This window comes from Streptomyces sp. NPDC101776, assembly GCF_044766845.1.
Taxonomy (GTDB): Bacteria; Actinomycetota; Actinomycetes; order Streptomycetales; family Streptomycetaceae; genus Streptomyces.
Genome location: NZ_JBIWMV010000002.1, coordinates 339,846 through 452,049, shown reverse-complemented (window position 1 = coordinate 452,049; position 112,204 = coordinate 339,846). Strand labels below are relative to the sequence as shown.

At 70.4% G+C, this 112,204-nt stretch carries 102 protein-coding genes and 2 tRNA genes (2 of these 104 only partly in view); 33 read left to right on the top strand and 71 right to left on the bottom strand.

The window, feature by feature from the left end; translation table 11 throughout:
• The 3 genes in view from ACIRRY_RS07815 to ACIRRY_RS07805 are tightly spaced (at most 59 nt apart) and all read left to right on the top strand, a layout consistent with a single transcriptional unit that may run on beyond the window.
• Window positions 1–708 carry the 3' portion of a metal ABC transporter ATP-binding protein gene (locus tag ACIRRY_RS07815; protein ID WP_403969048.1) on the top strand. 81 nt of this gene lie to the left of the window's left edge, so 708 of the gene's 789 nt are visible here — the last part of the coding sequence; the start codon falls outside the window, past its left edge; it ends in the stop codon at window positions 706–708.
• Entirely contained in the window at window positions 708–1,610 is a 903-nt protein-coding gene (locus tag ACIRRY_RS07810; protein ID WP_403969046.1) for a metal ABC transporter permease, read from the top strand. Before ACIRRY_RS07815 ends, ACIRRY_RS07810 begins: the two co-directional genes overlap by 1 nt.
• A gap of 59 nt (window positions 1,611–1,669) precedes the next feature.
• Window positions 1,670–2,080, top strand: coding sequence for a Fur family transcriptional regulator (locus ACIRRY_RS07805; RefSeq protein WP_200686659.1), 411 nt, complete (start codon window positions 1,670–1,672; stop codon window positions 2,078–2,080).
• Window positions 2,081–2,183: 103 nt separating this feature from the next.
• Here the strand turns inward: ACIRRY_RS07805 and ACIRRY_RS07800 are convergent, their stop codons facing one another.
• The 6 genes from ACIRRY_RS07800 to ACIRRY_RS07775 all read right to left on the bottom strand — a co-directional run bounded on the left by ACIRRY_RS07800 (window position 2,184) and on the right by ACIRRY_RS07775 (window position 6,914).
• A complete protein-coding gene (locus ACIRRY_RS07800; protein ID WP_403969044.1) occupies window positions 2,184–3,029 on the bottom strand; it encodes an isoprenyl transferase in 846 nt (281 codons plus the stop codon).
• 36 nt (window positions 3,030–3,065) lie between these two features.
• On the bottom strand, window positions 3,066–3,815 hold the full coding sequence (recO, locus tag ACIRRY_RS07795; RefSeq protein ID WP_403969042.1) for a DNA repair protein RecO: 750 nt from the start codon (window positions 3,813–3,815) through the stop codon (window positions 3,066–3,068).
• Window positions 3,816–4,000: 185 nt separating this feature from the next.
• Window positions 4,001–4,216 carry a hypothetical protein gene (locus ACIRRY_RS07790; RefSeq protein ID WP_403969040.1) on the bottom strand — a complete coding sequence of 72 codons (216 nt, stop codon included), beginning with the start codon at window positions 4,214–4,216 and terminating at the stop codon, window positions 4,001–4,003.
• Window positions 4,217–4,598: 382 nt separating this feature from the next.
• Entirely contained in the window at window positions 4,599–4,979 is a 381-nt protein-coding gene (locus ACIRRY_RS07785; protein ID WP_403969038.1) for a VOC family protein, read from the bottom strand.
• Window positions 4,980–5,049: 70 nt separating this feature from the next.
• A complete protein-coding gene (locus tag ACIRRY_RS07780; RefSeq protein ID WP_403969036.1) occupies window positions 5,050–5,724 on the bottom strand; it encodes a response regulator in 675 nt (224 codons plus the stop codon).
• Window positions 5,721–6,914: a sensor histidine kinase gene (locus ACIRRY_RS07775; protein ID WP_403969035.1), complete on the bottom strand. Its 1,194-nt coding sequence runs from the start codon at window positions 6,912–6,914 to the stop codon at window positions 5,721–5,723. Before ACIRRY_RS07775 ends, ACIRRY_RS07780 begins: the two co-directional genes overlap by 4 nt.
• Between ACIRRY_RS07775 and ACIRRY_RS07770 the strand changes: the two genes are divergently transcribed.
• A complete protein-coding gene (locus ACIRRY_RS07770) occupies window positions 6,804–7,232 on the top strand; it encodes an ATP-binding cassette domain-containing protein (RefSeq protein ID WP_403969033.1) in 429 nt (142 codons plus the stop codon). The two genes, ACIRRY_RS07775 and ACIRRY_RS07770, sit on opposite strands and share 111 nt — an antisense overlap.
• A gap of 50 nt (window positions 7,233–7,282) precedes the next feature.
• Complete coding sequence (locus ACIRRY_RS07765) at window positions 7,283–7,456, top strand: hypothetical protein (protein WP_403969031.1); 174 nt, start codon at window positions 7,283–7,285, stop codon at window positions 7,454–7,456.
• A gap of 259 nt (window positions 7,457–7,715) precedes the next feature.
• Here the strand turns inward: ACIRRY_RS07765 and ACIRRY_RS07760 are convergent, their stop codons facing one another.
• Both ACIRRY_RS07760 and ACIRRY_RS07755 read right to left on the bottom strand, forming a co-directional pair.
• Window positions 7,716–8,705 carry an SCO2521 family protein gene (locus tag ACIRRY_RS07760; protein ID WP_403969029.1) on the bottom strand — a complete coding sequence of 330 codons (990 nt, stop codon included), beginning with the start codon at window positions 8,703–8,705 and terminating at the stop codon, window positions 7,716–7,718.
• 1 nt (window position 8,706) lies between these two features.
• Window positions 8,707–9,714 (bottom strand): SCO2522 family protein, encoded by a 1,008-nt coding sequence (locus ACIRRY_RS07755; protein WP_403969027.1) that lies wholly within the window; start codon window positions 9,712–9,714, stop codon window positions 8,707–8,709.
• Between the two features lie 156 nt (window positions 9,715–9,870).
• On the opposite strand from ACIRRY_RS07755, the gene ACIRRY_RS07750 reads away from it, so the two are divergent.
• Window positions 9,871–11,088, top strand: a complete 1,218-nt coding sequence (locus tag ACIRRY_RS07750; protein WP_403969025.1) for a GNAT family N-acetyltransferase — start codon at window positions 9,871–9,873, stop codon at window positions 11,086–11,088.
• 15 nt (window positions 11,089–11,103) lie between these two features.
• Here the strand turns inward: ACIRRY_RS07750 and ACIRRY_RS07745 are convergent, their stop codons facing one another.
• From ACIRRY_RS07745 to ACIRRY_RS07735, 3 genes are all read right to left on the bottom strand, one after another.
• Window positions 11,104–12,066 carry an FAD-dependent oxidoreductase gene (locus ACIRRY_RS07745; protein ID WP_403969023.1) on the bottom strand — a complete coding sequence of 321 codons (963 nt, stop codon included), beginning with the start codon at window positions 12,064–12,066 and terminating at the stop codon, window positions 11,104–11,106.
• A gap of 196 nt (window positions 12,067–12,262) precedes the next feature.
• Window positions 12,263–13,006 carry an SCO2525 family SAM-dependent methyltransferase gene (locus tag ACIRRY_RS07740; protein ID WP_403969022.1) on the bottom strand — a complete coding sequence of 248 codons (744 nt, stop codon included), beginning with the start codon at window positions 13,004–13,006 and terminating at the stop codon, window positions 12,263–12,265.
• Between the two features lie 47 nt (window positions 13,007–13,053).
• Entirely contained in the window at window positions 13,054–14,187 is a 1,134-nt protein-coding gene (locus ACIRRY_RS07735) for an abortive phage infection protein (protein WP_403969020.1), read from the bottom strand.
• Window positions 14,188–14,442: 255 nt separating this feature from the next.
• On the opposite strand from ACIRRY_RS07735, the gene bla reads away from it, so the two are divergent.
• Window positions 14,443–15,306: a class A beta-lactamase gene (gene bla, locus ACIRRY_RS07730; protein WP_403970837.1), complete on the top strand. Its 864-nt coding sequence runs from the start codon at window positions 14,443–14,445 to the stop codon at window positions 15,304–15,306.
• A 278-nt stretch (window positions 15,307–15,584) separates the two neighbouring features.
• On the opposite strand, the gene ACIRRY_RS07725 is transcribed toward bla, so the two are convergent.
• A complete protein-coding gene (locus ACIRRY_RS07725) occupies window positions 15,585–16,370 on the bottom strand; it encodes an AraC family transcriptional regulator (RefSeq protein ID WP_403969018.1) in 786 nt (261 codons plus the stop codon).
• A gap of 55 nt (window positions 16,371–16,425) precedes the next feature.
• Between ACIRRY_RS07725 and ACIRRY_RS07720 the strand changes: the two genes are divergently transcribed.
• Window positions 16,426–16,998 carry a class I SAM-dependent methyltransferase gene (locus ACIRRY_RS07720; RefSeq protein ID WP_403969016.1) on the top strand — a complete coding sequence of 191 codons (573 nt, stop codon included), beginning with the start codon at window positions 16,426–16,428 and terminating at the stop codon, window positions 16,996–16,998.
• Here the strand turns inward: ACIRRY_RS07720 and ACIRRY_RS07715 are convergent.
• Entirely contained in the window at window positions 16,972–17,433 is a 462-nt protein-coding gene (locus ACIRRY_RS07715) for a protein phosphatase (RefSeq protein ID WP_403969014.1), read from the bottom strand. The two genes, ACIRRY_RS07720 and ACIRRY_RS07715, sit on opposite strands and share 27 nt — an antisense overlap.
• 12 nt (window positions 17,434–17,445) lie before the next feature.
• Window positions 17,446–18,048 (bottom strand): TetR/AcrR family transcriptional regulator, encoded by a 603-nt coding sequence (locus tag ACIRRY_RS07710; RefSeq protein WP_403969012.1) that lies wholly within the window; start codon window positions 18,046–18,048, stop codon window positions 17,446–17,448.
• Window positions 18,049–18,154: 106 nt separating this feature from the next.
• On the opposite strand from ACIRRY_RS07710, the gene ACIRRY_RS07705 reads away from it, so the two are divergent.
• Entirely contained in the window at window positions 18,155–18,577 is a 423-nt protein-coding gene (locus ACIRRY_RS07705) for an ester cyclase (protein ID WP_403969010.1), read from the top strand.
• A 32-nt stretch (window positions 18,578–18,609) separates the two neighbouring features.
• Here ACIRRY_RS07705 and ACIRRY_RS07700 read toward each other — a convergent pair whose 3' ends face one another.
• Complete coding sequence (locus tag ACIRRY_RS07700; RefSeq protein WP_403969008.1) at window positions 18,610–19,323, bottom strand: FadR/GntR family transcriptional regulator; 714 nt, start codon at window positions 19,321–19,323, stop codon at window positions 18,610–18,612.
• A 212-nt stretch (window positions 19,324–19,535) separates the two neighbouring features.
• Between ACIRRY_RS07700 and ACIRRY_RS07695 the strand changes: the two genes are divergently transcribed.
• Genes ACIRRY_RS07695 through ACIRRY_RS07675 form a run of 5 tightly spaced genes read left to right on the top strand, consistent with a single transcriptional unit; the run spans window position 19,536 to window position 26,137 of the window.
• Window positions 19,536–21,170, top strand: a complete 1,635-nt coding sequence (locus ACIRRY_RS07695) for an ABC transporter substrate-binding protein (protein ID WP_403969006.1) — start codon at window positions 19,536–19,538, stop codon at window positions 21,168–21,170.
• 18 nt (window positions 21,171–21,188) lie between these two features.
• The gene (locus ACIRRY_RS07690) at window positions 21,189–22,148 is read left to right on the top strand and encodes an ABC transporter permease (RefSeq protein ID WP_403969004.1); all 960 of its coding nucleotides are present in this window, start codon (window positions 21,189–21,191) and stop codon (window positions 22,146–22,148) included.
• Window positions 22,148–24,151, top strand: a complete 2,004-nt coding sequence (locus ACIRRY_RS07685) for a dipeptide/oligopeptide/nickel ABC transporter permease/ATP-binding protein (protein WP_403969002.1) — start codon at window positions 22,148–22,150, stop codon at window positions 24,149–24,151. The genes ACIRRY_RS07690 and ACIRRY_RS07685 overlap by 1 nt, the downstream gene beginning before the upstream one ends.
• A gap of 31 nt (window positions 24,152–24,182) precedes the next feature.
• The gene (locus tag ACIRRY_RS07680) at window positions 24,183–25,205 is read left to right on the top strand and encodes an oligopeptide/dipeptide ABC transporter ATP-binding protein (RefSeq protein ID WP_403969000.1); all 1,023 of its coding nucleotides are present in this window, start codon (window positions 24,183–24,185) and stop codon (window positions 25,203–25,205) included.
• Complete coding sequence (locus ACIRRY_RS07675) at window positions 25,202–26,137, top strand: dihydrodipicolinate synthase family protein (RefSeq protein ID WP_403968998.1); 936 nt, start codon at window positions 25,202–25,204, stop codon at window positions 26,135–26,137. Before ACIRRY_RS07680 ends, ACIRRY_RS07675 begins: the two co-directional genes overlap by 4 nt.
• 35 nt (window positions 26,138–26,172) lie before the next feature.
• Here the strand turns inward: ACIRRY_RS07675 and ACIRRY_RS07670 are convergent, their stop codons facing one another.
• From ACIRRY_RS07670 to leuA, 6 genes are all read right to left on the bottom strand, one after another.
• The gene (locus ACIRRY_RS07670; RefSeq protein WP_403968997.1) at window positions 26,173–27,354 is read right to left on the bottom strand and encodes an exo-alpha-sialidase; all 1,182 of its coding nucleotides are present in this window, start codon (window positions 27,352–27,354) and stop codon (window positions 26,173–26,175) included.
• Window positions 27,355–27,404: 50 nt separating this feature from the next.
• Window positions 27,405–28,070, bottom strand: a complete 666-nt coding sequence (locus ACIRRY_RS07665; RefSeq protein ID WP_403968995.1) for a response regulator — start codon at window positions 28,068–28,070, stop codon at window positions 27,405–27,407.
• The gene (locus ACIRRY_RS07660) at window positions 28,067–29,239 is read right to left on the bottom strand and encodes a sensor histidine kinase (protein WP_403968994.1); all 1,173 of its coding nucleotides are present in this window, start codon (window positions 29,237–29,239) and stop codon (window positions 28,067–28,069) included. Before ACIRRY_RS07660 ends, ACIRRY_RS07665 begins: the two co-directional genes overlap by 4 nt.
• Before the next feature lie 25 nt (window positions 29,240–29,264).
• Window positions 29,265–31,337 carry an MMPL family transporter gene (locus ACIRRY_RS07655; RefSeq protein WP_403968992.1) on the bottom strand — a complete coding sequence of 691 codons (2,073 nt, stop codon included), beginning with the start codon at window positions 31,335–31,337 and terminating at the stop codon, window positions 29,265–29,267.
• Window positions 31,338–31,494: 157 nt separating this feature from the next.
• Complete coding sequence (locus tag ACIRRY_RS07650) at window positions 31,495–32,199, bottom strand: TerB family tellurite resistance protein (protein ID WP_200682148.1); 705 nt, start codon at window positions 32,197–32,199, stop codon at window positions 31,495–31,497.
• Window positions 32,200–32,395: 196 nt separating this feature from the next.
• The gene (gene leuA, locus ACIRRY_RS07645) at window positions 32,396–34,138 is read right to left on the bottom strand and encodes a 2-isopropylmalate synthase (protein WP_403968990.1); all 1,743 of its coding nucleotides are present in this window, start codon (window positions 34,136–34,138) and stop codon (window positions 32,396–32,398) included.
• A gap of 301 nt (window positions 34,139–34,439) precedes the next feature.
• On the opposite strand from leuA, the gene ACIRRY_RS07640 reads away from it, so the two are divergent.
• The 4 genes from ACIRRY_RS07640 (at window position 34,440) to ACIRRY_RS07625 (ending at window position 38,499) form a co-directional block, all read left to right on the top strand.
• Window positions 34,440–35,507, top strand: a complete 1,068-nt coding sequence (locus ACIRRY_RS07640; RefSeq protein ID WP_403968988.1) for a M4 family metallopeptidase — start codon at window positions 34,440–34,442, stop codon at window positions 35,505–35,507.
• Window positions 35,508–35,556: 49 nt separating this feature from the next.
• The gene (locus tag ACIRRY_RS07635) at window positions 35,557–35,823 is read left to right on the top strand and encodes a protealysin inhibitor emfourin (RefSeq protein WP_403968986.1); all 267 of its coding nucleotides are present in this window, start codon (window positions 35,557–35,559) and stop codon (window positions 35,821–35,823) included.
• Window positions 35,824–35,905: 82 nt separating this feature from the next.
• Window positions 35,906–37,234, top strand: a complete 1,329-nt coding sequence (locus ACIRRY_RS07630) for a GH1 family beta-glucosidase (RefSeq protein WP_403968984.1) — start codon at window positions 35,906–35,908, stop codon at window positions 37,232–37,234.
• On the top strand, window positions 37,231–38,499 hold the full coding sequence (locus ACIRRY_RS07625) for an MFS transporter (protein ID WP_403968982.1): 1,269 nt from the start codon (window positions 37,231–37,233) through the stop codon (window positions 38,497–38,499). Before ACIRRY_RS07630 ends, ACIRRY_RS07625 begins: the two co-directional genes overlap by 4 nt.
• Before the next feature lie 6 nt (window positions 38,500–38,505).
• Here ACIRRY_RS07625 and ACIRRY_RS07620 read toward each other — a convergent pair whose 3' ends face one another.
• A complete protein-coding gene (locus ACIRRY_RS07620) occupies window positions 38,506–39,360 on the bottom strand; it encodes an NAD-dependent epimerase/dehydratase family protein (RefSeq protein WP_403970835.1) in 855 nt (284 codons plus the stop codon).
• Between the two features lie 123 nt (window positions 39,361–39,483).
• On the opposite strand from ACIRRY_RS07620, the gene ACIRRY_RS07615 reads away from it, so the two are divergent.
• On the top strand, window positions 39,484–40,332 hold the full coding sequence (locus tag ACIRRY_RS07615; protein ID WP_403968981.1) for a helix-turn-helix transcriptional regulator: 849 nt from the start codon (window positions 39,484–39,486) through the stop codon (window positions 40,330–40,332).
• Between the two features lie 127 nt (window positions 40,333–40,459).
• Here the strand turns inward: ACIRRY_RS07615 and era are convergent, their stop codons facing one another.
• Window positions 40,460–41,419 carry a GTPase Era gene (gene era / locus ACIRRY_RS07610; protein ID WP_403968980.1) on the bottom strand — a complete coding sequence of 320 codons (960 nt, stop codon included), beginning with the start codon at window positions 41,417–41,419 and terminating at the stop codon, window positions 40,460–40,462.
• 192 nt (window positions 41,420–41,611) lie between these two features.
• Between era and ACIRRY_RS07605 the strand changes: the two genes are divergently transcribed.
• Both ACIRRY_RS07605 and ACIRRY_RS07600 read left to right on the top strand, forming a co-directional pair.
• The gene (locus ACIRRY_RS07605; protein WP_403970833.1) at window positions 41,612–42,931 is read left to right on the top strand and encodes an ammonium transporter; all 1,320 of its coding nucleotides are present in this window, start codon (window positions 41,612–41,614) and stop codon (window positions 42,929–42,931) included.
• Complete coding sequence (locus ACIRRY_RS07600) at window positions 42,928–43,266, top strand: P-II family nitrogen regulator (RefSeq protein WP_328683430.1); 339 nt, start codon at window positions 42,928–42,930, stop codon at window positions 43,264–43,266. The genes ACIRRY_RS07605 and ACIRRY_RS07600 overlap by 4 nt, the downstream gene beginning before the upstream one ends.
• Here the strand turns inward: ACIRRY_RS07600 and ACIRRY_RS07595 are convergent.
• The 8 genes from ACIRRY_RS07595 to ACIRRY_RS07560 all read right to left on the bottom strand — a co-directional run bounded on the left by ACIRRY_RS07595 (window position 43,160) and on the right by ACIRRY_RS07560 (window position 50,218).
• Complete coding sequence (locus ACIRRY_RS07595) at window positions 43,160–44,173, bottom strand: WxL protein peptidoglycan domain-containing protein (protein ID WP_403968978.1); 1,014 nt, start codon at window positions 44,171–44,173, stop codon at window positions 43,160–43,162. The genes ACIRRY_RS07600 and ACIRRY_RS07595 overlap by 107 nt on opposite strands.
• 79 nt (window positions 44,174–44,252) lie before the next feature.
• Window positions 44,253–45,569, bottom strand: coding sequence for a beta-xylosidase (locus ACIRRY_RS07590; protein WP_403968976.1), 1,317 nt, complete (start codon window positions 45,567–45,569; stop codon window positions 44,253–44,255).
• Window positions 45,570–45,777: 208 nt separating this feature from the next.
• The gene (locus ACIRRY_RS07585) at window positions 45,778–46,263 is read right to left on the bottom strand and encodes a hypothetical protein (protein ID WP_403968974.1); all 486 of its coding nucleotides are present in this window, start codon (window positions 46,261–46,263) and stop codon (window positions 45,778–45,780) included.
• Window positions 46,264–46,565: 302 nt separating this feature from the next.
• Window positions 46,566–46,919, bottom strand: coding sequence for a cytidine deaminase (locus ACIRRY_RS07580; RefSeq protein ID WP_403968972.1), 354 nt, complete (start codon window positions 46,917–46,919; stop codon window positions 46,566–46,568).
• A gap of 48 nt (window positions 46,920–46,967) precedes the next feature.
• The gene (locus ACIRRY_RS07575; protein ID WP_403968970.1) at window positions 46,968–47,327 is read right to left on the bottom strand and encodes an MmcQ/YjbR family DNA-binding protein; all 360 of its coding nucleotides are present in this window, start codon (window positions 47,325–47,327) and stop codon (window positions 46,968–46,970) included.
• A complete protein-coding gene (locus tag ACIRRY_RS07570) occupies window positions 47,324–48,631 on the bottom strand; it encodes a hemolysin family protein (RefSeq protein WP_403968968.1) in 1,308 nt (435 codons plus the stop codon). The genes ACIRRY_RS07575 and ACIRRY_RS07570 overlap by 4 nt, the downstream gene beginning before the upstream one ends.
• Before the next feature lie 21 nt (window positions 48,632–48,652).
• Window positions 48,653–49,150, bottom strand: a complete 498-nt coding sequence (gene ybeY / locus ACIRRY_RS07565; protein WP_403968966.1) for an rRNA maturation RNase YbeY — start codon at window positions 49,148–49,150, stop codon at window positions 48,653–48,655.
• Between the two features lie 12 nt (window positions 49,151–49,162).
• Window positions 49,163–50,218 (bottom strand): PhoH family protein, encoded by a 1,056-nt coding sequence (locus ACIRRY_RS07560; RefSeq protein WP_403968964.1) that lies wholly within the window; start codon window positions 50,216–50,218, stop codon window positions 49,163–49,165.
• A gap of 324 nt (window positions 50,219–50,542) precedes the next feature.
• On the opposite strand from ACIRRY_RS07560, the gene ACIRRY_RS07555 reads away from it, so the two are divergent.
• Window positions 50,543–51,262, top strand: a complete 720-nt coding sequence (locus ACIRRY_RS07555; RefSeq protein ID WP_403970831.1) for an FAD binding domain-containing protein — start codon at window positions 50,543–50,545, stop codon at window positions 51,260–51,262.
• A gap of 54 nt (window positions 51,263–51,316) precedes the next feature.
• On the opposite strand, the gene ACIRRY_RS07550 is transcribed toward ACIRRY_RS07555, so the two are convergent.
• From ACIRRY_RS07550 to ACIRRY_RS07540, 3 genes are all read right to left on the bottom strand, one after another.
• A complete protein-coding gene (locus ACIRRY_RS07550; RefSeq protein WP_403968962.1) occupies window positions 51,317–52,474 on the bottom strand; it encodes a carbohydrate kinase family protein in 1,158 nt (385 codons plus the stop codon).
• A gap of 185 nt (window positions 52,475–52,659) precedes the next feature.
• Entirely contained in the window at window positions 52,660–53,949 is a 1,290-nt protein-coding gene (locus ACIRRY_RS07545; protein WP_403968960.1) for a glucarate dehydratase family protein, read from the bottom strand.
• Entirely contained in the window at window positions 53,946–54,929 is a 984-nt protein-coding gene (locus ACIRRY_RS07540) for a 5-dehydro-4-deoxyglucarate dehydratase (protein ID WP_403968958.1), read from the bottom strand. The genes ACIRRY_RS07545 and ACIRRY_RS07540 overlap by 4 nt, the downstream gene beginning before the upstream one ends.
• Before the next feature lie 117 nt (window positions 54,930–55,046).
• Here ACIRRY_RS07540 and ACIRRY_RS07535 point away from each other — a divergent pair, with 117 nt between their 5' ends.
• Both ACIRRY_RS07535 and ACIRRY_RS07530 read left to right on the top strand, forming a co-directional pair.
• Window positions 55,047–55,829: an IclR family transcriptional regulator gene (locus tag ACIRRY_RS07535; RefSeq protein ID WP_403968956.1), complete on the top strand. Its 783-nt coding sequence runs from the start codon at window positions 55,047–55,049 to the stop codon at window positions 55,827–55,829.
• 362 nt (window positions 55,830–56,191) lie between these two features.
• A complete protein-coding gene (locus ACIRRY_RS07530; RefSeq protein ID WP_403968954.1) occupies window positions 56,192–57,493 on the top strand; it encodes an MFS transporter in 1,302 nt (433 codons plus the stop codon).
• Between the two features lie 13 nt (window positions 57,494–57,506).
• On the opposite strand, the gene ACIRRY_RS07525 is transcribed toward ACIRRY_RS07530, so the two are convergent.
• The 12 genes from ACIRRY_RS07525 to hrcA all read right to left on the bottom strand — a co-directional run bounded on the left by ACIRRY_RS07525 (window position 57,507) and on the right by hrcA (window position 71,228).
• Window positions 57,507–59,687: a hypothetical protein gene (locus tag ACIRRY_RS07525; RefSeq protein WP_403968953.1), complete on the bottom strand. Its 2,181-nt coding sequence runs from the start codon at window positions 59,685–59,687 to the stop codon at window positions 57,507–57,509.
• A complete protein-coding gene (locus ACIRRY_RS07520) occupies window positions 59,684–60,214 on the bottom strand; it encodes a hypothetical protein (protein WP_403968951.1) in 531 nt (176 codons plus the stop codon). Before ACIRRY_RS07520 ends, ACIRRY_RS07525 begins: the two co-directional genes overlap by 4 nt.
• A gap of 168 nt (window positions 60,215–60,382) precedes the next feature.
• A complete protein-coding gene (locus ACIRRY_RS07515; protein ID WP_403968949.1) occupies window positions 60,383–61,372 on the bottom strand; it encodes an adenosine deaminase in 990 nt (329 codons plus the stop codon).
• A gap of 20 nt (window positions 61,373–61,392) precedes the next feature.
• Window positions 61,393–62,298 carry a ribonuclease Z gene (locus tag ACIRRY_RS07510; RefSeq protein ID WP_403968947.1) on the bottom strand — a complete coding sequence of 302 codons (906 nt, stop codon included), beginning with the start codon at window positions 62,296–62,298 and terminating at the stop codon, window positions 61,393–61,395.
• Between the two features lie 10 nt (window positions 62,299–62,308).
• The gene (locus ACIRRY_RS07505) at window positions 62,309–62,662 is read right to left on the bottom strand and encodes a histidine triad nucleotide-binding protein (RefSeq protein ID WP_403968945.1); all 354 of its coding nucleotides are present in this window, start codon (window positions 62,660–62,662) and stop codon (window positions 62,309–62,311) included.
• A gap of 99 nt (window positions 62,663–62,761) precedes the next feature.
• A complete protein-coding gene (locus tag ACIRRY_RS07500) occupies window positions 62,762–66,028 on the bottom strand; it encodes a S41 family peptidase (protein ID WP_403968943.1) in 3,267 nt (1,088 codons plus the stop codon).
• Between the two features lie 45 nt (window positions 66,029–66,073).
• The gene (locus ACIRRY_RS07495) at window positions 66,074–66,634 is read right to left on the bottom strand and encodes a hypothetical protein (protein WP_403968941.1); all 561 of its coding nucleotides are present in this window, start codon (window positions 66,632–66,634) and stop codon (window positions 66,074–66,076) included.
• 88 nt (window positions 66,635–66,722) lie between these two features.
• Window positions 66,723–67,115 carry a VOC family protein gene (locus tag ACIRRY_RS07490; protein ID WP_403968939.1) on the bottom strand — a complete coding sequence of 131 codons (393 nt, stop codon included), beginning with the start codon at window positions 67,113–67,115 and terminating at the stop codon, window positions 66,723–66,725.
• Between the two features lie 16 nt (window positions 67,116–67,131).
• A complete protein-coding gene (locus tag ACIRRY_RS07485; protein WP_403968937.1) occupies window positions 67,132–67,884 on the bottom strand; it encodes a 16S rRNA (uracil(1498)-N(3))-methyltransferase in 753 nt (250 codons plus the stop codon).
• Window positions 67,881–68,966, bottom strand: a complete 1,086-nt coding sequence (locus ACIRRY_RS07480; protein WP_403968935.1) for a nitronate monooxygenase — start codon at window positions 68,964–68,966, stop codon at window positions 67,881–67,883. The genes ACIRRY_RS07485 and ACIRRY_RS07480 overlap by 4 nt, the downstream gene beginning before the upstream one ends.
• Window positions 68,967–69,077: 111 nt before the next feature.
• The gene (gene dnaJ, locus ACIRRY_RS07475) at window positions 69,078–70,211 is read right to left on the bottom strand and encodes a molecular chaperone DnaJ (protein ID WP_328683406.1); all 1,134 of its coding nucleotides are present in this window, start codon (window positions 70,209–70,211) and stop codon (window positions 69,078–69,080) included.
• Window positions 70,212–71,228: a heat-inducible transcriptional repressor HrcA gene (gene hrcA, locus ACIRRY_RS07470; protein WP_043676478.1), complete on the bottom strand. Its 1,017-nt coding sequence runs from the start codon at window positions 71,226–71,228 to the stop codon at window positions 70,212–70,214. It abuts the gene before it with no gap.
• A gap of 173 nt (window positions 71,229–71,401) precedes the next feature.
• On the opposite strand from hrcA, the gene ACIRRY_RS07465 reads away from it, so the two are divergent.
• Both ACIRRY_RS07465 and ACIRRY_RS07460 read left to right on the top strand, forming a co-directional pair.
• A complete protein-coding gene (locus ACIRRY_RS07465; protein WP_403968933.1) occupies window positions 71,402–72,121 on the top strand; it encodes an MBL fold metallo-hydrolase in 720 nt (239 codons plus the stop codon).
• Between the two features lie 34 nt (window positions 72,122–72,155).
• Window positions 72,156–72,965 (top strand): DUF3097 domain-containing protein, encoded by an 810-nt coding sequence (locus ACIRRY_RS07460; protein WP_403968932.1) that lies wholly within the window; start codon window positions 72,156–72,158, stop codon window positions 72,963–72,965.
• Here the strand turns inward: ACIRRY_RS07460 and ACIRRY_RS07455 are convergent.
• Genes ACIRRY_RS07455 through ACIRRY_RS07445 form a run of 3 tightly spaced genes read right to left on the bottom strand, consistent with a single transcriptional unit; the run spans window position 72,943 to window position 76,641 of the window.
• Window positions 72,943–73,452 carry a Uma2 family endonuclease gene (locus tag ACIRRY_RS07455; protein WP_403970829.1) on the bottom strand — a complete coding sequence of 170 codons (510 nt, stop codon included), beginning with the start codon at window positions 73,450–73,452 and terminating at the stop codon, window positions 72,943–72,945. The two genes, ACIRRY_RS07460 and ACIRRY_RS07455, sit on opposite strands and share 23 nt — an antisense overlap.
• On the bottom strand, window positions 73,452–74,684 hold the full coding sequence (hemW, locus tag ACIRRY_RS07450) for a radical SAM family heme chaperone HemW (protein ID WP_403968930.1): 1,233 nt from the start codon (window positions 74,682–74,684) through the stop codon (window positions 73,452–73,454). The genes ACIRRY_RS07455 and hemW overlap by 1 nt, the downstream gene beginning before the upstream one ends.
• A gap of 28 nt (window positions 74,685–74,712) precedes the next feature.
• The gene (locus tag ACIRRY_RS07445; RefSeq protein WP_403968928.1) at window positions 74,713–76,641 is read right to left on the bottom strand and encodes a SpoIIE family protein phosphatase; all 1,929 of its coding nucleotides are present in this window, start codon (window positions 76,639–76,641) and stop codon (window positions 74,713–74,715) included.
• A 201-nt stretch (window positions 76,642–76,842) separates the two neighbouring features.
• Between ACIRRY_RS07445 and ACIRRY_RS07440 the strand changes: the two genes are divergently transcribed.
• Together ACIRRY_RS07440 and ACIRRY_RS07435 are read left to right on the top strand one after the other, a co-directional pair.
• A complete protein-coding gene (locus tag ACIRRY_RS07440) occupies window positions 76,843–80,964 on the top strand; it encodes a HAMP domain-containing protein (RefSeq protein WP_403968927.1) in 4,122 nt (1,373 codons plus the stop codon).
• Window positions 80,965–80,976: 12 nt separating this feature from the next.
• The gene (locus ACIRRY_RS07435) at window positions 80,977–81,552 is read left to right on the top strand and encodes a two-component system response regulator (protein WP_403968925.1); all 576 of its coding nucleotides are present in this window, start codon (window positions 80,977–80,979) and stop codon (window positions 81,550–81,552) included.
• A 108-nt stretch (window positions 81,553–81,660) separates the two neighbouring features.
• On the opposite strand, the gene ACIRRY_RS07430 is transcribed toward ACIRRY_RS07435, so the two are convergent.
• A complete protein-coding gene (locus ACIRRY_RS07430; RefSeq protein WP_403968923.1) occupies window positions 81,661–83,571 on the bottom strand; it encodes an AMP-dependent synthetase/ligase in 1,911 nt (636 codons plus the stop codon).
• A 310-nt stretch (window positions 83,572–83,881) separates the two neighbouring features.
• Entirely contained in the window at window positions 83,882–85,756 is a 1,875-nt protein-coding gene (lepA, locus tag ACIRRY_RS07425; protein ID WP_403968921.1) for a translation elongation factor 4, read from the bottom strand.
• 891 nt (window positions 85,757–86,647) lie between these two features.
• Here lepA and rpsT point away from each other — a divergent pair.
• Window positions 86,648–86,914: a 30S ribosomal protein S20 gene (gene rpsT, locus ACIRRY_RS07420; protein WP_329249620.1), complete on the top strand. Its 267-nt coding sequence runs from the start codon at window positions 86,648–86,650 to the stop codon at window positions 86,912–86,914.
• Window positions 86,915–87,353: 439 nt separating this feature from the next.
• Here the strand turns inward: rpsT and holA are convergent, their stop codons facing one another.
• The 8 genes from holA to leuS all read right to left on the bottom strand — a co-directional run bounded on the left by holA (window position 87,354) and on the right by leuS (window position 99,127).
• Complete coding sequence (gene holA / locus ACIRRY_RS07415; RefSeq protein WP_403968918.1) at window positions 87,354–88,343, bottom strand: DNA polymerase III subunit delta; 990 nt, start codon at window positions 88,341–88,343, stop codon at window positions 87,354–87,356.
• An 83-nt stretch (window positions 88,344–88,426) separates the two neighbouring features.
• Window positions 88,427–88,672: a hypothetical protein gene (locus tag ACIRRY_RS07410; RefSeq protein WP_403968916.1), complete on the bottom strand. Its 246-nt coding sequence runs from the start codon at window positions 88,670–88,672 to the stop codon at window positions 88,427–88,429.
• Between the two features lie 100 nt (window positions 88,673–88,772).
• Entirely contained in the window at window positions 88,773–89,594 is an 822-nt protein-coding gene (locus ACIRRY_RS07405) for an arylamine N-acetyltransferase (RefSeq protein ID WP_403968914.1), read from the bottom strand.
• Between the two features lie 74 nt (window positions 89,595–89,668).
• Window positions 89,669–92,398 (bottom strand): ComEC/Rec2 family competence protein, encoded by a 2,730-nt coding sequence (locus ACIRRY_RS07400; RefSeq protein ID WP_403968912.1) that lies wholly within the window; start codon window positions 92,396–92,398, stop codon window positions 89,669–89,671.
• Window positions 92,399–92,442: 44 nt separating this feature from the next.
• Window positions 92,443–93,297: a helix-hairpin-helix domain-containing protein gene (locus tag ACIRRY_RS07395; RefSeq protein WP_403968910.1), complete on the bottom strand. Its 855-nt coding sequence runs from the start codon at window positions 93,295–93,297 to the stop codon at window positions 92,443–92,445.
• 1,104 nt (window positions 93,298–94,401) lie between these two features.
• The gene (locus ACIRRY_RS07390; protein ID WP_403968908.1) at window positions 94,402–95,247 is read right to left on the bottom strand and encodes a DegV family protein; all 846 of its coding nucleotides are present in this window, start codon (window positions 95,245–95,247) and stop codon (window positions 94,402–94,404) included.
• Window positions 95,248–95,355: 108 nt separating this feature from the next.
• Window positions 95,356–96,087, bottom strand: a complete 732-nt coding sequence (locus ACIRRY_RS07385; RefSeq protein ID WP_403968906.1) for a hypothetical protein — start codon at window positions 96,085–96,087, stop codon at window positions 95,356–95,358.
• A 151-nt stretch (window positions 96,088–96,238) separates the two neighbouring features.
• Window positions 96,239–99,127, bottom strand: coding sequence for a leucine--tRNA ligase (gene leuS, locus ACIRRY_RS07380; protein WP_403968904.1), 2,889 nt, complete (start codon window positions 99,125–99,127; stop codon window positions 96,239–96,241).
• 410 nt (window positions 99,128–99,537) lie between these two features.
• Here leuS and ACIRRY_RS07375 point away from each other — a divergent pair, with 410 nt between their 5' ends.
• A complete protein-coding gene (locus ACIRRY_RS07375) occupies window positions 99,538–100,875 on the top strand; it encodes a cytochrome b/b6 domain-containing protein (protein ID WP_403968903.1) in 1,338 nt (445 codons plus the stop codon).
• On the top strand, window positions 100,872–102,485 hold the full coding sequence (locus tag ACIRRY_RS07370) for an NADH-ubiquinone oxidoreductase-F iron-sulfur binding region domain-containing protein (RefSeq protein ID WP_403968901.1): 1,614 nt from the start codon (window positions 100,872–100,874) through the stop codon (window positions 102,483–102,485). Before ACIRRY_RS07375 ends, ACIRRY_RS07370 begins: the two co-directional genes overlap by 4 nt.
• Window positions 102,486–102,608: 123 nt before the next feature.
• Here the strand turns inward: ACIRRY_RS07370 and ACIRRY_RS07365 are convergent.
• From ACIRRY_RS07365 to ACIRRY_RS07350, 4 genes are all read right to left on the bottom strand, one after another.
• A tRNA-Ala gene (locus ACIRRY_RS07365) sits at window positions 102,609–102,681 on the bottom strand.
• Window positions 102,682–102,814: 133 nt separating this feature from the next.
• Window positions 102,815–103,048, bottom strand: coding sequence for a hypothetical protein (locus ACIRRY_RS07360; protein ID WP_003976229.1), 234 nt, complete (start codon window positions 103,046–103,048; stop codon window positions 102,815–102,817).
• Window positions 103,049–103,051: 3 nt separating this feature from the next.
• The gene (locus ACIRRY_RS07355) at window positions 103,052–103,225 is read right to left on the bottom strand and encodes a hypothetical protein (RefSeq protein ID WP_019063265.1); all 174 of its coding nucleotides are present in this window, start codon (window positions 103,223–103,225) and stop codon (window positions 103,052–103,054) included.
• A gap of 69 nt (window positions 103,226–103,294) precedes the next feature.
• Window positions 103,295–104,671 (bottom strand): MFS transporter, encoded by a 1,377-nt coding sequence (locus ACIRRY_RS07350; RefSeq protein WP_403968899.1) that lies wholly within the window; start codon window positions 104,669–104,671, stop codon window positions 103,295–103,297.
• Between the two features lie 208 nt (window positions 104,672–104,879).
• Between ACIRRY_RS07350 and ACIRRY_RS07345 the strand changes: the two genes are divergently transcribed.
• On the top strand, window positions 104,880–105,725 hold the full coding sequence (locus tag ACIRRY_RS07345) for a helix-turn-helix transcriptional regulator (RefSeq protein WP_403968897.1): 846 nt from the start codon (window positions 104,880–104,882) through the stop codon (window positions 105,723–105,725).
• 70 nt (window positions 105,726–105,795) lie between these two features.
• Here ACIRRY_RS07345 and ACIRRY_RS07340 read toward each other — a convergent pair.
• The 7 genes from ACIRRY_RS07340 to ACIRRY_RS07310 form a co-directional block, all read right to left on the bottom strand.
• Window positions 105,796–105,868: transfer RNA gene (locus tag ACIRRY_RS07340), tRNA-Ala, on the bottom strand.
• 93 nt (window positions 105,869–105,961) lie between these two features.
• Window positions 105,962–106,627, bottom strand: a complete 666-nt coding sequence (locus ACIRRY_RS07335) for a histidine phosphatase family protein (protein WP_403968896.1) — start codon at window positions 106,625–106,627, stop codon at window positions 105,962–105,964.
• A complete protein-coding gene (gene rsfS, locus ACIRRY_RS07330) occupies window positions 106,624–107,067 on the bottom strand; it encodes a ribosome silencing factor (RefSeq protein ID WP_403968894.1) in 444 nt (147 codons plus the stop codon). The genes ACIRRY_RS07335 and rsfS overlap by 4 nt, the downstream gene beginning before the upstream one ends.
• A 133-nt stretch (window positions 107,068–107,200) precedes the next feature.
• Window positions 107,201–108,907: an LCP family protein gene (locus tag ACIRRY_RS07325; RefSeq protein WP_403968892.1), complete on the bottom strand. Its 1,707-nt coding sequence runs from the start codon at window positions 108,905–108,907 to the stop codon at window positions 107,201–107,203.
• 16 nt (window positions 108,908–108,923) lie between these two features.
• Entirely contained in the window at window positions 108,924–109,613 is a 690-nt protein-coding gene (nadD, locus tag ACIRRY_RS07320) for a nicotinate-nucleotide adenylyltransferase (protein ID WP_200686132.1), read from the bottom strand.
• 67 nt (window positions 109,614–109,680) lie between these two features.
• Entirely contained in the window at window positions 109,681–109,842 is a 162-nt protein-coding gene (locus tag ACIRRY_RS07315) for a hypothetical protein (RefSeq protein WP_403968890.1), read from the bottom strand.
• Between the two features lie 155 nt (window positions 109,843–109,997).
• Window positions 109,998–110,159, bottom strand: a complete 162-nt coding sequence (locus tag ACIRRY_RS07310) for a hypothetical protein (RefSeq protein WP_033285921.1) — start codon at window positions 110,157–110,159, stop codon at window positions 109,998–110,000.
• A 101-nt stretch (window positions 110,160–110,260) separates the two neighbouring features.
• On the opposite strand from ACIRRY_RS07310, the gene ACIRRY_RS07305 reads away from it, so the two are divergent.
• Window positions 110,261–111,388 (top strand): M48 family metallopeptidase, encoded by a 1,128-nt coding sequence (locus ACIRRY_RS07305; protein WP_403968888.1) that lies wholly within the window; start codon window positions 110,261–110,263, stop codon window positions 111,386–111,388.
• 145 nt (window positions 111,389–111,533) lie between these two features.
• Here ACIRRY_RS07305 and ACIRRY_RS07300 read toward each other — a convergent pair whose 3' ends face one another.
• A protein-coding gene (locus tag ACIRRY_RS07300; RefSeq protein WP_403968886.1) for a hypothetical protein crosses the window boundary here: on the bottom strand, window positions 111,534–112,204 show its 3' portion. 418 nt of this gene lie beyond the right edge of the window; only the last 671 of its 1,089 coding nucleotides appear in the window; the start codon falls outside the window, past its right edge; its stop codon occupies window positions 111,534–111,536.

The following is a 112,204-nucleotide window of genomic DNA, read 5'->3' as shown; positions in this document are numbered from 1 at the left end:
GGTTCACGCCCCGTCCTGCGCGGCATCGACCTCACCGTGCGGCGCGGTGAGGTCGTCGCGCTGCTCGGCGCCAACGGCTCCGGCAAGTCGACCGCGATCCGCACGATCATCGGCCAAGTCCCGTTGTCCGCAGGGGAGATCGAGCTGTTCGGCACCCCGCGCCGCGCCTTCAAGGACTGGCGGCGCGTGGGCTACGTACCGCAGCGCACGACGGCCGCGGGCGGCGTCCCCGCCACCGTCACCGAGATCGTCGCCTCCGGCCGCCTCTCCCGCGCCCGCTTCGGCCTGCTGCGCAAGGCGGACCACGACGCCGTACGGCACGCCCTGGAGCTGGTCGGCATGGCGGACCGCGCCAAGGACTCGGTCAACGCGCTCTCCGGCGGCCAGCACCAACGCGTGCTGATCGCCCGCGCGTTGGCCGCCGAACCCGAACTCCTCATCATGGACGAGCCGATGGCGGGCGTGGACCTGGCCAGCCAGGCGGTCCTGGCGGACACCCTGACCCGTCAAGTGGCCGAAGGCGCGACGGTGTTGCTCGTCCTGCACGAACTCGGCGCGCTGGAGCCCCTGATCGACCGCGCCGTCGTCCTGCGCGACGGCTGCGTCCAGCACGACGGCCCGCCCCCGCGCGCCCTGGGCCAACACGCCCTGCCCGGCCACGACCACGTACACCCGCACCAGCCGCTTCACACAGGACTGCTGAGCTGATGGACCTCCTCGACTACGCCTTCATGCAGCGGGCGCTCATCGCCGCCGTCCTCGTCGGCATCACCGCCCCCGCGATCGGCATCTACCTCGTCCAGCGCCGCCAGCCCCTCATGGGCGACGGCATCGGCCACGTGGCGATGACCGGCGTCGGCCTCGGCTTCCTGCTGAACGCCTCCCCCGTGTGGATGGCCACCGCCGTCTCCGCCCTCGGCTCCGTCCTCATGGAACTGATCCGCTGGTACGGCAAGACCCGCGGCGACATCGCCCTCGCGATGCTCTTCTACGGCGGGATGGCCGGCGGCGTGATGTTCGTCAACCTCGCGCCGGGTGGCTCGAACGCCAACCTGAGCTCGTACCTCTTCGGCTCGCTCTCCACGGTCTCGCAGTCCGACGTGACGGCGATCGGCATCCTCGCGGCTTTCGTGATCGTGGTCACCCTGGGGCTACGGCGGCAGCTCTTCGCCGTCAACCACGACGAGGAGTTCGCGCGGGTCACCGGCCTGCCCGTGCGCGCCCTGAACCTGCTGACGGCGGTCACCGCGGCCGTCACGGTCACCGTCGCGATGCGGGTCGTCGGCCTGATCCTGGTGTCCGCGCTGATGGTGGTGCCGGTCGCCGCGGCCCAGCAGCTCACCCGCAGTTTCGGGGCGACACTGGCGATCGCGGGCGTGATCGGTGTGACCGTGACGGTCAGCGGCACCGTCACCTCGTACTACCAGGACGTCCCGCCCGGCGCGACGATCGTGCTCCTGACGATCGCCGCGTTCATCTTGCTGACGGCCCTGGCGGCACCGCTGGCGAGGCGCCGGGCCCGGGCCGCGGCCGCCGCACGGCCGGCCGGGGACCCGGTGGAGTGCGCGATTCCGGCCACCCGGGAGGCCGCCGACGAGGTCGGCGTCTGACCATGCACAGCCCGGGCTGGCACAATGGCTCGGCAAAGTGCAGACGTGAGGAGACAACGGTGACGACGGCCGGCCCGCCCGTAAAGGGACGATCCACCCGCCAGCGTGCCGCCGTGTCGGCGGCGCTCAACGAGGTGGACGAGTTCCGCAGCGCCCAGGAACTCCACGACATGCTCAAGCACAAGGGCGACTCGGTGGGCCTGACCACGGTCTACCGGACCCTCCAGTCCCTCGCCGACGCCGGCGAGGTGGACGTCCTGCGCACCTCGGAGGGCGAATCGGTCTACCGCCGCTGCTCCACCGGCGACCACCACCACCACCTGGTCTGCCGCGTCTGCGGCAAGGCGGTGGAGGTGGAGGGGCCGGCCGTCGAGAAGTGGGCGGAGGCGATCGCGGCGGAACACGGGTACGTGAACGTGGCGCACACGGTGGAGATCTTCGGCACCTGTGCGGAGTGCGCCGCTGGTTGAGCGGTTGTTGTGCGGGTTTGTCGGTGTGGGCGTCTCTGGGGGCTGCCGCCCCCAGACCCCCGCCTCGGCCCCGAAAGGGCCTCGTCCTCAAACGCCGGACGGGCTAAAGAGAACCGCCTCGCATGTCCTTCTCCATCTCCAGCAACTTCTCGTTCGGGACCGCGCCGCCGAACCGCCGGTCCCGCTGGGCGAATTCGACGCAGGCGCGCCAGAGGTCGCGGCGGTCGAAGTCCGGCCACAGGACGTCCTGGAAGACCATCTCGGCGTAAGCGCTCTGCCAGATCAGGTAGTTGGAGGTGCGCTGTTCCCCGCTGGGCCGGAGGAACAGATCGACCTCGGGCATGTCCGGGTAGTACATGTACTTGGCGAAGGTCTTCTCGTCGACCTTGGCCGGGTCGAGCCGGCCCGCCCGCACATCCTCGGCCAACGCCTTTGCCGCGTCGGCGATTTCGGCCCGTCCGCCGTAGTTCATGCAGAAGTACAGGGTGAGCGCGTCGTTGTCCTTGGTCTGCTCCTGCGCGATCTGCAACTCCTTGGCCACCGACCGCCACAGCTTGGGCATACGGCCCACCCACCGCACCCGGATGCCGAGTTCGTCGAGGGTGTCACGGGTCTTGCGGATGAAGTCGCGGTTGAAGTTCATGAGGAAGCGCACCTCGTCGGGCGACCGCTTCCAGTTCTCGGTGGAGAAGGCGTACAGCGAGATCGCGCCGACACCCATCTCGACGCCGCCCTGCAACACGTCCAACACCCGCTCGGCGCCGACCTTGTGGCCCTCGGTGCGCGGCAGCCCGCGCTCCTTCGCCCACCGCCCGTTGCCGTCCATGACGATCGCCACGTGCTTCGGGATCAGCTCACCGGGCAACTTCGGCGCACGGGCCCCGGAAGGATGCGGCTCAGGCGTCTTGTACTCGCGCCGCTGGCGCCCCAGAATCCCGCGTACGACCATGACGTTCTCGTTCCTCTGTTCTCTGAGCCTCGGTGCTTACGACTTCTCTACGTACCGCAGCGAGCGGAGCCCGCGTTCCAGATGCCAGTGCAGATAGGCGGAGACCAGCCCGCTGCCCTCCCGCACATGCCGCGCCTCGCACGCGTCCGCCGTCTCCCAGTCTCCCGTAAGCAGCGCACCGAGCAGATCCAGGGCCTGCGGTGAGGGTACGACGCTCCCGGCGACCCGGCAGTCGGCGCAGATCACCCCGCCGGACGCCACGGAGAAGAACCGGTTCGGCCCGGGCATCCCGCACTTCGCACAGTCCCCGAAGCTCGGGGCGTACCCGTTGACGGCGAGCGACCGCAGCAGGAACGCGTCAAGAATCAGATGCGGCGCGTGCTCCCCGCCTGCCAGCGTCCGCAGCCCGCCCACGAGCAGCAGATACTGCTGTACGGCGGGCTCGCCCTCGTGGTCGGTGAACCGCTCGGCGGTCTCCAGCATGGCCGTACCGGCGGTGTACCGCGCGTAGTCGGCGACGATTCCGCCACCGTACGGAGCGATGGTCTCGCTCTGCGTGCACAACGGCAGCCCGCGCCCGACGAGTTCACTGCCCCGCGCGAAGAACTGCACGTCCACGTGCGAGAAGGGTTCCAGCCGGGCGCCGAACTTCGACTTGGTCCGCCGCACCCCGCGCGCCACCGCGCGCACCCGCCCATGCCCCCGGGTGAGCAGGGTGATGATCCGGTCCGCCTCGCCGAGTTTCTGGGTCCGCAAGACAATGCCGTCGTCCCGGAAGAGACTCATCGGGCACCCCCGCGGGTTTTCCGCCAGGGGTACGGAGGTCGCCCTCCGGGCGACCGCGGCATGATCCGGTCCGCCTCACCCGGCTTCCGGGTGCGCAGCACGATGCCGTCGTCGCGGAACAGACTCATGGGGCCCATTGTCCCCTACGGCCCAGTGGCCCTACGCCGTTCCGGGGCACCCCCGTCTCAAGGCACCTCGCCGCGGCTGCGGGCGTTCGCGTACGCGGTCGCCGCGCTCAGCCGCTCGGCCGGGGTCGCGTCCCGCACGGCGGCCGGCTCGACGTCCCACTCCCGTCCGCCGCCGTACGGGCGCAGTTGAACATAAGGCCCCTCATGCCCCATGACGATGCCGACTCTGCCCGTACGGGTGTCCATGGCGATCGATCCGACCGGCGGTTTCATCGGCGGCTCCATCGCTCTCCTCGCACCCGAATCCGCAATTCCATCAAGATGTCCTTCGCCTCCGAGCAGTGTGCCCACACCTGGCTCCCCTCCCTTTTCGAGTTTCACGCTTCTTAACTCGAGGGAGCCCCCGCACCCCTACACTCGGCAGGAGTCTGTCGACCACAAGTGCGGTGCGGACCAAGGGGGTTGGCCATGGCCAACGGTTCACGGCAGACGGCTTGAAGGTTCAGCGGAGTCGAGCGGGGACGGCGGCGGCACGTTTATCGGCCAGTTCGAACAGGCCATTCGGAAAACGTCGGAGTGAGTGGACCGGAGCGAGCAGACCGGAGCGGTTTGATCAGATCTATTCGTTCAGACGGGTTTGATCAGAACGGCTTGTTCAGAGCGGCTTGATTCGGGCCTTGAGCAAACAGAACTCATTGCCTTCGGGGTCGGCGAGAACATGCCACTGTTCTTCCCCGGTCTGGCCGATGTCGGCGAAGCGGGCACCGAGCTTCAGCAGGCGTTCGAGCTCGGCGGCCTGGTCGCGGTCCGTGGGGTTGACGTCGATGTGCAGCCGGGACTTCCCCGGTTCCGGCTCGTCCCGGCGGCTGAAGAAGAGCGTCGGATGCGGACCGCCGAACCCTTCGGGCGTCCCGATCTCCGCCCACTCGCCCTCCTCGCTGTCGAGCAGGACGAAGCCGAGCACCTCGCACCAGAACCGCGCCAGCGCCTCGGGGTCCCGACAACCGAGCACGAGCTCACCGATACGACATGCCACAACGGCCTCCTAGCTGTGAAAAGAACCTGGCGACCGTATCGGAGGAGTCGAGCACGGGCGAACTGTTTTCCTACCCCACCGAGACCAGCCCCGCCTCATAGGCCAGGATCACCAACTGGACCCGGTCCCGCGCGTCCAGCTTGGTGAAGAGGCGGGTCAGATAGGTCTTCGCCGTGGCCACGCTGATGCACAGCTCGGCCGCGATCTCCGTGTTGGACAGCCCTGAGCCGACCAGTGTCAGCACTTCGCGTTCCCGCTCGGTGATACGCGTCAACTCCCGCGGGGTTCGGGCCGGTTCAGGGCGGGAGGACGCGAAGTCACGGATCAGCCGCCGGGTCACGCTCGGGGCGATCAGGGCGTCCCCGGCGGCCACCACCCGTACCGCGCCGATGATGTCGTCCAGGGCCATGTCCTTGACCAGGAACCCGGACGCGCCCGCGCGCAACGCGCCGTAGACGTGATCGTCGTCGTCGAAGGTCGTGAGGACAAGTACCCGCACCGGCACCGCACCCGCCGGCGAACTCTCCATGATCGTCCGCGTGGCCTCGATGCCGTCCATCCCTGGCATGCGGAGGTCCATCACCACGACATCCGGGGCGAGTTGGGCCGTCAGCCGTACGGCCTCGGCACCGGTGCCGGCCTCCCCGACGACCTCCATGTCGTCGAGGTCGGCCATCACCATCCGCAGTGCCGTACGGATGAGTTGCTGGTCGTCGGCGAGGAGCACGCGGACGGGCCCGCTCATCGGGCCACCGCCGTCGGCACCGGAAGCCGGACCGCGACCCGGAATCCGCCCTCGGGACGCGGAGCCGCCGCGAACTCCCCGTGCAGCAGCGCCACTCGCTCCCGCATACCCGCCAGCCCGAACCCGGTGTCGGTGGCCGTCCCGTGCCCGTGCCCGTCGTCGGTCACCTCCAACGCGAGTTCGTCGTCGCGGTAGTCGAGGGTGACCCGGCACGCACTCGTCCCCGCGTGCCGTACGACGTTGGTGACGGACTCCTGGACGATGCGGAACGCCGACAGGTCGATGTCGGGCGGGAGTTGACGCGGCTCACCGCGCCGCCGCACGTCGACCCGGACCCCGGCCGCCGTGGTCGTCGCGGCCAGCCGGTCGATGTCACCGAGCCCTGCGGACAGGACCGGCGTCTCGTCGGCGGCCCGCAGCGCGACGAGCATGCGGCGCAGCCCGGCGAGCGTCTCGCGCCCCTCGGCCTCCACGGCCCGCATCGCCTGCCGCGCGGCCTCCGGCTGGGTCGTAGCGACCCGGGCCGCCGCGCCCGCCTGGAGGGCGATGATGCCGATGCTGTGGGCCACGGTGTCGTGCATCTCCCGTGCGATACGCAGCCGTTCGGCGGTGACGGCCTGGGTCGCGGCCTGCGTGGTGAGCCGCTCGGTGTACGCGCGGCCCTGCCGGACGGAGTTGCCGATCAACCAGGCGACGACAGCCAGGAGAGCGGGCATCGACCAGCTCTGCCAGTCGCCCCGGCCGGTGTCATGGGTGAGGAGGAGGGGACGGCCGAGACCGGTCCGGGTGAGTTCGTAGGCGGGCAGCACGGCGACGGCCAGAGCGAGCGCGGCGAGGCTCCGGCGGCGGGTGGAACCGGCGGCGACCCAGCCCACGGCGATGTCGATCGCCGCGCAGTGGACGAGGCCGATCGTCAACGCGTCCAGCCCCAGCGTCACGGCGTAGGTCCCCACCACCAGCAGCCCGATCCCCGACAGCGGGCGCCGACGCAACGTCACGAATCCGGCCAGGGCGAGGACACTGCCCACCCCGATGAGCACCCAGTCGCCGGGCGTGGGCGGGAAGGGGTCGGTCGGCATGTGAGGCAGCCGGAAGAAGGAGCGGACCGCGAACAACGTGCCGTAGACCCAGGGCACGCCTGCCCAGGCGCCCGGGGGTATGCGTTTGAGGAGGGGCGGGGTGGGGGGCATGGCGGGATCGTAGGGGCGAGGGGTGGGTGGGGGCATCGGCCCGGAGACGTACGACCGGGGTCGACATCGACAGCACGGGAGTGTCGGCGCCGGGCCCGTGCTGGGGACCGGTCACCCTCGCCACCGTGGTCCCGTGATCGAGGCCGCCGAACTCACCGAGCGGTACGGCCCGGGCACGTCACCGGGTTCCTCGGCCCGAACGGCGCGGGCAAGACGACAACTCTGCGGATGCTGCCGGAACTTGTGGATCCGATCGGCGACAGTGCCAGAATCGGCGCCGCCATCCCGTGGTCTGGGGCCACGTCGGCTCGCTGCTGAAGGCAGGCGATGTACATGGCGGGCGGTCCGCTCGGACGGATCTGCGGATCGTGGCCCGGAACAAGCGCATCCCGGCGGAGCGGGTGGCGCCGGCCGCATCGGCAAACTCACACGAACACCGCTTCCTCCTGTGGGAGTCGACGACCGAACACGCCTCCCCGGAGGCGGCCTTCATGGAGCTGACCGCCGACAGCGTCGAATACCTGGCCCGAGACTCCCGATGACGACCGTGATCGCGTCACCCGTGCCGGTGTCGACTACGTCGACCCGTCGGCGCGATCACGGTCGTGGGTGAGTAATCGACGGGCCTGATCCACACGGCCTTCGCGGCCGCGCCGGACCGCCGGCACCGATGCCGGCGGAAGTGGCGGTGCTGACGGCGGTCATGTTGGCCCCTGCTCGCCCCGGTGTCCGCGCCGGCCGGCCTGGCGCTGGGAGCCCCGATCCGGCACAGCGCGAGGTGGTGCGCGGTCGCGGCGTTGGTCACGGTCGTGACGGTGGGCCGGCGGGATGGGTGAGGTCAGGTGACGGCAATGGAAAGGCCCGCATGGCCAGTTGGTCACGGATGCGATGGCGAAGGTTCTCCCATTGGCGGCTGAAGCCCGGTTCCCGCTCCAGGACGTCCCACAGCTGGCCCAGCTCGCGGTCCACGCGTGCGCGGGGCATCCACAGGTGCAGGAGGTGGTCGACGGCCGGGCGCAGCGCCAGAACCGGTGCGGGCCCGTCCGCCGCACCGAGCCGGCTGTTCTCCAGCATGTGCACCACGGTCGTCAACAGCCAGTCGTGCAGCGCGAGATCCTCACACAGACCGGCGACGGCGGCGGGCGGGGTGCCCTCCGGCAGCCGCAGCTCGACGGTCCGCAACCCGTCCTCGGCCAGCGTAAAACAGTCAAGTGACGGCACCTCGCCCGCAGGCGCAAACCGCGCGGCCCAACGCAGCTGTGTTCTCCGGGACTTGAAGGGAGCCTCGCGGTCGAGGAGCGGGTGGCGCACCAGTTGCTCCAGCAGTCCCTCGGCGATCATTCCCAGGTCCAGTTCGCCGCGCCCGGCACCGCGTAACACGCCCTCCGCAGCGGCCTGTTCAGGCAGTTTCCCGAACGGCTCGACCACACCTGGCCTTACCAGATAGTGCCCCCAGGGGCGGCGCACGTCGAGGCCGTATGCCGGGACGCTGAAGTAGGCGGTGGACTGGAGGACGCGGCCCTCAGTGAGCACCCCACGGGCGGCCACCGTACCGACGGCTCGGATCTTGGCACCGTTCGAGGTGGGCAGCCTGCAGTCCACGCCCGTCAGGACCTGGGGCGAACAGGCGTACAGATTGGGCCGCTTGGACACCCTGACCTGCTCGTCGCCGCGCAGCCTCAGCAGTTGGGTGGCGCCGTACCCGTTCAGTGACTGCATGGATGGCAGCAGGCAGGTGTGCACCTCGCCGCAGATGAGGACCGAGCCCGCCGACCGGCCGGGGGACGGCATGTCAAGTCCTCTTCGGAGAAGGTGGGTTGGCAGGCTTCCCGACGGACTCCACGCCCGGCTCCTCGTAGAAGACGTAGGTCGCGCGCTGAGCCACAGCCTCCGGCACCGCGACGCCTTCGCCGGCGGAGCGCACGGCGACCTGTTGGAGCGCTACGGAATCGACGTCCACCTGGTCGAGGATGAGCCGTACGGCGTCCTCGACCGCGAGGAACCGGTTGGGCATCAGTGTGCAGGTGCGGTACGCGCTGAAAGGCGCCGCGGACTCGGTGAGCCTGAGCAGCGGCGGCAGCCGGTCCCAGTCGTGCGGGAAGTCCCCACCGGTCCAGGGGCGCGGGGCCAGCACGGGTTCGCCGAGGTGTCGTAGCAGACCGAGCCGGGCCAACTGCCATACGGCGGCCAGGAACGGACAGGACCACAGCCACTCGTCGTCCTCCTTGGACCACAGCTCGACGTCCATGAAGACCGAGTGGTTGCGGGCCATGGTCTCCTGGGGCGGCTGCCAGGCCATGCTCTCGGCCGGCACGCCGCGCGGGGCGGGAGTGCGCTGACCGTTGGCGAGCCAGCCGGTCTGGCTGACGGGCGGGCGCGCACCGTTGCTGCCCGGCGGCGGCGACTCCACGAGACGGTGCAGAACCGACTCGGCCAACGCGATCCGGTCAGCGACCGCGCAGCCCGACTCGCGGGCCAGGTAGTCGATGACCAGGCCTGCCTTCTCGGCCTCCGTCAGCACCAGTGGGACGATCTCGGCCGGTGTGGAAAAGCGGTTGAAGTAGTCGTCGATGAGAAAGCAGGTGCTGATGCGGGGCCTTTTGAGACCCGCGCGGCGAGCTGCGGAGGCGCGTACGGCGTCCACCCAGATGCGCACCTCCGCGAAGTGCTCGCGCAGCCGCTCGGGGCCGGCTTCGAAATCCTCCATGTAGAGGTGGCCCAGCTCCAGGGAGAGATGTGCGAGCGGGACGGACTGGGTACGGGGTTCCGCGGTGGATTCCCTGAACACGGACTCCGTCACAGCCGTCTCCACCTTCGTGTCATGGGTCTTGCAAACCTCGAGAACACCACGGTCGTGATGACTCAACCGTACCTGTGCGGCGCGCAGTTGATCTGTAAGATTCAGCCCCTGGCGACCACGTGACACCTGATGTCGTGCCGAACGAAACGGATGGACATGGCTGTATGGCCCACCCGGGCGGCGTCCGCCGCCGACCTGGCCGCATTGCGTTCGCTACTGACCGATTCGTGCGAGACTGCGATCATTCCGACGTCGGCACTCCTCGCCGACGCCATTGACCGCGACCTGGTTCGGGTGCTCGAATCCGCAGGCGAGCTGGTCGGGTGCATCGCTGCGGAAATGCCTTCACCGGAGCATGTGCGGATTTCCGTGATCGCGGTTCGTGAGGGAATGCGCAGGCAGGGTATAGCCAAGCAACTCCTGACCGAGATGGTGACGGACATTCCCCGGAAATCGAGCGAGCCGCCGCTGATATCCGTCGTGGCCAGGACGGAGCAACTGGCGCTGACCCGTCTCCTGCTGGCCACCGATTTCAAAGGGACCCGGGTCATACGCATGGGCGGGGCAGGAAACGCTCTCCACATTCACTATCAGTACAAGTCCCGCGTGGAATACATAGATCCGGACGCCAGGCATCTCGTACCCGTCAGTGCTCAGGCGCAGCTCACGGAGTCCCTGTCACCTGCCGACCACGCGGTGACGGGGCTGGTGACGCTGAGCGGCGAACCTGCTTTTGAAATCGCCCGATTCGAGCAGGACGACCCCGCGACCCTCCAGTCCGGGGAAGCCGCGGCCGGCATCGCTTTCTCCGGTTCGATACTCGCCGCCATCACCTTCCTCTTGGGTTTCGCCTTCTCCTCGACCCGGTTCCCCGATGATGTACGACTGCTCCTCATCGGGGCGACGTTCAGTACCGTCCTCTCCCTGATCATCTACGCGAGCGCCTCCGGCGAGCTCGCCCGGATCCGCTCGAACTCGTTCGGCAAGATCATGAAGTGGGGCAACGTACTCTCCGAGTACGGGGGTGTTTTCCCCTTCTTGATCTCACTTCCCGTCACTTACGCGCAGGCCAGCGGCGATCCCTGGACGACCATGACCCTGGCCGTCGTGTTCAGCTCGGCGATCGCCTGGTACGAGCAGTCCGAGTTCTCCATTGCCCACCGATTCCAACGAAGCTCGTTCGAGATCGCCCTGATCGTGCTGACGGCGGCCTCGCCGACGGTCGGCGCGGCACTGATCGCGGCGAACGCCACCAGCTGGCCGTGGACAACAGTCCTGATCGCCACGCTCGCGGCCCGGACCTGGCTGTACCTTTTCCGCAGAGGCGCGGAGTCCGACATCGCGGAGCGCCGGCAATGGCAGATCAGGGAGTAGCTCCCGAAGCGCCGATCAGTGAGGGGACGGCAGCTTCCCCCGGACCCGCTCCGTGACCTCACGTGCGCATCCCCAGGACAAGGTCAGTCCAGCTCCGCCATGACCGTAGTTGTGCAGCAGCAGGGTGTCCTCGTGCCACTCGCCCTCCAGCCGGACCCGGCTTCGCACCGGCCGCAGCCCCACCCGCTGCCCGATCACCCGGGCGCCGGCGAGCGACGGCTCCACGGCGGCGCAACGGCGGATGATCTCCCTGGCTTCGCCCTCGTCGGGCCGCAGTTCCCAGGCGCCCGGCTCCGCCGTTCCGCCCAGGACCACGACGTCGCCGTGCGGGTAGATGTAGGTGAGGTCCTCGGCTCCGGGGGTGTCGTCGCAGAAGAAGGTCCGGATACCCGGGTTCTCCACCACGACGAGCTGACCGCGCACCGCCTCGACCGAGGCGTCGTCCACCAGGAACCGGGCTTCCGCGCCCGAACAGTTGACGACGACCGACGCTTGAGTCAGCGCCTCGTCGAGCGTGCCGTAGCGGTGCCGGCGCATGGATCCACCGGCCTGCTCCAGTCGTCCGACCAGGTAGCGAAGGTACCGGGGCATGTCGACGAGGGGCGCTCGGTATCGCCACCCGGCCACGAACCCCTGCCGTAGCTCTGCCGGGAGGCACATGCGTGCACCCACGAGGCTTCCCCAGACCGGCATGTCCCGGGAAACCCTGGATTCCTGAGTCCCCTCCACCAGCCGGATTCCGGTCTCCGTGTCCGCGCTCAGCGCGGTCAGCTCCGACAGCGTCTCCCGGCTCCATCGTTCCACCAGGTCGCTGGGCTCGGCCAGATACGGATCCCACATGGCACCCGCGGCCGCCGAGGTCGTAGCGCCCGGGGGCCGGTCGGTGTCGACCCGAACGTCCATTCCGGACTCCGCCAGGCAGACCGCCGTGGTGAGTCCCGAGACTCCTGCTCCGATCACCACGGCACTGGTCGACACTGCTTCGCCTCCGTCGTCGGGATCTCTTCTCGTCGCCCAGGCTCGGGCAACGTTGTCACCAGAGTTGACGATATCCGAACGGGCTTTCGTCCACCCGCCCGACGTTCACCAGGCCTACGGCAAGAATTCGTCAGGCCCGCGGCAAGAACCTGTCGTCGGTGATCCGCACCTCATGTCCCCCGCACAGACCGCTCCATCAATCCCCGCGCCGCCCCCAAGCGAGGATCGATCCGGAATAACCGTCCCGCACCAAGGCGGCCCCGCTGTTGAGCCGGTGCACCTTGAGATCGTCCGCGAATGGTTCGAGACTCGCCCGCACCTCGGCTTCTCCCACGTCACAGGCGGGGAAGGAACTCTCGCCCACGTGATAGCCCCTGGAGTGTTCCATGAAAGCGGCGGCGAAGGCAGCACCCGGGTTCAGGGCGCGCATGAATCGCTCGACGCCCAGGCCGAACTCATCGAGGGAGGAGCTCATCGACTCGGCAACGAAGAACATGGTTCCCACGGACCACCGCCCCTCGCGCTGCTCCAGAGCGAAGATGTCGCCCTGCTCGACCTTGACGACTTCGCGGAACTTCTCCCGCGGGTCCATGCCGAGGGCGCGGTACGCCTTGTTCTCGCTCAGAGAAGCCCAGAACAGGTCCCAGTTCCCGTCGTACGAGTCGACCTGGCCCTCCAGGTAGGCGACATTCGCGGGCGAGTGCTCGCAGAGGGTGATCTCGTCGCACCACGGCAGCATGGACAGGGCGGGATACAGATTGGCGCCGGCGCCCACGTCGATGCCACTGACCGGGCCGACGCCCGGCTTCCGGAAATGGTCGGCGAAATGATCGCGAACGATGTGCAGGATCTCCGCGTCCTCCGCGTGCAAGGCACGGTAGTTGTGAGCTACATAGGCGATCGAATCGAACGCGCTCCAGGCCGCGTCGGCGTTCTTCACCCGAGCATCCTTTCCCCCGACGCTTTCGACGTCAATCGGACAAGGCATCAAGAGCAGACTCCCGCATACCTGCGCGCCAGCGCCCGAAACGCCTCCTTCGGCTCCCAATGCCAGGGCGAACTCGGGTCATACGGACGGGCCTTGACGGTCTTGGTGATCGCGTAGCTCGCCATGTCGAGGTCGTGGCGCGGGTCGTCGGTGCGGTGCGGGGCGTCCGGGGTGACGAACTCGAAGGCCATCGCTCCGTAGAGGCCCATCGACTCGAAGATCTCCAACAGGCCGACCACGTAAGCCGCTTGGGTGTGTTCGCTGCGGATCAGGTGGCCCTTGATCTCCTGCGGGTCCTTGCCGTAGTCGACGACGTTCCAGCCCATGCCGGCGGTCTTCTCGGCGCCCTTGTACGCGCAGGTGCCGAACTCGGTGATGGTCACGGGCTTGCCCCAGCGTGCGTAGCGGCGCAACTCCCGGATGTAGTCGGCCGGTTGGCGGAAGTACGAGTAGTAGTCGATGCCCACGATGTCGAAGAGGGTCCAGTCGACCTCGTCGTCCTGGGCGGCCGCGTAGCTGAGGTCGCCGTGGAAGACGGAACGGCCGTGTGCCGCCGCCTTCTTGGTGAAGGCGTCCAGCCTGCGCTGCATCCTGACCGGGTCGAACGTGCCGTTCAGGAGGTTCTGGACGCGGTCCAGGACCGTCGCGCCCGGCACGATCCCGGGCACGAACAGCCAGAACTCGCAGCCCACGCTGAAGTCGACGCTCGCGCCCTGGCGCCGGAGGCGTTCCGCGAACCGGCCCGTCTCCGCGAGGTGTTCGAGGATGTCCCGCTCCGGGACGTCGGCGAGGGTGGGCTGGAGCCAGATGTGCAGGCCCAGTTCGGCGGCCTCGGCGGCGGTGGCGGTGAGGCGGTCGACGCCGTCGCCGGTGACCTCGACCGTGTCGGCGTGCAACTCGTCGCGGACGGCCCGGAGATCGGCGCGCATCCGGCGCGGGTTCCAGGCGGTGGCGGGGGTCTCGCCCTCGCCGACCGTGTAGACGACGCCGTGTCGGCGCAGCCCGTGGCGCCGCCCGTCCGCCGCCTGTGTCCGTGCCGTCGCCTGCCCCGACGGCAGCAGCGCGCCCGCCGCTCCGAGCGCCAGCGCCCCCGCCAGGAACTGGCCCCGACTGATCCCCTGTGTGTTCGCCATGCGCCCACTGTGCCGATCCGGCCCCCGCTCGGAAGTCGCCCGATGGTCTACGGCGGCGCAACCAAGGGATGAGCCCTCGCGTCGGTCACTGGAGAGATCGTTGACGTAGATCGACCGATCGTCGACGGCGACCGAACAAAGGAGAGCGCGATCTCAGGCTCGGAACAGTCCTCCACGACCCCTACAACCCCTACAACCCGTACGACCCGTACGACCCGTACGGCCCGTACGGCCCGTACGGCCACCCGCCGCACCCTGCTCACCACCGGCGCCGCCACCGCCGCGACCCTCCTCACCGGCACCTCCTCCGCGCAGGCGGCGGACAGCCCCGGCATCCGCACACGTCTGGCCGCCCTCGAAGAGCAACACACCGCCCGCGTAGGCGTGTTCGCACACCACCTCGGTACGAAGAGGACCGTCGCGCACCGTGCCGACGAACTCTTCCCGATGTGCTCGGTGTTCAAGACGCTCGCCGCCGCGGCCGTCCTGCGGGACCTGGACCGGCACGGCGAGGTTCTCTCCAAGGTCGTGCACTACACGGAGGCCGATCTCGTCGACGGATCGGACCGGACCCGGGCGCACCTCGCCGACGGCATGACGGTCGAGCAGCTCGCCGACGTGGCGATCCGCTACAGCGACAACGGCGCCGGCAACCTGCTCCTGCGTGAACTCGGCGGCCCCACCGCCGTCACCCGCTTCGCCCGCTCCCTCGGCGACCGGGTCACCCGGCTCGACCGCTGGGAGACGGAGCTGAACTCGGCCGAGCCGGACCGGATCACCGACACCACCGGCCCGCGCGCGATCGCCGGCCTGTACGGCAGGCTCGTCCTCGGCGACGCGCTGCGCCGCCCCGACCGCGACCGGCTCACCGCCTGGCTGCTCAACAACACGACGAGCGCCGCCCGTTTCCGCGCCGGGCTCCCCGCGACCTGGACGATCGCCGACAAGACGGGCAGCGGCGCCTACGGCACGGCCAACGACGTCGGCATCGCCTGGACGGAGGCCGGTGACCCGGTCGTCCTCGCCGTCCTGACGACGAAGCCGACCCAGCCCGACGCGCCGTACGACAATCAACTGGTCGCGAAGACAGCCGAGTTGGTGGCGGCGACGCTCAGCTGACGCGGGAAGCGGCGTCCGGCCGACGTGGGAGGCGGCGCTCGGGCTAGCGCGGGAAGCGGCGTCCGGCCGACGTGGGAGGCGGCGCTCGGGCTAGCGCGGGAAGCGGCGTCCGGCCGACGTGGGAAGCGGCCCTCGGGCTAGCGCGGGAAGCGGCGTCCGGCCGACGTGGGAAGCGGCCCTCGGGCTAGCGCGGGAAGCGGCGTCCGGCTGACGTGGGAAGCGGCCCTCGGGCTAGCGCGGGAAGCGGCGTCCGGCCGACGTGGGAAGCGGCGCTCGGGCTAGCGCGGGAAGTACTGCCTCGGCGTCACCCCGACCACCCGGTGGAACGCCGCCGTGAAGGAGCTCGCCGAGGCGTACCCGACGCGTCGCGCCACCGCCTCGACGGGTAGCCCCTCGGCGAGGAACGGCAACGCGGCCTGCATCCGCAGCCGTTCCCGCCACTGGCCGAAGCCCAGCCCCGTCTCCGCGACGAAGAGACGGGCCAACGTCCGCTCGCTGGAGCCGACTTGACGGCCCCAGGCGGCCAACGGGCGGTCGTCGGAAGGGTGGTTCATCAGGCCGGCGGCCACCGCCCGCGCCCGAGGATCACGCGGCTCGGACACCGCCACGCTCGTCACCGGCACCGGACGCAGCTCGTCGAGGAGCACCAACTCGGCCCGCGCGCGGGCGTCCGGTGTCAGGTCCGTGCGGTCCAGGTGCACGACGAGTGCCCGGAGAAGGGGGGTGACCGCGACGACCGTGGGGTCCCGCCAGTCGATGTGCGGGCAGCTCGCTGGTTCGACGAACGCGCCGCGCATCACGGCGTCACCCTCGGACCCCGTGGAGTGCGGGACGAGCGCGGGGACCCACAGCGCCAGCGCCGGCGGCAGCAGCCAGGTCCCGTGCTCGCTCCGGATCCGCAGCAACCCCCGCTCGGAGCAGAGGAGTTGGTGGACGGGATGCCAGTGCGTGGCGAACGCCGTGCCGCGCGGCATCGTGAAGTGGCCGACGAGGATGGCCGTGTCGGACCAGCGCCCTTTTCCTGTGCCGGACCAGCGCCCCCGCTCCTGTCCGTTCCGCGACATGACACGGCAGCCTAGCCCGTGGCGGACAGCCGCCCGCCCCGCCTAGCGTCGACGTATGCCGATGAACCGAGCCCACCGCAAAATGTGCAGCTCAGAGGGTTGGGCGCAGACGACCAAGGACCGCATCCTGCCCTGGGCCCTGGAGCACGTGGAACTCGGCGCGGACGTACTGGAGATCGGCCCGGGCTACGGCGCCAATCTCCGCGTCCTCGTCGAGCGGGTCGACCACCTCACCGCCGCCGAGATCGACGCCGACACCGCGCGCCTGTTGGAGTCCCGGTGGGGCGACCGGGCCACCGTGCTCCACGCGGACGGGGCCGAACTGCCGTTGCCCGACGCGTCGTTCGACTCCGTCGTCTGCTTCACGATGCTGCACCACGTGCCCACGGCCGACCACCAGGACCGTATCTTCGCGGAGGCGTTCCGCGTGCTGCGTCCCGGCGGGACGTTCGCGGGCAGTGACAGCCAACCCGGGTTCCGCTTCCGGGTGCTGCACTTCCGGGACACGATGAACACCCTCGATCCGGCGACACTCCCGGGCCGGCTGGAGCGGGCCGGCTTCACGGGCGTGGCGGTCGATCTGCACGCGGAGAGCGGCGGCCTACGCTTCCGCGCCCGGCGCGACTGACGGCGCCCCGAACCGTCGTACGTACCGCCGCTGCCACGGTGTCTCCACGGCGTGCCGGTCGTAGTGGGCGCGGACGTAGAGGACCGCCTCCCCGGGCGGCACCCCGTCGAGGACCGCGAGGCAGGCCAGTGCCGTGCCGGTGCGGCCCCGGCCGCCCGCGCAGGCGATCTCGACCCGCTCGGTGAGCGACCGGCGCCAGGCGTCGGTGAGAACCGCGTGCGCCTCGGCACGGTCGGCGGGCAGCCGGAAGTCCGGCCAGCGCAACCACCTTGCCTGCCAGGGGACTTGGGGCAGCTGCTTGCCGAGCAGATACACACCGTACGACGGGACGGGACCGTCGGCCGGGAGCGGGCGGCGCAGTCCGCGGCCCCGGACCAGGCGGCCGGAGGGCAGCCGTAGGACACCCGCGTCCCGCTCGTCCCACACTTCTGCCATCTCGCTCGCCCCTCAGTCGACCGGCGTCTCGCGTACCGCCTTCTCCAGCAGTGCGCTCGCCGCCCACCGCATCACATCCGTCGCCTCCTCGGGGTCGAGTCCGCAGGCGTCGCGGGTCGCCAGCAGCGCCTCCGCTCCGTACACGAGGGTGACAGCCATGGTCAGACGGCGGTGGAGTCCGGGCGGAAGGGTGTCGGCGAGTGGTTCGAGAGCGGTACGGGTGTAGCCGAGGCGGGTCTGGTTGCGGGTGGGGGTGTCCATCTCGCCGTGCTCGTGCTGGGTGAACCAGCGTTCGAGGCCGGCCCGCACCAGCGCCCGCCACACCGCCTCGTCGCCGAGCTGGAACTCGGCGACGCGGGAGATCAGCGTGTCGAGACGCTCGGCCGGGTCGGCGGGCAGGTCGGCGGTGAAGTCCGGTGTACGGACGAGGAGTTGGGTCTCCTGGAGCAGTTCCTGCGGGCTGGAGAAGTAGCGGTACGCGGTGGCCAGGGACACCTCGGCCGCCTCCGCCGCCTCCGCGATCGTGACCGTCCGGCCCTCGCGGATCAGGGCGACCGCAGCCTCGATCAGCGCGCGGCGCGTGCGCAACTTCTGTCTGCTGCGGCCTTCCGGCATGCGAATACCTTCTTGTCGTGAGAAAATTTTCTCATTACAGTATATCCGTCTCACCCACGGGGGTCGCGGCCCGACCGGCACGCGGCACGACGAGAGGAGGAGCTCGATGGGCTCCATCACACCGGCGGACATGGAAGTACTGATCGGCACGCACATGCTCGCCGAGGAACACGGGGACCCGGCGGCGGCGGTGTCCGTCTACACCGACGACATCGAGCACGACGCCGTCGGCTGGCCGGGCGGCCCGGCGGTCGGCATCCCGGCCGCGCAGGAGCGCTACGAGCAGTTGGTGCGGGATCTGCGCACCGAGAAGTCCGAGCGCACCCACACCTACTACTCGGAGAACGCGGCGACCGTCGAGGACCTGATCACCTGCACGGTCCCCGGCTCACTGCTGGGCGTGCCCGGCAACAACCGCCGGATCACCTTCCGGATGCTGCACGTCTTCGAGTTCGCGGACGGCAAGATCTCCCGTGAGAACGTCTGGCTGGACGGGGCGTCGATCGTGGCCCAACTCACCGCTCCCTGAGCACAGTTCAGGGTCCGGCCGAAGGTCGGCCGTCAGCCCACTCCGCGGGACTCCTGCGCAGCCCGCGCCTCGATCCCGCGGAAGTGGTCCGCCATCGCGCGCCGCGCGCCCTCGACCTCGCGGGCGCGCAGTGCGGTGACGATGTCGCGGTGACGGCGGACGGTGAGTTCGGGGGCCGGGTCGTCGGTCCAGCCGCGGGCGCCGGCGACCCGGCGGAACACCGTCCAGAAGGCGCCGAGGAGTTGCGGGACGAGTTCGTTGCCCAGTGAGGCGTAGAGCAACTCGTGGAATTCGCGGTCGAGTTCAGGGAACGGGCGACCGGCGCGGCCCGCCTCCTCCATCCGGTTCACCACCGCTTCCAGCCTGTCCAGTTCCGGTTCGGTGACGGTCGCGGCGACCCGATGAATCAGGCCCTCCTCCAGCACCTCGCGCACCTGGAGGATCTCGGCCAGCGCGTCCGCGTCGTCCTCGTGCCGCGTGAGTGTGCGGAAGGTGAGGCCGTCGACGAGCGGGGTCAGCGAGGCGCGGCCTACGTAGGTGCCGTAGCCGTGTCGGATCTCCACGATGTCGAGGGCCTGGAGTGCCTTGAGGGCCTCGCGGACGGAGTTTCTGCTGATGCCGAGGTCTTCCATCAGCTCGGCCTCGGTGGGCAGCGGCGCACCGGGCTGGAGCTTGCGGTCGAGGATCAGCTGCACGACCTCGCGCTGTATCCGACTGTTCCTTGGCTCCCCGGACATGCGGCGCATCGTACGCGTCCCAGAGGTCCCACGTCCCATGTCTGACCCCAGCCGGACCGGAGGGGGAGTCAATTTGCGCCAGTCCCCCGCTGTTTCTAAGCGCCATTGGTCCGACCTCTGACGGCTACGCCATTCGTGTGCGATGCCTTGACCGACCCCACGGGCGCTCTTATGGTCGCGCTGACCGCAGGACGTAGGACGTCGTACCTCCTGGAGGAACCATGCGCGAAGACGTGACGCAGAACGTGCCCGCGCTGCACCGCCGGGCGTTCCTGAAGTACTCCGGCGCGCTGGGCGCGGCGGCCGCCATCTCCTCGTCCCTGACGGCCTGTTCGTCGGGGCCGCAGTCGACGAACGACACCGGCGGCGGGGGCACCGGCAAGAACCGGACGCTGACCGCGGTGATCGGCTACGGCAACGACGGCAGCTGGGATCCGACGCAGACCGCGTCCGCGTTCGCGATGGCCGGCAACAACCACATCTACGAGGGACTGATCGACACCGACCCGATCACCCGCGCGCCCTACCCGGCGCTGGCGACGGCCCTGCCGAAGGACACCGGCGGCACCTCGTGGACGTTCACGCTGCGCGCGGGCGCGAAGTTCCACGACGGTCGGCCGGTCACCGCCGACGACGTCGTCTTCGTCTTCGATCGCGTCCTCGACCCGAAGACGACGACCCTCGCGCAGGGCTTCTTCGTGAGCTGGCTGAAGGAGGTCCGGAAGATCGACGCGCAAAGCGTCGAGCTGGTCCTCAAGTTCCCCTTCCCGGACGGGATTTCACGGCTCACGCTCGCGAAGATCATGCCGAAGCACGTCTTCTCGAAGCCGGGCGCCTGGGACCAGGCGATCCAGGGGAAGGCGGTCGGTTCGGGGCCGTACCGGCAGACCGCGCACCACCCGAAGTCCAACACCACCTTCGCCGCGTTCACCGGCTACAACGGCCCGCGCCCGCCCGCCTTCAAGACGATGAACTGGCTGACCATAGTGGACGCGGCGCCCCGGGTCGCCAAGATCTCCGGGTCGAGCGCGGGCGCGCAGATCGCCGACAACATCCCCTACGCCAACATCCAGCGGCTCCAGAGCGGCGGGCGGACGGTCGGTGGCGGGGCCGGGATGAACAACTTGTTCCTGATGTTCAACACCCAGCACAAGCCCTTCGACGACGTACGGGTGCGCCAGGCGCTCCACTACGCCATCGACACCGGCAAGATGGTGCAGGTCGCCCTGCGCGGGCACGGGAAGCCGTCCTCGTCGTTCCTCAACGAGGGCAACCCGGCCTACCGGCGCGCGAAGACGGTCTACGACTACGACCCCGCCAGGGCGAAGGCGCTGCTGAAGGCGGCCGGAGTCAGCGGGCTGAAGGTCAACATCATCTCGGTGAACGTGAGTTGGATCGTCGACTGTCTGCCGACCATCAAGGCGTCCTGGGACGCGATCGGCGTGCAGACGACGCTCTCCCCGCAGGAGACCACGGCCGTCTTCACCAAGATGGACCAGAAGCAGGACTACCAGGTCGTCGCCGCCGCCTCCAACCCCAACCAGTTCGGCCTCGACGCGGACCTGATCATGCACTACAACTACGGCCCGCAGAACCTCTGGATGGGCTACGCCCGTTGGGCCGGGAACTCCGTCGCCAAGCAGCTCTTCAAGGACATGGACCGGGCCACCCAGGAACCGGACGCGGCGAAGAAGAAGACGATGATCCAGGACTACATCGACACCGTCGCCGAACAGGCCGTGCTCTACCCGGTCGTCCACAACGAGCTGATGACCGCCTGGGACCCGAGGAAGCTGACCGGGATAAGGCCGCAGCCCTACCCCGGCATCAACGTCCTCCAGGCCAAGTGGGTCTAGCCGTACAGGAGTTGGCCCATGGTCACCGTCGTCAGGATTCTGGCCCGCCGTATCGTCCTGCTCGTACCGCTGATGCTCGGCATCGTGCTGTTCGTGTTCGTGGTGATGCGCTTCTCGGACGTCGACCCGGCGTCCGCGTTCTTCCAGGGCGCCAACCCGACCCCGCGGCAACTGCACGACTTCCGCGAACGCAACGGCCTGTTGGATCCCCTCCCCCTGCGCTACGTCCATTTCGTGGGCGCACTCCTCCACGGTGACCTGGGCACCAGCGCCCTGACCCGGGCGCCGGTCGTCCAGCAGGTCACCACCGCGCTGCCGCTCACCCTCCAACTCACCTTCCTGGGGCTGGGGATCGCGGTGGTGCTGTCCCTGCTCGGCGGGGTGACGGCGGCGATCTACCGGGACCGGCTGCCCGACCAGATCATCCGGGTCGTGTCGCTGACCGGGGTCGCCGCGCCCGGCTTCTGGCTGGCGCTGCTGATGATCCAGTACCTGGCCGTCGACCGGGGCTGGTTCCCGACCGGCGGCTACATCAACCCGGCGGACTCCCTCACCGGCTGGCTCAAGACGATGGCCCTCCCGGCGCTCGCGCTGTCGCTGCCGGTGGCGGCCCAACTCACGCGCATCGTAAGGACGTCGGTGGTCGAGGAGCTGGACAAGGACTACGTCCGGACCGCGATCGGCAGCGGACTGCCGCCGAGGGTCGTGGTCGGCCGGAACGTGTTGCGCAACGCGCTGATGAACCCGCTCACCGTGCTGGGTCTGCGCGTCGGATACCTGCTCGGCGGTGCGGTCGTCATCGAGACCATCTTCTCCCTCCCCGGGATGGGCAAGCTGATGATCGACGCCGTGCAGAACGGCGACCCGGCCGTCGTCCAGGGCGTGGTGCTCACGACGGCGACCGGGTTCGTCGTGGTGAACCTGGTCATCGACATCCTCTATCTGCTGGTCAACCCCCGCCTGAGGGATGCTTCCTGATGTTCGCTCAGTTCCCCCGGTTCTCCCGCAAGGGCCTCGCGGAGACCCTGTCCCGGCCCGGCATCCGGCTGCGCGGCTGGCGCCGGCTGCCCCTGTTGTCGAAGGTCGCGGTGGGCTTCCTCGCGGTCGTGGTGCTGGTGGCGCTGTTCGCGCCGCTCCTCACCCCGCACGACCCGCTCGACCAGCGACTGCCCGTCGACGGCACCGGGCACCCCTCCGCCGGCCACTGGATGGGCCAGGACAGCCTGGGCCGGGACATCCTCAGCAGGCTGATGTACGGCGCCCGTTGGTCCCTCGCGATCGGGCTCGGGGCTACCGCGCTGGCGCTCGTGGTCGGCGCCCTGCTCGGGGCCGTCGCCGCGACCTCGCGCAAGGGCGTCGACGAGACGCTGATGCGCTGCCTGGACGTGGTGATGGCGTTCCCCGGCATCGCGCTCGCGGCCGTCCTGGTCGCCGTGTTCGGCGGCGGGATCACCGTGCTGATCTGCGCGATCGCGTTCCTGTTCACCCCACCGGTGGCAAGGGTCGTACGGGCCAACGTACTTGACCAGTACGGCGAGGACTACGTCACCGCGGAACGGGTGATCGGCGCCCGCACCCCGCACATCGTCATCAAGCACGTGGCCGTCAACTGCGCTGCCCCGATCCTGGTGTTCTGCACGGTTCAGGTCGCCGAGGCGATCGTCTTCGAGGCGTCGCTGTCGTTCATCGGCGCGGGCGTACGGCCCCCGGACCCGTCGTGGGGCAGTGTCATCGCGGACGGCAAGAACATGGTGCTGACCGGGGGTTGGTGGGCGACGGTCTTCCCCGGGCTGCTGATGCTGGTCACCGTCCTCTCGCTGAACATACTGTCCGAGGGCGTCTCGGACGCGTGGGCGGCGCCTGCCCCGCGCGAGGTGGACGTACGGCAGGCCAACGACGACGACCCGCTCGACGCGCCCGCGCCCGGCAGCGGCGAGGTGCTCCAGCTCCCCGGTCTGACGGAGGCGGCGCTCCGACTCCGGTCGCGCGCAAGGCCGTTGCCCGACCCCGACGGCCTTCCGGTGCTGGCGGTGGAGAACCTGGCCATCGGCTTCGAGGGCCGCCACCACGGCGTGGACATCGTCGACGGCATCAGCTTCGAGGTGCGGGCGGGTGAAGTCCTGGGCCTGGTGGGCGAGTCGGGCTGCGGCAAGTCGCTGACGGCGCTCGCGGTGATGGGCCTGGAACCGAAGGGCGCGCGGGTGCGCGGCCATGTCCGGTTCAACCAGCGGCAGTTGGTGGGCGAGCCCATGCGGGTGCGCCGCAAGCTGCTGGGCCACGAGATGGCCATGGTGTACCAGGACGCCCTGTCGTCCCTGAACCCGGCGATGACGATCCGCGCCCAGCTCAAGCAGGTGATACGGCGCGGAGGGCGCCGCGGGGCGGGCGAGTTGCTGACGATGGTCGGCCTCGACCCGGAGCGCACCCTGCGCAGCTACCCGCACGAACTCTCCGGCGGCCAGCGCCAACGCGTCCTGATCGCCATGGCGTTGTCCCGCGACCCCAAGCTGATCGTCGCCGACGAACCGACCACCGCCCTCGACGTCACCGTGCAGGCGCAGGTCATCGAGCTACTGCTGCGGCTGCGCGAGGAGTTGGGCTTCGCACTCGTCCTCGTCTCGCACGACCTGGCGCTGATCGCCGATGTCACCGACCGGGTGGTGGTGATGTACGGCGGACAGATCGTGGAGTCGGGTGTGACCGCCGACCTGGTGGAGTCGCCGGCCCACCACTACACGCGCGGGCTGCTCGGCAGCGTGCTGTCGTTGGAGTCGGCGGCCGAGCGGATGACCCAGATCAAGGGCGTGGTCCCCTCCCCCGCCGACTTCCCGGCGGGCTGCCGCTTCGCCGACCGCTGCCCGCTGGCGAGCGACCGCTGCCGTACGACGGCACCCGATCCGGTCGGCCCGCGCACGCACACGGTGGCCTGCCACCACCCGGCGATCGACCTGGTGACGACGGAGAGCGAGACGGTGTCATGAGCGGTGCACGGGTCGGGTCGGAGACGGTCGCGTGAACGGCCCGCTGGTCGAACTCTCGGACGCCCATGTCGTCCACAAGGCGCGCAGCGGCGGTCTGTTCAGCCGCGATCGGGTCTACGCCCTGACCGGCGCCGATCTCACCGTCGCCCCCGGCGAGACGGTCGGCGTGGTCGGCGAGTCCGGCTGCGGCAAGTCGACGCTCGCGAAGGTGCTGGTGGGCGTACAGCGGCCGACGTCCGGCACGGTGTCCTTCCGGGGCCGTGACCTGTGGTCGATGCCGGATGGTGAACGCCGGGCCGCGGTGGGCACCGGCATCGGCATGATCTTCCAGGACCCGTCGACCGCGCTGAACCGCCGTCTGACGATCCGGCAGATACTGCGGGACCCGCTGGACGTGCACGGCCGCGGCACGAAGCCCGAACGGGAGGACCGGGTAAGGGAGTTGATGTCGCTGGTCGGTCTCCCCCGCGCGCTCGCCGACGGCCTCCCGGGACAGCTCTCCGGCGGCCAGCGCCAACGCGTCGCGATCGCACGGGCGTTGGCGCTGGACCCCGGCCTCGTCGTGGCCGACGAACCGACCAGCGCGCTCGACGTCTCGGTCCGGGCCCAGATCCTCAACCTCCTCCTCGACCTGAAGGAACGGCTGGGCCTGGCCCTCGTGTTCGTCTCCCACGACATCCAGACGGTACGGCGGATGAGCGACCGCGTGATCACCATGTACCTGGGCCGGATCGTCGAGGAGACCCCGGCCGACCAGGTCACCGACCGGGCGAGGCACCCGTACACCCGGGCACTCTTCTCGGCGACCCCCGGCCTGCTCCACCTCATCGACCCGATCCCGCTGATCGGGCCGGTGCCGTCGGCGACGCGCCCGCCCAGCGGGTGTCCGTTCCGCACGCGCTGCTGGAAGGCCGACGACGTGTGCGCGTCCGTCATGCCGGACTTTTCACCCGCGTCGACGCCGGGACATCTCTACCGTTGCCACCATCCTGTGGAGGAGGACCTGTCGACCCGCGACCTCGTTCGCCAAAACCTCCCCATGGAGCCTTCATGACCTTCCCCGCCCCGCTCACCGGTGTCGTACCGCCCGTCTGCACCCCCCTGACACCGGACCGCGAGGTGGACGTCCGTTCACTGCTCAGGCTCGTCGACCATCTCGTCGAGGCCGGGGTGCACGGGCTGTTCCTGCTCGGCTCGACCTCGGAGGCGGCGTATCTGACGGACCGGCAGCGCAGGTACGTCGTCGAGGCGGTGGTGGCTCATGTGGGGGGTCAACTCCCGGTGCTGGCAGGGGCGATCGACATGACGACGCCTCGGGTGCTGGACCATGTGGCCGCGGTGACGGACGCGGGGGCGGACGCGGTGGTGGTGACGGCCCCCTTCTACACACGCACCCATCCCGCCGAGATCGCCCGCCACTACCGTCTCGTCGCCGCCGCGTCGTCGGTTCCTGTCGTCGCCTACGACCTCCCCGCGTCCGTCCACACCAAGCTGCCTTCCGACCTCGTCCTGGAACTCGCCGCCGAGGGTGTGCTGGCCGGCCTCAAGGACTCCAGCGGGGACCTCGGCGGATTCCGTACGGTCGTCACCGGCGCGCGGGTCCATCCGGACATCACCGGGTTCAGCGTGCTGACCGGGTCCGAGCTGTTCGTCGACTCTGCGCTGGCGTTGGGGGCGGACGGGGCGGTGCCGGGGCTCGCCAACGTCGATCCCCACGGGTATGTCCGGCTTGACGCGCTGTGCCGGGCCGGGGACTTGGCGCGGGCGCGGGCTGAGCAGGAGCGGCTGTGTGTGTTGTTCGGGCTGGTGGGGGTGGGTGACCCGGCGCGGATGGGGGGTGGTTCGTCGGCGCTGGGGGCGTTCAAGGCGGCGCTGCATCTGCGGGGGGTGATCTCGTGCGCCGCGACCGCGGAGCCTCAAGTCGCCCTGTCGGCGGACGAGGTGGAGCGGGTGGGGAAGTTCCTGGCGGCGGCGGGGTTGCTGTAGCCGCATTTCCCCGGGGCCCTCTGCGACAGGGCCCCTCACCCCCCGAGCGCCACTCGCCGGAACTCGATCGAGTCGTACGCGCTCATCGCCCCCGTCTCATAGAGCACGCCCACCGTGTCCGCCCCCACCCGCACCAGATCCGAGTACCCGGCCCACTCCCGGGACAACGTCACCGCCTTGACGAAGCTCGCCCCGCCGTCTCCGCTCCGCCAGATCGCCATCCCTTGACGGACGTTGGGCACGGACGGCGCCGAGAACAGCAACGCCCCACCGGCGCCGGGGAGTTGGAGCACGCTGCCCTCCACCACCGGTACGTCGTCCAGGGTGTGCTGCACCGCGTAGGGCCGGTCCGGACTCGTACCCCCGTCGCTGGAGTACGTGTCGAGCCGGTTCCCCGTGCTCGTGCCCAACTGGTCGCGGGAGCTGAAGTACAGCCGTCCGTCGGGGAGTTCGGCCGCGGACGACTCGTTCGCGTTGTCGATGCCGTCGTACGTGGAGTCCACGAACCCCAGCCGCCAGGTGTCGCCGCCGTCGTCGCTGTACAGGGCGTGGCCGCCGTAGTACTTCGCCTCCTGCCCGGTGTCGGTGGATCCTGCGGGTGGTGCGGCGGAGTGGTTCGCGGGGATCACCAGCCGACCGGCATGCACCCCCCGCGTCAGGGCGATCGCGTGCCCGGGACCGGTCGCGTACCAGCGCCAACTCGGCAGTTTCACCTCGCCCGTGATGTCCCGAGGAGCCGTGAAATTCCGCCCGTCGTCCCAGCTGCGCTGTACGAACACCCGGCGGCTCTGCTCGGCCGTGACCTCGCCGCGCATGATCTGGCCCTCGGTCACGGTCCCGCTGTTGTAGGAGGTGACCAGCACGATCGCGCCGCTGCGGGGGTCGATCACGGGGGCCGGGTTGCCCCGGGTGTCCCCGTCGCCGGCGGCCACCACGGACAGCGGGCCCCAGGTGCAGCCGCCGTCGGTGGAGCGCCGTAGGACGACGTCGATGTTGCCGGTGTCGCCCGCGTCGTTGTGCCGCCCCTCGGCGAAGGCGAGGACGGTGCCCTGGTCGGTGGTGACGGTCGCGGGGATGCGGTAGGTGTCGTAGCCGCCGTCTCCGGAGACGTAGGGCACCGAGGACGTACAGCCGGAGCGCGCGGACGCGTGGTCGGCAAGAGTGATGGGGGCGGCCAGTACTGCGGCTACGAGAAGCGTGCGGCTCAGGATGGTCATCGCGCTCCCTTGCGGAGGTCGCCCCTCGCGGAACGACGCCGACCTGTCCGTCACAGCCTCCCTGGTGTCACCATCCCGGACTCGTACGCCACGATCACCAGCTGGGCCCGGTCCCGCGCTCCGAGTTTGCCCATGATGCGGCTGACGTGCGTCTTCGCGGTGAGCGGACTCAGGCCCAACGCTTCGGCCACCTCGGTGTTGTTGAGGCCGCGGGCGACCAGGGCGAGCACTCCGCGTTCCCGTGCGGAGAGGCATTCGGGGCCGCCGGTGGCGGGCGCGGCGGGGCTGCTCAGGATGCGGGAGATGAGCCGGGCCGTCGGACCCGGTGACAGAAGCGCCTCTCCGGCCGCCACCGTGCGGATCGCGTCGAGGAGTTCGGCCGGACGGGTGTCCTTGACCAGGAATCCGGAGGCGCCGGCGCGCAGCGCCTCCACAACGTTCTCGTCGGTGTCGTAGGTGGTGAGGACGAGGATCCTGACCCCGGCGAGGTCCTCGTCGGCGGCGATGAGGCGGGTGGCCTCGATGCCGTCGAGGTCGGGCATGCGGATGTCCATCAGGACGAGGTCGGCGCGTGACGTGCGGGCGAGCGCCACGGCCTCACGGCCGGTGGCGGCCTGTCCTACGACCTCCATGTCCCGCGCCGACTCGACGAGCATGGCGAACGCGGCCCGTACGAGGGTCTGGTCGTCGGCGAGGAGTACGCGGACGGCGGTCACCGCACCTCCTCCTCGCCGTTCGTGTGCAGCGGCAGTACGGCGTTCACGTGGAAACCCCTTGTGTCGAGTGGTCCGGCGGTCAGTGTGCCGCCGACGCTGCGGACCCGTTCGCGCATGCCGACCAGTCCGAAGCCGGGCGGGGCGGCACCGCTGCCGAGTCCGTCGTCGGTGACGTCCACGTGCAGGGCGCCGTCGCGCTCGTGGACGCCGACCCGCACGGTGAGGTCGGCGCGCCCGCCGTGTCGTACCGCGTTGGTGAGCGCCTCCTGGACTATCCGGTAGGCGGCGGCGCCGACGGCGGCCGGGACGGCGTCGGCCGGCACCGCGAGTTCGACCTTCGCGCCCGCGTCCCGGGCCGTGGCGGCGAGGTCGGGCAGTGCGCCGAGGCCGGGGAGCGGGCCGCGTTCGTCGGGCGGGCCGTCCTCCCGGAGCACCTCCAGGGTGGTGCGGAGTTCACCGCGTGCCGCCCGGCAGGTGTCCGCGATGTCGTCGAGGGCCTTGGCGACGGCGGCCCGGTCGAGGCGGTCGGGGTCCTCGGTGAGCACGTGCGCGGCCACCGATGTCCGCACGCCGATGAGGGTGATGCTGTGCGCGAGCAGGTCGTGCAGGTCGCGGGCGATGCGCAGGCGTTCCTCGGCGACGCGGCGGCGGGCCTCCTCCTCGTGGGTGCGCTCGGCACGTTCGGCGCGTTCGAGGGCCGCGTCCGTCAGCTGACGATGAACCCGGAGGTAGCCGCCGAGGACGAGCATGGAGACGATCCAGCCGGCGATCTGGAAGCTCTCGGCGACCCCGGCCATGCCGTGATCGGCCTTCAGCACCAGCATCAGCCCGACCACCGAACAGCCGATGGTCACCGTGCGCCGGGTGCTGCCGGTGACGGCCACCGTGTAGAGGAGGACCATCGAGGCGGCGGTCGGCGCCGAGTGGTCGTAGTCCTGCCGGTGGTAGACCGCGATCAGCGGGATCATCACGCACAACACCGTCAGCGGCGCCCGTCGCCGCCAGGCCAGCGGGACATGCAGGGCGAGCAGCAGTGCCCAGCCGAGCGCGTCCGGCCGCCGTCCGCTGCCGAAGCTGACGGCGACGACCGACGCGAGCACGGCGAGACCGGCGGCGAGGAACGCGTCCTGCCGCCGGACGCTCATCGTGGTGGCCCGCACGGGGTTCATCTTCCGCCGGCCGGACGTGCGGCCCTCACACCGGCTCCGGCTGCCGCTCCGGGCGTACGGTCCCGGGCGCCCGGGACAGCCGCCCCGGCCACCACACCTTGCGGCCCAGGAGCACGCTCGCGCTGGTCACCAGATAGGTCCGCACGAGGAAGGTGTCCAGCAGCACGCCCACCGCGATCACGAAGCCCAGCTCGACGAGTTGGACCAGCCCCATGTTGGTCAGCACCGCGAAGGTCGCGGCGAGGACGAGTCCGGCGGAGGCGATGACCCCGCCCGTGGTGCGCAGGGCGGTCAGCGCGGCGGCGACCGGTTCGGCGCCCCCGATCGACTCCTCCCGCATCCGGTGCATGAGGAAGATGCCGTAGTCGACGCCGAGGGCGACCAGGAAGACGAAGGAGAGCAGGCCCAGCCCCGGGTCGGTTCCCTGGAATCCGAACAGCGGGCCGAACACCAGCCCGCCGATGCCGAGCGCCGCGCCCCACACCGCGATCACGGCGGCCACCAGCATGAGCGGCGCGACCAGCGACCGCAGCAGGACGGTCAGGATGAGCAGCACGGACACGAGGACGATCGGCACCACGACGAGCCGGTCCCGCGCGTTGGTGTCCCGCAGATCGATCTGCTGGGCGCTGGGCCCGCCGACGTAGGAGCCCTCGAGCGTGTGCCGCAGGTCGTCGATGGTGCGGGTCTCGGCCGCCGACTGGGGCGCGCCGACGGCGGTCACGGAGATCTCGGTCCAGCCCTTTCCGCTACGGCCCTCTTCGGCGCCCGCGACGCCCCGGGTGGCCCGGATCGTGGCGAGGGTGGCGTCGGCGCGGGCGGCCGGGGTGACGACGTCGATGGGCTGCGCGGAGCGTTCGGGGTAGGCCTCGGCGAGGGTGCGCATCGCGGTGACGGAGTCGGGGCGGTCGACGAAGGTGTCGTCCTGTTTGACGGAGCCGGGCAGGTTCAGGGTGCCCAGGGCGAGCGCGCCGAGCAGGACGGCGCCGCCGGTGAGGACGAGCAGGGGCCGGCGTCCGGCGGAGCCGCCCATCGCGGAGAACAGCGAGCGGCGGGCCTTGGGCGTGGAGCCGAACGCGGGGACCAGCGGCCAGAACACACGGCGGCCCAGCAGGACGAGGAGCGCGGGCAGCAGCGTGAGCATCGCGACAAGCGCGGACAGGACCCCTACAGTCCCCAACGGGCCCATTCCACGGCTGGAGTTGAGGTCGGCGGCGAGCAGGCACAGCAGCCCGGCGGCGACCGTGCCGGAGGAGGCGAGCACGGCGGGCCCGCAGCCGCGCAGGGCGGCGCGCATCGCGTCGTAGGGGCGCTCGAAGCGTCGTAGTTCCTCGCGGTAGCGGGAGACGAGCAGGAGGGCGTAGTCGGTGCCGGCGCCGAAGGCGAGGATCGTCATGATGCCCGTGCTCTGGCCCGAAATGGTCGTCCCGAAGGCCTGGTTGAGACCGTAGGCGATCCCCGTGGCCAGGAAGTCGCCGACTCCGGCGACCGCGAGCGGGACCAGCCACAGGACCGGGCTGCGGTAGATCAGGATCAGCAGGAGGGCGACCACCGCGACGGTCGTGTAGAGCAGGGGTCCGCCGAGCGAGTCGAAGACCTTGCCCGCGTCGGTGGCCAGCGCGCCGGGGCCGCCGACCTGGACCGTCAACCCGGCCTTGTCCTGGGCGACTTGGCGGATGTCGTCGACGAGGGCGGTGCGCTTCTTCTCGTCGGTGCCGGGCCAGTTGCTGGTGACCGGGTACATGAGGGTGGTGCCGTCGGCGGACGGGACGCCGTGGGGCGTGGCGGAGAGCGGGTGCAAGGTGCGGATCCGCGCGAGCTGTTGGGCCGCCGTGGATCTGTCGGCGGCCGTGAGTCCGTCGGCGCGGTGGTAGACGAGGACCAGTTCGGTGGTCTGGCCGCCGGGCAACTGCTCCTGGATCTTGGCGACTTGGGTGGAGTCGGCGCTCGCGGGCAGATAGTCGGTCACCCGGTCGTGTGTGACGTCGCCGAGCTTCGACGCGAACGGCGAGGCCAGCGCGAGCACTCCGATCCAGAGCGCGAGCACCACCCAGGGGATGGCTCGTCGTCGTGTGCTGTTCCTCTGTTCGGCCCCCATGGAACGGGTCCCCTCCCGGCGCGGCGCGGATTTCTGGTTGCGCTCTCCAGACTTCCGGCGCGGGAGGGGCAAGTCGTCGCACGGGAGGGCGAGTTCGGGTGTACTGCCGGGGGCGTCAGGGGCGGCCGTATTACTCCCCCGGGAGTACGGGCACGGACTACGACGGTGTGCGCGCCGCCGCCAGGAGCCGGGTCACGTCGTCCGAGCAGATGGTGAGGGCGGCGCCCACGGTGGCGAGGGCGTCGCGTTCGGCCGGTGTGTAGGGGCCGTCGGCCAGCGCGATACGGGCGCCCTGGAGCAGGATCGATTCGCGTCCTGCGGGGGCCAGGTGCGGGGCGAGCGGGTCGAGGGCCTCGTGCAGCTCTATGGCGAGGCCGGCGCCGCTGGGTTCGCCGAAGATGCGGCCGGTGTCGGCCGCCAGGGCCTCCACGAGCGCGCCGAGCTGATCCTCGGTGCAGTCCTGGAAGCCGGCGGCGCGCACGGTGCCCGCGGCGGCCTCCAGGGACGTACGGGCGCACGTTCCGCCCGCGGCGAGGACCGCGAGGGCGACCGTGTGCACGGCGTCGCGGAGCATCGCGGAGAAGCGGCTCGTGGTGGGGTGGTCGAGGACGTCGGTGCCGTAGTGGCCCTGGCAGGCGGCGCACTCGACGACCGGGCCGGTGTCGCCGCGCGGCAGCACCGGCATGCCGAGCAGGGTGAAGCGGCGGCGCCCGGTGAGCCGCTGGTAGTTGCGGTCGCCCCCGCATCCGGGGCAGAAGAACTCGCCGTCCCCGACGCTGGTCCACGCGGTACGGATGCCCAGCACGCGCGCCGCACGGCCCTCATGGACAGCTCGGCCGTCTCGTCCCCGTTCAGGCAGCACGTCGCACCTCCGTAACGCCGCGGCAACATCGCCGCGCTGGCGTGATGTTAGCCACATTGTCGAGCCGGAGTCAGTACCCCGGACGAGACCTCTCCGTGACCTCCACACGGAATGGCCGGGAAACGACGGGGCCCCGGCCGCCGGAGACCGGCGCACGGGGCCCTTCGACGGCGGGTAAACCGCCGGTCAGGATGGTTCAGCGGGTAGCGCGGTTGACGGCCGAGACGACGGCCTTCAGGGACGCACGTGTCGTATTCGCGTCAATGCCGATTCCCCAGAGGATCTTGTCGTCGATCGCGCATTCGATGTACGAGGCGGCCTGCGCGGAGGCACCCTCGCTCATCGTGTGCTCCTGGTAGTCCAGGAGCCGTACGTCGATGCCGACGGAGCCCAGGGCGTCGAAGAACGCGGAGATCGGGCCGTTGCCGGAGCCGGTCAGGACGGTGTCGACGCCGTCGACGGTGGCCTCCACCTTGAGCGTGTCCACGCCGTCGGTGTCGGTGGTCGACTGGCCGGTCTTCACCTGGATACGGCCCCAGGCGTTGTCCGGGTTCGGCAGGTACTCGTCCTCGAAGGTCGCCCAGATCTCCTTCGGGGTGACCTCGCCGCCCTCGGCGTCCGTCTTGGCCTGAATCAGCTTCGAGAACTCGATCTGCATCCGGCGCGGCAGGTCCAGCTTGTGGTCGTTCTTCAGGACGTATGCGATTCCGCCCTTGCCCGACTGCGAGTTGACCCGGATGACGGCCTCGTAGGACCGGCCCACGTCCTTCGGGTCGATCGGCAGGTACGGGACCGCCCACTCGATGTCGTCGACCGTGACGCCCTTGGCCCTGGCGTCGGCCTCCATCGCGTCGAAGCCCTTCTTGATGGCGTCCTGGTGGGAGCCGGAGAAGGACGTGTAGACCAGGTCGCCCACGTACGGGTGGCGCGGGTGGACGTCCATCTGGTTGCAGTACTCCCACGTACGACGGATCTCGTCGATGTCGGAGAAGTCGATCTGCGGGTCGACGCCCTGGGAGAACAGGTTCATGCCCAGGGTGACCAGGTCGACGTTGCCGGTGCGCTCGCCCTGGCCGAACAGGCAGCCCTCGACGCGGTCGGCGCCGGCCATCAGCGCCAGCTCGGCGGCGGCGACGGCCGTACCGCGGTCGTTGTGCGGGTGGATGGAGAGGACGACGTGCTCGCGGCGGGACAGGTGGCGGCCCATCCACTCGAAGCGGTCCGCGTGCGTGGACGGGGTCGAACGCTCCACGGTGGCGGGCAGGTTGAGGATGATCTCGCGGCCCGGGCCGGGCTGCCAGACGTCCATGACCGCCTCGCAGACCTCCAGCGCGAAGTCCAGCTCGGTGTCCGTGAAGATCTCGGGGCTGTACTGGTACCCGAACGACGAGGAAGCAGCCTCGGCGCCCAGCAGTTCGTCCGCGTACTTCATCACCAGGCGCGTGCCGTCGACGGCGATCTGCTTGATGTCGTCCTTGGAGCCGCGGAAGACCACACGGCGGAAGACGGGCGCGGTCGCGTTGTAGAGGTGCAGGGTGGCGCGCTTGGCGCCCTTCAGGGACTCCACGGTCCGCTCGATCAGGTCCTCGCGGGCCTGCGTCAGCACGGAGATCGTGACGTCGTCCGGGATCGCGCCCTCTTCCTCGACGATCGAGCGCACGAAGTCGAAGTCGGTCTGGCCGGAGGCCGGGAAGCCGACCTCGATCTCCTTGTAGCCCATCTTGACCAGCAGGTCGAACATCGCGCGCTTGCGCGCCGGTGACATGGGGTCGATCAGGGCCTGGTTGCCGTCCCGCAGATCCGTGGAGAGCCAGCGGGGGGCTACGGTGATCCGCTGCGAGGGCCAGGTGCGGTCGGGGATGTCGACCTGCTCGTACCGGCCGTACTTGTGGATCGGCATGGAACTGGGCTGCTGGCGATTGGCGCGGCTGGTTGCCATGATGCGGGGGCTCCTCGTGGTGTCCTGAAGGACGGCCGACGACGCAACGCGAAGCTCCGCGGGGAGGGAGTCGACCTGGACTACAGGCCCTCGCCGCGGCAGCTAAGGAGAAGCAGCCCGATACGCATGATGTTCAGCAGACTAGCCGAGACGTGCGCCGTGCGGGGGGCCGTATCACTATGCGGGATATTCGCCGCCGTATACCACTCTCCGCTACGAGACTGTGATGAATGTCCGCGTTTTCCACCAATCATGGTTGCCGCTAGTGACATTCACATCACTCAGTGCCAAGGTGCCGGGCATGACGACTCACGGGGGCTTCGAGCCCGTCTTCTGCACGATCGTCCCGCCGCATGTCCTCGACAAGCTCGCCCGGCACGAGGACCCCGCGCTCTCCGGTCCCGCCCGCGAGACCCTGGAGCGCGACGCCTACGAGCGCACCCACCGCCGGCTGACCACCGTCATCGGCGCACCGACCGTCGCCGCACCGGCCGAGTCCGACAAGCCGAAGCGCACGATCTACGACGCGAAGCACAAGCAGGACCTGCCGGGCAAGAAGGTCCGCAGCGAGGGGTCCGAACCCGGCAAGGACGCGACCGTCAACCGCGCCTACGCCGGCCTCGGCGCCACCTTCGAGCTCTACCTCAACGCCTTCAACCGGCACTCCATCGACGGCCAGGGCCTGCCGCTCGACGCGACCGTCCACTACGACGTGAAGTACGACAACGCGTTCTGGAACGGCGAGCAGATGGTGTTCGGCGACGGTGACGGCGAACTGTTCCTCGACTTCACCATCCCGGTCGACGTCATCGGCCACGAACTCACCCACGGCGTCACGCAGTACACCGCGAACCTGACCTACTTCGGCCAGCCCGGCGCCCTGAACGAGTCGATCTCCGACGTCTTCGGCTCGCTCATCAAGCAGTACACGCTCGGCCAGACCGCCGCCGACGCCGACTGGCTGATCGGCGCGGGCCTGCTCGCCCCGCGCGTCTCCGGCGTCGCCCTGCGCTCCATGAAGGCCCCGGGCACGGCCTACGACGACGACGCGCTCGGCAAGGACCCGCAGCCCGCGACGATGGACGACTTCGTCAACACCGGGCGCGACAACGGCGGGGTGCACATCAACTCCGGCATCCCCAACCACGCCTTCTACCTGGTCGCCGACGCGCTCGGCGGGCACGCCTGGGAGAAGGCCGGACAGGTCTGGTACGACGTCCTGACCGGCGGCGAGCTCAAGAAGGACGCCCTGTTCAAGGACTTCGCGACCCTCACCGTGACCGCCGCGAAGGCCCGGTTCGGGGACGGCGGCGAGGAGTTGCAGGCCGTGCAGAAGGCGTGGGAGCAGGTCGGGGTACCGACGTCGTAGTCACCCTCTCTTGGTCGCGCCTGACCCGTATCCGTACTAGACAGGAACCATGCGTATTCAGGTACGGCGCACGGGCGGGTTCGGTGGCATCGAGCGCCGCGGCGAGGTCGACACCTCGGCGCGGCCCGACGCGCACGAGTGGCACGCGCTGGCCGAACGGGCGGTCGCCGACGGCCGGCGCTCGCCCGCGGCAGGCGTTCCGGACGGCTTCCACTACGAGATCACGGTGGACGGGAAGACCGTGCACACGGCCGACCCACGGCTCACCGACGAGCAACGGGAGCTGATCTCGAGGGTGTTGAAGGAAGGTGCCTGAGCGGGTGCCGACGGGTCGGCGTAACTGCTTGTTCACGCCCGCCCGTTGACACCCGTTACCACCGGTACCCATGATCCGGCGCATGGCGAATGATGCAGGCAATCCGATGCCTCGGTTCCCGGCCGATTTCCTCTGGGGCGTCTCCACCTCGGCCCATCAGATCGAGGGCGCGGCGGACCTACGCGAACCGTCCGTGTGGGACAGGTTCGAGGCCGAGCCGGGCCGGATCAAGGACGGTTCGACGGCGGCGGTGGCCTGTGACCACTACCACCGCCACCGCGAGGACGTGGCCCTCCTGGCCGACCTGGGCGTGGACGCGTACCGCTTCTCGGTCTCCTGGCCACGGGTGAACTCCCCCGGCGGCCTCGACTTCTACGACCGTCTTGTCGACGACCTGTGCGCGGCGGGCGTACGGCCGGTCCCGACCCTGTTCCACTGGGATCTCCCGGTCACCCAGGACTGGTTGGACCGGGACACGGCCTCGCGATTCGCGGAGTACGTGTCGGTGGTGGCGGAGCGGCTGGGCGACCGGGTGAAGAAGTGGATCACCCTCAACGAGCCCGCCGAACATACGCTGTTGGGGCACGCGCTGGGCGCCCACGCCCCCGGAAAGACCCTGCTCTTCGACGCGCTGCCGGTCGCCCACCACCAGTTGCTGGCCCACGGGTTGGCGGTACGGGCGCTGCGCGCGGCCGGCGCCACCGACATCGGGATCGCCAACTCGCACGGCCCGACCTGGCCGGCCTCCCAGGACCCGGAGGACATCCAGGCGGCGGACTTCTACGACCTCCTCCTGAACCGCCTGTTCGCCGACCCCCTGCTGCTGGGCGAATACCCCTCCGGCCTGGGCGAGTTGATGCCGGGCGACGTCGAGTCCGACCTGAAGGTGATCGCCGAGCCGATCGACTGGTACGGGATCAACTACTACGCGCCGAGCCGGGTCGGGGCACCCCAGGGCGCCGAGATCGAGTTCGGCGGCCTCACCCTCCCCGCCGAACTCCCCTTCTCGGTACGGGACATCGAGGGCGCCCCGGTCACGGACTTCGGCTGGCCGGTGGTCCCCGAGGGCCTGACCGAACTCCTCACCACCTTCCGCGACCGCTACGGCGACCGTCTCCCGCCCGTCGTCATCACCGAGAACGGCTGCTCGTACGAGGGCGTCGACGACCAGGACCGGATCACCTTCCTGGACGGCCATGTGCGGGCGCTGCACGGGGCGTTGGAGGCGGGCGTGGACGTACGCGGCTACTTCGTGTGGTCGCTGCTGGACAACTTCGAGTGGGCGGAGGGCTACGAGCGGCGGTTCGGTCTGGTCCACGTCGACTACGAGACGCAGGCGCGCACACCGAAGGCGTCGTACGGCTGGTTCCAGGGCATGCTCCGGGCGCAGAGAGCCCAGGCTCAGAGATGACGACGACGGGACGTTCTTCGGTGGCTTCGGTGGATGCCCTGGCCGAACCCGTCGAGCGGGTGGGCCGGGGATGGACGTCCGCGCTCTCGCTCGCCAACGGGGCGATCTGGGTGGGCTGGTACGGCCCGCTGCAGATCCTGCTGGCCTCGCAGGCCAAGGACTTCGCACCCGGCACCGGCATGTCCAAGGAGACGATGCTGGCGTGGGTGACCGGCGCGGGCGCGCTGGTGTCGCTGGTCGCCAATCCGCTCTTCGGCGCGCTGTCCGACCGCACGACGGCGCGGTGGGGCCGCCGTACGCCCTGGATCGTGGGCGGGGCGGCGGGCGGAGCGCTGTCGTTGCTGCTGCTCGCGGGCGCGGGCGGGGTGTGGACGATGGCGGCCGGCTGGTGCCTGGTCCAACTGACCCTGAACGCGGCCTTCGCGGCGGTCACGGCCGCCGTGCCCGACCGGGTGCCGCGGCTCCAACGGGGCTCTGTGGGCGGCTGGTTGGGCGCCGCGCAGATCCTGGGCGTGGTCGGCGGCACGGGCCTGGCGACGGCGGCCGGGGGCATCAAGGCGGGCTATGTGGCGTGCGCGGTGTTCACGGCGGTGGGCGTGCTGCCGTACGTCCTGCGCTACAAGGACCTCCGACTCCCGCCGACGGACCGCCCGTTGTGGTCCTGGCAGGGCTTCTTCAAGGGCTTCTGGCTGAGCCCGCGCCGCTATCCCGACCTGGGCTGGGCCTGGTTGACCCGCTTCCTGATCAACCTGAGCAACGCGCTGGTGCTGCTGTACCTCCTGTACTACCTGCGCGACCGTCTGCACTACGACGACCCGGACCAGGGGGTCCTGATCCTGACGGCGGTGAACGGGCTGACTTTGCTGGCCACGGTGGTGGTCGGCGGGGTGTGGTCCGACCGGGTCGGCCGCCGCAAGCCGTTCGTGATCTGGTCCGGCGTCCTGATGGCGCTGGCGACGGCGGTCCTCGCGGGCTGGCAGACCTGGCCGGGCGCGATCGCCGCGGCGGCCCTGCTGGGCATCGGCTTCGGCGTCTTCACGTCGGTCGACTTCGCCCTGATGACGGACGTACTCCCCAAGGCCGTGGACCGCGGCAAGGACCTCGGCGTCATCAACGTGGCGAACGCGCTGCCCCAGGTCGCGGCCCCCGTCCTCGCCGCGCCGATCGTGACGTATCTGGGCGGGTACCGGGTGCTGTATCTGGTGTCGGCGGTGATCGGGATGGCGGGGGCACTGCTGGTGCGGCGGATCCGGGGGGTGGACTGACCCGGGTCAGAGCGCGCCGGCCTCCCGCGCGGTCCACGCCGTGGGGTACAGCGGGCGGTAGCCCAGCTCCCGGCGGATCCGTTCGGTGGACATGATGCCGAACCACGGGTCGGGATCGGTGTTCCGGTCGAGATCGGCGGGGATCCCGACCCCGTTGAGCAGGTGCAGTTCGACCGCGGTGACCGGGGCGTCGTCGGCGATGTTGTAGACGCGGCCGGCGACTCCCGGGGCGTGCAGGACGCGCAACAGGCCCTGGGCCACGTCCGCGTGGTGGCCCATGTGGAGGCGCTGGTTCGAGGCCCAGTTCGCGGCCCACTGGAGGGAGTTGGCGAGGTGGGGGTCGCCCTCGCCGTAGACGAAGGGGAGGCGGGCGACCCGTACGTCCATGGTGTCGAGGGCGAGGAGTTCGCGTTCGGCGGCCACCTTCGACTCGTTGTAGGCGCCCCACATCTGGCCGCCGGGCCGGCTCTCGTCCTCCTCGGTCAGCGGCCGGCCGCGTCCCACGCCGTACACCATTCCGGTGCTGACCTGGACGAAACGCCGTACGCCCGAGGCCAGCGAGGCCTTGCCCAGGGCGACCGCCGCTTCGTGGTTGACGGCCCAGGCCTCCTCGTCCGGTACGCCGCGGAAGGAGGCGGCGACGTTCACGACAGCGTCGACGCCGGAGACCGCCTTGCCTAGGACGTCGGTGTCGCGCAGATCGCCTACGACGACCTCGGCGCCCAGTTCCGCGAAGCGCTCGGCGCGGGCCGCGTCGCGCACGATCACCCGTACCCGCTCCCCCGCCCTCGCCTGCGCCAGCAGCCTCGGTACGAAGCGCCGTCCGACCTGTCCGGTCGAGCCTGTCACCAGTGTCAACATCATCTGCTCCTCACGGTCTGGTGCCACCAGCCTCGGAGCGATCCGGCGCGGCCGGGAGAGACCTTCCGATCAGGGGATCGGCAGTGCCTGGATAAGCCGGGCGGACTGCCGCACCCTGGAAGCGTGAACCGAGCCGAACTCGCCGACTTCCTGCGCCGCGGCCGGGCCCGCCTGGACCCCGCCGACGTGGGCCTCACGGCCGGCGCCCGGCGCCGTACGCCCGGGCTGCGCCGCGAGGAGGTGGCCCAGCTGACCGGCATGTCCGTGGACTACTACACACGCCTGGAGCAGGCCCGTGGCCCGCGCCCGTCCCGCCAGATGCTGACGGCGCTCGCGCGGGCGCTCCGGCTCACGGACGACGAACGCGACCACCTCTTCCACCTGACGGGCGAGGAGCCGCCGCGCAGGGGAGGCGGGACCGCGCACCTGCGGCCGGGTCTCCTGCTGGTCCTGGACCGGCTGCACGACACCCCGGCGCATGTGTCGAGCGACTGCGGTGAGGTGATCGCCCAGAACGCGATGTCACGGGCGCTGACGGGCGACGCGTTCGCCCGCCCGCCCCGGGAACGCAACCTGCTCCGCCGCTTCTTCCTGGACCCGGCGGCACGGGAGCTGTTTCCCCCGGAGGACATCCCGGAGCACGCGCGTTCCCATGTGGCGAACCTGCGCGCGGTGGCCGCGGCCCGCCCCGACGACCCCGAGCCGGCCGCACTGGTGGCCGAACTCCGGGCGTCCAGCGAGGAGTTCGCGCGACTGTGGGAGGACCACGAGGTGGCCGTACGCCGCCGGTCCACGAAGCGCTTCCGCCACCCGCTGGTAGGCCTCCTGGAACTGGACTGCGAGATCCTCCTGAACCAGGACGCCCACCACCTGCTCATCGTCCACACGGCGCGCCCGGGGACGGAGTCGTACGAGCGCCTGCAGCTGCTGCGGGTGATAGGCCTTCAGGACATGTCCCTCACCAACACCTGAAAGTTCCGGCAGGCAGAATCAGCCCCTCCGGCGCTTGAGGAGCGGGGTCTGGGGCGGAGCCCCGGAAGGATGGGACGGGTAGGGGCGGCGGGGGCGAAAAAAGCCCCCAGAACCCCCAACTCCCCCTCTAGAACCCCAACTTCCGCAACTGCCGAGGATCCCGCTGCCAGTCCTTCGCCACCTTCACATGCAGGTCCAGGAACACCGGCGTACCGAGCAACGCCTCGATCTGCTTACGCGACTTGATCCCGACCTGCTTCAGTCGCGCACCCTTCGGCCCGATGATGATGCCCTTCTGGCTGGGCCGCTCGATGTAGACGAACGCGTGGATGTCGAGAAGCGGCTTGTCGGCGGGCCGGTCCTCGCGCGGCAGCATCTCCTCGACGACGACGGCGATGGAGTGGGGCAGCTCGTCCCGGACACCCTCCAGCGCGGCCTCACGGATCAGCTCCGCGATCATGACCTGCTCGGGCTCGTCGGTGAGGTCACCCTCGGGGTAGAGGGCCGGGCCCTCGGGCAGCAACGGGATCAGAAGGTCGGCGAGCAGCTCCACCTGCTGGCCCGCGACCGCCGACACCGGCACGATCTCCGCCCACTCGAACCCCAGCTCCTTGCCGAGCTGATCGATCGCGATGAGCTGCTCGGCGAGGGTCTTGGAGTCGACGAGGTCGGTCTTCGTGACGATCGCGATCTTCGGCGTCTTCTTGATCGACGCCAGTTCCTTCGCGATGAAACGGTCACCCGGGCCCAGCTTCTCGTTCGCCGGCAGGCAGAAGCCGATGACGTCGACCTCGGCCCATGTCGTACGGACGATGTCGTTGAGCCGCTGCCCGAGCAGGGTGCGCGGCTTGTGCAGGCCAGGGGTGTCGACCAGGATCAACTGGGCGTCCGGCCGGTGCACGATGCCGCGGACCGTGTGCCGCGTGGTCTGCGGCTGGTCGGCGGTGATCGCCACCTTCTGGCCGACCAGAGCATTCGTAAGGGTGGACTTGCCCGCGTTGGGGCGGCCCACGAAGCAGGCGAAGCCGGCGCGGTGGGGAGCCTCCGACGACTCAGGCGGCTTGGATGACGGGGTACGAACGCTCATGGCGCCCATTGTCCCTGATCCACAGGCCCCCGCCGCACAACAGTCCACCCGGGCCTCACACGGTGAGCTTTCGGTAACGCCACGGCAATGAAACGTCACGGAAACACCCCTGTGCACAACCGGAAACCAGCGCCGGTGACCCTCTGACGAGCCCCCACACCGTTGGAGACAACCGTGACGACCGCGCCGACCATGACCTCTGCCGCCGCACTCGCCGCCGAGCACATCGACACCGGCGACACCGCCTGGCTGCTCGCCGCCACCGCCCTGGTCCTGCTGATGACCCCGGGCCTGGCCCTCTTCTACGGCGGCATGGTCCGCACGAAGAGCGTCCTCAACATGCTGATGATGAGTTTCGTGTCGATCGCCCTGGTCACGGTGGTGTGGCTGGCGGCCGGTTACTCGCTCGCGTTCGGCGACGACATCGGCGGCGGGCTCATCGGCGGACTGAAGCACGCCGGCATGGCGGGCCTCGGCCCGGACTCCGTCCACGGCACCGTCCCCACCCTCCTCTTCGCCACCTTCCAGCTCACCTTCGCGATCATCACGGCCGCGCTGATCAGCGGCGCGGTCGCGGACCGGGTGCGCTTCGGGGCCTGGCTGGTGTTCGTGCCGGTCTGGGCGCTGCTCGTATACGTTCCCGTGGCGCACTGGGTGTGGGGCCCGGGCGGCTGGATCGCAGCGCACCTCGGCGCCCTCGACTTCGCGGGCGGCCTCCCCGTCGAGATCACCTCGGGCGCCTCGGGTCTGGCCCTGTGTCTGGTGGTCGGCCCGCGCCTCGGCTTCAAAAAAGACGCCATGCGGCCGCACAACCTGCCCATGGTCATGCTGGGCGCGGGCCTGCTCTGGTTCGGCTGGTTCGGCTTCAACGCGGGCTCCGCGCTCGGCGCCAACGGCCTCGCCGCCGCGGCCTTCCTCAACACCCTCGCCGCGGGCTGCACCGGCCTGCTCGGCTGGCTCTTCGTCGAGCAGAAGCGCGACGGCCACCCCACCACCCTGGGCGCGGCCTCGGGCGCGGTGGCCGGTCTGGTCGCGATCACCCCGTCCTGCGGCTCGGTCTCGCTCCTCGGCGCGCTGGTCGTCGGCCTCGCCGCCGGTGCCGTCTGCTCGTACGCGGTCGCCTGGAAGTTCAGGCTGAACTACGACGACTCGCTCGACGTCGTCGGCGTCCACCTGGTCGGCGGCGTCATCGGCACCCTCCTGATCGGCGTCTTCGCGGCCACCTCGATGACCGGCGGCCCCGAAGGCCTCCTCTACGGCGGCGGGCTCGCCCAGCTCGGCAAGCAACTGGTGGCCGTGGTCGCCGTAGGGGCGTACGCGTTCCTCGTGACGTACGGCATCGGGAAGCTGCTCGACAAGGTGATGGGCCTGCGGGCGAGCGAAGAGGAGGAGCGGACGGGGCTCGACCTTACGGTGCACGCCGAGACCGCATACGATCACGGCGTCCTGGGGCACGGAGCCCCGGTCGGCCCGTCCGTCCCCTCCTTTCAGAAAGTCACGTCCCAGCCATGAAGCTCATCACCGCGATCGTCAAGCCGTACCGCCTCGACGAGGTCAAGACGGCGCTCCAGGAGCTCGGCGTGCACGGCCTGACCGTCACCGAGGCCAGCGGCTACGGCCGGCAGCGCGGCCACACCGAGGTGTACCGGGGCGCCGAGTACCGCGTCGACCTCGTCCCGAAGGTGCGGATCGAGGTCGTCGTCGACGACGCGGACTCGGAAGCCGTGATCGACGCGATCGTCAAGGCCGCGCAGACGGGGAAGATCGGGGACGGGAAGGTGTGGTCGATTCCGGTCGAGACGGTCGTACGGGTACGGACGGGCGAACGCGGCCCCGACGCGCTCTGACCGCGAGCACTCCCCCGGCGAACCCGACGGCGAGCAGCAGCAGCGCCGCGAGCCACGGCAGCGCGAAGAACGACGCGCTCGCCGACTGCTTCGTTCCGGTCGCGCTGGCGGTCAACGTGACGTCCCCCCAGTCGAGTTGAGGCGCGTCCTTCCACCGCTCGCTGAGCTTCACGCTCTGTCCGGGCAGCAACTCGGCCGGGATCCGGGTCAGTCCGCGCGAGAGCAGCGTCCGGCCGAACAGGCCCTGCGCCTTCAGCTTCACCTTCGGGTCGAGGGTGACGTTGCCGGTGTTGTGCAGCGTGTAGGAGATCGTCGCGTCGCTGTCCCCCAACCCCGGTACCAGCGGCTGGTGATGGGACACGCGGACGTGCTCGACGGCGAGCGCGGGGAGCGTCGGTCCGCTCACCCGGAGGTAGACACGGGCACCGACGGCCCGCTGCACACCGAGCGCGAGCGATCCGTCGCCCTTGTCGACGCGCTCGTCCAGGGCGACCAACGCGCCCGGGTGGTCGCCCGGTTCGGCGCCCTCGGGTACACGCAGGGTGAACGGCACGGTGACCGACTTGTGGGCGGGGACGGTGACCCGGGACTTCGCGGGCTTCGCCCACGCGCCCACCCCGTGCATCGCCTCCTTCACCGTCCGCACGGCGAACCCGCCGTCGCGCGCGGTGTTGTAGGCGTCGGCCGCGTACAGCCGGAAGGTGAGCGGCTTCGCCGTCCTGTTGGCGACGACCACCTTGTCCTGGATGGTCTGGCCGGGATCGGCGGAGAGATAGAAGTACGGCCGCGCGGCGATCTGCGAGGCGGCCGGGTACACGGACCAACTGCCGTTGTCGGCGGCGTGGGACGACGGCGCGGCGAGCACGCCGAAGCACAGACTCAGGAGGAGGACGTGCAGCTTTCGCATGGGTGCGGACCCCCACGGACGTGGTGTGCGGCGGTCGGGCGGGTGCGGGCGCCCGGCCACCGGAGGTGAGTTCGGACGGTCAGGTGAGCGTGAGCGTCAGAACGCCGGAGTACGAGCCCGGAGGCGTGAACGCCGGTACGTTCAGGGAGAGTCCGGCATCGACGGTGAACTCGCCGCCGGTGACCGTGCCGTCGGGTGTCGACGCGAGCGTCGCTCCCGAACTGCCCACCGTGCCCGCCGAACCGGCGACACAGGTACTCGGGCTGCCCGCCTTGGTGGCGCAGGCGGGTGTCCAACTCAGCGCCCCGGCATCGATCTTGGCGCCGGGACCGGTGAAGTCGGTGACCTTGCCGGTCAGGGACCAGCCCGCGGGTCCGCCGCGGAAGTCCTGGACCGTCACCGTGTTCAGGGCGCCCGTGGAGGCACCGCCCTTGCCGAAGTCGACGGCGGAGAGACCGACGGCGTCCCCGGCCTGTGCCATCGACAGTGTGCCCGCCTTGACGGTCGTCGTCAGTTTCTGACTCCCGGGCGGAACGGGCGTGGTGTCGTTGACGACATAGGCGGCGGGACCGGCGCCCAGGTCGGTGCTCCACGCACTGCCCTCGTACGCCACGATCCCGGTCGTCGTCTTGTCGTTGACGACCAGCGAGCCGCTGATGGTGCCGGCGCTGGTGGCCGTGACGGTCGCCGTGTCCGCGGTCTGGGCGGTGCCGGACCGTCCGGCCAGGGTCACGCTGGCACCCGGGGTGAAGTTGCTGCCGGTCACGGCGACGCTGTCACCGGCGTTCCCGGAGGCCGAACCCAGGCTGATCGCACGGGTGTTGACCGGAACGGTGGCGGTCGCGGTGACGGTCTCGGAGACCGGCGCCGGCGGGTTCGTCACCGTGCAGGGGGTGTCCAGCTCCAGGATGTAGCTGGTGTGGATGTTGTAGTCGCTGGGCGAGAGGGTGATCGCGCCCGGAGTGGTGACCGTGAAGGTGCCGGTCATGGAGAACGACGGGAAAGGAGCGTTGCCGGCCACCGGGTCGTTCTTCTTGGGTCCGGCCACCGTGACGTTGCCGGTCTGGGCACCGCCGAGGGTGACGTTCCCGGTGGGCGTCATGATGTCGGCCGGCAGCGCGAGGGCGGTCGGGTTGCCGGCGGCGGGCTTGACCACCGTGTAGGTCACGGTGACGGTGTCGCCGACCTTCGGCGCGGTGTTGTCCACCGTGATCGCGGCGGTCGTGGTGCCGTCGATCGGCGGGAGGCCCGCGATCGCCGGCGGGATGCAGTGCGTTGCGAAGTCCACGTTCGTGGACGCGCCGGCCGGACAGGCCAGCGCACCGCCCGTGGCGACCGCGAGCGCGGTCACCCCGAGCAATGACGCCCATCGGCGTCTTCGGGATGTCGTAGCCATGGCTGTGCCCCCTCCTGAGGACGGTGGGCGCAGCGGCTCGTCCGCGCCCACAGGGGGCATTGATGTGGGGAACGCGTGAGAAGTCAATGCACAGGCCGAAATTAACTGATGGGCCGTCAGCTTCCGCCAACAGCGGAAGCTGACGGCCCAGTTGAGCCCGTGGGGGGATGTGTCGGGCGACTCCTCAGTCGACTTCTCCGGTGACTTCTCAGTCGAACACGAACGGACCCGGCGACTGCGCTCCGGTGGCCGTGCACGTCACGGCGATACCGAAGATGGTCATCTGAAGCGAGCCGCCGTAGGCCTCCAGGCTGTCACCGGAGGCCACGGTCCCGTCGAGCGGGCCGACGGTGACGGCGTCGCCGGTCGCCATGGCCGGGTTGGCCGTCCCGCTGAAGACGGTCGTGCCGCCGCTCGCGTTCACGAAGGTGAAGGTGGAGGCGATGGAGTCCTGCGCCAGGGGCAGCGGCGCGGTGATGGACGAGGTGACGGTGACCGTGGCCGCCGTACCGTCCTGCGTCGCGGTGATGGTGGCCGCGCCACCGCCGAAGATGCCGCAGTCCGCGGTGATCGTCGCCGTCTGGGGAGTGACGGCGAGCGCACTGGGCGCGAACGCCAGCGAGGCGGCCGCGAGGACCCCCGTCACCAGAGCCGCACCCGTTCCGATTCGCTTGCTTCTCAGCTTGCCTTTCATGGGACTGGTTCCCTTCCCGTGTCTGGGAATGCCATGTGGGGACGGACGGGAGAAACCCCTCAGCCCCACTCACGGACACGGTGCGGTGCGCCACGCGAGCAGAATCTGACGGTCCGTCGGAACTTACGGTTCCATTGATGCGCGGGAGACGGGGGAAGAGCAAGGGCGAAATCTGGACGGGTCAATTCCGGACAGGGATGCCTCTCGGACGAGGGTCGGCGTATGTCAGCCCGTCCGGCGTTTGAGGACGAGGCCCCTTCAGGGCCGATCGGGGGTCTGGGGGCGGAGCCCCCAGCACCACCTCAGCCGGCAGCGACCGTCAGCCGAACAGTCCCGTCCGGCGCAGCCACGTGCACCGGCGTCCCCGGCCCACCCAGATCCCGTACGGCAGCCCGATCCTCCGCCGAAACGCCGTCGGCACCCGTCACAACCGCCGCCGCCTCAAGAGACTTCGCCCCAGACGCCACCGCCATCGCCACAGCCGTCCGCAACGCGCTCAACTTCAACGACGAAAGATCAACGGTCCCGGCGACATACGTACGCCCCGTCTCATCCCGTACGGCCGCGCCCTCCGGCACACCATTACGGGCCCGAGCCGAACGGGCCAGGGTGACGATCTTGCGGTCCTCAGGATCAAGCGCGCTGCTCTCGGTCATGCACAGAGCATACGAAGGACCGGCACACTCACCCCGCCAAGGCCCGGTTCAGGGACGGTCGAGGCGGAGCCGCTCGGCGCGCGGTAGCCCGGCGACGACCAGGTCGTACGAGTCCTCCACCAGCTCCCGGACCAGCCGGTCCGAAAGTCCCCCGTCCACCGTCACCGTGTTCCAGTGCCGCTTGTTCATGTGCCACCCGGGGATGATCAGCCCGTCGTGCTCCTCGCGGAGTCGGATCGCGTCCTCCGGGTCGCACTTGAGGTTGACCGTGAGCGGGAGGGCGTCCAGCCGGGTCACGGCGAAGAGCTTGCCCAGCACCTTGAAGACGGACATGTCCGGGTTGAAGGGGAAGTCCTCCACCACGGCGTTGAAGGACAGACAGAAGGCACGAAGTTCCTGCGGTGTCACTCCGGCTTCGCCTCCCCCTCGGCCGGGTCGGCCGCCCCCACCGGCTCCACCAGCACCGTCACGATCTTGTTCCGCCGCCCGGCCGAGGCCTCCGCCGTCAGCCGTAGTCCGCGGCCGTCCGGGAGTTCCACGACGGAGGAGGCACCGGCGATGGGGACACGGCCCAGCGCCTTCGCGAGCAGTCCGCCGACCGTCTCCACGTCCTCGTCGTCGTACGCCTCGAAGCCGTACAACTCCCCCAGGTCGCCGATGTCCAGGCGGGCGGTGACCCGGTAGCGGTCGTCGCCCAGCTCCTCCACCGGAGGGAGCTCCCGGTCGTACTCGTCGGTGATCTCGCCGACGATCTCCTCCAGGATGTCCTCGATGGTGACGATGCCCGCCGTGCCGCCGTACTCGTCGATGACGACGGCGACGTGATTGCGCTCCTGCTGCATCTCGCGCAGCAGATCACCGGCGTTCTTCGTGTCCGGCACGAAGCTCGCGGGCCGCATGGCCGTCGAGACCAGCTCGGACTCGGCATCCCGGCTGATGTGCGTCTTGCGGACCAGGTCCTTGAGGTACACGATCCCGACGATGTCGTCCTCGCTCTCACCCGTGACCGGGATGCGCGAGAAGCCGGAGCGCAGCGCGAGCGTGAGGGCCTGACGGATCGTCTTGTAGCGCTCGATGACCACCAAGTCCGTGCGGGGGACCATGACTTCACGCACAAGGGTGTCGCCGAGTTCGAAGACCGAGTGCACCATCCGGCGCTCCTCGTCCTCGATCAGCGACTCCTTCTCGGCGAGATCCACCAGCGCCCGCAACTCGGCCTCGGACGCGAACGGGCCGCGCCTGAAGCCCTTTCCGGGCGTGAGCGCGTTGCCGATGAGGATCAGCAGATACGGGATCGGACCCATGATCCGCGCGAGCGGCAGCAGCACGTACGCCGCCGCCGTGGCCGTGTTGAGCGGATGCTGACGCCCGATCGTGCGCGGGGAGACCCCCACCGCGACGTACGACACGAGGACCATGACGCCGATCGCGGCGAGCAGCGCGGGCGCGGTGCCGTGGATCACGTGCAGGCACTCGTAGGTGACCAGCGCGGCGGCGGCCATCTCGCAGACCACCCTGACCAGCAGCGCGACATTGAGATAGCGGGTCGGGTCGGCGGCGACCTGCGCGAGCTTGGCGCTGCCGCGCCGACCGGACCGTACGGCCTCCTCGGCGCGGAAGCTGGAGACGCGCGCGAGGCCCGCCTCCGCGCAGGCGGCGAGCCAGGCGACAACGACAAGGGCGATGGCCCCGACGACGATCTGAGGACTCATGAGACGTGATGCCCCGGTGCCTTAGGAGACCGTCGGAGCCGGGGACGGGCCGGTGTGGCCCTTCTCCGCGCGCCAGCCGTCCACGATCGCGGCCTGCAGACCGAACATCTCGGCCTTCTCGTCGGGCTCCTCGTGGTCGTAGCCGAGCAGGTGCAACACCCCGTGGACGGTGAGGAGTTGGAGCTCCTCGTCCATGGTGTGCTGCGTGTCGGCCTCGGCCCCCTGCTTCGCGGCGACCTCCGGGCACAGCACGATGTCACCGAGGAGTCCCTGCGGAGGCTCCTCGTCGTCCTTGCTCGGCGGACGCAGCTCGTCCATCGGGAAGGACATGACATCGGTCGGCCCGGGCAGGTCCATCCACTGGATGTGGAGCTGCTCCATGGCGTCCTCGTCCACGACGATCACCGAGAGCTCGGAGAGCGGGTGGATGCGCATCCGCGCGAGCGCGTAGCGGGCGATGTCGAGGATCGCCTGCTCGTCGACCTCGGTTCCGGACTCGTTGTTGACGTCGATCGACATGGTCGTGCTGATCTACTTCCGCTTGTCACGGGCACCCTTGTGGGTGCCGTTCTCCGTACCGTTCTCGCTGTCGTACTTCTCGTACGCGTCGACGATACGGCCGACCAGCTTGTGCCGTACGACATCCTGCGACGTCAGACGTGAGAAGTGCACGTCGTCGAGCCCCTCCAGGATGTCCTGCACCTGCCGCAGCCCCGACTTCGTGCCGCTCGGCAGGTCGACCTGTGTCACGTCACCGGTGATCACGATCTTCGACTCGAAGCCGAGCCGGGTGAGGAACATCTTCATCTGCTCGGGGCTCGTGTTCTGGGCCTCGTCCAGGATGATGAACGCGCTATTGAGGGTGCGGCCCCTCATGTATGCCAGCGGCGCCACCTCGATCGTCCCCGCCGCCATCAGCTTCGGGATCGAGTCCGGGTCCAGCATGTCGTGCAGCGCGTCGTAGAGCGGGCGCAGGTACGGGTCGATCTTCTCGTACAGGGTGCCGGGGAGGAAGCCGAGACGCTCGCCCGCCTCCACCGCCGGGCGGGTCAGGATGATGCGGTCGACCTGCTTGGCCTGGAGGGCCTGGACCGCCTTGGCCATGGCGAGGTAGGTCTTGCCGGTGCCGGCGGGGCCGATGCCGAAGACGATCGTGTTCTTGTCGATCGCGTCGACGTACCGCTTCTGGTTGAGGGTCTTGGGGCGGATCGTGCGGCCTCGCGAGGACAGGATGTTCTGGGTGAGCACCTCGGCCGGTGTCTCCGCGGGACCATCCCCGTTCTCGCTCGCCCTGAGCATGGCGATCGAGCGTTCCACTGCGTCCTCCGTCATCGGCTGCCCCGAGCGGAGCACCAGCATCATCTCGTCGAACAGGCGCTGGACGAGGGCCACTTCGCGGGCGTCGCCGGCCGCGCTGATCTCATTGCCCCGGACGTGGATGTCGGCCGCCGGGAAGGCCTTCTCGATCACACGCAGGAGGGCGTCGCCGGATCCCAGGAGGGACACCATGGGGTGCTGGGCGGGGACGGTGAACTCTGCTCTCGCCTGCTTCTGCGCGGGGGTGTGAGCTGTGGGTGTCTGAGTCATGGGCCGGCTCTGTGGCCTTGCTCGTCCTCCTCGATATGACTCGCCCGCCACAAGGGCGGCCTGGTGATTCCCAGGGTACGCCGGGCCACTGACAACGCCGTAGGGCTTTTCGGTGACCGTCGGGCCACGAAATACGGGGTGGCGCGGGGGGTGCCGGGGAGTGTTCCCGGCGCAGGGCGGGCGCACAGGGTGACGCCGTGAGCCCTGTTCGCGCCCCCTCGCTTGTACGGACAATGTGCTGTGTCAGCCAAGTGTCAGCAGGAGATCCGGCCGGTGGGCCGTGACTCCCACCCCCGGGCCGTAAGGGAAAGCAGGTCGGCCGCTGTGTTCGTGCGTCTGCCCACGTCCGTGTCCGAAGCGCAGGAGTGCCTGACCGAGGGGGCGGTGCCCGTCGGCGGGGCGACGCTGGTGTGGGCCTCCTGGCAACGGGACGGGTTCCCGGAGCAGGCGGTGTCCCTGCGGGCGCTGCCCGAGGCCAAGGTGATCGGGGACGGGACGCTGGGCGCGGCCGTACTGCTGCACGAGATCGACGAGCGGGTGCCGGAGGTGCTGCGGCGGGCGGCGAAGGGTGTGGGGACGGGCGCGGTGCGCCGGACCGCGACGGTCGGCGGGAACATAGTCGGCAGTTCGCTGCGGTGTCTGCTGCCGGCCGCGCTGGTGCTGGACGCCCGCGCGGTGGTCCTGGAACCGGACGGTCCCGTCGAGACCGACCTCGCCGAACTGCTCGCGAAGCGCCCGCTGCTGCTGAACCTGCGCTGGGACGAGCCGATCGCCAGCGGCTATCGCAAGCTGTCCGACCAGTTGCGGGGCGAGGTCCCCTTCGTGGTCGCGGTGGCGGTGGGGGCGGGCGCGGAGACGCCCGTGCTACGGGTCGCGGTCCGTGACGGTTACGACGTGCTGAGCGAGAGCGTTCCCTACGACACCGACGCGCGCCGCGTCCTCGGGACCCTGGCGCTCACTCCGCTCGGCACCTTGCCCGAGGCGGTCTTCGAGGCCGTATGGGAAGAGGTCACGGGTGTGCTGGAGCGCGCGGGAGCCTGCTGAGCAGGAACGGTTCGCCGGGGGCGGGTGACGCGTGTCCGCCCGCTCACGTCGTCGTCACGCCGACCCGCCGAACCCGATCGTCGGCACCGCCCGCCGCAGCGGCCACGGACTGCCGTTGCCCTGTTCCTCCGGTACGAGTCCCGCCAGGAACGCGTACCGGCTCAGGGCGGTCGGGTCCTGGCCCTCGACCGACTGCACCTTGCGCCACCAGGCGCCGATCTCCGACCAGCTCGGTGCGGAGAGGGAGCCGCCGAACTCCTGGACGGAGAGGGCGGCGGTGAGTCCGGCGAAGGCGAGGCGGTCGGCGAGCGGCCAGCCGGCCAGGGTGCCGGTGACGAAGCCGGCCACGAAGACATCGCCCGCGCCGGTGGGGTCGAGGGCCTCGACGGCGATCGCCGGGACCGCGGCGGACTCCCCGGTACGCCGGTCCACCGCGTAGGCGCCGTCCGCGCCGAGGGTGACGACGGCGAGGGGTACGTGTTCGGCGAGGGCGTGGGCGGCGGCGCGGGGGCAGTCGGCGCCGGTGTAGCGCATGGCCTCCTCGGCGTTCGGCAGGAACGCCTCGCAGTGCGCGAGGTCGGCGAGTCCGGCGAGGTCCCAGGCTCCGGTGTCGTCCCAGCCGACGTCGGCGAAGATCCGGGTGCCCTCGCTCGCGGCCTGGGCGACCCAGGGCGCCTGCTTGCCGGGGGTGAGGGAGGCGACGGCGGCACGCGCGCGTGGCGGGCAGTCCGGGGCGCCGCCCTGGCCGAACACGACCTCCGGGGGCGGCTCGTGGCCGTGCGAGACCATCGTGCGTTCGCCCTCGTAGGCCATCGACACGGTGACCGGGGAGTGCCAGCCGGGCACCTTGCGCGAGGCGGAGAGGTCGATGCCCTCGCCCTGTTCCAGCGCGTCCCAGCAGTACTCGCCGTAGTGGTCGTCGCCGAAGGCCGCAGCGAGGGAGGTGCGCAGGCCGAGGCGGGACAGCGCGGTGGCCATGTTGGCGACCCCGCCGGGGCTCGACCCCATCCCGCGGGCCCAGGACTCGGTCCCGCGCACGGGGGCGGATTCGAGCCCGGTGAAGATGATGTCGAGGAAGACGGTGCCGGTGAGGTACACGTCCCAGGGCGGATCGTCCGCCGCGCGCAGCCCCTCCAGCGGGTCGACCCCGCAGGACGGCCCTTCGCTGCGGGACGACGGTCCCTTTCCGGTGGACGCGTTGGACGCGGTCACGGTGCGCTCCCTGACGTGATACGGATCAGGCCAGTGTGCACCACCACGCGCGCGTGAGGGCGGCTCCCGCACCGGGACCGCCCGTCACGCCGGTGTCGGGCAACCGCAGGTCCGGGCGCTACGGCGGCTGTCGGGCGCTGCGGTGCGTGCCGCACCGCGCGCGTCCGGATCCGGTCACCCGGTCCCTACCAGCGCGGCATCGAGGGCGTCACCCACTCCGGGTCGGTGATCCGCATCGCCGCCGCGTCGTCGCGCTCGCGCAGCGCACCGTCGTCGTCGAGCCAGCGCTGGTGCAGCAACTCCAGCTTGGCGCGGTCGAGTTGGACGCCGAGGCCGGGGGCGTCGGAGACGGTGACCTTGGCGTCGGTGAAGGTGAGGCGTTCGGTGAGGACATCCTCCGACTGCCAGGGGTAGTGGGAGTCGCAGGCGTGGTGGAGGTTCGGGACGGTCGAGGCGACGTGGGTCATCGCGGCGAGGCTGATGCCGAGGTGGGTGTTGGAGTGCATGGAGATGCCGACGCCGAACGTGCGGCAGATGGCGGCCAGTTGCTGCGTGTTGCGCAGTCCGCCCCAGTAGTGGTGGTCGGAGAGCACGACCTGTACGGCGTCCTTCGCGAAGGCCTCCTTGATCTCGGCGAACGTCGTCACGCACATGTTGGTGGCGAGCGGTACGTCGGTCCCGGCGGACACCTCGGCCATGGCGGGGGTGCCGAGGGCGGGGTCCTCCAGGTATTCGAGGACACCGCCCAGTTCCTTCGCGACCTTCAGTGAAGTCTCCACGGACCAGGCGCCGTTGGGGTCCAGACGCAGGGGGTGGTCGGGGAAGGCCGCCGCCAACGCCCGTACGGCGGCGATCTCTTCGTCGGGCGGGAAGACCCCGCCCTTGAGCTTGAAGGAGGTGAAGCCGTAGCGCTCCTTGAACTTCCGTGCCTGCTCGACGACTCCGGCCGGGTCGGTCGCGGCGCCCCAGTCGTCCTTCTCGCTCGCGACGCCCTCGGGGTGGTCGGCCCACTTGTAGAAGAGGTACGCGCTGTATTCGACGGCGTCCCGCACCTTGCCGCCGAGCAGCGCGTGCACGGGCAGCGCGAGGGACTTGCCGAGCGCGTCGAGGCAGGCGACCTCGAAGGCGGAGACGACGGACAGGCGCAGCTTGTCGGCGGTCTGGACGCCGCGCAGTCCGCCGACGTCGACCTGCGAGGAGGTCCGGGAGGCGTCGACCGTGACCTCGTCGGCGACGGTGAACAGGCCGTTCAGGTCGCTGACTTGACGGCCGATCAGTTTCTCCGCGTAAGGCCGGGCCAGTTCCAGGTACTTGGTGTCGCCGTAGGTCTCGCCGAGGCCGGTGATCCCGTCGGCCGTCTCGATCTCGACGATCAGGCGCGGGGTGTACGGCTGGTGGACGCCCTGGGTGTTCAGCAGCGGGGGGTCGGCCACCAGGATCGGGGTCAGGCGGACGTCGGCGATGGTGAGGTTCACAGCGCGGCTCCTACGAGGTCGAGTCCGGTGGCGAGCAGGGCGGTGAGGTCGGCCAGGTCGGCGGCCGTGGGGTCGGTGAGCGGGGCGCGCACGGGGCCGACCGGGCAACCGCGCAGCCGGGCCGCCGACTTGACCAGCGACACCGCGTATCCCGGTACCCGGTCGCGGAGTTCGACGAACGGGACGTAGAAGTCGCGCAGCAGTTTCTCGATCGTCTTGTCGTCCGCCTTGAAGTCCGTCTTGTCGTCCCCGTCGCGCAGGGCGTTGAAGAAGGCGTTCGCGATCTCGGGGGCGAAGGCGTGGACGGCGGAGGAGTAGGCGGGGACGCCGACGGTGGCATAGGCGCGGGCCTGGATCTCGGCGGTCGAGGCGCCGTTGAAGAAGAGGAAGCCCTCGGGGGCGGCGAGCGTGAGGCGTTGCAGGCGGTCGAGGTCGCTGTGCCCGTCCTTGAGGCCGATGACGCCGGGAATCTTCGCGATGCGCCTCAACGAGGCTGCCGTATAGGCGACTTGGCCGCGCTGGTAGGCGATGAGCGGGAGCCGGGTGCGGGCGGCGAGCTGTTCGAGCTGGGCGACCAGGCCGTCCTGCGGGGCGGCGACGAGATAGTGCGGCAGGACGAGGAGCGCGTCCGCGCCGGCCTCCTCGGCGATGCGCGCGAAGCGGGCGGCCTGCGCCCAGCCGTAGCCGACTCCGGCGACGACGGGCACGCGGCCGGCCGCCTCCTCCACCGCGATGGTGACGACCGTGCGGTACTCGTCCTCGTCGAGCGAGAAGAACTCGCCGGTGCCGCAGGCGGGGAACACGGCGCCCGGGGCGGTGGCGATCCGCTCGGCGACATGGGTGCGGAAGCCGTCGGGGTCGAGGGAGCCGTCGTCATGGAAGGAGGTGAGCGGGAAGGAGAGCACGCCGCCCGCCATCCCGTGCCGGAGCCTGCGGACCACGGACTCCGTGGTCTCCGTCTCGTCGTTCGCTGGGGCCATATCCCCGCCATCTCCCTATGTAGACGTTATCCATGTATGAAGACAGAGGTTAGATACGCGAACCGTGACCGTCAATGGGGCCCGTCGCGTCCCGGCCGCCCTCGCTACCATCGGCGCATGTCAGAGCCCGGTGGCGTCCGCGAGGTGAAGTCCGCCGCCCGCACGGTCGAGCTGCTCGAACTGCTCGCCGCGCGCGGCGACCGTCCCGCGCGCCTCCAGGAACTCGCCGACGAGCTGGAGGTGCCGCGCAGCTCGATGTACGCCCTCCTCCAGACCCTGATCGCACACGGCTGGGTCCGCACGGACATCACCGGCTCGCTCTACGGCATCGGGCTGCGCGCCCTGCTCACCGGCACGAGCTATCTGGACTCCGACCCCCGGGTGCGGGCCGTACGGCCGTATCTCGACGAGGCGTCGCAGGCGCTCGGCGAGACGATCCACCTGGGGCGGCTGGACGGGCGGGACGTCGCGTATCTCGCGACGCGGGAGTCGCACGAGTACCTGCGGAGCATCAGCAGGGTGGGGCGGCGGCTCCCGGCCCATGTGGGCGCCCTGGGCAAGGCCCTGCTCGCCGAACGGCCGGACGCCGAGTTGCCCGACGGGCCGTACGAGGCCGCGACGCCGAACACCCGTGCCGACCGGGAGTCCTTGGCCGCCGACCTCGCGGGCGTCCGCGCCCGGGGCTACTCGATCGACCGCGAGGAGGGTGTCCTGGGGATCGTCGGTTTCGGCTTCGCCCTGCGCTACGACAGCCCGCCGCTGGATGCGATCAGTTGCTCGGTGCCGGTTGTCAGGCTGACGGCTGAGCACGAGAGGGAGATCGTTGCCGTGATGCGGGAGGTCCGGGCGAAGATCGAAGGGGCGTCGGCCGGGGCCGGTGGGGCTGTGCACTGGCGGTAGTGGGCGCGCCTTCTGGGGGCTGCGCCCCCGGGCCCCCGCTTCGGCCCTGAAGGGGCCTCGTCCTCAAACGCCGGCCGGGCCGAGTATGTGCGGCCTGCGTTGAAATGAGCGGACGAGCCGATGTTGCCGGCCTGCGTCAAGAAGTGAGTGGACCGGCCGGAATCTGCTGGCCGGCACTGGAAATCGGGCGCTCGTATACCCGGCCTCTCACCCCCCAAACTGAACGTGCCCCAGATCACACCCCCCGCCCTTCTTTCGTGAACCGCGTGCTTGATACAAATTGGCCGCGCGTTCCTGTCCGTCGACGGTCGTCGCCCAATCCCCTTTTTGAGCCGCTTCTTTCGCATGCCCTGGGAACGCCCGTGTTCGCCCGCAGCACCACCACGCCCTGGCCCCTCGTCGCCCTTTTCACGGCCGGGTACCTCGCCCCCTACCTGCTACCCACCACCGTCGGCCGGCTCGACGCGGGACTGCCGCTGTCCGCGACGCAGGCCGGTGCGGTCGGCAGTGCGCTGCTGCTGAGTTCGGCCGCGGCGGGCTTTCTGCTCGCCTCGCGGGTCGAACGGGTCGGCCCGCGCGCACTCGCCCGGATCGGGCTCGCCCTCGCCGTGCTCGGCTACGGCTCGGCCGCGTTCACGCACGCCGTCCCGGCGGTCGTCGCGGGCGCGGTCGTCGGCGGATTCGGATCGGGTACGGCCACCACCGTCGCCGCGTCCGGGATCGCCGCCGAACGGGACCCCCACCGCGCTTCCACACTCGGCCTGTTGTGCGTGTCGGCGCTCGCGGGCACCGTCTATCTGACGGTTCCGCACCTCGGCGCGGGCCACGGCCAGCCGCTCGCCGCGATCGCGCTGACCGCACTCGGCGTATGGCCGCTGACCGGCCGCCTCCCGGTGCGTACGGCGACGACGGAGCACGCGCGCGTGGAGACCGCCGGGCTCCCCCACCGCCGCGCCGGACTCGTCCTCGCCGCCACCCTGCTGTGCTGGTCGCTCGCCCAGAACTCCCTCTGGGGCGTCAGCGGCCGCATCGGCATCACCCAGGCGCACCTCTCCGAGGTCACCGTCGGCGCGGTCTTCGCGATCGCGCTCGGCACCGGGCTCGTCGGCGTGATCGGCGCGGGCGCGCTCGGCTCCCGGCTGGGGCGCGCGGTACCGATCGGCGCGGGCACCGCGCTCATCGCGGGCTGCATCGTGCTCAGCGCGTCCGCGCACGACCTGAGGACGTTCGCGACCGGCGAGATCGCCTGGAACACCCTCTACCCGATCGTCCTGTCCTACGTCCTCGGTCTCGCCGCCTCCCTTGACCCGCGCGGGCGTTGGGCCGTTCTGGTCGGCTCGGCCTCGTCGCTGGGGACGGCTGCGGGACCGCTCGCGGGCAGCGTGCTGTCGGCACGGGCCGGGTTCCCCGCGATGGGCGCGATCCTCGCCGTGGGGCTGGTCGTGATCGCCGTACCGATGACCGGAGTCGCACTGCACACCGGTGGACGGCGCGGCGGTACCCCGGCCGCCGTGGTCGCCGCGTCCGGCGGCATCCCGACGGGGCCGGTACCGGAGGTCGTCGAGATCCTCCCGGCGGGTCTCCCGGCCGTTCCCACGCAGGGTTCCTACGACGTCGCCGGACCCCTGCGGGCGGGCGCCGCGCCGGGGTCCGGGAGACCGTGACGGTGATCGTGACCTACTGAACCGGGCGGGTGCCTCCACGAGCCGCCCGACGGTGCAGGTACCAGCCGGCGCCGGTGAGCAGCGCGGCCAGGGCGGCCACGGTGCCGATGGCGGCTCCGGTGGCGGCGAGACTGCCGGTGGTGGAGGTGGATGCCCCTTCGGTGCCCGTGCCTCCTGTTGTTCCCGCTCCCGTTGTTCCCGTTCCCGTAGTACCGCCCGTAGTCGAACCGGACGTGCCTGTCCCGCCCGTAGTACCCGTAGTACCCGTACTGCTCGTGGAACCCGTAGTACCCGTACCACCTGAGTCACCGGACGGGTCTCCGCCCGTCGTCCCCCCGTCCGTTCCGCCGTCCGTCCCCTCACCGGGCTCGGTGACCGTGAGGGTGATCGGTGAAGTGCGCGTCGTGCCAACGGAGTTGGTGAACTCCGCACGGTAGCGGTAGCCGTCCTGCGCGGTCTTCGCGGTGAAGGTGTACGCGTTCTGCGTGGCGCCCTCGATCGGGGACCAGGTCTGGCCGTCGTCGGGGCTGGTCTGCCAGCGCACCGTGGGTTGCGGGGTGCCGTCGGCCGCCGCGACCAGGGCGACCTCGCCGTCGGGCGCGACGGACTGGTCGGTGGGTGCCTGGGTGACCTTCGGGGACATCCGGCGGTCGAGTTCGAGGACCTTGCTCTCGGCCTGGTCCGTGACGTAGACGGTGGCTCCGCCGGGGGTGACCGCGACGCCCGCCGTCGTGTTGGCGCGGCTGCCCGGGAGGGCGAGCGTCTCGGCCGCCTTGGCGAAGGTCGCGCTGTCGAAGACCTGGAGGGAACCGATGAAGTCGGCGCCCGCGTCGGCGTTTCCGTAGTCCTCGCGGAGGACGAAGGCCCGGTGGGTGGACGTGTCGAAGGCCAGGGCGGTGGCCCGGTCGACGTCCTCCAGCGTGGCGAGGAGCTTGGCGTCCTTGTCGTAGACCAGGACCGAACTGCCGCTGCCCACCCAGACGTTGCCGGTCTCCGGGTCGGGTTCGACGAAGTAGACGGCGCCTTCCGGGAGTTCGGCCGTCGCGGTGACGGCGAAGGTCGTCGTGTCGATGCGGCGCAGCTCGCCGCCGGAGAGGCCGGTGGACCAGGCGGCCAAGTGCGCGGTGTCGACGCCCAGTTCGGAGCCGCCGTCGAGGGTGAGGGTGCGCCGCACGACACCCGTCGCGGTCTCGATCTCGGAGAGCGTCGGGCCCTGAGCCACCAGCACCGTGCTCGCGGTGGTGCCCGGGCCCGCGCCGGTGACCGCGGCGCCGGTCAGCCAGACGCCCTTCGCCGCCGTGTCGCCGTCCTTCGCCGTACCGATGCCCCGCAGGGGGTAGTGGAAGACCACGCCGTCGCCGGAGAGCGGGGCGATGATCTGCGGGACCACCCGGGCGGCGAGCGCGCCGGTGGAGCCGGGGGCCTGCGGGATGTGGCTGAGGAGTGTGCCGCCGGCCGGGTCGAGGGCGTAGAGGCCCTGTTCACTCACGTCGGCCGTGTCGACGATGTTGTCCGAACCGACGTACAGCTTCCCGGAGTTGGGGTGCAGCACTATGTCCAGGGGGCGGCCCGCCGTGGTGAACTCCGCCGCCCGGACGTAGCTGACGGTACCGGCGGGGACGTCCACGCCTTCGCCGCCGTCGTCGCCGGGGTCCTGGCCCTCGAAGGCGATGGGGACGCGTACGTCCTGCGTCCGGTCGCCCGTGTTGCGGTGGTCGACGCGGGTGACGACCGAGCAGACGACCTGGGCGCAGTCGAGGCTGCTGTCCTTGGCGGTGACCTCGATGTCGACGGCGAACGTGCCGCCCGCGCCCCAGAGTTGGGCGAGACCGCCCGCGTACGGGTCGCCCTCGGGCACGATCCACGCCGACGAACCGCCGGTGCCGCCGGTGTCCGCGCCGCCGAGGCAGGGGCTGGGGATGCGGTTGTCGCCGTTGTCCTTGCAGACGGCGACGTAGATCGCCTTGGCCGTGTCGTAGCCCTCGCCGGTGACGTGGACCGTGTCGCCGGCCGGGTCGAGTCCGGTGGAGGCGGAGACCGTGAGCCGCTGGCCGTCCTTGCTCAGGGCCGTCCTCGGGGTGCCGGCGACGGCCTGGGCGCTCGGGCCGGTCCCGAACGCGCCGAGGGCCAGGGCGGAGGCGGCGGCAAGGGCGGCGGCGCCCAGGAGCGCCGCCGGACGTCTGACTACCGTCACTGGAAGGTGACCGGGACGTGGACGTCGTACTTGCGGTCCTCGCTGTCGAAGTGGTCGGCGCGGGTGACGATCGCGCAGTCCACGTCCTCGCCGCAGACCCGGCCGTCGTCGAGCGTGGCCTTGACGAAGATCGACACGCTGAAGGTGCCGCCGGTGCCGAACTTGGAGCTGTTGGCGAACAGGCCGCCGAAGGTGTCGTTCACCCAGTGCGAGGCGCCCGTCGTGCCGGTCTCGTCCTGGCCGCCGAGACACGGGGTCGGCTTGGCCGCGCCCTGCGCGCCGCCGACCGCGCACAGGCCGACGTAGACGCCCTGGCTCGTGTTGTAGCCGGAACCGGTGACCGTGACGACCTGGCCCGCCGCCGACGCCGCGCCCGGCGCGGTCAGCGAGAGGTTGTAGGTCGTGGTTCCGTCGACCACCGAGCGGGTGGAGGTCTCGGCGGAGGCCGAGGTCGCCAGGCCCAGGGTCAGCGCGGCGGACGCGGCGACGGCGAGAACGGCGGTACGGGTGGACAGGACGGATCTCATGGCGAGGAGTGCCTTCCGGTCGGCGGCCGGATCAGCGGCCGCATCAACTTAGGTAAGGCAAACCTAAATACGATCTTCCGTTGTTTGTCAAGGAAAGGCAAAGGACTTCGGCCAACCCCAATCGGCCGACTTCCCGGGGCAGTTGGGGACGCGGCGACTCGAAGGTGGCTAGAAGACGTACGCCTCGACCTCGGCGAGATACCGTGCCCGGCGCTCCTCGTCGTCCTCCAGGAAGGACGCGACGAAGGAGTTGCGGGCCAGTTCGCGCAGCCGGTCCTCGGTCAGGTGCAGCGCCTCGCGGATCGCGTCGAAGTTGTCGCCGGCGTACCCGCCGAAGTAGGCCGGGTCGTCGGAGTTGACCGTGCAGAGCAGGCCCGCGTCGAGCATGGCGGGGAGCGGGTGCTCGGCCAGGACGTCGACCGCGCGCAGCCGGACGTTCGACAGCGGGCAGAGGGTCAGCGGGATGCGGTCCCGGACCAGGCGGGCGACCAGCTCCGCGTCCTCCATGCAGCGCAGGCCGTGGTCGACGCGCTCGACGCCGAGCACGTCCAGGGCCTCGGTGATGTAGGCGGGCGGGCCCTCCTCACCGGCGTGCGCGACCCGTCGTAGACCCAGCGCGGCGGCGGCCTCGTACACCTCGCGGAACTTCACCGGCGGGTGGCCGACCTCGGCCGAGTCGAGGCCGATGCCGGTGATCCGGTGGAGGTACGGCTTCGCCGCGTCCAGCGTCCGCATGGCCGAGTCGGCGGACTCGTCGCGCAGGAAGCACATGATCAGCCGGGTCGAGATGCCGTGGTTGGTCTCGCTGTCGCCGAGCGCCCGCCGCAGGCCCTCCACCACCGTGCCCATGTCCACGCCCCGCGCGAGGTGCGCCTGCGGGTCGAAGAAGATCTCCGCGTGCCGGACGCCCTGCGCGGCGGCGCGGGCGAGATAGGCGTTGGCCAGGTCCTCGAAGTCCCGCTCGGTGCGCAGGACGGCCATCAGCTCGTAGTAGAGGTTCAGGAAGGACTGGAGATCCTCGAAGAGGTACGCCTTGCGGAGTTCCTCGGTGTCCGCGTACGGCAGCTCGACGCCGTTGCGGGCCGCGAGGGCGAAGGCCAGCTCGGGCTCCAGGGTGCCTTCGATGTGCAGGTGCAGTTCGGCTTTGGGAATGGGCATCGAAGTATCGTACGGGTGTTTTACCGCCGTTTCGGAACCGGCACCCTGAGTAGATCGTGCGCCACGGTCAGCTCCCCCTCGAAGCCCGCGGCCCGCGCCTGCCGCTCGAACTCCTCCGGCTCGGAGTAGCGCTGGCTGAAGTGGGTGAGGACGAGGTGGCGGACTCCGGCGTCCCGGGCCACTCGGGCCGCCTGTCCCGCGGTCAAGTGGCCATGGTCCACGGCCAGTTGCTCGTCCTCGTCCAGGAACGTCGACTCGATCACCAGCAGGTCGCAGCCTTCCGCGAGCGCGTGCACTCCGTCGCAGAGGCGGGTGTCCATGACGAAGGCGAAACGCTGGCCGTGCCGCACCTCGCTGACCTCGTCGAGGGAGACGCCGTCGACCGTGCCCTCGCGCTGGATGCGGCCCACGTCCGGGCCCTTGATGCCGTGCGCGGCGAGGCGGTCGGGGAGCATGCGGCGGCCGTCGGGTTCGGTGAGGCGGTAGCCGTAGGACTCGACGGGGTGGGAGAGCTTGTGGGTCTCCAGGGTGTAGCTCTCCGTGGTGGCGAGCACTCCGTCCGCCGACACCGGGGACTCCGTGATGCCTACCGTCTCGCGGTACGCGGTCGCGTAGCGCAGGCGCTCGAAGAAGCGCCGGCCGGACTTCGGGTAGTGCGCGGTGATCGGGTGCGGGACACGGTCCAGGTTGATGCGCTGGATGACGCCCGCGAGGCCGAGGGAGTGGTCGCCGTGGAAGTGCGTGACGCAGATGCGGTTGAGGTCGTGCGCGGCCACCCCGGCGCGGAGCATCTGGCGCTGGGTGCCCTCGCCGGGGTCGAAGAGGATGCCCTCGCCGTCCCAGCGGAGGAGGTAGCCGTTGTGGTTGCGCTGGCGGGTGGGGACCTGGCTGGCGGTGCCGAGGATCACCAATTCGCGTACGGACATGGTGAGTTGGTTATCCGGGCGGCCACTGCATGCCGCGGCCGCCCATGACGTGGGCGTGGGCGTGGAAGACGGTCTGGCCCACGCCGGTGCCCGTGTTGAAGATGACGCGGTAGCTGTCGAGCTTCTCGTCTGTCGCCACCTCGCCGGCCTCGCGGAGGACGTCGGCGGCGATGGTCGGTTCGACGGTGGCCAGGGAGGCGGCGTCGGGGTAGTGGACGCGGGGGATGACCAGGACGTGGGTGGGGGCCTGGGGGTTGATGTCCCGGAACGCGACGGTGGTGTCTGTTTCGCGGACGATCGTCGCCGGGATGTGGCCCTCGACGATCTTGCAGAACAGGCAGTCGTCCTGTGGTTCCCCTGACATTTGGGATCCCCTCCGGGAGGTGAGCGGCGCTTTACGGTGGGCATCGTATCGTCGTTGAGTGCTGCGCCGTTGTGGCTGGTCGCGCAGTTCCCCGCGCCCCTAGGTGGGCAATCCCGGCGGTGTTTTCGCGGGAGCCGCCTCCAGTGCCTCCAGCGCCAGCCTGATTGCCTCGTCCAGCTGTGCGTCCCGTCCCGCCGCATAATCCTGAGGCCTCTGCACCACCTCTACGTCCGGATCCACGCCGTGGTTCTCCACCCCCCACCCATAACCCTCAAGCCAGAACGCGTACTTGGGCTGGGTGATCAGTGTGCCGTCGACCAAGCGGTACCTGCTGTCGATGCCGATCACGCCGCCCCAGGTGCGGGTGCCGACCACCGGGCCGATGCCCAGTGCCTTGATCGCCGCGTTGACGATGTCGCCGTCGGAGCCGGAGAACTCGTTGGCTACGGCTACGACCGGGCCGCGAGGGGCGTCCTCGGGGTAGCTGTAGGGGCGCATGCCGCGTGGGAGGTCCCAGCCGACGATGCGGCGGGCCAGTTTTTCTACCACCAACTGGGAGGTGTGGCCGCCTCGGTTGTAGCGGACGTCCACCACCAGGCCTTCTCGGGCCACCTCCACGCGGAGGTCTCGGTGGATCTGGGCCCAGCCCGGTGCCTGCATGTCGGGGACGTGGAGGTAGCCGAGGCGACCGCCGGACTTCTCGTGGACGTAGGCGCGGCGGTCGGCGACCCAGGCGTGGTAGTAGAGCGGTTCCTCGTCCGCGAGGGGGACGACGACCGCGTGGCGGGGGTCTCCGCCGCCGGCCGGGGAGATGGTCAGTTCGATGGGCTTGCCCGCCGTGCCGATGAGGAGGGGGGCCGGGCCGGTGACCGGGTCCACGGGCTGTCCGGCCACCGCGAGGATCGCGTCGCCCGCGCGGACGGCGACGCCGGGGGCGGCCAGCGGGGCGCGGGCGGCGGGGTCGGAGGTCTCGGAGGGCAGGATGCGGTCGATGCGCCAACTGCCGTCGTCGTGACGGGAGATGTCGGCGCCGAGCAGGCCCTGGCGGTCGCCGTGGCCGTGGCCGCCGCGCGGGGTGACGTAGGCGTGCGAGGTGCCGAGTTCGCCGTGCACCTCCCAGAGGAGGTCGACGAGGTCGTCGTGGGTGGCGAGGCGGTCGAGGGTCGGGCGGTAGCGGTCGAGGACTCCGGCCCAGTCGACGCCGCTCATGTCGGCGCGCCAGAAGTTGTCGCGCATGATACGGCCGGTCTCGTCGAACATCTGCCGCCACTCGGCGGCCGGGTCGACGGTCTGGCGGATGCGGGACAGGTCGACGTTGATGTTCGAGTCGCTGTCGTCGTCCTCGGAGGAGGAGGCGCGGCGGTCGCTGGGGACGACCCGCAGTTTGTGGTCCGTCCACAGCAGGACGCGTTTGCCGTCGCCGCTGACCTCGAAGTGGTCGGCGTCCCCGGCGAGGTGCTCGATGCGCTGCTGGGCGAGGTCGTAGCGCTCCAACTCCGTTTTGGGGTCGGGGTCTTCGGGGGTCGCGCGGGTGGCGCCGAGGACTCCCTGCACGGGGTGGCGCAGCCAGAGGACACCGTCCTTTGCGGCGCGCAGGTTGGAGTAGCGGCCTGCCTCGACCGGGAAGGCGACGATGCGGTCGGCGAGGCCTTCGAGGTCGACGCGGGTGGTCGGGCGGCCCTCGCTGTCGGGGGTCTCGTCCTTGTCGGGGGCCTCGAAGGGGCGGCCGTGCCGCTGCGGTCCGAAGGGGGACGGGGTGGTGGCGGCGAGGGTGATCAGGTGCGGGCGGTCGCCGACCACGAAGGCGAGGTCGAAGACGTGCTCGTCGTAGACCGGGTCGAAGGAGCGGGTGGAGAGGAAGACCAGGTGCTTGCCGTCGAGGGTGAAGGCGGGGGCGTAGTCCTGGAAGCGGAGCGGGGTCGCCTCGGTGACCGACAGGTCGGTGGTGTTGGCGAGCTTGAGCTGGCGCAGTGGGCGCGGGCCGGGGTGCGACCAGGCGAGCCAGGCGGAGTCCGGGGAGAAGGAGAGGCCCGAGGCGTCGCCGTCCTCGCTGCGGTCGACCTCGCGGACCTCGCCGGTCTCGCGCTCGACGAGGAGGACGCGGCCGTCGTGCGAGCCGACGGCGACCCGGCTGCCGTCGGGGGCCACCGTGAGGGCGAGGACGCGGCCGAGTTGTCCGGCGGCGATGCGGCGCGGGGTGGCGCCGGGGGCGAGGCCGGTGGCGGGGGCGAACTCCAGGGCGTCGTCGCCCTCGGCGTCCGTCACCCACACCACCCACTCCTCGCCGTCGGCGCGGAAGGTGCGGGGCAGCCGGGCCCGTACGCCGGGGGTGGCGGCGAGCGCGCGGGCCGGCCCGGAGCGGTGGGTGACCCAGTGGACGGTGCCGCGGACGGCGACCGCGCTGCCGCGTGCGGTGTGGTCGGGCGAGGCGGAGCCGAACCAGCGGGCGGCGGACACCGGGAACGGCTGCTGGTCGGTGCGCTGTCCGCCGAGCCGGAGGTCGAGGCGGCGGGGTTCGGCGCCGTCCAGGTCGTCCAGGAGCCAGAGTTCACCGGCGGAGGAGTACGTGATCCGGGTGCCGTCGCCGGACGCGTGCCGGGCGTAGAAACCTCCCCCACTCTCGACTTCGCTCGAGCGGGAGGTGCCCCCAAGGGGGGTGTGGCGGCGGAGGTCGGTGCCGTCGGCGAGGGAGGAGTAGAGCGCGCCGGTGCCCTCGTGGTCGGAGAGGAACGCGATCCGCTCCCCGGCCCACAGCGGGTACTCGATGTTGCCGTCCAACTCCTCGTGCAGGCGCGTGAATTCGCCGTCGCCCTCGCGGTCGATCCACAGCTTGCCGGCCGTGCCGCCCCGGTAGCGCTTCCACCAGGCGGCCTCGCGGCCCATGGGCGCGGAGAGGAGGACGGTGGCGTCGGGGCCGACGGCCGCATCGCCGACCGGCCCGTACGGGAGGGTGGTTGCCGGTCCGCCGTCCAGCGGGATCGCGCGGGCCCAGCTGCGGCGGAGGTTCGCCTGGCCGTGGGTGCTGATCGCGAGGACCTGGCCGTCCGCCGTCCAGCCGCGTACCTGGGTGCGTGAACTGCCCCAGTACGTCAGGCGTTTGGCGGGGCCACCGTCGACCGGGGCGATGTGTACCTCGGGGGCGCCGTCCCGGGTGGAGGTCCAGGCGACGGTCGTGCCGTCGGGCGAGATGCGCGGGTGGTTCACCGGCACGTTCTCCGCGCTGACCCGCCAGGCCCGGCCGCCGTCGAGGGACGCCAGCCACACGTCATCCTCGGCGGTGAAGGCGACCAACTCGCCGTGCAGGTGCGGGAAGCGGAGATAGGCCTGCGGACTGGCCTGGGCTGCGGACGCTGAGGGCTGAGTCACCTGATCAGCGTATGCAGCGGCGGCCTGCGCCGACAGTGGTTTGGATCACTTGCCCTCGACGGGCCAGCAGGTCGGGTCGCCCTTGCACCAGATCGTCTTGGTGACCGTGACGGTCGGTCCGGGGCCGTAGGTGAGGGACGGGTTCGGGTTGGACACGGACGACGGTGTCGCCGCGTTGCAGTCGCCGAGCCCGGTCACGTGGAACACCTGCTTGCCGCCGACCTTGGCGACCAGGTCGCCGCGCACACACGCGCCGTCGACGGCCCGGGTGACCTTGCCGGTGACGGTGATGTCCCGGTTGTCGTTCGTCTGTCCCTGGCAGTCGACGCTGACGACCGTGGTCTCGGTCGGCGAGGGCGTCTTCCCGGGCGTGTAGGCCTTGTTGCCGCTGCCGTAGTTGCCCGTGCAGGTCAGCCAGCGCACGCTCACATGGTCCCGCTTGAGCTCCGCGGTCGCCGTCTTGTCGGTGGTGTACGCGACGGTCGCCGCGCTGAGGTCACCGGGCTGGCACGCGACGGCCCCGCCCACGGTCACCACCGCGAGCCCCGCCACGGCGGCCACCCGTCGGCCGCGCGGCCGACGCCAGTTCTGTCTCAACGCCCCCATGGACGGCAGCCTGCCACCGTCACGGCGCACAAGGAAGAGCGCATACGGCCACCCGTGCGCCGGGGGCGCAATCACCGGCGCACGATCGTCAGCCGCGGAGCAGCAGCCACTCCTGAAGCTCCACCACATTGCCCTCGGGGTCCTTGAGATGGGCGACCCGCATCCGGTCCGTCATCGGCGCGGGCCCGTGCAGCAGCTCCGCGCCCCGGGCGGTGATCTGCTCGCAGTACCCGTCCAGACCGTCGACCCGCAGCACCACGAGCGAGCGGTGCCCGGTCGCCGACTCCCCAAGTTCGCCCAGGACTTGGGCCATCATCGCGCGGTCCTGGAGCGCGATCCCGGCCGAGCCGATCGAGGGGGAGAACTTCTCGTACGGTCCCTCGGCCGCCCCCGACTGGGGCTTCAGGCCCAGGACTTCGGCGTAGAAGCGGTAGCAGGCGGCGAAGTCGGTGACGAGCAGCCGTACTTGGGCGAGTTCCACGGCGATCCCTCCTGGTTCAGGACCAGCGTCCGGTACGGCCCAGGAGCAGGGCGGTCGCCGCGGTCCCGGCCGTCGATGTACGCAGCACGCTACGCCCGAGCCGGCAGGCCTTCGCCCCCGCGTCCTCGAAGAGCCTCAACTCCTCGGGGGAGACGCCTCCTTCGGGGCCCACGACCAGCACGATCTCGCCCTCGGTGGGGAGTTCGGCGGTGGCGAGGGGCTCGCTGCCGTACTCTCGGTCCTCGTGCAGGACGGCGGCGAAGTCGGCTTTGGCCAGAAGTGCCGCAACCTGCTTGCTCGTTACCGCGTCCGCGACCTCCGGGAAGCGCAGCCGGCGGGACTGCTTGCCGGCCTCGCGTGCGGTGGCCCGCCACTTCGCGAGGGCCTTGAGGCCCCGCTCGCCCTTCCACTGCGTGATGCAACGGGAGGCCGCCCAGGGGACGATCGCGTCGACACCGGTCTCGGTCATCGTCTCCACGGCCAGCTCGCCGCGGTCGCCCTTGGGGAGGGCCTGGACGACGGTGATGCGGGGGCTGGGCTCCGACTCGGCGGGGAACGCGTGGAGTTCGACGATCAGCCGGTCCTTGCCCTCGGCCCTGACGACTACACCGGCGGCGCCCCGGCCCTGTCCGTCCGTGAGCACGACGTCCTCGCCGGGCTGCAGCCGTCGTACGGAAACGGCGTGTCGTCCCTCGGGTCCGGCCACCTCGGCGACGGAGCCGGGGCCCACGCCCGCCAGGGACTCGACGATGAACACCGGCGCGGTCATCGGAGCTCGCCGCCGGCCGACAACGCTGTCCGGGCGACGGCCAGTTCGGCGGCCAGGACCTCGACCAGTTGGCCGGCCGGCAGCTCGCGGGCCATGCGGTGGCCCTGTCCCGCCCACAGGGCCATGCCCTGCGGGTCGCCGGACGCGGCGGCCTTCTTGCGGAGCGGGGAGGTCAGGTGGTGGATCTCCGGGTACGCGGCGGGGGCGTAGGGGCCGTGCTCGCGCATGAAGCGGTTGACCAGGCCGCGGGCCGGGCGGCCGGAGAAGGCGCGGGTCAACTCGGTTCGCGTGAACAGGGGGTTGGTGAGCGCCTGCTTGTGCAGGGCGTGGGCGCCGGACTCGGGGGTGGTGAGGAACGCCGTGCCGAGTTGGGCCGCGCTCGCGCCCGCGGCGAGGGCGGCGGCGATCTGGCTGCCGCGCATCAGACCGCCGGCGGCGACGATCGGGAGGCTCACGGTCTCGCGGATCTGGGCGACGAGGGAGAGCAGGCCTATGCCGGCGCCGTCGTTCTCCGGGAGGTCGCGGTGGGTGCCCTGGTGGCCGCCGGCCTCGACGCCCTGCGCGATCACCGCGTCGGCACCGGCCCGCTCCACGGCGAGGGCCTCCTCGACGGTGGTGACGGTGACGAGGGTGAAGGTGCCGGCCCGGCGCAGCGAGTCCAGCACCTCGGGGGTCGGGACGCCGAAGTGGAAGGAGGCGAAGGACACCGGGTTGTCGCGCAGGACGGACAGCTTGGCGTCGTAGCCGTCCTCGCGGCCGCTGTCCGGGTCGCCGAGTTCGGTGTCGTACCAGGTGGCCTCGCCGGCCAGTTGGTGGGCGTAGACGTCGACGGCCGCCTTGTCCGCGTACTCGGGGTACTCGGGCTGCGGCATGAAGAGGTTCACGCCGAAGGGGCGGGACGTCAGACTCCGCAGTTGCTTGATCTCCTGGTACATGCCGTCGGCTGTTTTGTACCCGGCGGCGAGGAATCCCAGCCCGCCGGCCTCGGACACGGCGGCCGCGAGACGCGGGACGGAGACACCGCCCGCCATCGGGGCCTGCACGATCGGATGAGGGAAGAGATCGGTCAGTGCGGAGGACATGACGGCATGTTGTCACGTCCTCCGAACAAGTCCGAATCCGGCCTTCCGCCCGGCATAGGACAGGTGCATGCCCGGTACGGGGCACGCTTTCCGCCCGGGCGGAGGGCCGGGTCAGCGACCGTTGAACGCGTCCTTCAGCCGGGAGAACAGGCCCTGCTGCCCAGGCTGGAACGTCCCCATGGGGCGCTCCTCGCCGCGCAGTTTCGCCAGTTCCCGCAGCAGGCGTTCCTGTTCCACGTCGAGCTTGGTCGGGGTGGTGACCTCGACGTGCACGATGAGGTCGCCCCGGCCGCCGCCGCGCAGATGTGTGATGCCTCTGGTGTGCAGCGGGATCGACTGGCCGGACTGGGTGCCCGGGCGGATGTCGACCTCCTCCATGCCGTCCAGCGTCTCCAACGGCACCTTCGTACCCAGGGACGCCGCCGTCATCGGGAGCGTGACCGTGCAGTGCAGGTCGTCGCCGCGGCGCTGGAACATCGCGTGCGGCAGCTCGTGGATCTCGACGTACAGGTCACCGGCGGGGCCGCCGCCGGGGCCGACCTCGCCCTCGCCCGCGAGCTGGATCCGGGTGCCGTTGTCCACACCCGCCGGGATCTTGACCGTGAGCGTGCGCCGCGAGCGGACGCGGCCGTCACCGGCGCACTCCGGGCACGGCGTCGGCACGACCGTGCCGAAGCCCTGGCACTGCGGGCAGGGGCGGGAGGTCATGACCTGGCCCAGGAAGGACCGGGTCACCTGCGAGACCTCACCGCGACCGCGACACATGTCACAGGTCTGCGCGGAGGTGCCGGGGGCGGCGCCCTCGCCGTTGCAGGTGTTGCAGACGACGGCCGTGTCGACCTGGATGTCCTTCGTGGTGCCGAAGGCCGCCTCGTCCAGCTCGATCTCCAGCCGGATCATGGCGTCCTGGCCCCGGCGGGTGCGCGAGCGCGGTCCGCGCTGCGACGCCGTACCGAAGAAGGCGTCCATGATGTCCGAGAAGTTCCCGAAGCCGCCCGCGCCGAAGCCCGCGCCCGCGCCGCCCGCCTGCGAGAGGGGGTCGCCGCCGAGGTCGTAGACCTGCTTCTTCTGCGGGTCCGAGAGCACCTCGTAGGCGGCGTTGATCTCCTTGAACCGCTCCTGGGTCTTCGGGTCCGGATTCACGTCCGGGTGCAGCTCGCGCGCGAGCCGGCGGAAGGCCTTCTTGATCTCATCCTGCGACGCGTCGCGACGCACGCCGAGAACGGCGTAGTAGTCCGTGGCCACTTAGGACTCCGCCAGGATCTGTCCGACGTACCGTGCCACTGCGCGTACCGCTCCCATCGTTCCCGGGTAATCCATGCGGGTCGGTCCGACCACGCCGAGCTTGGCGACTGCCTCGCCGCCCGAACCGTAGCCGACCGAGACCACGGAAGTGGAGTTGAGTCCCTCGTAGGCGTTCTCGTGACCGATCCGTACGGTCATGCCCGAATCCCCCGCCTCACCAAGCAACTTGAGGAGGACGACCTGCTCCTCCAGGGCTTCCAGGATGGGGCGGATGGTGAGGGGAAAGTCATGTCCGAAGCGGGTGAGATTGGCGGTGCCACCGATCATCAGCCGCTCCTCGGTCTCCTCGACGAGGGTCTCCAGGAGGGTGGAGAGCACCGTCGCGACCGTGCCGCGGTCCTCGTTCTCGAAGGCGTCCGGCAGGTCCTGCACGAGCTGCGGCACGTCCGCGAAGCGGCGGGCCGCGATCCGGCTGTTGAGCCGCGCGCGTAGATCCGCGAGCGAGGACTCCCCGAAGGGCGCCGGGCAGTCCACCATGCGCTGCTCGACCCGCCCGGTGTCCGTGATCAGCACGAGCATCACGCGCGCGGGGGCCAGCGACAGCAGCTCCACGTGCCGGACGGTCGAGCGGGTCAGCGAGGGGTACTGCACGACGGCGACCTGCCGGGTGAGCTGCGCGAGCAGCCGGACCGTACGGCCCACGACGTCGTCGAGGTCGACCGCGCCGTCCAGGAAGTTCTGGATCGCCTTGCGCTCGGGGCCGGTCATCGGCTTGACGCCGGCCAGCTTGTCCACGAAGAGGCGATAGCCCTTGTCCGTCGGAATGCGCCCGGCGCTGGTGTGCGGCTGGGCGATGTAGCCCTCGTCCTCCAGGGCCGCCATGTCGTTGCGCACCGTCGCCGGGGAGACGCCGAGGCTGTGCCGCTCGGTGAGCGCCTTGGACCCGACCGGCTCCTCGGTGCCGACGTAGTCCTGGACAATGGCGCGCAGTACCTGAAGCCTGCGTTCGCTGAGCATCGCGCACACCTCCAGTTCTGGTCGCCGTTTTGTTGCCGGGCTGCCCTTTCCTGGCACTCTGTGCGCGTGAGTGCCAGCGTTCCCCGGCCCAGTGTACGGCCGTGGGGTACACCCCGGGCAAGGCCGGTCCTACCGATGTCAATCCCTGGTCCCCTCACCGTTAGCGTCGCCGTATGACGGTGACTTGGGAAGAGGCGGGGTGGGAGCGGCTGGCCGCCGGGGTGGGGCGGTGCCGGCTGCCTGGCTGGGACTGCACGGTGGGGCTGGTCGTCGGGGGCGGCTCCGCGCTCATGATCGACGCCGGATCGAGTGTGGCGGAGGGCGCGCGGTTGCGTACGGCGGCGCAGGCGATCGCCGGGCGCCGTGTGACCCATCTCGCGCTCACCCACGCCCATTTCGACCATGTCTTCGGGGCGGCGGTCTTTGCCGGGGCGACGGTTCTCGTGGCCGGGGGCCTGAGCGAGGTGTTCGAGCACGGCGGTGAGGAGTTGCGGGCCGACGCGGTGCGCAACGGGCTGGATCCGCGGGCGGCGGAGAACGCGGCGGACCTCCTCGTGTGCCCCCGTGAACACGTGTGGGGCACCGCGGTGCTCGACCTGGACGGCGGCCCGGAGGTACAGCTCGTGGCGACGCGCGGGCACACCGCCCACGATCTCGCGCTCGTGGTGCCGGGCGACCCGCCGGTCGTCTTCTGCGGCGACCTGGTCGAGGAGTCCGGCGAACCCCAGGCGGGCCCCGACGCCGTACCGGCGCACTGGCCGGCCGCGCTCGACCGGCTCCTCTCCCTCGGCGGTGAGGACGCGCTGTACGTGCCCGGTCACGGAGCGGTGGTGGACTCGGGGTTCGTGCGGGCCCAACGGGACGCGTTGGCAACCCGTTTCGGCGTGTCGTGAAACCGGGCGGGCCGGTTCTCCTATCGTCATCCGAATGCGCCAGTACTCCGCCGATCTGACCCCGCCGTGGAAGAAGCCGAAGCCCGTCCCCGAGGTCGCCGCGGAGGCGGGCCTGGTGGTCGAGGAGCCCGGCACCGGTTTCTGCGGCGCGGTGATCCGCTGCGAGGCCGGCACGGTCACCCTGGAGGACCGCTTCGGCAAGCACCGGGTGTTCCCCCTGGAGCCGCGCGGCTTCCTCCTGGAGGGCCGCGTGGTGACCCTGGTGAAGCCGGTGTCGAGTCCGCTGCGGCCCACGCGTACGGCGTCCGGTTCGGTCGCCGTCCCCGGCGCACGCGCGCGCGTGGCCCGTGCCGGGCGGATCTACGTCGAGGGGCGGCACGACGCCGAGCTCGTCGAGCGGGTGTGGGGTGACGACCTGCGTATCGAGGGCGTGGTGGTCGAGTACCTGGAGGGCGTCGACGATCTGCCCTCCATCGTCGACGAGTTCGCCCCGGGGCCGGACGCCCGCCTCGGCATCCTGGTGGACCATTTGCTCCCCGGCACCAAGGAGTGGCGCATCGCCCAGGCCGTCACCAGCGAGCACGCGCTCGTCGTCGGCCACCCCTACATCGACATCTGGGAGGCCGTGAAACCGTCCTCCGTGGGCATCGCCGCGTGGCCCCGGGTCCCGCACGGGCAGGACTGGAAGACGGGGGTGTGCCGGGCGCTGGGTTGGCCGGAAAACACCGGTGCGGTGTGGCAGGCGATTCTCGCCAAGGTGACGTCGTACAAGGATCTGGAGCCGGAACTGCTGGGGCGGGTGGAGGAGTTGATCGACTTCGTCACGGGTAGCGGTGAGGCGTGACGTTCTCGTAGGCGGCGAATTCGCTGGTGTCCAGTTCCATGCAGATGGGCTCCAACGGTGTGCGGTAGTCCGCGTCCTCGCCCGTGCCCGTCGGCTCGGTGAGCAGGACGCACTGGGCCATGACCGGATCGATGATCAAGTACCCGGGCACTTCGGCCGCGGCGTAGATCGAGCACTTGACGCTGTAGTCGCGATGGACGCTGCTGGTGGAGACGACCTCGACCAGCAGTGTGGCGGCCCCGGCGGGCATCAGTCTTCGGCGATCGGGGCCGGTACCGCGTTCGATCACCACAAGGTCCGGCTGCGGCTCGTTCGGCTCTTCTGGGATCGCCACTCGCTGCGTCTGAAGCCGTCTCCAGCCCGTCCTGGGAATCTGGTCCTGAACCGTCGCAACGATCGCGTTGTGCACCAGGTCAGGGCCGACCGTCAGCACGATCTCCCCCGTAACCGAATCCGCCTCCTGCCCCGGTTCAGTCCCCCGAGCGATCAGTCCACCAGGTCCCGCACCACCGCGTCCGCCAGCAACCGCCCCCGCAGTGTGAGCACGGCGCTCCCCTCCTCGTACGGCCCCGCCTCCAGCAGCCCCTCCCCCAGCGCCCGGCGCGAAGCCGCGAGCCCCTCCGGCCGGAGCAGGTCCAACGGCGCCCCCTCCCGAAGTCGTAGCTCCAGCAGAATCCGCTCCACCCGGCGGTCCTCCTCCGTGAGGATCTCCCGGCCCGCGCCCGGGGAGCGGCCGGCGGCGAGGGCCCCCGCGTACGCGCCCGGGTGCTTCACGTTCCACCAGCGGACGCCGCCGACGTGCGAGTGCGCTCCGGGGCCCGCGCCCCACCAGTCGGCGCCGCGCCAGTAGAGCTCGTTGTGGAGACAACGGCCGGAATTCGACGTCGCCCAGTTCGAGACCTCGTACCAGTCGAAGCCCGCCGCCGACATCACCTCGTCGGCGATCAGATAGCGGTCGGCGTGCACGTCGTCGTCCGTCATCGGGACCTCGCCGCGGCGGATCCGGCGGGCGAGCTGGGTGCCCTCCTCGACGATCAGGGCGTACGCGCTGATGTGGTCGGGGCCCGCGCCGAGGGCCGAGTCGAGGGAGGCGCGCCAGTCGTCGTCGCTCTCGCCCGGGGTGCCGTAGATCAGGTCGAGGTTGACGTGGTCGAAGCCGGCCGCGCGGGCCTCCGCGACGCAGGCCTCGGGGCGGCCGGGGGTGTGGGTGCGGTCCAGCACTTTCAGTACGTGCTGTTTCGCGCTCTGCATGCCGAAGGAGACGCGGTTGAAGCCGCCGTCGCGGAGGGCCGCGAGGTAGGCGGGGTCCACCGACTCCGGGTTCGCCTCCGTGGTGATCTCCGCGTCCGGGGCGAGGCCGAACTCGTCCCTGATCGCGCCCAGCATCCGTACGAGATCGCCCGCCGCCAGCAGCGTGGGGGTGCCGCCGCCGACGAAGACCGTGCGGACCGGGCGCGGGTCGTCGCCGAGGACCTTGCGGGCCAGGCGGACCTCGTCGATCAGGGTGTCCGCGTAGTTGTCGCGGGAGGCCAGCACTCCGCCCGTGCCGCGCAGCTCGGTCGCCGTGTAGGTGTTGAAGTCGCAGTAGCCGCAGCGGGTCGCGCAGTACGGGACGTGCAGATAGAACCCGAGGGGGCGGTCTGCGGATCCGGCGAGCGCCTGCGCGGGCAGGGCACCGTCGTCGGGGACGGGATCGCCGTCGGGGAGTGCGGAAGGCATGTCCTCCATTGTCCCGCACGCGGGCGGACTACTCCGCCTGGAGCACCAGCAGCGCCATGTCGTCCTCCGGCGGACGGCCGCCGAACTCGTGCACCAGCCGTTTGATCCGCTCCGCGATCAGCTCGGCGTTCAGCCCCGCGCACCCGGCGAGCGCGGTCGCGAGCCCGTCGCCGTCGTCGAACTGGACGGAGCCGGAGCGCCGCTCGGTCACGCCGTCCGTGACGCACAACAGGCTGTCGCCGGGCCGGAGTTCGAAGGTCTCGCTGGTGTAGGTGGCGTCCTCGACGACGCCGAGGAGGGTCTGCGGGCGGGCTGCCGTAGCGACGCTGCCGTCCGGGCCGAGGAGCAGTGGCAGCGGGTGTCCGGCGGAGGCGAGGGTGCAGCGGACGCCACCGTCGAAGGGGACGAGCTCGCCGTAGAGGAGGGAGAGGAAGCGGGGGCCGTCGCCGACCGGGCCCGGCATGCCGCGAGCGGCCACCAGGGCGTGGGCCGCCGCTTCGGCGGCCTCGGTGGCGTCGTCGAGGAGGAGCTGGTTGAGGCGGTCGAGGACGTCGGCGACGCGATAGCCCTCGCGGGCGAGGAGGCGCAGCCAGGGGCGGGCGAGGCCGATGAACACGGCGGCCTCGGGGCCCTTGCCCTGGACGTCGCCGAGGGCGAAGCACCAGCGGCCGTCGCCGGCCGGGAACAGGTCGTAGAAGTCGCCGCTGGGGCCGCCCTTGTCGCACGGTTCGTAGACGAGGGCGCTGTGCACGCCGGGGATCTCGGCGACCGCGCCGGGCAGCAGGCCGCGCTGGAGGACGCGGCTGATGGTGGCCTGGCGGGCGTACTGGCGGGCCGCGCCGATCGCGAGCGCGACCCGGCGGCTGAGGTCCTCGACCAGGCCGGTGACCTCGTCGGGGAAGCACGGCAGCCCTGACCGTCCGATGACCAGCGTGCCCAGCGGCCGGCCGCCCGCGATCAGCCGGTACGCCAGGGCCGCGCCGTAGGTGCCGTGCGGGCCGAGGGCGTCGGCGGGCCAGGGGTAGGACACGGGCCGCAGCGAGTCCGGCGGGCGGGGCGGGTCCTTCTCCAGGGCCTCGCGCAGCTCCTCGATGCGGTTCTCGCTGCCGTGCCAGACGCGGGCGAGACGCGGCCCGGCGCCGGCCCCGGCGTCCTCGCTCCAGCCTCCCCCACTCTCGGCTCCGCTCGACCGGGGGGACCCCCATCGGCCCAGCGCCTCGTCCTCCAGCCATACGGCGCACCAGTCGGCGAGCCTCGGCACGATCAGCTGTCCGGCGAGCGCGGCGACGAGGTCCTCGTCGAGCTGTCCGGCGAGAAGGTCGGAGGCCTCGGCGAGGAAGGAGAGGGCGCCGCGGCCCAGCCAGTCCCGGTCGCGTTCGGCGCGCTGGGGTTCGGGGGCGAGGATCTCGGCGACGCGCAGGCCGCGTTCCACGGCGTACGGCCCCAACTCCTCGACGGCCAGGGTGCCTTGGGCGGACAGCCGGGCCCAGACGGTCTTGGTGCCGGTGCGGTAGGTGACGCCCCAGGCCTCGGCGAGGGTGGAGACGAGCCGTAGGCCGCGCCCGAACTCCGGTGTCTCGTAAGCCGGTTCGGTGTTGTTGTCGCGCGGGGCGCGGGAGGGGTGGTGGTCGGCGACCTCGACGACGATCGAGTCCGTCTCCTCCAGCCGGCACACCAGCTCCACGTCCGTGCCCGCGTGCACGACGGCGTTGGTGACGAGTTCGCTGACGACGACCATCGTGTCGTCGGCGAGCCGGTCGGTGAGGAACTCGGTTCCGGGCAGGCCGAGTTCGGCCCACTCGTGGAGCGCGGCCCGCACCAGACCGCGGGCGGAACCGGGCGCCAGGGAGCTTCCGGACAGCGTGGCGCGCACCGTCGTACGTCGGTCCGCGCCGTGGTGCGCGGGCGCGCCGGGAGCACGCGAAGTGGTCTCCCGTTGCGTCGGTATGGCCCCCATGGACAGCTCCCCGAGCAGATCGGACGAATACACCTCGGTCGATGCGGACAGAGTGACAGACTGACCGCGGCCATAAGCGCCGAGTCACCGAAGTGGGCCACCATGAGTGAGAACAGTGCTACGCGTGTGCTCGAAGACGGACACGAATCCGTCGTGGACGACTGGATTCGACCATCGGATCTCCGTCCCCTGCTCGCCGTGATGACCGCGGCACGGGACGGCGACTTCACGAAGGCACCGGAGACAGGTCACGGCATAGTGGCCGAACTGACCGCCGTCTTCAACCAGATCATGGACCGCAGCACCCACTTCAACGCGGAGACCCAGCGCGTCAAACGGGAACTGGTGCGCCACGGCCGCCTCGACGAACGCCTCTCGGCCAGCCCCGGCCAGGGCGGCTGGACCTCCCGCGTCAACGATGTCAACCAACTCCTCGACGCCCTGGTGGCCCCGGCCGCCAACGCGACCCGGGTCCTGGACGCGGTCGCGGGCGGCGATCTGACCCAGCGGGTCGATCTGCACGACGGCAGCAGGCAGTTGCGCGGTGATCTACGGCATCTGGGCCGGGCCGTGAACAGGATGGTGGACCAGCTCTCCCTGTTCACCGGCGAGGTGACCCGGGTGGCCCGCGAGGTCGGCACCGAGGGCAGGCTCGGCGGCCGGGCCAAGGTGACGCGGCTGTCGGGCAGTTGGCGGGACGTGACCGAGGCGGTCAACACCATGGCGTCCCGGCTGACCGCGCAGGTGCGGGACATCGCCCTGGTGACGACGGCGGTGGCGCGCGGTGACCTGACCCGTACGGTCACCGTCGAGGCGACCGGTGAGCTGCTCGAACTGAAGCTCACCGTGAACACGATGGTCGACCAGCTCTCCGCGTTCGCCGACGAGGTGACCCGCGTCGCCCGCGAGGTGGGCACCGAGGGCCAGTTGGGCGGGCGGGCGCAGGTGCGGGGCGTCAGCGGGGTCTGGAAGGACCTGACCGACAACGTCAACTTCATGGCGTCGAACCTGACTTCGCAGGTCCGCAACATCGCCCAGGTGACGACCGCCGTCGCCAACGGCGACCTCTCGCAGAAGATCACCGTGGACGCGCAGGGCGAGATCCTCGAACTGAAGTCGACCATCAACACGATGGTCGACCAACTCTCCGCGTTCGCCGACGAGGTGACCCGCGTCGCCCGCGAGGTCGGCACCGAGGGGAACCTCGGCGGGCGCGCCCAGGTGCGGGGCGTGTCCGGGGTCTGGAAGGACCTCACCGACAACGTCAACTTCATGGCGGACAACCTGACTTCACAGGTACGGAACATCGCGCTGGTGTCCACCGCCGTCGCGCAGGGCGACCTCGGCAAGAAGATCACGGTGGAGGCCAAGGGCGAGATCCTGGAGCTGAAGTCCACGATCAACACGATGGTGGACCAGCTCTCCGCCTTCGCGGACGAGGTGACGCGCGTGGCGCGGGAGGTCGGCACGGAGGGCAACCTCGGCGGGCAGGCGCAGGTGCGGGGCGTCAGCGGGGTCTGGAAGGACCTGACGGACAACGTCAACTTCATGGCCCTGAACCTGACTTCGCAGGTCCGCAACATCGCCCAGGTGACGACGGCCGTCGCCAACGGCGACCTCTCGAAGAAGATCACCGTCGACGCGCGCGGCGAGATCCTCGAACTGAAGGACACCGTCAACACGATGGTGGAACAACTGCGCGCCTTCGCCGACGAGGTGACCCGGGTGGCCCGCGAGGTCGGCACCGACGGCCGACTGGGCGGCCGGGCCCAGGTGTTGGGCGTCTCCGGGGTCTGGGCGGACCTGACCGACAACGTCAACTACATGGCCGACAACCTGACTTCACAGGTACGGAACATCGCCCAGGTCGCGACCGCGGTGGCACAGGGCGACCTGTCGAAGAAGATCGACGTGGACGCGCGCGGCGAGATCCTGGAGCTGAAGACCACCATCAACACGATGGTCGACACCCTCTCCTCCTTCTCCTCCGAGGTCACCCGGGTGGCGCGCGAGGTCGGCTCCGAGGGCCAACTCGGCGGCCAGGCACGGGTGGAGGGCGTCTACGGCACCTGGAAGCGTCTGACGACCAACGTGAACGAACTCGCGCTGAACCTCACCACGCAGGTCCGCGCGATCGCCGAGGTGGCCTCGGCGGTGGCGCAGGGCGACATGTCCCGCTCGATCACGGTGGAGACCCAGGGCGAGGTCACCGAGCTGAAGAACAACATCAACCTGATGGTGGCCAACCTCCGCGAGACGACCCGCGCGAAGGACTGGCTGGAGTCCAACCTGGCCCGGCTCGCCGCGCTGATGCAGGGGCACCGGGACCTGATGGAGGTCGCCGACCTGATCCTGCGCGAGCTGACGCCGCTGGTGAACGCGCAGTACGGGGCGTTCTTCCTGGCCGACCCGGACGAGGACAGCCTGCGAACGGCCATCCCCGCCAAGGGACTTGCCTTCATCGCCGGGTACGGGTCGGCGCAGGGGGCGACCGTGGACACGGGCGGGATGCCGGTGCACGGTCTGGTGCGGCAGGCGGCGCGGGAGAAGAAGCGGATCCTGGTGGAGGAGGCCCCGCCGGACTACATCAAGATCAACAGCGGGCTCGGGGAAGCCGCACCGGCGAGCGTGGTCATCATCCCGATCATCTTCGAGGACAAGCTCCTCGGCGTCATCGAACTGGCCTCCTTCTCCCGCTTCTCCGACGTCCACCTCGCGTTCTTCGACCAGTTCGTGAACACCATCGGCGTCGCGATCAACACCATCATCGCCAACTCCCGCACCGAGTCCCTGCTGGGCGAGTCCCAGCGGCTCGCGATCCAGTTGCAGGAACGTTCGGACGAACTCCAGAAGCAGCAGGCCGAGTTGCAGCGCTCGAACGCCGAACTGGAGGAGAAGGCGGCGCTGTTGGCGACCAGCTCCCAGTACAAGTCGGAGTTCCTGGCGAACATGAGCCACGAGCTGCGCACCCCGCTGAACTCGCTGCTGATCCTGGCGCGGCTGCTCTCCGACAACCCGGACGGTCATCTCACCGACCAGGAAGTGCAGTTCGCGACCACGATCCACCGCTCCGGCTCGGATCTGCTCCAGCTCATCAACGACATCCTCGACCTTTCGAAGATCGAGGCCGGCCGGATGGACGTACGCCCGAAGCGGCTTCCGCTCATCAAGCTCCTCGACTACGTCCACGCCACGTTCCGCCCGCTCACCCTGGACCGGGGGCTCTCCTTCGAGGTGTCGGTGGGCGAGGACGTGCCGCGCGAGATGTGGTCGGACGAGCAGCGGCTCCAGCAGATCCTGCGCAACCTGCTGTCCAACGCGATCAAGTTCACCGCGAAGGGCCGGGTCGAACTCCGCGTCAACCGGGTCAAGGACCCCGAGCACCTCTACTCCACGGACAGCGACGAGGTCATCGTGTTCGCCGTCTCCGACACCGGTATCGGGATCGCCACCGAGAAACTCCCGGTGATCTTCGAGGCGTTCCAGCAGGCCGACGGCACGACCAACCGCAAGTACGGGGGTACGGGGCTGGGGTTGTCGATCAGCCGCGAGATCGCCGGGCTGCTCGGCGGCCGTATCGTCGCGGAGAGCGAGCCCGGGAGCGGTTCGACGTTCACGTTGTACGTCCCTGTGGCCAGCCCGGGGCACGCGGCGACCGGACGGGGCGCGGAGGCGGGGCAGGCCGGGCAGGTGGGGCGGACCTTGCTGGCCTCGGAGCCTTCGGGGACCTCGGGGCTTTCGCAGGCCGCCGAGGACCGGGAACCGCCCTCGCTGTCCGAGGAGTTGTCCTCCGAGCCGTTCACCGGGTACGAGGTGGACGACTCCTGGCCGACGCCCACCAAACTGGAGGCGTGGAAGGCCGGGCGGGCGGGCCAAGTGCTGCCGGGGCGGCGGGTGTTGATCGTGGACGACGACATCCGCAACGTCTTCGCGCTCACCCATGTGCTGGGCCGGGTCGGGATGCCGGTGCTCTACGCGGAGAACGGCCGCGAGGGCATCGAGACCCTGGAGCGCAATCCCGACGTCGAACTCGTGCTGATGGACATCATGATGCCGGAGATGGACGGCTACGAGACCATCGCCGCCATCCGCCGCGCCCCGCGCTGGACCGGGCTGCCCATCGTCGCGCTCACCGCCAAGGCGATGCCGGGCGACCGGGAGAAGTCCATCGCGCGGGGCGCCAACGACTACGTACCGAAGCCGGTGGATGTCGACCAGTTGCTGACCGTGGTCTGCGGTCTGCTGGATCCCGAGGGTGCGGACATCGCGGGGGCGGATGCGGGTACGCCAGGAGAGACGGCTGCACCGCCGACGACTGAGTGAGGCACAGTCATCATGAGCGCTGAGGCAACGACCGAAGAGAGTGCCGCCATCCTCCTGGTCGACGACATGGAGGACAACCTGGTCGCGCTGGAGGCCGTCCTGGGGTCCCTCAACGAGCCGCTGGTGCGCGCGCGTTCGGGCGAGGAGGCGATGAAGGCGCTGCTGCGGCAGCGCTTCGCGGTGGTCCTCCTCGACATCCGGATGCCGGGCATGGACGGGTTCGAGACCGCGGCCAACATCAAACGGCTCGACCAGACCAAGGACGTGCCGATCATCTTCCTGACCGGTACGGATTCGGACGCGGGGTACGCGTTTCGGGGCTACGCCACGGGCGCCGCCGACTATCTGACCAAGCCCTTCGATCCGTGGGTGCTGCGGGCGAAGGTGACCGTCTTTCTCGAACTGCACCGGAAGAACCAGTTGTTGGAGCGGATGCTGGCGCGTGAGCAGGGCCAGTTCGACGAACTGGCGTCGCGGCTCAAGGAGGTTGAGGCGCGGATGGCTGCGAGCACGGTGGAAGAGGTGCGGGGGCTTCGGGATCAGGTGCGGGAGATGGGGCAGCTGGTGAGAGATCTGCGGCGGCGTTAGGCCCTGGGTGGTGGGTTCGTGCGCGTCCGGTGGGGGCTGGTCGCGCAGTTCCCCGCGCCCCTGATGGGCCCCCGCGGCCCCTTCGGGGCGCGGGGGCCCATCACATCGTCATGCCTCGCGCGACCCTGCGTACATCTCGTCGATCAGGTGCTTGTACTCGCGTTCCACCACCGGGCGCTTGAGCTTGAGGCTCGGGGTGATCTCGCCGTGTTCGATGTCGAGGTCGCGCGGGAGGAGGCGGAACTTCTTGATGGTCTGCCAGCGCTGGAGGCCCTCGTTGAGTTCCTTGACGTAGCCCTCGATCAGGGCGACCGTCGCGGGGGCGGCGACGACCTCGGCGTAGGACTTGCCCGCGAGGTCGTTGTCCTTGGCCCACTCCAGGATGGACGGCTCGTCGAGGGCGATGAGGGCGGTGCAGAAGTTCCGGTCGGCGCCGTGCACCAGGATGTTGGAGACGTACGGGCAGACGGCCTTGAACTGACCCTCGACCTCGGCGGGCGCGATGTACTTGCCGCCGGACGTCTTGATGAGGTCCTTCTTGCGGTCCGTGATGCGCAGATAGCCGTCCGGGGACAGCTCGCCGATGTCGCCGGTGTGGAACCAGCCGTCCGACTCCAGGACCTCGGCGGTCTTCTCGGGCAGCCCGTGGTAGCCCTCCATGATGCCGGGGCCGCGCAGCAGGATCTCGCCGTCGTCCGCGATGCGCACCTCCGTGCCGGGCAGCGGCTTGCCGACCGTGCCGGTGCGGTAGGCCTCGCCCGGGTTCACGAAGGAGGCCGCGGAGGACTCGGTCAGGCCGTAGCCCTCCAGGATGTGGATGCCGGCGCCGGCGAAGAAGTAGCCGATGTCGGGCGCGAGCGCGGCCGAGCCGGAGACACAGGCGCGCAGCTTGCCGCCGAAGGCCTCGCGGATCTTCGCGTAGACCAGCGCGTCGGCGACCTTGTGCTTGGCGGCGAGACCGAAGGGCGCGGTGGCCGTGCCGGTGCGGCGGAAGTTGTCCTGGGTGACCTTCGCGTACTCGCGGGCGACCTCGGCCGCCCACTGGAAGATCTTGTACTTGGCGCCGCCACCGGCCCGCGCCTTGGCCGCGACACCGTTGTAGACCTTCTCGAAGATGCGCGGGACGGCCGCCATGTACGTCGGCTGCACGACCGGCAGATTCTCGATGATCTTGTCGACCCGGCCGTCGACGGCGGTGACGTGCCCGATCTCGATGTGCCCGGAGGTGAGCACCTTGCCGAAGACGTGCGCGAGCGGGAGCCACAGGTACTGCACGTCGTCGGGGCCGAGCAGGCCGGTCGCGGCGATCGCCTTCGCCAGGTACGACCAGTTGTCGTGCGGGAGCCGCACACCCTTGGGGCGGCCGGTCGTACCCGAGGTGTAGATGATCGTCGCGAGCTGGTCCTTGGTGATGGCCCCGACCCGCTCCTTGATCAGGTCCGGGTTCTTCTCCAGGTACGCGGCGCCGCGCTGCTCCAGCTCGGCGAGGGTCAGCACCCAGTCGTCGGCCTCGCCGGTCCCGCCAGACCCTCCGGATCCGCCGGTTTCCACGCCGGTCGGGTCGATGACGACAACATGCGTCAGCTCGGGGAGGTCGGCGCGCTTCTCGCGTGCCTTGGCCAGCTGTGCCGCGTCCTCCGCGATCAGGATCCTGCTGCCGGAGTCGGCGAGGATGAACGTCGACTCGTCGGCGTTGGTCTGCGGGTACACCGTGGTCGTGGCGGCGCCGGCGCACAGGATGCCCAGGTCGACGAGGATCCACTCGACGCGGGTGGCGGAGGCGAGGGCGACGCGCTGCTCGGGCTCCACGCCCAGTTCGATCAGACCGGCCGCGATGGCGTAGACCCGCTCGGCGGCCTGCGCCCAGGTCAACGACTTCCACTCGTCGGGGCCCTCACCGGAGGCCGCCGGTACCGGGTAGCGGTAGGCCTCGGCGTCCGGCGTGGCGGCCACGCGCTCCAGGAAGAGGCCCGCCACGGACGGCGGACGGTTCTCGATCAGGGTCTGTGTGTCGCTCACGACATCCTCCGGGGCCCGCGACAGTGCGGCTACCTCATTGCTGCGGCTGTTGACTCGATGCGGCTGTGACTCGATGCGGTGGTTTGTGGCTCGATGCGGCTGTTGTTTAACTCGCGAGTAACTATCGAGCAGTGATCAGAGTAAGCCGGGACCGGCCGGTGCGTAAGGGGCGGCGGACCGTCACTTCCTACAGAGCCATGACCATTTCGTACGGAGCCACAGCCACTTCGTGCAGAGCCACAGCCGCTTCGTGCAGAGCCGGCACATAGGGCCCGCCGCGCGAAAGCGCAACGGGCCCTGTGCATCACCGCTACTTCTTGCCCTTGGCTCCGGGACCGCTGTCGTCGCTGGACAGCACCGCGATGAAGGCTTCCTGGGGAACCTCCACGGAACCCACCATCTTCATCCGCTTCTTGCCCTCCTTCTGCTTCTCCAGCAGCTTCCGCTTACGGGAGATGTCACCGCCGTAGCACTTGGCGAGGACGTCCTTGCGGATGGCGCGGATGGTCTCGCGGGCGATGACCCGGGAGCCGATGGCCGCCTGGATGGGCACCTCGAAGGCCTGCCGCGGGATCAGCTCGCGCAGCTTGGCGACCAGCCGCACGCCGTACGCGTACGCCGCGTCCTTGTGCGTGATCGCCGAGAAGGCGTCCACCTTGTCGCCGTGCAGCAGGATGTCGACCTTGACCAGGCTGGAGTCGACCTCGCCGGTGGGCTCGTAGTCGAGCGAGGCGTAGCCGCGGGTCTTGGACTTCAGCTGGTCGAAGAAGTCGAAGACGATCTCCGCGAGGGGGAGCGTGTAGCGGATCTCGACCCGGTCCTCGGAGAGGTAGTCCATGCCGAGCAGGGTGCCGCGCCGGGTCTGGCACAGCTCCATGATCGACCCGATGAACTCCGACGGCGCGAGGATCGTCGCGCGCACGACGGGCTCGTAGACCTTGTCGATCTTCCCCTCGGGGAACTCGCTCGGGTTGGTGACGATGTGCTCGCTGCCGTCCTCCATGTCGACCCGGTACACCACGTTCGGCGCGGTCGCGATGAGGTCGAGCCCGAACTCGCGCTCCAGGCGCTCCCGGATCACGTCCAGGTGCAGCAGCCCGAGGAAGCCGACGCGGAAGCCGAAGCCGAGGGCGGCGGAGGTCTCCGGCTCGTAGACCAGCGCGGCGTCGTTGAGCTGGAGCTTGTCGAGGGCCTCGCGCAGCTCCGGGTAGTCCGAGCCGTCCAGCGGATACAGCCCCGAGAAGACCATCGGCTTGGGGTCCTTGTAACCGCCGAGTGCCTCGGTCGCGCCCTTGTGCAGGGTGGTGATCGTGTCACCGACCTTGGACTGGCGGACGTCCTTCACACCGGTGATCAGATAGCCGACCTCGCCGACCCCGAGCCCGTCCGCGCCGAGCATCTCCGGCGAGTTCGTCCCGATCTCCAGCAGCTCGTGCGTGGCGTTCGTGGACATCATCCGGATCTTCTCGCGCTTGGTGAGCAGCCCGTCGATGACCCTGATGTACGTCACGACACCGCGGTAGGAGTCGTAGACCGAGTCGAAGATCATGGCGCGGGCGGGCGCGTCCGCGTTCCCGACGGGCGCCGGGACCTCCTTGACGACCTTGTTCAGCAGTGCGTCGACACCGAGCCCGGTCTTCGCGGAGACCCTGAGAACGTCCTCGGGGTCACAGCCGACCAGGTTCGCCAGCTCCTCCGCGAACTTCTCGGGCTGCGCGGCCGGCAGGTCGATCTTGTTCAGTACGGGAATGATCGTGAGCTCGTTCTCCATCGCCAGGTAGAGGTTGGCGAGGGTCTGGGCCTCGATGCCCTGGGCGGCGTCCACGAGCAGCACGGTGCCCTCGCAGGCGGCGAGCGACCGCGAGACCTCGTACGTGAAGTCGACGTGTCCCGGGGTGTCGATCATGTTGAGGATGTGCGTGCTGCCCTCGTCGGCCCCGTCGGTGGGGGCCCACGGCAGACGCACGGCCTGGGACTTGATCGTGATGCCACGCTCGCGCTCGATGTCCATGCGGTCGAGGTACTGAGCACGCATCTGCCGCTGGTCGACCACTCCGGTCAGCTGGAGCATCCGGTCGGCGAGCGTGGACTTGCCATGGTCGATGTGCGCGATGATGCAGAAATTGCGGATCAGCGCCGGGTCGGTACGACTCGGCTCGGGCACATGGCTGGGGATCGCGGGCACGCAGGGTCCTGATTCTTGAGGCGTCCGCAGTGTCTGCGGTCTCGGGTCGGATCGATACGTAGGCTCCATCGTCCCACGGGTGGGAGGTGCGGTCCGGTTTGGGACGGTGCGGGTGGGTGGGGGTGGGGGGTCGGGGGGCTGTTGGGTGTGGTTTGGGGGGCGGCTTCGGGGCGGCCTTGGGGGTTGTTTTGGGGGTTGTTTCAGGGGCGGTTTCCGAGGGGGCGGGCGTGGCTCGGGGACGGTCCCGGGTCCGGGGACTGTGTGGAGTGACCCGAGGACTGTGTGGAGTGACCCGAGGGTGGTTCGAGGTGACCCGAGGGTGGTTATTTGGGGTGGTACGGGGTGGTTGGGGACGCGGTTTCGAGGTCTGGGGATCTTGGGGGCCGTAAGGATTTGGGGAACCGTGGGGATGGGAGGAGTTGGGGCCTCTAGGGGAGATGGTGGTCGGGGCCGCCCGCCGGGATTGGCGGGGAGGGGTTCGGGGGGCGGGGATTTGGTCGGTCTCTCGGGGGACAGTGGGGACGGTCGGAACGTCGGGACGGTGGCGGACTGCCCGGGGATGCGCTGATGCCTCGGTGCCGGCGTGAACGGACAGGGGCTCGGGACCTTCAAGGGGGCGGATTCCGTGAGGCCGCCCTTCCAGGCGGGCTTCTTGCGAACTGGTTCCGGACCCGGTGAGCGGGAGTGGCCGTCCGGTTGGCCTCGGCATGAGGCGGTGACGGTGGCTGTGGCGGTGGCGGTGGCCTCTCGGGGGCCGGTTTGGGCGGGCCGGTGGCCGACTGGTAACCTGAGTAGCTGTGTCTCCGCCCTCTCGGCGCGAGACGCGACCCAAGGAAAATCATCGGCCCGGGACCCGTGCGGCCCCGTGCCAGAACCTGCAAAGGCTCATTCGTGGCGAACATCAAGTCCCAGATCAAGCGGATCAAGACCAACGAGAAGGCTCGGCTGCGCAACAAGGCCGTCAAGTCCTCCCTGAAGACCGCGATCCGCAAGGCCCGCGAAGCCGCTACCGCGGGTGACGTCGAGAAGGCCACCGAGTACCAGCGCGCTGCCGCGCGTCAGCTCGACAAGGCCGTCGCGAAGGGCGTCATCCACAAGAACCAGGCCGCCAACAAGAAGTCGGCGCTTGCTTCCAAGGTCACCGCGCTCAAGGGCTGATCCTTCCGCACTTGCCTCGGCCCGCGCTCGCGCGGACCGGACCAGTAGCAATCCACCGTGAGGACACGTCGAGCCCTCTACCTCGATTCACGGACAGACATCGTGGTCGCCACGCCACGTACAGTGCCCCCGGACCCACTTCGGGGGCATTGCTGTGTCCCCGTCCTCCCGGTCATCCCTGTCGCTGCATCCCCGTCTCCGCTCAGCGGCACCCCCGTCTCCGCGCGGTGTCCCGCCCCAGGGGCAGAGCCGCTAGGGGCAGAGCCGCCAGGGTCTGTCCGCCGGAGCGAGCAGGCCGGAGGAAAGTCCAGGGAACCGGTGCTCGACTCGCCCCGGTGGCCGAGGGCGACGCGGCAGATCGTCGTGCCATACCCCGCGTCCACGACGGCATGATCCGCCGTGTCGACAACCCTGCGGTTCAATACGCCTGGCCCTAGCCCTAGTTCTGGCCCCGTGACCGGGCCACCCGGGCGATCGCGACGACCGCCTTCTCCAACGCGTACTCCGGATCGTCCCCCCCGCCCTTCACTCCCGCGTCCGCCTCGGCCACCGCCCGCAGCGCGACGGAGACCGCGTCCGGTGTCCACCCCCGCATCTGCTGCCGCACCCGGTCGATCTTCCACGGCGGCATCCCCAGCTCACGCGCCAGATCCGCCGGCCGTCCCCCACGCGCGGACGACAGCTTCCCGATCGCCCGCACCCCCTGCGCCAACGCGCTGGTGATCAACACTGGCGCCACCCCGGTGGACAACGACCACCGCAATGCCTCCAGCGCCTCCGCCGCCCGCCCCTCCACGGCCCGGTCCGCGACCGTGAAGCTCGACGCCTCGGCCCGCCCCGTGTAGTACCGCCCGACGACCGCCTCGTCGATGGTCCCCTCGATGTCGGCGACCAACTGGGTCACCGCGGACGCCAACTCCCGCAGATCACTGCCGATCGAGTCGACCAGCGCCTGGCAGGCCTCCGGCGTGGCCGACCTCCCGGTCGCCCGGAACTCGCCCCGGACGAAGGCCAACCGGTCCGCCGGCTTCGTCATCTTCGGGCAGGCCACCTCCCGCGCCCCCACCTTGCGCGCGGCATCGAGCAGCCCCTTGCCCTTGACCCCACCCGCGTGCAACAGCACCAGGGTGATCTCCTCGGCGGGCGCACCGAGATACGCCTTCACGTCCTTGATCGTGTCCGCGGACAGGTCCTGCGCGTTGCGTACGATCACGACCTTGCGCTCCGCGAAGAGCGACGGGCTGGTCAACTCGGCGAGTGTGCCGGGCTGCAACTGGTCCGAAGTCAGGTCACGTACGTCCGTGTCGGCGTCGGAGGCCCTGGCGGCGGCCACCACCTCCCGCACGGCACGGTCGAGCAGGAGGTCCTCCTGGCCCACGGCAAGCGTCACCGGGGCGAGAGGGTCGTCATTCGCAGTCTTCCTGGCCATCTCGTAAAGCATCGCACGCGCCACTGACAACGCGTCCCGCATGCGGGGGACCGGTAATGGATTCGGATGCGGACTCGGGACCGCTACGGCTCCTCGCGCCAGCCGTCCCACTCCCCCGCGAACGCGTCCAGCTCCGCGGGATCGAGCCGCCCGTCCTCGTCCCGCAGAACGAGAAGCCACTGCGCGTCCTCGGCATCGTCCTCACCGGCCAGCGCGTCCCGCACCAGCCGCGGTTCCTCGTCCAGCGCGAACCGCTTCCCGAGCACCTCCGCCGCCTCCTGAGCCGCGTCACGATCGGGCAGCACCAGCACATGTCTCACATCACTCACGGGGACATTTTCCGGTACGGCCACGGTTTCGCGCGAACCCGCCCAGGGCCTGCGCGGATCCATGCGTGACCTATGCGGGCCTGTACGGGCTTATGTGGGCTTATGCGGGCTCACACACCTCGGGAACCACCCTCAACTCGATCCCGAACCGCTCCCGGTACACCGTCAACACCTCCTCGTCCGTGGTCAGTTCACGTGCGTCCCGCGTCCCGTCCGCCCCCGTCACCGTCAGGCCCCGACCGCTGAGCGTGACCCGCCCGCCGTCGTCCATGAGCCGTGAGCAGACCAGTGACCGGGTGAAGTGCGAGGCAGGCGAGGTGCTGTGCCACCACGCTCCGGCCACGAAGTCACCGAGCAACCGGGGCCGCGTCTCCAGCCGGTACTCGGGCCTTCCGTTCCGGACCACATCCAGGTCCCGGTCCGGGTCCGGGTCCGGGTCCCCGGCCGCATCCGCTCCAGACGCGACGACCCTGAACGTGCCGCCGGGATCCTTCTGTTCACCCCGCTCCTCGAAGGCCAGCGGATAGTGACTGTGCGTCCCGAACCCCACGTCGGCCAGCCACACTCCCCCGTCCACCGTCCGCACCTTCAGCGCGAGATGGTCGTACGGAATCCCCGGCCGCCCTTCGTCCCCGTACACCCGCGCCGCGAGCAGTGCGACATCGAAGCCCAGCGCGGTGAGCAACGCGCCGAACAGTCCGTTCAGTTCGTAGCAGAACCCGCCCCGGCCCGCGCCCACCACCTTGTCCAGCAGCCGGTCCTCCTCCAGCACGATCTCCTCTCCCAGATGGATCGACAGATTCTCGAAGGGCACGGTCCGCAGATGGCGCAGATGCAGCTCGCGCAGGACATCGACGGTGGGCGAGACCGGGTGCTGGACTCCCAGCCGGCGGAGATAGGCATCAACCTGTGCGGGATTCATGCCCCCAGTCTCGCGCCACCCGCAGCTCGCCGGCAGGTCACCGGCCCCATCCATGCCCATGGCCGTCGCCCCTCTCATTCCCGTGTCACCCGAAGCCCGCCGCCCTCACCTCCCACCGCCAGCGCCCCGTCCACGTCCGTCCGCAGGACCACCGTGCCCATGGCCCGCAGCGCCGCGACCGTGCTGGGGGCCGGGTGTCCATACACGTTGTTCTCACCACAGGAGATCAGCGCCAGCCGTGGGGCCACCTTCCGTATCAGATCCGGATCTTGGTAGGCCGAGCCATGATGGGCGACCTTGAGCACATCCACGCCTCCCAGCAGCGCGGCCGCCGGTGACCTCAACAGCTCCTGCTGGGCCGGGGGTTCGAGGTCCCCGAGCAGCAGCAGACGGAGTCCGGCCGTCCGTACCAGGAGTGCGACGCTGGCGTCGTTCGGGCCGTCCGGGTCCGGCGCCGGGCGCGGTGGGGGCCACAGCACCTGCCAGGAGAGCGAACCAGTGCGTCGCTGTTCCCCGGCTACGGCCCGGGTGATCGGGATGTGCCGTTCCGCCGCCGCCCTTCGTACGAACTCGGCCTGTTCCGCGGGTTCTTCGAAGGACGTCGTCTCGATGGCGCCCACCGAACGGCCACGCAGCACTCCGGGCAGTCCTGCCACATGGTCGGCGTGGAAGTGGGTGAGGACGACGAGCGGAATCCTGGTGATACCCAGGGTGCGCAGACACTGGTCGACCAGCTTCGGATCGGGGCCGGCGTCCACGACCACGCCGGTGCCCTTGCCCGCCGCGAGCACCGTCGCGTCGCCCTGCCCGACGTCGCACATCGCGAACCGCCAGCCCGGCGGCGGCCATCCCGTGATCACCCGGGTCAGCGGCGCAGGCTCCACCACGATCAGCAGCAGAAGCAACCCGCAGAGACCGCACAGCCAGGAGTGCTTCAACAGCCGCCGCCCGACCAGCACGAGGGCCGCGACCGAGAGGGCGAGCAGCAGTGCCCCGGTCCAACTACCCGGCCAGTCCACTCCCCCACCCGGCAGCGCCGCGCCGCTCCGGGCCACGTCCGCGATCCATCCGGTGGGCCAACTCGCGCCCCAGGCAAGGACCTTGGCCACCGGCATCGCCACCGGCGCCGCGGCCAGTGCCGCGAAGCCCAGGACCGTGGCCGGCGCGACGGCGATCTCCGCGAGCAGATTGCACGGCACCGCCACCAGGCTCACCCGCGCCGACAGCACGGCCACGACCGGTGCGCACAACGCCTGCGCGGCAGCGGCGGCGGCCAGCGCCTCGGCCAGCCGCGGCGGAACCCGGTGCCGACGCAGCGCCTCGCTCCAGCGCGGCGCGAGCGTGAGCAGGGCACCGGTGGCCAGCACGGAGAGCAGGAAGCCGTAACTGCGGGCCAGCCATGGGTCGTAGAGCACCAGCAGCAGTACGGCCGTCGCCAGGGCCGGGATCAGTGATCTGCGGCGGCCGGTCGCCAGGGCGAGCAGCGCTACGGCACCGCAGGCCGCGGCCCGCAGCACGCTCGGGTCGGGCCGGCACACGACGACGAACCCGAGCGTGAGGATCCCGCCGAGCAGTGCGGTCGCCCGGAGGGAGATGCCCAGGCGCGGTGCCAGGCCCCGGCGTTCGATGTGCTGGGCGAGGCCGGGTGGTCCGATGAGGAGGGCGAGCAGGATGGTGAGGTTGCTTCCGGAGACGGCGAGGGTGTGCGCCAGGTCCGTCTCCTTGAATGCCTCGTCCAACTCGGGTGTGATCCGCGCGGTGTCCCCGACGACCAGTCCCGGCAGCAACGCCCGCGCGTCGCCCGGCAGTCCGTCGGTGGCCGCACGCAGCCCGGCCCGCAACCGCCCCGCGAACCGCTGCGCTCCGGACGGTCCCTCCACCACCTCCGGCACCGGCTGGTTCCGTACCCGCAGCACGGCCGCGACCCGGTCCCCGCTCGTCAGCGAGGGCGCCAACCGTGCGGTCACCTTCACCCGCGTGGACGGAAGCAGCCCGAGCCAGGGCGAACTCTCCGGCCCACCGCCGGAACCCCGCGCTCTGCCCACCCCTCCCCCGCCCTTGCCGGACGAGCTCGGGTCGACGATCAGCAGCACCGGCGCCCGTGTCTCCACGATCGTCCCGTCCATCTCTTCGACCCGCCGCACCTCGGCGTCGATCAGCACGGAGACCGGTGCCGCGTGATCCCCGCTGACCCGGGGCCGGGTCAACCGTGGATCGGAACCGATCTCCACCTCCGCGGTCGCGGTCGCGTACTCCCGCGCCAGTTCGGGCACCGGTCCTCGACGCAGGTCCGCTCCGTGCAGTCCGGCGGAAGCGGCGGCCGCGGCGATGGAGAGGAGAAGGGCGGCGATCGAGACACGGGGCCATGCGGCCTGCCGCCATGACGCTGCGGGGCGAACTCCTTCCGGTGAGAGGTCAGCGTCCGACTGTGGAGAGGTACCGCTGCCGCCTGCACTGTCCCGCCGTCGCGTCACCAGCAGCAGTACGAGCGCCACCGTCAGCGTCGCGACGGCGATCCCTGTGACCCAGGCCGGCGACGCGTCCAGCGCCAGCGCCGCCGTCGCCCAGGCCGCGAGTGCGGGCGGTACGAGTCGCAGGTCCGTCGGTCCTTCCTGTTGGGGGTGTGCGGCCCCCCGCCGGTTCCCGGAGGCGGCGTGCACGTTGCGGCGACGGGCGGGTGAGGTGGCGGGTACAGCTCGGTGGGCGGAGGAGGAGACGTCGTCCGGTGCCGCGCGCCGGGGAATCGCGGGCTCGGGCGGGTCGTCGTGCATGTGGGGCGTGACCGCACCGGATCCCGGGGGCATGGCCGCACCGGATCCCGGGGGCGTGACCGCACCGGATCCCGGAGTCATGGCTGCACCAGGTCCCGCAGATCGGAGAAGCGGCGGTCGCCGATGCCGTTGACCTGGCGGAGCTCATCCACCGAGCGGAAACCGCCGTGCTGGGTGCGGTAGTCGATGATGTGCTGGGCGAGCACCGGTCCCACGCCGGGCAGGGTGTTGAGCTGATCCGCGGTGGCCGTGTTGAGGGAGACCGGCGCCGTTGGAACAACTCCCGCAGCGGAGCCCACCGAGCCCGCCGCCCCCGTGCTGCTCGCGCCTCCCGCACCAGGCACCGCCGCAGCGACCGGACCGCCGACGACGATCTGTTCCCCGTCCACGAGGAACCGAGCGCGGTTGAGCCCTTCCGTGCTGGTGCCCGGACGCACCCCACCCGCCGCGCGCAACGCATCGGTCACCCGCGAACCGGCGGGAAGCCGATGAACCCCGGGCTCCCGGACCTTGCCGCTGACGTCCACGACGATCTCGGTGCCGGTCGCGCCCGAAGCACCCCGCGCTCCGGCCGACGAGGCGCGCGACCCGCTCTGTTTGCCCGCAGCCACGCCCCCGCTGCCGCTGTCCCTGCCTCCGGTCTCATCTCCGTCTCCATAGGGGGACGCCGCTCCCACCACCTCCGGGGCGCGCACGGGCTGGGTCCGGCCCACCCAGAAGTGCTGCACGGCGAAGACCGCGGCCACCACGAGCAGGACACCGAGCGCGATCACGTTCCGGCGCTCCAGCCCACACCGCGTCTGCACCCACACCGGCATCCGCTCCCGCAGAGCAGACCCGACCCGCTCCCGCCAGGCCCCCACCGCACGATCCCGTACGACGCTTGTCCCTACCTCTCCGGTGCCGCCGAACTCTCCGGAGTCTCGGGCCACGCCGGCCCCTCCGGCGTACGAGAAGGCATCAGGCTCCAGGGCAACACCCACCGGCGACTCGACCCGGATCGCCCGCTTACCCGACCCCGGCCCAGACCCTGGCCCAGACTCCGGCCCAGAGCCCAACCCCGGCCCAGACTCCGACTCCAACTCCGGTCCAGACTCCGGCTCCGGCTCCGGCTCCGGCTCCCGAACGGCCCAAGGCCCCGCATCAACCGGCGCCGGGAATCGAAGCCCCTCCGCCCTGACCACAGGCGCAACAGGCCGTCCCCCGCCATCAGTCACGAACGAATACGAAGACCCCATCCCTCCAACCCCCGGCGAACGAAGACTCCCCACGGGCTGCGTCACGGCCGGAACAGGACACCCCCCGGCTTCACCCATCGACGGAAGAACACTTCGCCTGCCCTCCCCCGCCGATGGAGGGGAACCCCACACGACCTCGTCCACAGGCAGAGCAGGAGACCCCAAGTCCTCAGCCGCAGACGGGATCGAGCGCCTCAGGACCTCGCCCGCAGGCAGAAGCGAACCCACCACTCCCTCACCAGCCGGCGAGTTCAGACGCCCCGCCCCCTCCGCCACCGGCGCGCGAAAGCCCTCACCTCCGCCCCCGCGAACCCCTGTACCGCCGCCGTCCCCACCTGGCGGCCCATTCCCCAACTCCCCCCGCTGCTCGCCCCGTTCACCGAAGAGCAGTTCCGCCCGGCGCCGAAGTTCCTCCGCCGATGCCTGGCGATGTGCCCGCCCCCGTGTCGGTCGGCGGCGATGCCGAGTTCGGCCGTCGGAGGACGAGGCGCGGCCCGGGCCGCTGGTCGCAGTCGCTGTGTGTGAGCGTGATCGAAGTGCCATGCGCCGAGGATCGGACATTCCGCGACTTCGCGATGATCTTGGTCAATTCCCGGGGACGACCGCCCAGTTGTGGATAACTCCGTCACCCACACGAGCGTCACCGGCGCGGGGAACCGGCACGGGGAACCGGCACGGGGAACCGGCCAAGCCGTCAGTCCAGGACGCCCGTTCAAAGCACCACCTCAGTGCGCCCGGCTCAAGGCATCAGCCCTCGAACACCGCCCCGGCAAACCCGTCATCGGCAAGGCAACCCCGTCACCGAGGCGAAACCACGGCCCCCAACAACCCAGGCCCGGTATGCGCCCCGATCACCGCCCCGACCTCACTCACATGCAGATCGGCCAGCCCCGGCACCCGCGCCCGCAACCGGTCCGCGAGAGCCGACGCCCGCTCGGGCGCGGAGAGATGGTGCACGGCGATGTCGACCTGGGCGCTGCCCGCCCGGTCGGCCGCGAGTTCTTCAAGGCGGGCGATCGCCTTCGACGCCGTCCGTACCTTCTCCAGGAGTTCGATGCGCCCGCCCTCCAGCTGGAGCAGCGGCTTCACGGCGAGCGCGGAGCCCAACAGGGCCTGGGCCGCGCCGATACGGCCGCCCCGGCGCAGATAGTCGAGGGTGTCGACGTAGAAGTAGGCGGAGGTGCCCGCGGCCCGCTTCTCCGCGGCCGTGACCGCCTCGTCCACCGTGCCGCCCGCCTCCGCCGTCTCGGCCGCGGCGAGTGCGCAGAAGCCGAGTGCCATCGCGACCATCCCGGTGTCCACGACCCGCACCGGCACCGGTGCCTCACGCGCGGCGACGACCGCCGCGTCGTAGGTGCCCGAGAGTTCGGCGGAGAGGTGGAGGGAGACGATGCCGGTGGCGCCGGACTCGGCGACCTTGCGATAGGTCTCCGCGAAGAGCTGGGGGCTGGGGCGTGAGGTGGTGACCGGGCGTCGCTTCTGCAGGGCCTGGGCCAGGGAGCGGGTCGAGATCTCGGTGCCCTCTTCGAGTGCCTGGTCGCCGAGGACCACGGTCAGCGGCACCGCGGTGATGCCGTGGCGCTCCATCGTCAGCGGCGGCAGGTAGGCCGTTGAATCGGTGACGATCGCGACATGGCGGGACATGAGCTGGAGGTTACCTGCCGTAGCGGCCGGGTGGCAGCCCGACCCCTTTCACCTGGGCCGGAACCGGCCGGATCACACCGCACCGACGGACCGATCCGTGCCGCCCGATCAAGTCGTGCTCTCGGGACGGGGTTTCTTCTGCCAAGGATAGGTGGGGCGCCGTCCAGGCGGGGTGATGGCGGACGGGGCCGGTTCCTCGGTTGCGGGGCGGGAGCGCGGGGGCTCCGGCCAGGTCTGGCGGCCCGTCGCGGCGTCGGCGGGCGGGGCTTCGGGCCACGGTGGCGTCGTGTGCTCCGACTTCGTCCAGTGCCGCAGGGCGCCCGCCTCCACGTCTATCTGGGCGCTCAGTGTGTCCAGGTCGTCCTCCGCGAAGCGGCCGGCGCGGTCGCGGGCCGCCCAGCGCAGTGAGTCCGCCGACTTCGTGATGCGCTCGGTGCGCTCGCGCAGGGCGGGCAGCCGCTCGGCGAGCGTCCCGCGGTCCGGCTCGGACTCCAGTCGCCTGAGTTCGCCGTCGAGTTCGCGGCCGTGCGCGCTGAGCCGCTCGAAGAGGCCCAGGGACTCCTTCAGGGACTCGTCCTCGGTCACGCCCGCGTGCAGCGCGTCCTGGGTCGCGCGCATCGACGTCCGCAGCGCGAGCCGGAGTTGGGCCACCTGTCCCTGCGGGCCGGGCTGGGCGAAGGACTTGGCGCGCAGGGTGTGGTCCTCGACCGAGCGCCGGGCCTGCGCGACCGTACGGTCGACGCCTCGTTTGGCCGCGCCGACCGCCTTGACCGCCGCATAGCCGCCTACGACCACGAACAGCAGGAAGAGAAGGGCGAAGACTGCGATCACGGCTTCCAACGCTCCTCCACCGGCTCCGGGCGGCGCACGCCGCGCCGCTCTTCAACGGTAAACGCAAAGGGCAGGCCCGGAGTTCCAAAAGAACCCCGAACCTGCCCGTAGGGGACTACCCCGAGGCACTCACCCCGGACGGCCCCAGCGCTGTGCCGAACTACGCCGGAACGATGTTGACCAGCTTCGGCGCCCGCACGATGACCTTGCGGATGCCCGCGCCCTCCAGCGCGGCGACGACCTTCTCGTCGGCCAGCGCGACCTTCTCCAGCTCGGCGTCGGAGATCGTCGGCGAGACCTCCAGGCGTGCCTTGACCTTGCCCTTGATCTGCACGACGCAGGTCACGCTCTCGTCCACGACGTACGCCGGGTCGGCGACCGGGAAGTCCTGGTGGACGACCGTGTCGGTGCGGCCCAGCTTGCGCCACAGCTCCTCGGCGATGTGCGGGGCCAGCGGCGCGACCAGCAGCACCAGCGACTCGGCGACGGAACGCGGCACCGCGCCGCCCGCCTTCGTCAGCTGGTTGTTCAGCTCGGTGATCTTGGCGATGGCCGTGTTGAAGCGCAGCCCCTGCAGGTCCTGGCGGACACCGTCGATCGCCTTGTGCAGGGCACGCAGCGTCTCCACAGCGATGTCGGCGTCCGGGACGTCGACGACCGTGACCTCACCGGTGTTCTCGTCGACGACGTTGCGCCACAGCCGCTGCAGCAGCCGGTACTGGCCCACCACCGCGCGCGTGTCCCACGGCCGGGACACGTCCAGCGGGCCCATGGCCATCTCGTACAGGCGCAGCGTGTCGGCGCCGTACTCGTCGCAGATCTCGTCCGGAGTGACCGCGTTCTTCAGGGACTTGCCCATCTTGCCCAGCAGCCGGGAGACCTTCTCGCCCTGGTAGAAGTAGGCGCCGTCGCGCTCCTCGACCTCGGCGGCCGACACCGGGAAGCCGCGGCTGTCCCGGTAGACGTAGGCCTGGATCATGCCCTGGTTGAACAGCTTGTGGAACGGCTCCGGGGACGAGATGTGCCCCAGGTCGAACAGCACCTTGGACCAGAAACGCGCGTACAGCAGGTGCAGTACGGCGTGCTCGGCGCCGCCGACGTACAGGTCGACGCCGCCGTGCGGCATGCCCGCGCGGGGGCCCATCCAGTACTGCTCGATGGCCGGGTCGACCAGCTTCTGGTCGTTGTGCGGGTCCAGGTAACGCAGTTCGTACCAACAGGAACCGGCCCAGTTCGGCATGGTGTTGGTCTCGCGGCGGTACTTCTGGGGGCCGCGGCCGTCGCCCAGGTCCAGGGTGACGGCGACCCAGTCCTCGTTGCGGGACAGGGGCGTCTCCGGGGACGTGTTCGCGTCGTCCGGGTCGAAGGTGCGCGGCGAGTAGTCCTCGACCTCCGGCAGCTCCAGGGGCAGCATCGACTCGGGCAGCGAGTGCGCGATGCCGTCCTCGTCGTAGACGATCGGGAAGGGCTCGCCCCAGTAGCGCTGGCGGCTGAACAGCCAGTCGCGCAGGCGGAAGTTGACGGTGCCCTCGCCGATGCCCTTGCGGGCCAGCCACTCCGTGATGCGGGCCTTGGCCTCGGCGACGGGCAGGCCGTCCAGGGAGATGTCGTCGTTCGAGGAGTTGACGATCTTCGCGTCGTACGACCCGAAGGCGTTCTCCCACGTGGACGTGTCGGTACCGCGGCCGTCGGTCGGCTCGACGATGCAGTGGATCGGCAGCTCGAAGGCGCGCGCGAAGTCGAAGTCGCGCTGGTCGCCCGCCGGGACGGCCATGATCGCGCCGGTGCCGTAGCCCATCAGTACGTAGTCGGCGATGAAGACGGGGATGCGGTCGCCGTTGACCGGGTTGGTCGCGTACGCGCCGGTGAAGACACCGGTCTTGTCCTTGGCCTCGGCCTGGCGCTCCACGTCGGACTTGGTACCGGCCTGCGCGCGGTACGCGGCGACGGCCTCCACAGGGGTGGCGTGCCCCCCGGTCCACACGTCGTGGGTGCCCTCGGGCCAGGCGCCCGGGGTGAACCTGTCGACCAGCGGGTGCTCGGGCGCCAGCACCATGTAGGTCGCGCCGAACAGGGTGTCGGGGCGCGTGGTGAAGACGGTGATGTTCTCGCCGTCGACCGGGAAGTCGACGCGGGCGCCCTCGGAGCGGCCGATCCAGTTGCGCTGCTGCAGCTTGATGGCCTCGGGCCAGTCCAGCTCCTCCAGGTCCGCCAGCAGCCGGTCGGCGTAGGCGGTGATGCGCATGTTCCACTGGCGCAGCTTGGCCTTGAAGACGGGGAAGTTGCCGCGCTCGGAGCGGCCGTCGGCGGTGACCTCCTCGTTGGCCAGGACCGTGCCCAGGCCGGGGCACCAGTTGACCGGCGCCTCGGAGGCGTACGCCAGGCGGAACTCGCCCAGGACGTCGGCGCGTTCGCCGGCGGTCAGGTCCGGCCACGCGCGCGTGTGCCCCGGTACGGCACGCTCACCGGACTCGAACTGGGCGATCAGCTCGGCGATCGGGCGGGCCGTGTCGGCCTCGTCGTCGTACCAGGAGTTGAAGATCTGCAGGAAGATCCACTGGGTCCACTTGTAGTACTCCGGGTCGATCGTGGCGAACGACCGGCGCTTGTCGTGGCCCAGGCCCAGCGCGCGCAGCTGCGACTTCATGTTGTCGATGGCGGCGACGGTGGTGATCCGGGGGTGCTCGCCCGTCTGGACGGCGTGCTGCTCGGCCGGCAGACCGAAGGCGTCGAAACCCAGGGTGTGCAGTACGTTGTGGCCGGTCATCCGTTGGAACCGGGCGAACACATCGGTGGCGATGTAGCCCAGGGGGTGGCCGACGTGCAGGCCCGTACCGGAGGGGTACGGGAACATGTCCATGATGAACTTCTTGGGGCGGGCGGCCAGTTCGGGGTCGCCGGCCAGGTCACCGGTCGGGTTGGGCGCCTCGTAGGTGCCCTCGGCGTCCCAGAAGTCCTGCCAGCGTGCCTCGATGTCCGCGGCCATGGCGGCCGTGTAGCGGTGCGGCGCGACCACCTCGGCGGCGACAGCGGGGTTCGTCTCGCTCATGATCCTCAAAGCTCCATCGATCGTCTCTGCCAGCGGCTGCGGGAAATGAAAAATCCCCTCGCACAGGAGGGGACGCCGCGCCGATTCCGACCTCACCGGTCACCGGTGGTCGGGACTCATCAGCGCGGCTCGCTAAGCAGAAGGCGTACGGCACGCATGGCATGAGGGTACCGCAGCGCTTGAGCACAACGCGACGCGCTTCCGTATCACCCTTGGCACCCCTGACCGCACCGGCCGACACTGAACCAAGTTCAAGGACTACCTTCGCGTACCACCCACTACGGGACATCACAGCAAGCGCATTGTCGTTTGATAACAACGCAATAACTCAAACCTCGTACCCACCGGTATGGAGCCACTTAGAGTTCGGCAGCGGGACCGCTTTCCCGATACTGCTCGGAGTTGCCCCCATGAACGCTCGTCGTAGTACCAGTTCGCTCCCCAAGCCGGGCCGTTCGGCCTACGGCGTGGTGAGCCTCGTCGTCCTGCTCTTCATACCCGTGTTCGTGCTGCTCGGAGGCAGCCGGGTACAGGACTTCCTCAACTTCGGTGCGGGCGTCCTCTCGCTCGTCTCCCTCACCTGCTCGGTGATCTGGGGGCTGGTCGCCCAGGACCGGGTCATCCTCAACATCCGCCAGCGGATCGTGGCCCAGGGCATCCACCGCGTGACCGCCGTCGGCTCGATCGCGTTCCTCGTGATTCACATCACGGTCAAACTGGCGCTCGACCACACCGTCCTGATCGCCGCGCTGATCCCGTTCAGCCTCGGCGTGACGGGCAGCGCCGGACTCATCGGCCTCGGCTCCCTGGCCGGTCTGCTCATGATCTTCGTGGGCATCACCGGCGCCCTGCGCAACCAGTTCGCGTCCCCGGCGCCGGTGGCCGCCCGCTGGCGCGCGATGCACATGCTGGCCTACCCGGCCTGGTGCGCGGCGCTGGTCCACGGCCTGTTCGCGGGCCGCGCGGCGAAGCCGTTCTTCATGATCTCGTACGAGCTGTGCCTGGTCGGGGTCGCCGCGGCCCTCGCCCTGCGCTCGGCACCCCGCCCCATCAAGCGGAAGTTCGCCGACAAGGCCGCGATGCTCCTGGGCAACGGGGAGCGGCCGGGTCTCGACGAACTCGACGCGAGCCGGGGCCGCGTGGCCGAGTCCGCGCTGCCGGGCTACGAGAGCCGGCGTCCGGCCGAGGGCCGACGCGGCGGGCCGCAGCCCTCGTTCACGGAGACCGGGTCGGTCCCGCGCGTGGACCCGATCGCCGCGCAGTACGAGACGAGGTCCATGACCCCGGTCGCCGACACGAACGGCTTCGCGGCCGCCTACCGCACCGCCACGCCGGAGTCCACCGGGCAGATGCCGTACGTCACCGACCAGAACTCGCGCATGAACGTGCCCATGGACATGCAGAACACGCAGGCCGTCCCGCGCGCGGACAACGGCGGCAGCACTTCCGGGACCTGGCCCGTCCCGTCGCCGCCGCCGGTCGGCGAGGCGCCCCCGTCGGCCTACGATCCGCTCCAGGACACCGGGTACAACATCCCGACATACAACAACAACGCGGGCACGGGCGGGTACGGCGAGGGATACGTCTACCCCACCGGTGAGTCGAACGGCACCTCCGGTACGTACAACCCCAATGACACGTACAACAGCGGTCCCGCCACTGATCAAACGCCCAACGCTTCGTACGACTTCGACGCGCAGGGCGGCTCGGGCGAACCTTGGAACACGCCTTCCGGAGGCTATAGGTGAACGAGGCCCTGCCCGACGTCCCAGAAGTCCGCGTCGTCGGGCTTCCTCAGCTCACGTCGGGCTTCGACCTTGTCGAGAGACTCGACCTGCCCATGCACCTGAAGGTGCACGGGCCGCTCGAACCGATGGGCGGGGAGCAGCTCGCGAAGCTCTCCGAGGCCATCAACCTGAAGGGCCGCGGCGGCGCGGGCTTCCCCTTCCACAAGAAGCTCCGGTCGGTCGCCGAGGCGGCGATCAAACGCGGTGTACGACCAGTCGTCGTCGTCAACGGCAGTGAGGACGAACCGGCCTGCCGCAAGGACACGGTGCTCATCAACCGTGCCCCGCACCTCATCCTGGACGGCGCGCTGCTGGTCGCCGAAGCCCTGGGTGCCCGCACGCTCGTGGTGGGGGTCACCCGGGAGTCGACACAGCGCTCCATGGAGGCCGCGCTCTCGGAGCGCGGCCTGAGCAACACCCGCCGCTCGGCGCTGAAGGCGTTCGTCCAGCGCAACCCGGTCCGCATGGTCACCGGCGCCGCCGCGTCTCTGATCCGCTCGATCGACGGCGGCCCGGCGATCCCGCCCGGCCGCAAGGTCAGCGCCTCCCAGAACGGCGTCGGCGGCGTCCCCACCCTGCTGTCGAACGCCGAGACCTTCGCCCAACTCGCCATCGCCGCCCGCATCGGACCCGAGCGCTACGGCAACACCGGTCTCTACGACGAGCCCGGCACCGTCATGCTCACGGTCTCCGGGGCGGTCGCGCGCCCCATGGTGCTGGAGGTCCCCACAGGTGTACCGCTGCGCTACGTCCTGCAGCTGGCCGGCGCCCCGCCGGTCCCCCAGGGAGTGCTGACGGGCGGTTACCACGGCAAGTGGATCGACGCGGCGACGGTCAACGAGGCGATCGTCTCCCGCAACTCCCTGGACGCGGTGGGCGGTGCGCTCGGCGCGGGCGCCATCATGCCGATCACCCAGGAGACCTGCCCCCTGGGCGAGTCACTGCGCGTGGCCCAGTGGCTGGCCGACGAGAGCGCGGGACAGTGCGGTCCCTGCTACCTCGGTCTGCCCGCCGCCGCGCGCGGCATGGAGGACATCCTCAACGGCGGCGGCCCGGCCGCCCTGGAGGCGCTGAAGCAGGTCGCCAAGGCCGTGAAGCGGCGCGGTGCGTGCTCGCACCCCGACGGCTCCGCGATGTTCCTGGAATCGACCATCAAGGCGTTCACGGACGACCTCGCCGCCCACGTCCTCGGAAACGGCTGCGGAAGGCCCGTGGAGGGCGTTCTGCCGCTCTTCGAGGGCGGCCAGCTCCCCGCGGGCATCACGAGCGGCGCGGAGGCCGAGGACAACGGCCCCAGCCGTCAGAAGATCTACGTCGACTGGACGCTGTGCCGGGGCCACGGTCTGTGCGCGGACATTCTCCCGGAGGTGTTCGAACTCGGCGCCGACGGCTTCCCCACCGTCGCGCAGGCCCAGGTGCCGCGTTACGCGGAGGCGAAGGCGCTCCGCGCGGTACGCCGTTGCCCGGCGCTCGCCCTCCGTCTGGAGGAGGAGACCGCACGGGACAAGGGGCCCGCGCGCAACCTGCCGGTCCTCTCCCAGGGCCGCGGCCGGCGGGCCCTGGGCCGCTGAGCACACGAACAGCGGGCCGCCTTCTCAAGAAGAGGGCGGCCCGCTGTTCCGTGAACGGCCCCAACTCCCCCTGAGCGCACCGAAGGCGGGTCATCCCATCGGATGACCCGCCTTCGACTTCTGTGGAGCTAAGGAGAATTGAACTCCTGACCTCCTGCATGCCATGCAGGCGCTCTACCAACTGAGCTATAGCCCCGCGCAGTGTGCTACCAGGTCTCCCCGGCTGCGACGCAAACATTACCGGTGGACCCTCTGGACCACCAAATCGTTTCCGTCCCCGTCATCGTGACCGTGATCGCCGGGACCTCCTCGCGGGGTCCCGGCCGGGGTCAAGCGGTGACGAAGGAATAGAACCGTTTCAACGTGCAGTGCTCTTCCAGGAGTCGACCGTAGATCGGCTCGCCCTCGAGTTCGCGGTACGTCTCGATCGGGTCGCCTTTTATGATCAGCGCCCGCGCGCACTCCTCGCACCAGTACTGGTAGTCGGGATTCACCGGTTCCATGTCACGGACGATCGGCGTCCCACTGCCGCACCAGTCGCACTTTCGCCTGTGTGCACCCATCGATCAGCTCCAGCTGTGGCCGCAGGCCGTGCACACGTAGGAAACTCCGCCGTTGTCACCGAGGACTTGGGCCACGTGGGCGGAACCGCAGGAAGGGCAGCTCAGGCGGGTGATCGTATCCCGTATCAACGCCGCATCGAAGAGGTGGTCGACCTCCTCGATGATGCTCGCAGGCATCGCTACTCCCTCCCGTCGGGCCGCGCCCCCTTCCGGCCGTTTGATTCTGCCACGGCCGGACCAATACGGTCAGCGACGCCTTCGTACCAGTCCGGACACGGCACCCACCGCGGCCGTCCCCGCCAGCGCGAACATGCACGCCAAAAGCGCCTTCGCAGAGGTATACGCCCCCGGGGCCCCAAGTGACTCAAGCCGGTTCAAGAACAGTGTGCCGAAAACCGCGACTCCGAGGAGCTGACCCAGCTGCGCGACCGTGGACAGCAGACCGCTGGCGTCCGCCGCGTCCTCGGGCCGCACGGTCGCCAGGGCCCGGGTCAGCGTCGGGCTGAAGGCGAGCGCGAGCCCGGCCCCCACGCCGACGTACGCCACGTACAGTACGGCTCCGCCGCGGTCGCCGCCTTCGAACGCCAGGCCGACTCCCGCGACGGCGGGCATCGTGATCACGAAACCGAGCGGGGTCAGCGCCCGCTGCCAGGCCGCCGGCCACCGGCGCCAGGTCAGGCCGACCGCCCCGAAGACGACCGCGGTCGGCGCGAAGGTGAGCCCCGCGCGCAACGCGCTGAAGCCGAGGCCGCCCTGGACGTGCAAGGTGAGCGCGAACAGGAAACCGGCGTTGACGGCCATCACGGCCAGGATCCGGAAGACCGCCAGACCCATGCCGGGGTGACGCAGCACACGCGGTGCGATCAGCGGGGCGCCCCCGCGCCGGGCGAGCCGGGACTCGTAGCCGCAGAACGCCGCGAAGAGCACCGCCGCCGCGATCAGCGACAGCCACGACCACAGCGGCCAGCCCTCCTCCTGTCCCAGCACCAGCGGCACCGTCAGCAGCGAGACGGCCGAGGCGAGCAGCACCAGACCCGGCACGTCGAAGGCCCGCGCGCGCTCCGGCTCCGCCCCGCCCTCGCGCGGGAGCACGCGCCTGCCGACGAACAGGAGTACGACCCCCACGGGCACGTTGACGAGGAACACCGGCCGCCAGCCCGTGCCGAAAAGGTCGGCGCTGACTAGGACGCCGCCGAGGATCTGGCCGGCCGCGGCGCCGACGGCGATGACCGCCGAGTACACACCGAGCGCCCGCATCCGGGCCTCGCCGATGAAGTTCCGCTGGATCAGGCTGAGCACCTGCGGGATCATCAGCGCCGAGCCGCACCCCTGGATCAGGCGGAACACGATCAGCTCGGTCGAGCCCTGGGCCAGGCCGCAGGCGAGCGAGGCGGCGGTGAAGAGGGCGAGCCCGGCGAGATGGACCCGGGCGTGACCGAGCCGGTCGCCGAGCCGGGCGCCGGTGATCAGCAGCACCGAGTACGTGATGGTGTAGCCGGCGATCACCAGCTGCAGGTCGGCGCCGGACGCGTGGAGTTCGGTGCCGATGGTGGGGGCGGCGACGTTGACGATGAACACGTCGAGCAGCGCCATGAACAGGGCCGCGAGCAGGACCGCGAGCATCGGCCCACGGCGATTGTCAGTGCCAGGGTCTTTACTGGTGGCAGGAGTTGGAACGGGGGCGGAATCCGGTTCCGTCCGGGGTGTCGTCGTCATGCGATCGAGCGTGGGGGCGCTCCGGTACGGGTGCCGAGAGCCCACCGATGCTGGTACCGACAGCACCTGGCAGGGACCAACTCGGGCGTCGAACATGGGGGATGTGACGATGAGGATGGGGACGACACAGCGCCGCCGACCTGAGCTGGCCGCGTTTCTGCGCAGCAGGCGCGCCCGGGTGACACCGCACGACGTCGGCATGCCGCCGGGTTTCCGTCGGCGTACGCCGGGACTGCGCCGCGAGGAGGTCGCGCAGCTCTCCGGAGTGGGCGTCACCTGGTACACGTGGCTCGAACAGGGGCGCCCGATCAACGCCTCCGCACAGGTGCTGGACGCCGTGGCGCGCACGCTCAGGCTCGACGCGCCGGAGCGCGAGCATCTGTACCACCTGGCCGAGGTGCCGTACGCGCATCAGCCGGAGGTGATCGCACAGTCGGTGGGGCCGGAGATCCAGGGCATCCTCGACGCCCTCGATCCGCGCCCGGCGGTGGTCTACAACGCGCGCTACGACATCCTCGCCACCAACGCCCCCTACCGGACGGTGTTCTGGCTGGAGCCGCTGTCGCCGGGCCCGATGCCGAACGCGCTGTGGAAGCTGTTCACGGTGCCGGAGGAGGAGTGCCCGCTGCTGTACCGGGAGACGGAACTGCCGGTGATGGTGGCGACGTTGCGCTCGACCTACGGAGTACATACCGGCGAGCCCGTCTGGGAGGACTTCATACGCGGGCTGTCGGCGGCGAGTCCGCTCTTCGCGCGGCTGTGGAAGAGGGGGGACGTGGCGGAGCCGGGGCGGCGGGTGAAGACGTTCCGGCACGAGGAGGTGGGCGAGATGCGGATGACGTCGGTGTCGCTGTCGGTCAACGGCATGCCGGAGTGCCGGATCGTGGTCTACACCCCGGCCGACGAGGAGACTCGGCGGCGCACGGAGGCGCTGACAGCGACGAAAAAATCCCACCCCTGAAAGGGATGGGATCTCATCGATTCGATCGTGGACGACTCTCGATCCTTGACAACTCAAGAGTGTCGATCTGTGGAGCTAAGGAGAATTGAACTCCTGACCTCCTGCATGCCATGCAGGCGCTCTACCAACTGAGCTATAGCCCCGTCTGTTCTTCCCGCTCGGCGGGCGAACAAGAAGAACTTTAGCCTGCGACCTGCCGGAAAGTGAAATCCGGGGTCGAGGCCCTGGAGGGCCGCTCAGTCGTCGTCGCCGAGCACCGGTTCCGGGAGTGTGCCGGCGTTGTGTTCCAGCAGGCGCCAGCCGCGGGCGCCCTCGCCGAGCACGGACCAGCAGCAGTTGGAGAGGCCGCCGAGACTCTCCCAGTGCTGGGACTCCAGACCGAGGAGACGTCCGATGGTGGTGCGGATGGTTCCGCCGTGGCTGACCACCACGAGGGTGCCGTCCTCGGGCAGCTTCTCGGCGTGCCGCAGCACGACGGGGGCGGCCCGGTCGGCGACCTCGCTCTCCAGTTCACCGCCGCCGCGGCGGACCGGCTCCCCGCGCTTCCACGCGGCGTACTCCGCGCCGTGGCGGGAGATGATCTCCTCGTGCGTCAGCCCCTGCCAGACGCCCGCGTAGGTCTCCCGCAGGCCCTCGTCGTGAGTGATGTCGAGGTCGGTGAGGGCGGCCAGCTCGGCGGCCGTGTTCGCCGCCCGCTTCAGGTCGGAGGCGACGATCGCGTCCGGCTTGAGGGAGGCCAGCAGCCGGGCGGCGCGGCGGGCCTGGCCGACGCCGGTCTCGGTGAGCTCGACGTCCGTGGTGCCCTGGAAGCGGCGCTCCACGTTCCACGCGGTCTGGCCGTGCCGCCACAGGATGACGCGGCGGCCCCGGCCCGCCTTGCGGCCGTCCGCGCCGGCGGTCACCGCACCTCCCCGTACTCCGAGAGGTCCTCCTCGGCCTGCAGCTTGGCGTGCTCGGCAGCCTTGCCGCGGGTGGCCTTCGCCTCGGCGGGGAGGTCCAGCTCGGGGCAGTCCTTCCACAGCCGCTCCAGGGCGTAGAAGACGCGCTCCTCGCTGTGCTGGACGTGGACGACGATGTCGACGTAGTCGAGCAGGATCCAGCGGGCGTCACGGTCGCCCTCGCGGCGCACCGGCTTCGCGCCGAGTTCCTTGTTCAGCCGCTCCTCGATCTCGTCGACGATCGACTTGACCTGACGGTCGTTGGGAGCGGAGGCCAGCAGGAAGGCGTCCGTGATCGACAGCACATCGCTGACGTCGTAGGCGATGATGTCGTGCGCGAGCTTGTCGGCGGCCGCCTGGGCGGCGGCGGAGATGAGCTCGATGGAGCGGTCAGTGGCGGTCACTACGCGGCTTTCGGTCGGCGGTCAACAGACCTCAAGGGTCTCACGGACCGCGGACGGGCCCCCACGCGAATAACGGATCATGCCCCGGAGGCCGCCCCGGACACCGACTGCGGCCTCCGGGGCGTGCTCTCCGTCACGAGGACGACGACGGCTTGTAGTCGGTGCCCAGGATCACCGAGACATCCGCGTTCGCGGCGACTGTGCCCTTGGTCACGGTGCTGGTGGGCAGGCCCAGGGTCTTGGCGACCTCGGTGGCGTTCTCCTTGTCGGCCGCGTCGGAGTACGTGATCTTGGACGTGGCCGAGGTCCCTGATGCGGTGCCGGCCTCCAGGAAGGTGAAGCCGCCGTTGAGGAGGACGACGCGGGCCTTCTCGGTGTCGTCCTTGACGCCGGTGGCGTTCTGGACGGCGACCCGGACCGCCGAACCCTCGTCGGGGCTCTTCGCGGTGCCGCCGAGGATGTCCTTGACGACACTGGCCGAGGCCTGCGCGGTCAGGGTGCCGTCGTTCTGGACGGGCAGCAGGGCCGTCTTGTAGTCGCCGCTCTTGGCGAGGTCGGCGAGCTTGGCGAGGAAGGTGCCGAGGTCCTTGTCGGTCAGGGGCGGGTCCAGGATCTGGGCCAGTGTCTGCACGGTGGTGGTCGCCGCCGTCGGGTCCGAGGTCAGCTGGCGCAGCACGCCCTGCATGACCTGGCCGAACCGCTCCAACTGCGCGTTCTGGGCCTCGCCGGACGCGCGGTAGGTGGCGTAGGCGACGGCCATCTTGCCGCTGAGGGTCTGGTCCTTGCCCTTGTGGACGAGGGGCGCGGCGCTCTTCTTCGTCGCGGCCGGGTCGGGCACGTCGGCGTTGGTGTCGAGGTCGATGTTGCCGACGAGGTCGACCAGGTTCTGCAGGTAGGGGGTGTCGAGGCGCCAGGTGCCCTCGATGTCGGTGCCGAGGACGGTGTTGAGCTGGTCGACGGTCCCGGAGGTGCCGTCGTCGTCGACCGACTTGGCCAGCGTCGTGGTGTTGCCGTCGTCGTCCGTGAGGGCGAGGGAGTTGGGCAGCAGCACGGTGGTGCCCTGCTTCAGGGTGGTGTTGTCGACGAGCAGCACCGAAGAGGTGCCGCCCTTCGAGGTGTTGTGCAGGTGGACGACGATCACGTCACGGTTCTGGGCGCCCGCGGCCGTCGTGGTGCCCGCCTTCGAGGCGGACGAGGACACTCCGGGGAGCTTCCCGGCGTACCAGAGGTAGCCGACGCCGCCGGACACGACCAGCGCGAGGACCACGACGAGGGCGACCACGCGGCCTCGGGCGCGGCGCTTGGCCTCCTCGCGGCGCTCGGTGCGGTTCTCGGTGAAGTTCAGCCAGTCGATGACGTCCTCGGAGTCACCGGCCGGCTCCTCCACGAAGGCGAACTGCTCGGTGCGGTAGTCCTGTTCACCCGCGGCCGGGGCTTTCGGGGCTTCCGTGTCCTCGGCCGGGCCGCCCTGCTGCGGGATGTAGGCGGTCTGCTCGGCGACCCGGGGCTGCTGTCCGCTGCTCGCGGTCTGCCCGTAGGGGTCGTAGGCCGTCGTGGTGCCGGTGGCGTACGGGTCGTAGCCGGACTGGGGCGCCTGCCGGCTGTCGTAGGCCCGCTGGGCGCCCGTGTCGTAGTCGGGCGTCTGCTGAGTGCCTGTCGCGTACGGGTCGTAGGCGTAGCCCTGCTGTTGCTGCTGCCCGTACGGGTCGTACGGCTGCTGCTGCGGGGGCTGTTGGGTCCCCTGGGCCGGGACCTGCCGGTAGACAGGCTGGTTGTACTCGTCGTAGCCGACGAGCTCGTACTGGTCGCCGCCGTACCCGGCGTCGTATCGGTCGTTCACCGGTGCCCCTCTCGGCTCACTCGCCGCGGTACAGCTCGCGCTTGTCGATATAGCGCACGACTCCGTCGGGCACCAGGTACCAGACGGGATCACCCTTCGCGACTCTCGCACGGCAGTCTGTGGAGGAGATGGCCAGCGCGGGAACCTCGACCAGCGAGACGCCGCCCTCCGGGAGACCGGGGTCGGTCAGCGTGTGGCCGGGGCGGGTGACCCCGATGAAGTGCGCGAGGGAGAAGAGTTCCTCCGCGTCCCGCCAGGTCAGGATCGCGCCGAGGGCGTCGGCGCCGGTGATGAAGAAGAGGTCCGCGTCGGGGTTGAGCGCCCGCAGGTCGCGCAGGGTGTCCGTGGTGTAGGTGGGGCCGCCGCGGTCGATGTCGATCCGGCTCACCGAGAACTGGGGGTTCTCGGCGGTCGCGATGACCGTCATCAGGTAGCGGTCCTCGGCGAGCGCGACCTTGCGGTCGGTCTTCTGCCACGGCTGGCCGGTCGGGACGAAGATCACCTCGTCCAGGTGGAACTGCGCGGCGACCTCACTGGCCGCCACGAGGTGTCCGTGATGGATCGGGTCGAACGTTCCGCCCATGACGCCGAGCCGGCGCTTGCCGGGGTTCGACGGGCCGTTGTTGCGCGGGCCGTTCACCATTCGGATCTCCGTGCCGCGCGTCGTGTCGTTCGCCGGACCGGTAGGCATGTCCTGCTCTCCCATGCGTGCAGACCCTACCGGCCCGGTGTGAAGACCCCGGGACCCGTCCGGTGGACAGAAGGGACAGACCCTAGCGGTCGCGGTTGAAGCGGGTGGTGATCCACAGCAGGAGCATGAGGAGGACGAACGCGCCGCCACCGGTGATGATCGGCTGGAGGCTCTCGTGGTTGCCCCCGCCCTCCCCCTCGGCGGCAAGAGTGACCAACTGGGCAACAGTGCCGTGGTAGCTCATCTTCAGCAGAACCTATCCGGTGTGGGCGGGATAAAGATGTCGGCCCATCGTAAGCGGGCACGCCTACGGCGATCACGCCGACTCCGCCATTGGGGACATGGGCAGAACACGGGCGGAACACGACCCGGTACGCGACAGGGAACTCGACGGGCGTCTCAGTCGTCCTTCTGTTTGTACCCGCGCAGCAGGAACCACGCGGTCAGGATGCAGCCGAGGAACATCACGATCAGTACGACCCTGAGCAGATCCCCCGACCCTTGCCGGGGGGCGGCGCTCGCGGCCTCTGCGAGCCAGGCGGCTGCGGAATGGGGCTCCATGCGTTGACTCCTTCGCTGTACTGCCCGTCCACGGTATCTCCGCCTAGGCTGGGCTCTGCTTCGGGGGCACTCAGGGCACTCACACGCACATGGGGGACCACATGTCCGAAGACGGCCACGAGCAGAACGGGCACGAGAACGTACCGAGCAGGCAGCGCAGGCGTTTCGAGGGAATCTCGTCGCGTGCGTACGAGCACCCGGCCGACCGTTCCGCCCTGGTGGCGCTGCGCAAGCTGACCGGGTTCGACACGGTGTTCAAGGCGCTCAGCGGACTGCTGCCCGAGCGCAGTCTGCGGCTGCTGTTCCTGTCCGACTCGGTGCGCGTGTCGGACCAGCAGTTCGCGCACCTCAACGACATGCTGCGGGACGCCTGTTACATCCTGGACCTGGAGAAGGTCCCGCCGATGTACGTCACCCAGGACCCGCAGCCCAACGCGATGTGCATCGGCCTGGACGAGCCGATCATCGTCGTCACCACCGGCCTGGTCGAGCTGCTCGACGAGGAGGAGATGCGGGCGGTCGTCGGCCACGAGGTGGGCCACGCGTTGTCCGGCCACTCCGTGTACCGCACGATCCTGCTGTTCCTGACCAGCCTGGCCCTGAAGGTCGCCTGGATCCCGCTGGGCAACCTCGCGATCCTGGCGATCGTGACGGCGCTGCGCGAGTGGTTCCGCAAGTCGGAGCTGTCCGCCGACCGCGCGGGTCTGCTGGTCGGCCAGGACCTGCGGGCCTCGATGCGCGGCCTGATGAAGATCGCCGGCGGCAACCACCTGCACGAGATGAACGTGGACGCCTTCCTCAAGCAGGCCGAGGAGTTCGAGTCGGGCGGCGACCTGCGCGACTCGGTCCTGAAGATCCTGAACGTGCTGCCCCGCTCCCACCCGTTCACCACCGTGCGGGCGGCCGAGCTGAAGAAGTGGGCCGAGTCCCGCGACTACCAGCGAATCATGGACGGCCACTACCCGCGGCGCAGCGAGGACAAGGACACCTCGGTCACGGACTCGTTCCGCGAGTCGGCGGCGAGCTACGCCAGCAACGTCAAGAGCTCCAAGGACCCGCTGATGAAGCTGGTCAGCGACATCGCCGGCGGCGCGGGCGACCTGGGCGGCCGGGTGCGACGCGGCTTCGGCGGCTTCTCGACCACGTCACCGCAGGACGAGTCCCCGTCCGGTCCGGCCAACGGCACCGAGCAGCCGCCCACGGACGCACCGCCGCGCGACGAGGACTGACCCCCACCGACCCGCCTGCTCTGACCCGCCCACACCGGCTTCACACCTACGGCTGCCGCCCGCGCGGGAGGCGCCCCCGGTGCCGGTGCGGGCGGACCGGTGTGCGGGCGGGCGGAAATTCAGGAAACTCACACCTTGGGCAAACTCACACCTTGGGCTGCGCGCTCGTCGCCAGGGTGCCGCACAGGGCCGGGGCGCCGCCCGTCGCGTACGGGTCCGTGCCGGCCGGGCCGCCCGCCTTGGCGGTCTGGCCGGCGAGCAGGGGGCGCAGATGGGTCACGGAGTCCTCGGCGCAGGACAGGGGCCCGGCCTGGACGTAGGAGACGACGACCTGGGCCTGGTGCATGCGCAGGTCGTCGCGGTCGAAGCGGAAGTGCAGTTCGCGGCGGACGGTGAACAGGGAGACTTGGGCCTGGACACCGGAGCCGGCCGAGGCCGTCGAGCCGGTGGGCCGTAGCGCGTAGACGAAGGTTCCGTCGGCGGTGACCTCGATGGTGGACGAGTCGATCTCGGTGGCCTGGAGGGTGCCCTGGACGCGGATCTTGCGGTCGGCCAGTTGGACGCGTGAGGGGTCGAAGCGAACCAGCCATCCGGTGGGCTCGTGCCGGCCGTCGGCGGTCGGGTGCTCGAAGCTCTGGTCGAACTGGTCGAGTTGGTCCGGGTCGACGAGGACGCGCGCGGGGCGGATCTGTCCGCCGGTGAGGACGGCCGGGTAGAGCGAGGACTCCACGATGTAGTCCTTGGCGGTGCTCAGGGCGGCGATGACCTGGCTGTCCGAGAAGTGCGCGGTGCGCCGCGCGGCCGGCAGCGGGATGC

What these genes read in the sequence shown, in the direction of transcription:
- ACIRRY_RS07540 (WP_403968958.1), bottom strand. Translation starts at nt 54,929, where the DNA reads ATGGCCCCAGCGAACGACGAGACGGAGACCACGGAGTCCGTGGTCCGC.
- ACIRRY_RS07535 (WP_403968956.1), top strand. Translation starts at nt 55,047, where the DNA reads ATGTCAGAGCCCGGTGGCGTCCGCGAGGTGAAGTCCGCCGCCCGCACG.
- ACIRRY_RS07705 (WP_403969010.1), top strand. Translation starts at nt 18,155, where the DNA reads ATGGGCTCCATCACACCGGCGGACATGGAAGTACTGATCGGCACGCAC.
- ACIRRY_RS07515 (WP_403968949.1), bottom strand. Translation starts at nt 61,372, where the DNA reads ATGCCCATTCCCAAAGCCGAACTGCACCTGCACATCGAAGGCACCCTG.
- ACIRRY_RS07790 (WP_403969040.1), bottom strand. Translation starts at nt 4,216, where the DNA reads ATGAAACCGCCGGTCGGATCGATCGCCATGGACACCCGTACGGGCAGA.
- ACIRRY_RS07630 (WP_403968984.1), top strand. Translation starts at nt 35,906, where the DNA reads ATGGCGAATGATGCAGGCAATCCGATGCCTCGGTTCCCGGCCGATTTC.
- ACIRRY_RS07725 (WP_403969018.1), bottom strand. Translation starts at nt 16,370, where the DNA reads ATGTCGCGGAACGGACAGGAGCGGGGGCGCTGGTCCGGCACAGGAAAA.
- ACIRRY_RS07690 (WP_403969004.1), top strand. Translation starts at nt 21,189, where the DNA reads ATGGTCACCGTCGTCAGGATTCTGGCCCGCCGTATCGTCCTGCTCGTA.
- ACIRRY_RS07495 (WP_403968941.1), bottom strand. Translation starts at nt 66,634, where the DNA reads ATGGGGGCGTTGAGACAGAACTGGCGTCGGCCGCGCGGCCGACGGGTG.
- ACIRRY_RS07635 (WP_403968986.1), top strand. Translation starts at nt 35,557, where the DNA reads ATGCGTATTCAGGTACGGCGCACGGGCGGGTTCGGTGGCATCGAGCGC.
- ACIRRY_RS07465 (WP_403968933.1), top strand. Translation starts at nt 71,402, where the DNA reads ATGACGGTGACTTGGGAAGAGGCGGGGTGGGAGCGGCTGGCCGCCGGG.
- ACIRRY_RS07800 (WP_403969044.1), bottom strand. Translation starts at nt 3,029, where the DNA reads ATGGTCGTACGCGGGATTCTGGGGCGCCAGCGGCGCGAGTACAAGACG.
- ACIRRY_RS07700 (WP_403969008.1), bottom strand. Translation starts at nt 19,323, where the DNA reads ATGCGCCGCATGTCCGGGGAGCCAAGGAACAGTCGGATACAGCGCGAG.
- ACIRRY_RS07720 (WP_403969016.1), top strand. Translation starts at nt 16,426, where the DNA reads ATGCCGATGAACCGAGCCCACCGCAAAATGTGCAGCTCAGAGGGTTGG.
- ACIRRY_RS07355 (WP_019063265.1), bottom strand. Translation starts at nt 103,225, where the DNA reads ATGCCTGCGAGCATCATCGAGGAGGTCGACCACCTCTTCGATGCGGCG.
- ACIRRY_RS07780 (WP_403969036.1), bottom strand. Translation starts at nt 5,724, where the DNA reads ATGAGCGGGCCCGTCCGCGTGCTCCTCGCCGACGACCAGCAACTCATC.
- ACIRRY_RS07595 (WP_403968978.1), bottom strand. Translation starts at nt 44,173, where the DNA reads ATGCGAAAGCTGCACGTCCTCCTCCTGAGTCTGTGCTTCGGCGTGCTC.
- ACIRRY_RS07505 (WP_403968945.1), bottom strand. Translation starts at nt 62,662, where the DNA reads ATGTCAGGGGAACCACAGGACGACTGCCTGTTCTGCAAGATCGTCGAG.
- ACIRRY_RS07590 (WP_403968976.1), bottom strand. Translation starts at nt 45,569, where the DNA reads ATGGCTACGACATCCCGAAGACGCCGATGGGCGTCATTGCTCGGGGTG.
- ACIRRY_RS07405 (WP_403968914.1), bottom strand. Translation starts at nt 89,594, where the DNA reads ATGAATCCCGCACAGGTTGATGCCTATCTCCGCCGGCTGGGAGTCCAG.
- ACIRRY_RS07350 (WP_403968899.1), bottom strand. Translation starts at nt 104,671, where the DNA reads ATGCTCGCGGTCCTGCTCGCGGCCCTGTTCATGGCGCTGCTCGACGTG.
- hrcA (WP_043676478.1), bottom strand. Translation starts at nt 71,228, where the DNA reads ATGCTCAGCGAACGCAGGCTTCAGGTACTGCGCGCCATTGTCCAGGAC.
- ACIRRY_RS07560 (WP_403968964.1), bottom strand. Translation starts at nt 50,218, where the DNA reads ATGACTCAGACACCCACAGCTCACACCCCCGCGCAGAAGCAGGCGAGA.
- ACIRRY_RS07580 (WP_403968972.1), bottom strand. Translation starts at nt 46,919, where the DNA reads ATGACCGAGAGCAGCGCGCTTGATCCTGAGGACCGCAAGATCGTCACC.
- recO (WP_403969042.1), bottom strand. Translation starts at nt 3,815, where the DNA reads ATGAGTCTCTTCCGGGACGACGGCATTGTCTTGCGGACCCAGAAACTC.
- ACIRRY_RS07520 (WP_403968951.1), bottom strand. Translation starts at nt 60,214, where the DNA reads ATGAGATCCGTCCTGTCCACCCGTACCGCCGTTCTCGCCGTCGCCGCG.
- ACIRRY_RS07375 (WP_403968903.1), top strand. Translation starts at nt 99,538, where the DNA reads ATGAACGCTCGTCGTAGTACCAGTTCGCTCCCCAAGCCGGGCCGTTCG.
- ACIRRY_RS07655 (WP_403968992.1), bottom strand. Translation starts at nt 31,337, where the DNA reads ATGGGGGCCGAACAGAGGAACAGCACACGACGACGAGCCATCCCCTGG.
- ACIRRY_RS07485 (WP_403968937.1), bottom strand. Translation starts at nt 67,884, where the DNA reads ATGACCGCGCCGGTGTTCATCGTCGAGTCCCTGGCGGGCGTGGGCCCC.
- ACIRRY_RS07510 (WP_403968947.1), bottom strand. Translation starts at nt 62,298, where the DNA reads ATGTCCGTACGCGAATTGGTGATCCTCGGCACCGCCAGCCAGGTCCCC.
- era (WP_403968980.1), bottom strand. Translation starts at nt 41,419, where the DNA reads ATGAGCGTTCGTACCCCGTCATCCAAGCCGCCTGAGTCGTCGGAGGCT.
- holA (WP_403968918.1), bottom strand. Translation starts at nt 88,343, where the DNA reads ATGGCCAGGAAGACTGCGAATGACGACCCTCTCGCCCCGGTGACGCTT.
- ACIRRY_RS07660 (WP_403968994.1), bottom strand. Translation starts at nt 29,239, where the DNA reads ATGAACCCCGTGCGGGCCACCACGATGAGCGTCCGGCGGCAGGACGCG.
- ACIRRY_RS07685 (WP_403969002.1), top strand. Translation starts at nt 22,148, where the DNA reads ATGTTCGCTCAGTTCCCCCGGTTCTCCCGCAAGGGCCTCGCGGAGACC.
- ACIRRY_RS07585 (WP_403968974.1), bottom strand. Translation starts at nt 46,263, where the DNA reads ATGAAAGGCAAGCTGAGAAGCAAGCGAATCGGAACGGGTGCGGCTCTG.
- ACIRRY_RS07440 (WP_403968927.1), top strand. Translation starts at nt 76,843, where the DNA reads ATGACCGCGGCACGGGACGGCGACTTCACGAAGGCACCGGAGACAGGT.
- ACIRRY_RS07775 (WP_403969035.1), bottom strand. Translation starts at nt 6,914, where the DNA reads ATGCCCCCCACCCCGCCCCTCCTCAAACGCATACCCCCGGGCGCCTGG.
- ACIRRY_RS07400 (WP_403968912.1), bottom strand. Translation starts at nt 92,398, where the DNA reads ATGCCCCCGGGATCCGGTGCGGTCACGCCCCACATGCACGACGACCCG.
- ACIRRY_RS07620 (WP_403970835.1), bottom strand. Translation starts at nt 39,360, where the DNA reads ATGTTGACACTGGTGACAGGCTCGACCGGACAGGTCGGACGGCGCTTC.
- ACIRRY_RS07625 (WP_403968982.1), top strand. Translation starts at nt 37,231, where the DNA reads ATGACGACGACGGGACGTTCTTCGGTGGCTTCGGTGGATGCCCTGGCC.
- ACIRRY_RS07600 (WP_328683430.1), top strand. Translation starts at nt 42,928, where the DNA reads ATGAAGCTCATCACCGCGATCGTCAAGCCGTACCGCCTCGACGAGGTC.
- ACIRRY_RS07675 (WP_403968998.1), top strand. Translation starts at nt 25,202, where the DNA reads ATGACCTTCCCCGCCCCGCTCACCGGTGTCGTACCGCCCGTCTGCACC.
- ACIRRY_RS07360 (WP_003976229.1), bottom strand. Translation starts at nt 103,048, where the DNA reads ATGGGTGCACACAGGCGAAAGTGCGACTGGTGCGGCAGTGGGACGCCG.
- ACIRRY_RS07710 (WP_403969012.1), bottom strand. Translation starts at nt 18,048, where the DNA reads ATGCCGGAAGGCCGCAGCAGACAGAAGTTGCGCACGCGCCGCGCGCTG.
- ACIRRY_RS07640 (WP_403968988.1), top strand. Translation starts at nt 34,440, where the DNA reads ATGACGACTCACGGGGGCTTCGAGCCCGTCTTCTGCACGATCGTCCCG.
- ACIRRY_RS07750 (WP_403969025.1), top strand. Translation starts at nt 9,871, where the DNA reads ATGGCTGTATGGCCCACCCGGGCGGCGTCCGCCGCCGACCTGGCCGCA.
- ACIRRY_RS07715 (WP_403969014.1), bottom strand. Translation starts at nt 17,433, where the DNA reads ATGGCAGAAGTGTGGGACGAGCGGGACGCGGGTGTCCTACGGCTGCCC.
- ACIRRY_RS07695 (WP_403969006.1), top strand. Translation starts at nt 19,536, where the DNA reads ATGCGCGAAGACGTGACGCAGAACGTGCCCGCGCTGCACCGCCGGGCG.
- ACIRRY_RS07670 (WP_403968997.1), bottom strand. Translation starts at nt 27,354, where the DNA reads ATGACCATCCTGAGCCGCACGCTTCTCGTAGCCGCAGTACTGGCCGCC.
- leuA (WP_403968990.1), bottom strand. Translation starts at nt 34,138, where the DNA reads ATGGCAACCAGCCGCGCCAATCGCCAGCAGCCCAGTTCCATGCCGATC.
- ACIRRY_RS07735 (WP_403969020.1), bottom strand. Translation starts at nt 14,187, where the DNA reads ATGGCGAACACACAGGGGATCAGTCGGGGCCAGTTCCTGGCGGGGGCG.
- ybeY (WP_403968966.1), bottom strand. Translation starts at nt 49,150, where the DNA reads ATGTCGATCGACGTCAACAACGAGTCCGGAACCGAGGTCGACGAGCAG.
- ACIRRY_RS07605 (WP_403970833.1), top strand. Translation starts at nt 41,612, where the DNA reads ATGACCTCTGCCGCCGCACTCGCCGCCGAGCACATCGACACCGGCGAC.
- ACIRRY_RS07315 (WP_403968890.1), bottom strand. Translation starts at nt 109,842, where the DNA reads ATGAGCTACCACGGCACTGTTGCCCAGTTGGTCACTCTTGCCGCCGAG.
- leuS (WP_403968904.1), bottom strand. Translation starts at nt 99,127, where the DNA reads ATGAGCGAGACGAACCCCGCTGTCGCCGCCGAGGTGGTCGCGCCGCAC.
- ACIRRY_RS07345 (WP_403968897.1), top strand. Translation starts at nt 104,880, where the DNA reads ATGGGGACGACACAGCGCCGCCGACCTGAGCTGGCCGCGTTTCTGCGC.
- ACIRRY_RS07460 (WP_403968932.1), top strand. Translation starts at nt 72,156, where the DNA reads ATGCGCCAGTACTCCGCCGATCTGACCCCGCCGTGGAAGAAGCCGAAG.
- nadD (WP_200686132.1), bottom strand. Translation starts at nt 109,613, where the DNA reads ATGGGAGAGCAGGACATGCCTACCGGTCCGGCGAACGACACGACGCGC.
- hemW (WP_403968930.1), bottom strand. Translation starts at nt 74,684, where the DNA reads ATGCCTTCCGCACTCCCCGACGGCGATCCCGTCCCCGACGACGGTGCC.
- ACIRRY_RS07305 (WP_403968888.1), top strand. Translation starts at nt 110,261, where the DNA reads ATGTCCGAAGACGGCCACGAGCAGAACGGGCACGAGAACGTACCGAGC.
- ACIRRY_RS07390 (WP_403968908.1), bottom strand. Translation starts at nt 95,247, where the DNA reads ATGTCCCGCCATGTCGCGATCGTCACCGATTCAACGGCCTACCTGCCG.
- ACIRRY_RS07760 (WP_403969029.1), bottom strand. Translation starts at nt 8,705, where the DNA reads ATGCCGTCCCCCGGCCGGTCGGCGGGCTCGGTCCTCATCTGCGGCGAG.
- ACIRRY_RS07570 (WP_403968968.1), bottom strand. Translation starts at nt 48,631, where the DNA reads ATGAGTCCTCAGATCGTCGTCGGGGCCATCGCCCTTGTCGTTGTCGCC.
- ACIRRY_RS07810 (WP_403969046.1), top strand. Translation starts at nt 708, where the DNA reads ATGGACCTCCTCGACTACGCCTTCATGCAGCGGGCGCTCATCGCCGCC.
- ACIRRY_RS07480 (WP_403968935.1), bottom strand. Translation starts at nt 68,966, where the DNA reads ATGTCCTCCGCACTGACCGATCTCTTCCCTCATCCGATCGTGCAGGCC.
- ACIRRY_RS07435 (WP_403968925.1), top strand. Translation starts at nt 80,977, where the DNA reads ATGAGCGCTGAGGCAACGACCGAAGAGAGTGCCGCCATCCTCCTGGTC.
- ACIRRY_RS07445 (WP_403968928.1), bottom strand. Translation starts at nt 76,641, where the DNA reads ATGGGGGCCATACCGACGCAACGGGAGACCACTTCGCGTGCTCCCGGC.
- ACIRRY_RS07310 (WP_033285921.1), bottom strand. Translation starts at nt 110,159, where the DNA reads ATGGAGCCCCATTCCGCAGCCGCCTGGCTCGCAGAGGCCGCGAGCGCC.